The organism is Psychrobacter sp. APC 3279 (assembly GCF_030407795.1).
Taxonomy (GTDB): Bacteria; Pseudomonadota; Gammaproteobacteria; order Pseudomonadales; family Moraxellaceae; genus Psychrobacter.
Genome location: NZ_JASDCR010000001.1, coordinates 173,015 through 268,467 on the forward strand (window position 1 = coordinate 173,015; position 95,453 = coordinate 268,467).

The 95,453-nt window shown below is 42.6% G+C and carries 85 protein-coding genes and 3 tRNA genes (1 of these 88 cut by a window edge); 44 read left to right on the plus strand and 44 right to left on the minus strand.

All coding sequences use genetic code 11. The annotated features are described in order from the left end of the window. A protein-coding gene (locus QL898_RS00530) for a DUF2062 domain-containing protein (protein ID WP_227522947.1) crosses the window boundary here: on the plus strand, positions 1-26 show its 3' end. 550 nt of this gene lie to the left of the window's left edge; only the last 26 of its 576 coding nucleotides appear in the window; its start codon lies beyond the left edge, outside the window; the stop codon is at positions 24-26. Between the two features lie 63 nt (positions 27-89). On the opposite strand, the gene QL898_RS00535 is transcribed toward QL898_RS00530, so the two are convergent. The 3 genes from QL898_RS00535 to QL898_RS00545 all read right to left on the minus strand — a co-directional run bounded on the left by QL898_RS00535 (position 90) and on the right by QL898_RS00545 (position 2,538). Next, a complete protein-coding gene (locus tag QL898_RS00535) occupies positions 90-395 on the minus strand; it encodes a hypothetical protein (protein ID WP_101205708.1) in 306 nt (101 codons plus the stop codon). Positions 396-564: 169 nt separating this feature from the next. Continuing rightward, positions 565-1,245 carry a lipoprotein-releasing ABC transporter ATP-binding protein LolD gene (lolD, locus tag QL898_RS00540; RefSeq protein WP_057760792.1) on the minus strand — a complete coding sequence of 227 codons (681 nt, stop codon included), beginning with the start codon at positions 1,243-1,245 and terminating at the stop codon, positions 565-567. Positions 1,246-1,302: 57 nt separating this feature from the next. Continuing rightward, entirely contained in the window at positions 1,303-2,538 is a 1,236-nt protein-coding gene (locus tag QL898_RS00545; RefSeq protein WP_102092330.1) for a lipoprotein-releasing ABC transporter permease subunit, read from the minus strand. A gap of 443 nt (positions 2,539-2,981) precedes the next feature. On the opposite strand from QL898_RS00545, the gene QL898_RS00550 reads away from it, so the two are divergent. Further along, positions 2,982-3,956 carry a hypothetical protein gene (locus tag QL898_RS00550; RefSeq protein WP_201547824.1) on the plus strand — a complete coding sequence of 325 codons (975 nt, stop codon included), beginning with the start codon at positions 2,982-2,984 and terminating at the stop codon, positions 3,954-3,956. A gap of 144 nt (positions 3,957-4,100) precedes the next feature. On the opposite strand, the gene QL898_RS00555 is transcribed toward QL898_RS00550, so the two are convergent. Beyond that, entirely contained in the window at positions 4,101-4,490 is a 390-nt protein-coding gene (locus QL898_RS00555) for an SCP2 sterol-binding domain-containing protein (protein WP_057760797.1), read from the minus strand. Positions 4,491-5,356: 866 nt separating this feature from the next. Here QL898_RS00555 and ccoN point away from each other — a divergent pair. The 6 genes from ccoN (at position 5,357) to QL898_RS00585 (ending at position 11,549) form a co-directional block, all read left to right on the plus strand. After that, positions 5,357-6,838, plus strand: a complete 1,482-nt coding sequence (ccoN, locus tag QL898_RS00560; RefSeq protein WP_057760799.1) for a cytochrome-c oxidase, cbb3-type subunit I — start codon at positions 5,357-5,359, stop codon at positions 6,836-6,838. Between the two features lie 9 nt (positions 6,839-6,847). Further along, positions 6,848-7,486, plus strand: coding sequence for a cytochrome-c oxidase, cbb3-type subunit II (gene ccoO / locus QL898_RS00565; protein WP_057760802.1), 639 nt, complete (start codon positions 6,848-6,850; stop codon positions 7,484-7,486). Continuing rightward, positions 7,486-7,665 (plus strand): CcoQ/FixQ family Cbb3-type cytochrome c oxidase assembly chaperone, encoded by a 180-nt coding sequence (locus QL898_RS00570; RefSeq protein WP_057760804.1) that lies wholly within the window; start codon positions 7,486-7,488, stop codon positions 7,663-7,665. The genes ccoO and QL898_RS00570 overlap by 1 nt, the downstream gene beginning before the upstream one ends. After that, the gene (gene ccoP, locus QL898_RS00575; protein WP_160023677.1) at positions 7,665-8,813 is read left to right on the plus strand and encodes a cytochrome-c oxidase, cbb3-type subunit III; all 1,149 of its coding nucleotides are present in this window, start codon (positions 7,665-7,667) and stop codon (positions 8,811-8,813) included. The genes QL898_RS00570 and ccoP overlap by 1 nt, the downstream gene beginning before the upstream one ends. Positions 8,814-9,340: 527 nt before the next feature. After that, complete coding sequence (ccoG, locus tag QL898_RS00580; protein WP_290175451.1) at positions 9,341-10,750, plus strand: cytochrome c oxidase accessory protein CcoG; 1,410 nt, start codon at positions 9,341-9,343, stop codon at positions 10,748-10,750. A 217-nt stretch (positions 10,751-10,967) separates the two neighbouring features. Further along, the gene (locus tag QL898_RS00585) at positions 10,968-11,549 is read left to right on the plus strand and encodes a FixH family protein (RefSeq protein WP_201547827.1); all 582 of its coding nucleotides are present in this window, start codon (positions 10,968-10,970) and stop codon (positions 11,547-11,549) included. Positions 11,550-11,675: 126 nt separating this feature from the next. Here the strand turns inward: QL898_RS00585 and ttcA are convergent, their stop codons facing one another. Next, positions 11,676-12,698: a tRNA 2-thiocytidine(32) synthetase TtcA gene (ttcA, locus tag QL898_RS00590; protein WP_290175490.1), complete on the minus strand. Its 1,023-nt coding sequence runs from the start codon at positions 12,696-12,698 to the stop codon at positions 11,676-11,678. A gap of 434 nt (positions 12,699-13,132) precedes the next feature. Between ttcA and queC the strand changes: the two genes are divergently transcribed. The 12 genes from queC to QL898_RS00650 all read left to right on the plus strand — a co-directional run bounded on the left by queC (position 13,133) and on the right by QL898_RS00650 (position 26,687). After that, complete coding sequence (gene queC / locus QL898_RS00595; protein ID WP_101205716.1) at positions 13,133-13,909, plus strand: 7-cyano-7-deazaguanine synthase QueC; 777 nt, start codon at positions 13,133-13,135, stop codon at positions 13,907-13,909. 344 nt (positions 13,910-14,253) lie between these two features. Further along, positions 14,254-14,583 (plus strand): hypothetical protein, encoded by a 330-nt coding sequence (locus QL898_RS00600; RefSeq protein ID WP_057760815.1) that lies wholly within the window; start codon positions 14,254-14,256, stop codon positions 14,581-14,583. A gap of 175 nt (positions 14,584-14,758) precedes the next feature. Continuing rightward, on the plus strand, positions 14,759-15,256 hold the full coding sequence (locus QL898_RS00605) for a peroxiredoxin (RefSeq protein WP_057760817.1): 498 nt from the start codon (positions 14,759-14,761) through the stop codon (positions 15,254-15,256). A gap of 145 nt (positions 15,257-15,401) precedes the next feature. Then, positions 15,402-16,892: a dihydrolipoyl dehydrogenase gene (locus tag QL898_RS00610; protein ID WP_290175452.1), complete on the plus strand. Its 1,491-nt coding sequence runs from the start codon at positions 15,402-15,404 to the stop codon at positions 16,890-16,892. A 160-nt stretch (positions 16,893-17,052) separates the two neighbouring features. Further along, entirely contained in the window at positions 17,053-18,237 is a 1,185-nt protein-coding gene (locus QL898_RS00615) for a mechanosensitive ion channel family protein (protein WP_290175453.1), read from the plus strand. A 150-nt stretch (positions 18,238-18,387) separates the two neighbouring features. Further along, positions 18,388-20,694 carry a bifunctional 23S rRNA (guanine(2069)-N(7))-methyltransferase RlmK/23S rRNA (guanine(2445)-N(2))-methyltransferase RlmL gene (gene rlmKL / locus QL898_RS00620; RefSeq protein ID WP_290175454.1) on the plus strand — a complete coding sequence of 769 codons (2,307 nt, stop codon included), beginning with the start codon at positions 18,388-18,390 and terminating at the stop codon, positions 20,692-20,694. A 279-nt stretch (positions 20,695-20,973) separates the two neighbouring features. Beyond that, entirely contained in the window at positions 20,974-21,549 is a 576-nt protein-coding gene (locus tag QL898_RS00625) for a TerD family protein (RefSeq protein WP_057760825.1), read from the plus strand. 227 nt (positions 21,550-21,776) lie between these two features. Continuing rightward, a complete protein-coding gene (locus tag QL898_RS00630; protein ID WP_057760827.1) occupies positions 21,777-22,844 on the plus strand; it encodes a DUF475 domain-containing protein in 1,068 nt (355 codons plus the stop codon). A 248-nt stretch (positions 22,845-23,092) separates the two neighbouring features. Beyond that, complete coding sequence (locus QL898_RS00635) at positions 23,093-24,013, plus strand: glutaminase (RefSeq protein ID WP_290175455.1); 921 nt, start codon at positions 23,093-23,095, stop codon at positions 24,011-24,013. A 454-nt stretch (positions 24,014-24,467) separates the two neighbouring features. Continuing rightward, positions 24,468-25,043 carry a TerD family protein gene (locus tag QL898_RS00640; protein WP_057760832.1) on the plus strand — a complete coding sequence of 192 codons (576 nt, stop codon included), beginning with the start codon at positions 24,468-24,470 and terminating at the stop codon, positions 25,041-25,043. 206 nt (positions 25,044-25,249) lie between these two features. Beyond that, the gene (locus QL898_RS00645; protein WP_201549165.1) at positions 25,250-26,002 is read left to right on the plus strand and encodes a TIGR00266 family protein; all 753 of its coding nucleotides are present in this window, start codon (positions 25,250-25,252) and stop codon (positions 26,000-26,002) included. Between the two features lie 76 nt (positions 26,003-26,078). Then, positions 26,079-26,687, plus strand: coding sequence for a TerD family protein (locus tag QL898_RS00650; protein WP_057760836.1), 609 nt, complete (start codon positions 26,079-26,081; stop codon positions 26,685-26,687). Between the two features lie 121 nt (positions 26,688-26,808). On the opposite strand, the gene QL898_RS00655 is transcribed toward QL898_RS00650, so the two are convergent. After that, positions 26,809-28,083, minus strand: a complete 1,275-nt coding sequence (locus tag QL898_RS00655) for a TerD family protein (protein WP_201549163.1) — start codon at positions 28,081-28,083, stop codon at positions 26,809-26,811. Between the two features lie 288 nt (positions 28,084-28,371). Between QL898_RS00655 and QL898_RS00660 the strand changes: the two genes are divergently transcribed. After that, on the plus strand, positions 28,372-29,523 hold the full coding sequence (locus QL898_RS00660; RefSeq protein ID WP_290175456.1) for an ATP-grasp domain-containing protein: 1,152 nt from the start codon (positions 28,372-28,374) through the stop codon (positions 29,521-29,523). A gap of 127 nt (positions 29,524-29,650) precedes the next feature. Here the strand turns inward: QL898_RS00660 and QL898_RS00665 are convergent, their stop codons facing one another. Continuing rightward, positions 29,651-30,391: an MHYT domain-containing protein gene (locus tag QL898_RS00665; protein ID WP_290175457.1), complete on the minus strand. Its 741-nt coding sequence runs from the start codon at positions 30,389-30,391 to the stop codon at positions 29,651-29,653. A gap of 122 nt (positions 30,392-30,513) precedes the next feature. Beyond that, positions 30,514-31,221, minus strand: coding sequence for a hypothetical protein (locus QL898_RS00670; protein WP_160020989.1), 708 nt, complete (start codon positions 31,219-31,221; stop codon positions 30,514-30,516). A 722-nt stretch (positions 31,222-31,943) separates the two neighbouring features. On the opposite strand from QL898_RS00670, the gene QL898_RS00675 reads away from it, so the two are divergent. The 5 genes from QL898_RS00675 (at position 31,944) to QL898_RS00695 (ending at position 37,779) form a co-directional block, all read left to right on the plus strand. Further along, positions 31,944-33,170, plus strand: a complete 1,227-nt coding sequence (locus QL898_RS00675) for a trypsin-like peptidase domain-containing protein (protein ID WP_290175458.1) — start codon at positions 31,944-31,946, stop codon at positions 33,168-33,170. Positions 33,171-33,212: 42 nt separating this feature from the next. Further along, positions 33,213-34,529 carry a phosphoribosyltransferase domain-containing protein gene (locus tag QL898_RS00680; RefSeq protein ID WP_290175459.1) on the plus strand — a complete coding sequence of 439 codons (1,317 nt, stop codon included), beginning with the start codon at positions 33,213-33,215 and terminating at the stop codon, positions 34,527-34,529. A gap of 42 nt (positions 34,530-34,571) precedes the next feature. After that, entirely contained in the window at positions 34,572-35,402 is an 831-nt protein-coding gene (locus QL898_RS00685) for an HAD hydrolase family protein (RefSeq protein WP_290175460.1), read from the plus strand. Positions 35,403-35,467: 65 nt separating this feature from the next. Next, entirely contained in the window at positions 35,468-36,649 is a 1,182-nt protein-coding gene (locus QL898_RS00690; RefSeq protein ID WP_160020985.1) for a cysteine protease StiP domain-containing protein, read from the plus strand. A 65-nt stretch (positions 36,650-36,714) separates the two neighbouring features. Then, positions 36,715-37,779, plus strand: a complete 1,065-nt coding sequence (locus QL898_RS00695; RefSeq protein ID WP_227679389.1) for an HpcH/HpaI aldolase/citrate lyase family protein — start codon at positions 36,715-36,717, stop codon at positions 37,777-37,779. Positions 37,780-37,930: 151 nt separating this feature from the next. Here the strand turns inward: QL898_RS00695 and QL898_RS00700 are convergent, their stop codons facing one another. Further along, positions 37,931-38,743 (minus strand): alpha/beta fold hydrolase, encoded by an 813-nt coding sequence (locus QL898_RS00700; RefSeq protein ID WP_160020984.1) that lies wholly within the window; start codon positions 38,741-38,743, stop codon positions 37,931-37,933. Between the two features lie 339 nt (positions 38,744-39,082). Between QL898_RS00700 and QL898_RS00705 the strand changes: the two genes are divergently transcribed. Then, positions 39,083-39,880 carry an enoyl-CoA hydratase-related protein gene (locus QL898_RS00705; RefSeq protein WP_160020983.1) on the plus strand — a complete coding sequence of 266 codons (798 nt, stop codon included), beginning with the start codon at positions 39,083-39,085 and terminating at the stop codon, positions 39,878-39,880. A gap of 71 nt (positions 39,881-39,951) precedes the next feature. Here QL898_RS00705 and QL898_RS00710 read toward each other — a convergent pair whose 3' ends face one another. From QL898_RS00710 to acnB, 5 genes are all read right to left on the minus strand, one after another. Continuing rightward, the gene (locus tag QL898_RS00710; RefSeq protein ID WP_160020982.1) at positions 39,952-40,392 is read right to left on the minus strand and encodes a PACE efflux transporter; all 441 of its coding nucleotides are present in this window, start codon (positions 40,390-40,392) and stop codon (positions 39,952-39,954) included. Between the two features lie 227 nt (positions 40,393-40,619). Then, positions 40,620-41,456 (minus strand): hypothetical protein, encoded by an 837-nt coding sequence (locus tag QL898_RS00715; protein ID WP_160020981.1) that lies wholly within the window; start codon positions 41,454-41,456, stop codon positions 40,620-40,622. Continuing rightward, positions 41,456-42,406: a hypothetical protein gene (locus QL898_RS00720; protein WP_290175461.1), complete on the minus strand. Its 951-nt coding sequence runs from the start codon at positions 42,404-42,406 to the stop codon at positions 41,456-41,458. Before QL898_RS00720 ends, QL898_RS00715 begins: the two co-directional genes overlap by 1 nt. Before the next feature lie 138 nt (positions 42,407-42,544). Continuing rightward, the gene (locus tag QL898_RS00725) at positions 42,545-43,141 is read right to left on the minus strand and encodes an NB-ARC domain-containing protein (RefSeq protein WP_290175462.1); all 597 of its coding nucleotides are present in this window, start codon (positions 43,139-43,141) and stop codon (positions 42,545-42,547) included. Between the two features lie 336 nt (positions 43,142-43,477). Continuing rightward, positions 43,478-46,081, minus strand: a complete 2,604-nt coding sequence (acnB, locus tag QL898_RS00730) for a bifunctional aconitate hydratase 2/2-methylisocitrate dehydratase (RefSeq protein ID WP_290175463.1) — start codon at positions 46,079-46,081, stop codon at positions 43,478-43,480. Positions 46,082-46,501: 420 nt separating this feature from the next. Between acnB and QL898_RS00735 the strand changes: the two genes are divergently transcribed. Then, complete coding sequence (locus QL898_RS00735; protein WP_179798307.1) at positions 46,502-46,912, plus strand: carboxymuconolactone decarboxylase family protein; 411 nt, start codon at positions 46,502-46,504, stop codon at positions 46,910-46,912. A gap of 148 nt (positions 46,913-47,060) precedes the next feature. Next, a complete protein-coding gene (lipA, locus tag QL898_RS00740; RefSeq protein WP_057760861.1) occupies positions 47,061-48,104 on the plus strand; it encodes a lipoyl synthase in 1,044 nt (347 codons plus the stop codon). A gap of 144 nt (positions 48,105-48,248) precedes the next feature. Here lipA and QL898_RS00745 read toward each other — a convergent pair whose 3' ends face one another. From QL898_RS00745 to QL898_RS00755, 3 genes are read right to left on the minus strand one after another with little or no spacing between them, the layout of a single operon-like run. Further along, a complete protein-coding gene (locus QL898_RS00745) occupies positions 48,249-50,252 on the minus strand; it encodes a TRAP transporter permease (RefSeq protein WP_290175491.1) in 2,004 nt (667 codons plus the stop codon). A gap of 10 nt (positions 50,253-50,262) precedes the next feature. Next, positions 50,263-50,826, minus strand: coding sequence for a DUF1850 domain-containing protein (locus tag QL898_RS00750; protein WP_290175464.1), 564 nt, complete (start codon positions 50,824-50,826; stop codon positions 50,263-50,265). Further along, positions 50,804-51,823: a TAXI family TRAP transporter solute-binding subunit gene (locus QL898_RS00755; protein WP_057760864.1), complete on the minus strand. Its 1,020-nt coding sequence runs from the start codon at positions 51,821-51,823 to the stop codon at positions 50,804-50,806. Before QL898_RS00755 ends, QL898_RS00750 begins: the two co-directional genes overlap by 23 nt. A gap of 483 nt (positions 51,824-52,306) precedes the next feature. Between QL898_RS00755 and mtnP the strand changes: the two genes are divergently transcribed. Beyond that, the gene (gene mtnP, locus QL898_RS00760) at positions 52,307-53,200 is read left to right on the plus strand and encodes an S-methyl-5'-thioadenosine phosphorylase (protein ID WP_201549150.1); all 894 of its coding nucleotides are present in this window, start codon (positions 52,307-52,309) and stop codon (positions 53,198-53,200) included. Positions 53,201-53,358: 158 nt separating this feature from the next. Here mtnP and QL898_RS00765 read toward each other — a convergent pair whose 3' ends face one another. From QL898_RS00765 to QL898_RS00790, 6 genes are all read right to left on the minus strand, one after another. Then, on the minus strand, positions 53,359-54,402 hold the full coding sequence (locus tag QL898_RS00765; RefSeq protein WP_290175465.1) for a methyltransferase domain-containing protein: 1,044 nt from the start codon (positions 54,400-54,402) through the stop codon (positions 53,359-53,361). 123 nt (positions 54,403-54,525) lie between these two features. Next, a complete protein-coding gene (locus QL898_RS00770; protein WP_201549146.1) occupies positions 54,526-55,173 on the minus strand; it encodes a TIGR04282 family arsenosugar biosynthesis glycosyltransferase in 648 nt (215 codons plus the stop codon). An 81-nt stretch (positions 55,174-55,254) separates the two neighbouring features. Next, the gene (locus QL898_RS00775; RefSeq protein ID WP_160020972.1) at positions 55,255-55,977 is read right to left on the minus strand and encodes a TIGR04283 family arsenosugar biosynthesis glycosyltransferase; all 723 of its coding nucleotides are present in this window, start codon (positions 55,975-55,977) and stop codon (positions 55,255-55,257) included. Between the two features lie 30 nt (positions 55,978-56,007). Continuing rightward, the gene (locus tag QL898_RS00780) at positions 56,008-56,829 is read right to left on the minus strand and encodes a DUF547 domain-containing protein (protein WP_201549142.1); all 822 of its coding nucleotides are present in this window, start codon (positions 56,827-56,829) and stop codon (positions 56,008-56,010) included. A 90-nt stretch (positions 56,830-56,919) separates the two neighbouring features. Then, a complete protein-coding gene (arsS, locus tag QL898_RS00785) occupies positions 56,920-57,912 on the minus strand; it encodes an arsenosugar biosynthesis radical SAM (seleno)protein ArsS (RefSeq protein ID WP_201549140.1) in 993 nt (330 codons plus the stop codon). A 231-nt stretch (positions 57,913-58,143) separates the two neighbouring features. Continuing rightward, a complete protein-coding gene (locus QL898_RS00790; RefSeq protein WP_290175466.1) occupies positions 58,144-59,334 on the minus strand; it encodes an FAD-dependent oxidoreductase in 1,191 nt (396 codons plus the stop codon). A 377-nt stretch (positions 59,335-59,711) separates the two neighbouring features. Here QL898_RS00790 and QL898_RS00795 point away from each other — a divergent pair, with 377 nt between their 5' ends. The 6 genes from QL898_RS00795 (at position 59,712) to QL898_RS00820 (ending at position 65,348) form a co-directional block, all read left to right on the plus strand. After that, entirely contained in the window at positions 59,712-60,668 is a 957-nt protein-coding gene (locus tag QL898_RS00795; protein WP_057760879.1) for an alpha/beta fold hydrolase, read from the plus strand. 224 nt (positions 60,669-60,892) lie between these two features. After that, positions 60,893-61,714: a 2,3,4,5-tetrahydropyridine-2,6-dicarboxylate N-succinyltransferase gene (gene dapD / locus QL898_RS00800; RefSeq protein WP_290175467.1), complete on the plus strand. Its 822-nt coding sequence runs from the start codon at positions 60,893-60,895 to the stop codon at positions 61,712-61,714. A gap of 224 nt (positions 61,715-61,938) precedes the next feature. Beyond that, the gene (queE, locus tag QL898_RS00805; RefSeq protein WP_290175469.1) at positions 61,939-62,670 is read left to right on the plus strand and encodes a 7-carboxy-7-deazaguanine synthase QueE; all 732 of its coding nucleotides are present in this window, start codon (positions 61,939-61,941) and stop codon (positions 62,668-62,670) included. A 61-nt stretch (positions 62,671-62,731) separates the two neighbouring features. Continuing rightward, entirely contained in the window at positions 62,732-63,883 is a 1,152-nt protein-coding gene (locus QL898_RS00810) for a multidrug resistance efflux transporter family protein (RefSeq protein ID WP_290175470.1), read from the plus strand. A gap of 92 nt (positions 63,884-63,975) precedes the next feature. Continuing rightward, the gene (locus QL898_RS00815) at positions 63,976-64,611 is read left to right on the plus strand and encodes a trimeric intracellular cation channel family protein (protein ID WP_290175471.1); all 636 of its coding nucleotides are present in this window, start codon (positions 63,976-63,978) and stop codon (positions 64,609-64,611) included. A gap of 71 nt (positions 64,612-64,682) precedes the next feature. Then, positions 64,683-65,348 (plus strand): trimeric intracellular cation channel family protein, encoded by a 666-nt coding sequence (locus QL898_RS00820; RefSeq protein ID WP_057760888.1) that lies wholly within the window; start codon positions 64,683-64,685, stop codon positions 65,346-65,348. Between the two features lie 82 nt (positions 65,349-65,430). Here the strand turns inward: QL898_RS00820 and recJ are convergent, their stop codons facing one another. Next, a complete protein-coding gene (gene recJ, locus QL898_RS00825; RefSeq protein WP_290175472.1) occupies positions 65,431-67,269 on the minus strand; it encodes a single-stranded-DNA-specific exonuclease RecJ in 1,839 nt (612 codons plus the stop codon). 316 nt (positions 67,270-67,585) lie between these two features. Here recJ and QL898_RS00830 point away from each other — a divergent pair, with 316 nt between their 5' ends. Together QL898_RS00830 and QL898_RS00835 are read left to right on the plus strand one after the other, a co-directional pair. Further along, on the plus strand, positions 67,586-68,101 hold the full coding sequence (locus QL898_RS00830; protein ID WP_290175473.1) for a hypothetical protein: 516 nt from the start codon (positions 67,586-67,588) through the stop codon (positions 68,099-68,101). 184 nt (positions 68,102-68,285) lie between these two features. Then, positions 68,286-68,675, plus strand: coding sequence for a hypothetical protein (locus QL898_RS00835; RefSeq protein ID WP_290175474.1), 390 nt, complete (start codon positions 68,286-68,288; stop codon positions 68,673-68,675). A 97-nt stretch (positions 68,676-68,772) separates the two neighbouring features. On the opposite strand, the gene QL898_RS00840 is transcribed toward QL898_RS00835, so the two are convergent. From QL898_RS00840 to uvrB, 3 genes are all read right to left on the minus strand, one after another. Continuing rightward, complete coding sequence (locus QL898_RS00840; protein ID WP_101206413.1) at positions 68,773-69,150, minus strand: hypothetical protein; 378 nt, start codon at positions 69,148-69,150, stop codon at positions 68,773-68,775. A 289-nt stretch (positions 69,151-69,439) separates the two neighbouring features. Then, entirely contained in the window at positions 69,440-70,492 is a 1,053-nt protein-coding gene (locus QL898_RS00845; RefSeq protein ID WP_290175475.1) for a histidinol-phosphate transaminase, read from the minus strand. A gap of 310 nt (positions 70,493-70,802) precedes the next feature. Then, positions 70,803-72,914, minus strand: a complete 2,112-nt coding sequence (gene uvrB / locus QL898_RS00850; protein WP_101206411.1) for an excinuclease ABC subunit UvrB — start codon at positions 72,912-72,914, stop codon at positions 70,803-70,805. A gap of 483 nt (positions 72,915-73,397) precedes the next feature. Here uvrB and dps point away from each other — a divergent pair, with 483 nt between their 5' ends. After that, the gene (gene dps / locus QL898_RS00855) at positions 73,398-73,880 is read left to right on the plus strand and encodes a DNA starvation/stationary phase protection protein Dps (RefSeq protein WP_057760902.1); all 483 of its coding nucleotides are present in this window, start codon (positions 73,398-73,400) and stop codon (positions 73,878-73,880) included. A 157-nt stretch (positions 73,881-74,037) separates the two neighbouring features. Here dps and QL898_RS00860 read toward each other — a convergent pair whose 3' ends face one another. The 4 genes from QL898_RS00860 to QL898_RS00875 form a co-directional block, all read right to left on the minus strand. Continuing rightward, positions 74,038-75,126 (minus strand): cation diffusion facilitator family transporter, encoded by a 1,089-nt coding sequence (locus QL898_RS00860; protein WP_290175476.1) that lies wholly within the window; start codon positions 75,124-75,126, stop codon positions 74,038-74,040. A 214-nt stretch (positions 75,127-75,340) separates the two neighbouring features. After that, positions 75,341-75,901, minus strand: a complete 561-nt coding sequence (locus tag QL898_RS00865) for an acyl-CoA thioesterase (RefSeq protein WP_290175477.1) — start codon at positions 75,899-75,901, stop codon at positions 75,341-75,343. A 151-nt stretch (positions 75,902-76,052) separates the two neighbouring features. Further along, positions 76,053-76,463 carry a DUF2177 family protein gene (locus QL898_RS00870; RefSeq protein WP_057760908.1) on the minus strand — a complete coding sequence of 137 codons (411 nt, stop codon included), beginning with the start codon at positions 76,461-76,463 and terminating at the stop codon, positions 76,053-76,055. A gap of 39 nt (positions 76,464-76,502) precedes the next feature. After that, positions 76,503-77,405, minus strand: coding sequence for a LysR family transcriptional regulator (locus QL898_RS00875; protein WP_290175478.1), 903 nt, complete (start codon positions 77,403-77,405; stop codon positions 76,503-76,505). A gap of 108 nt (positions 77,406-77,513) precedes the next feature. Here QL898_RS00875 and QL898_RS00880 point away from each other — a divergent pair, with 108 nt between their 5' ends. Then, positions 77,514-78,686 (plus strand): MFS transporter, encoded by a 1,173-nt coding sequence (locus tag QL898_RS00880; RefSeq protein WP_290175479.1) that lies wholly within the window; start codon positions 77,514-77,516, stop codon positions 78,684-78,686. Between the two features lie 116 nt (positions 78,687-78,802). Here the strand turns inward: QL898_RS00880 and QL898_RS00885 are convergent, their stop codons facing one another. From QL898_RS00885 to QL898_RS00900, 4 genes are all read right to left on the minus strand, one after another. Beyond that, entirely contained in the window at positions 78,803-80,257 is a 1,455-nt protein-coding gene (locus tag QL898_RS00885; protein WP_290175480.1) for a cyclopropane-fatty-acyl-phospholipid synthase family protein, read from the minus strand. 159 nt (positions 80,258-80,416) lie between these two features. Continuing rightward, positions 80,417-81,427: a DUF1365 family protein gene (locus tag QL898_RS00890; RefSeq protein WP_290175481.1), complete on the minus strand. Its 1,011-nt coding sequence runs from the start codon at positions 81,425-81,427 to the stop codon at positions 80,417-80,419. A gap of 84 nt (positions 81,428-81,511) precedes the next feature. Next, on the minus strand, positions 81,512-83,248 hold the full coding sequence (locus QL898_RS00895) for an FAD-dependent oxidoreductase (protein WP_290175482.1): 1,737 nt from the start codon (positions 83,246-83,248) through the stop codon (positions 81,512-81,514). Positions 83,249-83,310: 62 nt separating this feature from the next. Beyond that, positions 83,311-84,048, minus strand: coding sequence for an SDR family NAD(P)-dependent oxidoreductase (locus QL898_RS00900; protein WP_290175483.1), 738 nt, complete (start codon positions 84,046-84,048; stop codon positions 83,311-83,313). Positions 84,049-84,580: 532 nt separating this feature from the next. Here QL898_RS00900 and QL898_RS00905 point away from each other — a divergent pair. Both QL898_RS00905 and QL898_RS00910 read left to right on the plus strand, forming a co-directional pair. Then, positions 84,581-85,783 (plus strand): pyridoxal phosphate-dependent aminotransferase, encoded by a 1,203-nt coding sequence (locus tag QL898_RS00905; RefSeq protein WP_057760918.1) that lies wholly within the window; start codon positions 84,581-84,583, stop codon positions 85,781-85,783. A gap of 256 nt (positions 85,784-86,039) precedes the next feature. Further along, positions 86,040-86,115 (plus strand) — tRNA-Asn (locus QL898_RS00910). 558 nt (positions 86,116-86,673) lie between these two features. Here the strand turns inward: QL898_RS00910 and QL898_RS00915 are convergent. The 4 genes from QL898_RS00915 to QL898_RS00930 form a co-directional block, all read right to left on the minus strand. Continuing rightward, positions 86,674-87,981 carry an arsenic transporter gene (locus tag QL898_RS00915; RefSeq protein ID WP_290175484.1) on the minus strand — a complete coding sequence of 436 codons (1,308 nt, stop codon included), beginning with the start codon at positions 87,979-87,981 and terminating at the stop codon, positions 86,674-86,676. Between the two features lie 67 nt (positions 87,982-88,048). Further along, positions 88,049-88,822, minus strand: a complete 774-nt coding sequence (arsH, locus tag QL898_RS00920) for an arsenical resistance protein ArsH (RefSeq protein WP_290175485.1) — start codon at positions 88,820-88,822, stop codon at positions 88,049-88,051. Continuing rightward, positions 88,809-89,216: an arsenate reductase (glutaredoxin) gene (gene arsC / locus QL898_RS00925; protein ID WP_261870998.1), complete on the minus strand. Its 408-nt coding sequence runs from the start codon at positions 89,214-89,216 to the stop codon at positions 88,809-88,811. Before arsC ends, arsH begins: the two co-directional genes overlap by 14 nt. Positions 89,217-89,260: 44 nt before the next feature. Then, on the minus strand, positions 89,261-89,623 hold the full coding sequence (locus QL898_RS00930; RefSeq protein ID WP_290175486.1) for a winged helix-turn-helix domain-containing protein: 363 nt from the start codon (positions 89,621-89,623) through the stop codon (positions 89,261-89,263). 354 nt (positions 89,624-89,977) lie between these two features. Between QL898_RS00930 and QL898_RS00935 the strand changes: the two genes are divergently transcribed. Then, the gene (locus QL898_RS00935; RefSeq protein WP_290175487.1) at positions 89,978-91,327 is read left to right on the plus strand and encodes an MBL fold metallo-hydrolase; all 1,350 of its coding nucleotides are present in this window, start codon (positions 89,978-89,980) and stop codon (positions 91,325-91,327) included. Positions 91,328-91,697: 370 nt separating this feature from the next. On the opposite strand, the gene QL898_RS00940 is transcribed toward QL898_RS00935, so the two are convergent. The 4 genes from QL898_RS00940 to msrB form a co-directional block, all read right to left on the minus strand. After that, a tRNA-Asp gene (locus QL898_RS00940) sits at positions 91,698-91,774 on the minus strand. A gap of 37 nt (positions 91,775-91,811) precedes the next feature. Then, positions 91,812-91,887, minus strand: a tRNA-Val gene (locus QL898_RS00945). A gap of 224 nt (positions 91,888-92,111) precedes the next feature. After that, positions 92,112-92,597 (minus strand): glutathione peroxidase, encoded by a 486-nt coding sequence (locus QL898_RS00950; RefSeq protein WP_290175488.1) that lies wholly within the window; start codon positions 92,595-92,597, stop codon positions 92,112-92,114. Positions 92,598-92,734: 137 nt separating this feature from the next. Further along, positions 92,735-93,160 (minus strand): peptide-methionine (R)-S-oxide reductase MsrB, encoded by a 426-nt coding sequence (msrB, locus tag QL898_RS00955; protein WP_057760931.1) that lies wholly within the window; start codon positions 93,158-93,160, stop codon positions 92,735-92,737. A 444-nt stretch (positions 93,161-93,604) separates the two neighbouring features. Between msrB and QL898_RS00960 the strand changes: the two genes are divergently transcribed. Next, positions 93,605-95,257: an aminotransferase class I/II-fold pyridoxal phosphate-dependent enzyme gene (locus QL898_RS00960; protein WP_290175489.1), complete on the plus strand. Its 1,653-nt coding sequence runs from the start codon at positions 93,605-93,607 to the stop codon at positions 95,255-95,257. Between the two features lie 81 nt (positions 95,258-95,338). Here the strand turns inward: QL898_RS00960 and QL898_RS00965 are convergent. Beyond that, positions 95,339-95,453: transposase (locus QL898_RS00965; RefSeq protein WP_201547709.1), on the minus strand; the 115-nt coding region annotated here is incomplete at its 5' end.

The window sequence follows — 95,453 nt, forward strand, 5'->3', positions numbered from 1 at the left end:
CTTCTGACGAATCTGACAAGTTATAAGGCAATCTATCTTTGTTATACGCTTATAACGCTTACGCCCTAGATAAACTAAGCTAGCGCAGCTTATTCTTCTTTACTGTTCTCTATAGCATTTAAGACTTTGTCAGTGAAATCCCTATCCATCGGTACGATCTCAATGACTTCATCATTTTTGCAGAGCGTATAACGCTTACCTGTCGCGCTGTCTTGAACTTTTAGGTCGTAATCAACCCCAGCCAAAGTGATGGCATCAAATACAGGTGTTAGTAGCTCAGTTTGCGCCTGTCTATCGAGCGTTTCAAACAAAGTTGGATCGATGTAAGGCTTTAACGGCTCATCACCCTCTTCCGCACTGCCAAAAGCCGCAATTGGATTATCATCTTCACGCATTTTACGCATCCTTATAAAATAGATAAGGCGGCTGGCTCACAACCGCTTAATCGCTAGTTTCTATGATATGTTTTTTTAATAATACAACAATAAACCTTTAACGTAACAGTCCTGAAAAACACAAACAGATGGCGTTTCGGTCAATTTCTCGACCTAATATAAAAAATTATTAATACTGTTCCCAATGCCCATTGCGTAGCAACAACTGACGGTCAGCAAGCGCCGCTAAATTGCGGTCGTGCGTCACCATAAGTAGCGCAGTTTGCATGGTGCTTTGTAGCTCTGATAACAGGCCAAAGACGCTTTGCGCATTGTCATAGTCCAAGTTACCTGTTGGCTCATCCGCCAAAATCAGCGATGGCTTAGTCACTAGCGCGCGTGCAATCGCTACACGTTGACGCTCACCACCTGATAGCTCACCTGGTCTATGCATCAGACGATGCTCAAGACCGACATTTTCTAGAATCTCAACCGCTTGCTTACGAGCATCAGTTGTTGATACTTCTGGACGCATCAGCAATGGCATGGCTACGTTTTCGATTGCTGTAAACTCTGCCAACAGGTGGTGAAACTGGTAAATAAAGCCCAAATGCTTGTTACGCATTGCACCGCGCTCAGTTTCATTCATGCTATTTAACAACTGACCATGCAACCAAACCTCACCACTGGTTGGCGTATCTAGACCACCAAGCAAATGTAGCAACGTACTTTTACCTGAACCACTGGTTCCAACGATAGCGATACGCTCACCCGCATGAACAGTCAGATCAAGACCAGTCAATACTTGCGTACTGACCGCGCCTTCATCATATATTTTATTGATATTGGTCGCCTCTAAAATGGCAGACATAGCGCTTCCTTTATTTTATTTATTTCGGTATTTATTTCGATGTTTAGGCGTTTGCGATTACTCATAGCGTAGCGTTTGAGCAGGCTGAATTTTAGCCGCTCGGCGCGCCGGATAAATCGTTGCCAAAAAGCTCAATACAAACGATGCACCTGTAATTAATACCACATCTAACAAACGCAACTGTGATGGCAAGTAATTGACAAAATACGCATCAAACAGGTTCAGACCAAAGGCTTGATTAATAAAGCCTAAAATATCGCTGACCGTAAGCGCAAATATCACACCCAGTATCGTACCAGCAATAGTACCGATAACACCGATGACCACACCTTGTACCATAAAGACTTGCGTAATCAAGCGAGGAGACGCACCAAAAGTTTTTAAGATTGCGATATCTGCTTTTTTATCGGTTACTAGCATGACCAGACTTGAGACAATGTTAAAAGCAGCAACTAAGATAATCAAAAATAGTAATAACCCGACCATGGCTTTTTCCATTTGAATAGCCCCAAACAGATTGCCATGAGTTTGTGTCCAGTCATTTGGATATAGCTTTTCAGGTGCGATAGCAGCCGCTTTTTCCGCAGCTATCGGCGCAGTAAAGATGTCGTTAAGCTTCATGCGTACGCCCTGCGCGCCTTCTGGCAAACGCAGTAATTTTGCCGCATCTCCCATCGGGATAAACGCCATGAGACTGTCTACTTCTGGGCTGATCGTAAAGATACCTGTCAGAGTAAATCGCTTAAATCGCGGTATCACGCCTGCTGGTGATGGCGACGCTTCTGGCAATACCAGCGTCACTTTATCCCCTATTTGCAGACCTAAAGACTGCACCATCTCCTCGCCCAACACGATACTGAAGTCACCACTTTTCAGGGTGTCAATACTACCTTCAATCATATGCTCGTTAATGATGGAGACGTTTTTCTCATATTCAGGCTCGACGCCTGTCACCATGATACCTGCGACCTGACCATTTGATGTCAGCATCCCTTGCAGTTGAATGAATGGTGCCACAGCTGCCACTTCTGGGTCTTCTTTGATCTGATCAGCGAGCTGTTCCCAGTCGCCAATAATTTCTGATGAGACCACAGTAGCCTGCGGTACCATTCCCAAAATACGGGTTTTCAGTTCACGGTCAAAGCCGTTCATCACTGATAGCACCGTAATCAATACGGCAACCCCAAGCGTCAGACCAATCATCGAGATGAGAGATATAAAGGAGATAAAGCCATTACTACGTTCTGCTCGGGTATATCGTAAGCCGATAAATAACGCTAAAGGACGAAACATATTCAAACTCTTTATCTTATCTACGTGCGACTTTATATAGGTTGCATAACGAGCAGTAGTAAATGCATCATACAGTTGCTACTACTCACATATAAATCAAACACAAAAACAGGGGGTCAGACGAGCCAATAACAGCTGTCAAAAGGGAGCTAGTTTGACACAAACTAGCTGATATGTGCCAGTCATTAGCAACAACTGAGAGTATTTTTTACCAAAAAACTGGGTTTTGTTATTATTTTTTATAGGGGGCTTGCTATTAGCTGTACCAATACCTATATATTATATGCTAAAGACAATTGTCATTAACCCCTCATTGAGGTTTCTGATCTTTTACTGGCTAGGCTGCTGACCATCATAAACCAATCATTTAAAATGTTGGATGGTACACAAGCAAATATAGTATTAGATACAAACCTCACGCTGACTTAATTTTGAGTATTTTCATGACCATAAATTATCAATACAAAAACATTCAATCTCCCACCAAGATCACGTTGACCGATGAGCAGTCTGCAGGTCACGCCGATCACTGGCGTATTCTGACCGATGATATGAGTCATGATGTGCCTGAGTGGCTACAAAAAATGATTGAAGTCGCAGCGATGCCTAAAGGCCTGAACAACAACGTTAGTGCAAAAGACAGCTGCCTGCTTTTATCAGAAGATCAGCCTTGCCATATTAATCAAGTGCTCGCGATGAAGGATGGTAAGCCAGAATGCTTTATCAATGCCTATCCTTGTGTCGATAGTCCTTACGGATTGAACTGCAAAATTGAGCGTGTCATCGCTAATGACAACTCGCATGATGCAGTGTTGCGCTTACGTACTGCTGATGGCAGCATTATTTATGCGTTTGATCAACTCTATACGACTAATCGCCATCTCTATCAACGCGACACCTCTTACTATGTGAACTTTAGTGCTTGGGCGCACGAAATTAAGCTAAGCGAGCAAAACGAAGTCATCATGGTCGAAGATCAAGAGTCTATCCGTTATCATCGTGCCTTTAATGACATCGTGGCAGCAAATGACGGAAAAATCCCTGATGATCTGCAAGAGCAAATCAGTGAATGGAAACCTGAAACCAAAGAGCAAATGGCACCTGTTGAGATTAATTTAGGCCATATGTGCGCTTACTTGTTTGGCGATACGCTAGGACAAGAAGATGAAGCTTGGTGTCAGGGGCAAGTGCTTGGCAAGCAAGAAACCGTGTTTAACGGTAAATCTATCATATTGTTTGATGTGGTAACGCTACGTGAGCAAGATGCAGATCCTTTTGTAGTGCGTATCGGTGCGCTTAATACTGCTGAAACTAATAGTATTAAAGTACATGACTACGTTCAAGCGAACGTATGGCTACAAGCAGCGATATACAAAGAAAACCAATCAAATGTGACGCAGCAATCAAAAGCTAGCTAGCCTGTTTGAGAAATCTTCTCTAGCTTTCATGCTTACTTATGTACTTACGCAATAAAAAAGCCCCTAATATGAATTAGGGGCTTTTCTGTGTCTTATGAATTCTTTCAATGCAAAACGTAACGTAAAAATCGTATAGGTATATGATTAAGCCATCGTCGTCATTGATTTGATGCGAGTATATAGCTCTTTTTGCTCTGCGCTTGGACGTGCAGTCTGTACGGCCATTAGCTGTGACATATCGCCTTCGACACGGATTTTGCCACTCATAAACGCACCCATGATTTGGTTGGTATCAAAATCAGTGATGATAGACTGTAGGATATCGCGATCTAATAGCAGCGTCGTCGTTGCATTATCATTTAAGCCACGATGCAGCAAACCATTTGCAAAATTGGCTTCGATAGTTTTATCAGCTTCAGCCACTTTTAGGTTGACGACCATATTGGCAAGTACTGGTGGTAAATTTAACTCACCTGCTTCGTTGCCCATTTTTTCTACTTGCTCAAACCATTCATCTGTCAAAAAAACTGCCATATTATATTATCCTTAATTGATATTCTGTCAGACCAATATCCCTTGAGGCACTATTGGCCTAACTATTAGAATTATTAAAATGATTGCTATCAATAGACCTATGCGATACATAGCCATTAATGACGTTCAGCCTCATTATAAAGGGCGACTTGATAAGAAGTAAAACCTATTTATCGGCTCAGCAATGTTATTGTTACAAAACTTCTTTGCAAGCCTACGCTTATGTCTAGCGAGCGCTTCCCCTATTCAATCAAAATGAGCATCTAGAATAGTGACAAAATTGTGTATAAAATAGAGGAGTAGCACAGCAATAATAAGTTGCTCGCTAACATTTATACCAAAGAGTTTGTATTTTGGCGCATAGTTCTGATGATATTTAATTAGGATTGCGTTACAATACCCTTAAACAGAGTCGGGAGTTTTAACCAAACATTACATAATCGTGTTTTTTGTCAGCCGCCGCTAGCATACATCTATGGTCAATGCGTTTTAATAGCCCTATAGATATGGGTATCTATCTTCATTAGTACAGATTTTTTCGTAATAATTAAGATACATATTTAGCCTTATGAGATGTTTGATGCTCAAAACGGCGCGTCTTCTTATTTACCTTGATGATCTATTAACAATCCTACTATCGATTGACCTTGAGTAAGGTGCATGAAGTGCCTATTTCTATTTATTAGTATTAACTGATAGACAGTAAGGGCCTAAATCGATAGTTAATGACGTCATTGCGCTAAATAAGCCAAAAAACAACATGTGTTGGCACCAGTATAAATATGAATTTGAGAGTATTTATAGTGCAGACAGCATAGATTGTTGGTTAATTCTGTTGATAATTCGGGCTGTAAAGGAATCATCCAATGAGTTTACAAAACACAGCAGTCGCCCCAGTTGACCGTGAGTATGAAATTACTATCGTAAGATTTTTTACGATCATGGCTGTCGTTTGGGGCATCGTCGGCATGAGTCTTGGTGTCTTCATTGCTTCACAGTTAGCATGGCCAGCACTCAACTTTGACATTCCATGGCTGACCTTTAGTCGTTTAAGACCGCTACATACCAATGCGGTCATTTTTGCGTTCGGTGGCTCTGCCCTGTTCGCAACGTCGTATTACATCGTTCAGCGTACCTGTAAAACGCGCTTATTTGCGCCATACTTGGCTTGGTTTACCTTTTGGGGTTGGCAAGCGGTTATCGTATCCGCCGTTATTACCCTTCCTCTAGGTTTGACCTCGACTAAAGAATACGCTGAGCTTGAGTGGCCTATTGATATCTTAATTGCCTTGGTATGGATTTCTTATGCCATCGTCTTTTTTGGTACGCTCATCAAACGTAAGACCTCACATATTTATGTGGCTAACTGGTTCTTTGCCGCCTTCATCATTACGATTGCACTACTACACATCGTAAACAGCATGGCGATTCCTGTTAGTGCGTTCAAATCTTATTCGCTATTTGGCGGTGCAACTGATGCGATGGTGCAGTGGTGGTACGGGCATAACGCGGTAGGTTTTTACTTAACGGCAGCCTTCCTTGGAATGATGTATTATTTCGTTCCTGTACAGATTGGCCGTCCTATCTATTCTTATCGTTTGTCTATCGTTCACTTTTGGGCATTGATTGCTTCATATATGTGGGCCGGTGGTCACCATTTGCATTATTCAGCGCTTCCTGATTGGACGCAGTCTCTTGCTATGGTTTTCTCAATCATCCTATTCGCACCATCTTGGGGTGGTATGATCAACGGTGTACTAACGCTATCAGGTAGTTGGGATAAGCTGCGTACCGATCCGATCATTCGCTTTATGATTGTTGCATTGTCATTCTACGCAATGTCGACGTTCGAAGGCCCAATGATGTCTATCAAAACAGTGAATGCGCTATCGCATAACACGGACTGGACAGTTGGTCACGTACACTCAGGCGCACTTGGCTGGGTTGGTATGATTACTATTGGTTCGCTATACGTACTGTTACCACGTATTTATAACAAACCGAAGATGTACTCTATCAGCTTAATCACCACGCATTTCTGGCTTGCGACTGCAGGAACGATTTTCTATATCGTGTCTATGTGGATCTCAGGTATTGGCCAAGGCATGATGTGGCTGGCTACTAACCCAGACGGTACTTTGGTATATAGCTTCGTTGATACTGTTGAATTCTCGCATTTCCCATATATTGGCCGTGCATTTGGTGGCTTCTTATATGTATCGGGTATGTTTGTAATGGCTTATAACTGCTATAAAACACTCAAAATGCCAGAAGGTAAGCCTGTAGATGTCGCTGATCCAACGGATCATGAACCTAGTGTCGAAAAACCTTCGACAGCTAACGTATAAGGAGCGATCATGGCTGGTACACCGCATGAAATTATTGAAAAAAATACAGGCTTGTTAGTCATTGGTATCGTGATTGCTATTAGTTTTGCAACGCTAGTTGAAATCGTGCCATTGATCTATGACAACAAGGGTCCTGAAGAAGGTGGGGTGAACGCTCCCCTTCCTGCTATGGAGCCTTGGACAGCGCTTGAATTTGAAGGTCGTGATATTTATATCCGTGAAGGATGTCACGTTTGTCATACTCAAATGGTTCGCCCATTACGTGCAGAAGTTGAACGTTATGGACCATATTCACGTGCCGCCGAGTCGACGTGGGATCATCCATTCTTATGGGGATCGAAACGTACTGGACCAGATTTAGCACGTGTTGGTGGCCGTTATTCTGAAGATTGGCAAAAGCAACATTTGATCAATCCACGTTCGCTAGTGCCTGAATCAGTTATGCCAGGTTTCCCTTGGTTGGCGACTAACGAAGTAGATGGCGAAAACATTCAAGCTAAAATGCGTCTATTCCGCGATCGCTTCGGTGTTCCTTATACTGAAGAAGACATTGAAGGCGCTCCAGATGCAGTGCTTGGCGCTACTGAGCTTGACGCTTTGGTCGCCTATCTACAGCAGTTAGGTACCGCAATGGAAGGACAGCGCTAATGGGTATTGGTGAATTACAAACAATTGCGACCGTTTCTGCCTTTATTGCCTTCGTAGGCGTTGCATGGTGGGCGTATTCGCCAAAAAACAAAAAACGCTTCGAAGAAGATGCACAACTTGCGCTTGATGACGAGGATATAAAATCTCTGTCTGAAGAGCAGCGCAATAAGGATAAATGATGACATTTTTTTGGAGTTCTTGGATCACGCTAATCAGTTTCGGTTGCTGGCTTTTTATTCTTGGCGTTCTGTTGTTTGTACTAAAATACAAACCAGACGTTGAGGAAGACGGTACTACTGGTCATGAATACGATGGTATCCGAGAATACGACAAGCCGCTTCCTAAATGGTGGTTGGTGATATTTTTTGGCTCGATCGTTTGGGGTGTGGCGTACTGGGTATTCTTTCCAGCTATGTTCCCGAAACACTGGGAAGGTATCGCCACCGTAGAAGTTGACGGTGAGACTGTACCGTGGACCTCTAAAAACGAGTTGTTCAGTGAGCTTGAAAGTAACAACAAAGTATTTACCGACAACTTTGAAAAAAGCATTCTGGTAAAAGCAGATGCTGCAGGTGCGACTGCAACATTGGGTACGCTAAATGAGCTACAAGCGACCATGCGTCGTAGCGAAAACCCACCAGCAGATCTACAGACTAAAATTGACGAAAAAGTTGCAGAACTTGCTCCTTACGTCGAAAAACTGTCTGAAAATCCAAATGCTTTAAAAGTTGGTAGCCGTTTGTTCTTACAGAACTGTTCTGTATGTCATGGCTCTAACGCGAAAGGTGCAACAGGCTACCCTAACCTAACCGATAATGATTGGTTATATGGTGGCGAAGCTAGCAACATCCTGACCACGCTACACAATGGTCGTATCGGCGGTATGCCTGCTTGGCGCGATCAGATCGGTGAAGACGGTGTACGTGCAGCTTCTGAGTATGTATTGTCACTATCTTCAAATAACGGTAGTAAGAGTAACGGTGAACTTGATCAAACTTTGGTTAATCAAGGCGAAGCTATCTTTAAGCAACAGTGTGCACTATGTCACTCTGAAAGCGGTAAAGGTATGATTTCAGCTGGTGCACCGAACTTGACTGATAATATCTGGTTGTATGGCGGTGAGCGTGAGACTGTACGTAATACACTACGTTATGGCCGTGCTGGCGTTATGCCTCAGTGGGAAACTAAGCTAGGTAATGAGCGTATCATGCTACTTGCTGCTTATATCTACTCACTATCAGATAAAACAGGAAAATCACCTGAAGCAGCACCAGTTACTGCTGCAGCTACTCAGCCTGTAGCAACTGAAGAAGCAACTGCTAACTAAGACGTTGTTACTGTACTGAATATGGACGAGATTTAATGAAGGGAGAACTGTTATTGCAGTTCTCCCTTTTGCGTATAGCGGTATTGATTTTTATTTAGAAATGTCAATGATAAGCGGCTATAAACACTAGAAAACGTTCTCATATATTCGTTGCTTTTTACGATTATCACCCCATTATTAGTAGGGAGAATGTTAGAATAGCTATTTTTTTAAATAGTCTATTGGTCATGGCTTTATATCGCTCTGACTCAATCACATAACAAGATAGTCAACTTCACATAAATTAGATGCAGGTTTGTTTAGTCTACTATTTGTAGTACCTTCACTCCCCTTTGCTTGTATCAAGGTTATGTTGAACCGACTATATTTACAATCGATCATTTGGTAAGCAGATTAGAAGATTTTCTATTGCATTTTCTATCCGCTATTTACTGACATTGATAACATCATACACTCATATACCTCGACGCTAGAGGTGTTTGTTCATCATGCCAGCAGACTGATTCTTTTTTTAAAGAGGCACGTTTATGTCAGCACAACAACCCAATAAAATTCCTGTACAACAAGTCGATCTTGATGCAACCAAGCATCGTGTTCACCCAAGGTTTGTCACAGGTTTTTATCAAAATATTCGTGTCATCACGATGTATGCTCTTTTGGCGGCTTTTTTACTTTTGCCATGGCTGCGCTATAATGATAGACAAGCGATATGGTTTGATGTGCCATCTCAGCATTACTATATTTTTGGCATGACGTTTTTGACGCAAGATTTTTATTTTATTGCTGCATTTGCCATTATTGCCGCGTTTACGCTGTTTATGGTGACGGTATATGCAGGGCGGGTTTGGTGTGGTTATGCTTGTCCTCAAACGATATGGACGCATCTATACCAATATGTTGAAAAATGGGTAATTGGCGATCGTAATAAACGCATCAAGTTTGATAAAGCACCGTTAAGTGCGAGCAAAGTGTTCAAACGCACGGTTGTGTATTTAATTTGGTTTTTGCTTTCTGTGATTACAGCAGCGACCTTTGTTAGTTATGTGGCAGGGACGGATTCTCTATATCATAGCTGGCAGTCAATAGGAGTGATTCCATTCCCTGATTGGCCAACGTGGGTATGGGTCTCAATGTTTATCTTCACCTTTGCTACTTATGCCAATGCAGGCTATATGCGTGAGCAGATGTGTGTACAGATTTGTCCTTATGGCCGCTTTCAAAGTGTGATGTTTGATAAAGACACATTGATCGTATCTTATGATTATGAACGCGGTGAGCCGCGCGGCGCTCGTAAAAAAGGTACAAATCCAGAGCACTTAGGCGACTGCATTGAATGTACCATGTGCGTGCAGGTCTGCCCTACTGGTATCGATATTCGTGATGGGTTACAAGTTGCCTGTATCCAGTGTGCGGCTTGTATCGATGCCTGTAATGAAGTGATGGACAAGGTCGGCTATCCGCGTGGACTGATTCGTTATACGACCGAACGTCAGCTGGCAGAAAAAGAGCCAAGCCGCGTACTGCGCCCACGACTATTTGCTTACTTAACATTGTTGGCTGTACTATGTGGCGGCGTTATATATGCGTTAACCGATCGCGTGCCACTGGAAATTGATATCCGCCGTGACCGTAATCAGTTATCGTCTATCAACAATCAAGGCATGATTGAAAATAGCTATATCGTTAAGCTAACCAATAAGACGCAGGATGCTCATACCTACACGATAACACTAGCACCGCAAAAAGGGCTGAGCTTAGAGCTACGCTTTAATGATGTACCATTAGAAGCGGGCGAAAGCTTTGATATGCCAGTCAGTATTTATGGTGATCCTGATGTGATAGAGTTTGGCCAAACGCCTGTCACGCTAAATGTGAGCAGCGAAAATGGCAAGTATAAGGTAAGCAAACAAAATATCTTTACGACCCAAGGTCAGTAAACAATTAATATGTTCATTGTCTAATTTCATGTATGTCATTCGGTAGTCTGTAACTAGTACACTAAGTAAATAACTAATTGTTCTAGCAAAAGACTATCGGATAAACGTTTTATCATTAAACTGGCAGCGCTTAGCCGCCAAATTATCCGTTGATACCATTTATAGATGTCTAATGAACAGCTATCTATTAAATGCGTATCTGATGCATAGGTATTTTATGTCTACTCCAGCACCGAACTTTAAACATCAAGATAAGCAGCCATGGTATAAAAATTACATGGTCGTTATCTTTGTGATTGGCATGCCTGCTGCGGTCGTGATCGCTTGTATTTGGTTTGTTTATTACTCTTACCAGATCCGTGATAGCGTGGTACGTGACGACTGGTATATGGATGGCAAAACGCTCTATCATGATGTGTCTCGTGACAAGCTCACGTATGATTTAGACTTGCATGGACAAATGCAGTTTGCAGAAAATGGCGATATTGTGTTTTATCTCAACTACCCTGAGCAAAGCGTGCAGTCAGGCAAGCTGTTAAATGGTACGCCACTTACTTATCCTGATACGTTGGAGCTTTCTATTTCTCATGCAACGGATATCAAAAAAGACCGCGACGTTGTCCTTAAGCATGTTGAGGGCAATAAATACAGCGCACAAGTCGATATTGATCCTGTAAAAGCCAAGTATTACCTTCAGGTTAGCAATGACGGTAAAGATGATTGGCGTATGCAAGACGTCGCAAAATTGCCGCGCTCAAAGATCAGCTTTGACCCACTACCCGTTTTTGCTAAGAGTTAATACTGTTAGTAGCATCCAGACATAAAAAAACCAGCCGCTCGTCAGAGATCGGCTGGTTTTTTTTGAGCTATTTAATATTCTACTAATGAATAAATACGGTTTAATCTCGCACTAATTTATAAACTACTAAATCACTGGGTTAATCGTTGGAATTTTCTGTGCTTTACGCTCTTTCTGCGCGGCTTTATCCGTCTCTGTCGAATAAGGCTTGTCACTAGCGAACTTAGGATTGAACGTTTGCGTCCTTGGTGATACAGGCAAACCAATCTCAGCCAAACTATCTGTCTGACCGGCTTGAATATTGTCACCTTCAAATAAACGCTCATCATTATCACGATCAAGACTGAGTGTTTCAAAATCAAACAACTCGCGATCAGCTAATTGTGATGGCGCAACGTTTTGCATGGCTTTAAAGATAGAAGCCAAACGCTGCGGATGAGCATCATCCCATTCACGCAGCATATCGTTGATAATGGCGCGTTGTAGATTGGTCTGGCTACCACACAGGTTACAAGGAATGATTGGGAATTCCTTTAATTTGGCATATTCAATGATGTCTTTTTCTTCGACATAGGCCAATGGGCGAATCAGCATATTTTGCTTGTCATCGCTCAGCAGTTTGGGCGGCATAGATTTGAGCGCGCCGCCATGGAATAAGTTCAAAAAGAAGGTCGCCAACATATCATCACGATGATGGCCAAGGGCAATCTTAGTCGCGCCAATTTGTTTGGCAAAGCCATATAGTGAACCGCGGCGCAGACGAGAGCACGCTGAGCAATAGGTCTTACCTTCTGGCACCACGCTTTTGACGATGCTATAGGTGTCTTTTTCTAAAATATAGTGGGCAATGCCCTGCTCGTTTAGATACGCAGGTAAAATATCTTCTGGATAGCCTGGCTGCTTCTGATCGAGATTCACCGCGACGATATCAAAATGAATTGGTGCAATGCGTTTTAGCAGCAATAAAATATCAAGTAAGGTATAGCTGTCTTTACCACCCGAAACACAGACCATCACCACATCGCCATCTTCGATCATATTAAAATCGCGGATTGCCCAAGAAACTTGGCGACGCAGCTTCTTTTGTAGTTTACGAAAGTACGCTGATTCGGCAGGTGCTTGCGCATCGGCAAACTGCTCATCAATCATGTCCTCATCACTGCCATCTTCAGAGACATCATCGTACTCTCTGCTATCAGTATCGGTGTCTAAAGCCTGACTATCAAAGCTCATTGCATCAGATACATCATCAGCTTGAGAAGGAATATTTGGCGTAAATAAGGTTGCTGCGGTCATAAGTTACTCAATATCTTTATAAGGGTGATTTTACTATAAAGCGATTTGCGATAAAGCTTTTAAAGCATTATCACCGATGTCATGTGACTGATACTTTAAAAGCTGCGATTATAACAAATATTGCTAACAGATTGAAAAGATGACAGTAATACCGACTTTATTTTATTGCAGTGCTATGTGAACTAGCTTTGGCAGCTTAGTGACGGGTGATTGGTCGCTTCGTGGTTCTGTAGTAGACGTATTTTTGCTAAAATAGCCGTTTTCGTAAACCAATAATAGATACCACTATGACTAACGTTACTTTGCAAAACACCCCCAATCAAGTATCAGACGCTGATTTAGCTGCTCTTACCAAAAGCCAAAATGCGGTTGTCCTTTTATCTGGCGGTCTCGATTCGGTGACTTGCTTATATTGGGCAAAAGCGCGCTATGCATCAGTGACAGCAGTCAGCTTTAACTATGGTCAACGTCATAATAGCGAACTTGTCGCCGCAAAGACCATCGCTGAGACAGCAGGCGTCAATCATAGAATCATCGATATTGATATCGCACAACTGGGTGGCTCTTCATTGACAGACCACAGTATGATCGTGCCGGATGGTGATTCGGACAAATTCCCTAGCAAAAAACGCGACGAAATCGATAACGACGCTATCCCAAATACCTATGTGCCTGCGCGCAATACTATTTTCTTATCATACGCGTTAGCAGTCGCCGAAGTCGCTGATGCCAATCATATTGTCATCGGTGTCAGCTCAGTTGACTATTCTGGCTATCCTGATTGTCGCCCAGAGTATATAGCTGCCTTTGAACATATGGCCAACCTTGCGACAAAAGCAGGCGTTACTGGTCATCGCTTATCGATTCAAACGCCATTGCAGCAATTGTCAAAAGCACAAACTATCGAGCTTGGTCTATCATTAGGTGTCGATTACGGACAGACGATTTCTTGTTATCGTGCAGATGCCAACGGTCTTGCTTGCGGCGTTTGTGATAGCTGCGCATTACGTCGTCAGGGCTTCGCCCAAGCTGGCGTCACCGACCCTACTCATTATCAGTCTTAATTAATTTTAGTCAGTCCTATATAAGTTGGGTACGGTACAAGGCGCGCTTAGTCTACTACTTGTATTACGTCTACTCGCCTATCTTGTACCCAAAACATATTAAGACAACTATGTATTAACGCTAAATGCTGCGCGGAATGACCATACCTATCAACATTCGTGCAACATTCGCTTGCATTAACACAGCACGTCGTTCTTGTATTCTAATCGACATACTTGCTATCGTATGAACGATTATATTTATCGAAAGATGTACACGACGATATCGGTCACTCATATATTGATGAGTTGACTTTGCATTGAGCAAAAGATAAAAAATTGACGCTACCCGTAAGAGGAAATTTATGAAGTTGTTGCCAGTACTACCCCTAGCCTTAGCGGCCCTGTTTGCCATGCCACAAGCCAACGCTGCTGACATTAAGCAAGACAATATTAATTCATGTGTCAATGGCGCAGTCAAATACAAAGTCGCTGACAAAAGCAACGCAACCAAACTATGTAACTGTACTATTGGCGTGCGCAGCAACATGACTATCGGTCAAATGTGGGAAATCGAAAGCTACGCACAAGATAAGAAAGACCCTTCTAATCTGCCATATGTGAAAGCGATGCAAAAAGATTTGCAGCAGTGCACCGTTGGCTTGGATTTGAAGAAGCCACAAAAACCTGCTTAACTTCTAATCGTTTGATGTACAAAAGACTGGCCATTGCCAGTCTTTTTTGTTGCCAATGAATGGGCAAAGTGTAAAACTGATTATTTATTTCTACTAATCTGCCTATAATAAGAACACTATAAATAGAACCATCATTAAACCAATACACATAACTAAAACTAATAAGGATTTTATAATGGCCAAGCCAACGACAGAAACCATTCACCTACCTGATTTTCCAGTAACCATAGTACGCAAGCTTGCTGGCAACTTTATTCATGATGAAATCAATCTAAAAGAAATGGTCGCCAATACCGATAAAGGCCTTATTCTCTATTTTTATCCCAAAGACAATACGCCAGGCTGCACCACACAGGCAACAGATTTTACTTCGTACCTTCATGACTTCGATGAGCTGGGCTACGACATTATTGGCGTCTCTCGTGATAGTGTTGAATCTCATGAAAAATTTATCGACAAATATGACTTGCAGATTCCACTCATCAGTGACGCTGATGAAAAACTATGCCAGTATTTTGACGTTATCAAAGAAAAAAATATGTACGGCAAAGTTACGCTAGGCCTTGTACGTTCGGCATTTGTATTCAATAAAAACAGTGAACTGACTCATGCCCAGCGTAACCTACGTGCCAAAGACTATACCAGTCGCTTACTGACTATATTGGCGCCATAATTCCTGGTTATGTAATTAGGTCAGTATTATTGACGTTATAGTTAAATCAGCATTGATCATAAGAACCATAAAAACCGAATAAAAAAATATAAGCCAAGCATTCAATCTATTACTGAATATAACCTTGCCCCTATTAGAGAATAATATGAATAAACAATCTGACACGACTACCGACGATACGTCGAAAGAAGTCACGCGCAAAGTATCTGTCGCTATTATTGGTGCGGGTACCGCAGGTCAAAACGCTTTTCGCCAAGCAAGTAAAATCAAAGATGACGTGGTCATTATTAATGAAGGATTTTGGACCACGACCTGTATTGCGGTCGGCTGTATGCCTAGTAAGCTGTTAATTGCAGCTGCGGATCGCGCACATGACGCCAACCATTCTGATGAATTTGGTATCCATGCGTCCGCGAAAATCGATGGCAAACGAGTCATGGAGCGTGTGCGTGACGAACGCAGTCATTTTGCCAGCTACATCAAAAGACAAGTAGACAGCTGGCCTGACCATAAGAAAATCGACGGTCGTGCTCGTATCAATGAACAAGGGCTAATCGAGGTCAGTGGTGAGCTAATTGCTGCTGAGCAAATCATTGTCGCCACCGGTAGCTCGCCGTTTATTCCTGATGGGTGGGCGGATAAGCTTGGTGATACCATGCTCACGTCTGATAGTGTCTTTGAGCTTGAAGATTTGCCAAAAACGATGGCTGTCGTCGGTGCTGGTGCTATCGGTCTAGAGCTTGCGCAAGCGTTTACACGTTTAGGTGTAGAAGTCACGCTGCTAAACCGTGCCACACAAGTGGCTGGTCTAAAAGATGATGATATTAATAACAAGGCCATGGATTGCTTAAGTCATGAATTAACCATGCATCTAGGCAGCGAAATTACCGATGTAGGCACAAAAGCAGATGAAGGTAATAAAAGTGCATTTATCGAGTATGAAGATAGTGCTAGTGAGTCTCAGCAATGGCAAGGTGAGTACGTCTTAGTTGCTACTGGTCGTCGCAACAATATTAAGCAGCTAGGTGTCGAAAACTTAGGTGTTGAGCTAGACGATAAGAACCGTCCAAAAGATTTAAGTAAAAAAACAGGTCAGATTGGCGACTTAAACGTCTATATCGTTGGTGATGCCAATGCTAATATTCCGTTATTGCATGTGGCCAGCGATGAAGGCTATAGTGCAGGTAGCATGGTCTGCGAAAATACAGAAGCGGCCTATATTCGCCCACCTGCGACGCCGTTTTCTATCGTATTTTGCTCACCGCAAATCGTCAATGTTGGTATGTCGCTACCAGAGATTCAAAAAGATTCAGAACTCGAATTTGTTATCGGTAGCGTAAGCTTTGATAATCAAGGACGTAGCCGTGTAATGGGTGTCAACTGCGGTTTGCTACATATCTATGGCTGCAAAAAGACAGATAGAATTTTAGGCGCCAGTATGGTCGGTCCTGATGCTGAATATATCGGTCATATACTTGCTACAGCGATTACCAATGATTTGAGTATTAAAGATATGCTCGACACCCCTTTTTATCATCCGACGATACTAGAGGGACTACGTACGGCGTTACGTGATGTGCAGTATAAAATGGAGATACCTTTCCAATCTCTAGATGCCCAAACGGATAATTCTTAATCGACCCTTTAGCTAAGTCCTCAAGTTAGCAATGCTTTCAATTTGGTAGTAATTAGTTTTAAGCTTTACTTTATTTGATTGCTTTGACAACTTGAGGTAATTTATAAATATATATTCGTTTAAAACTTTTTGTACAAATACATCCTGCATGGACGAAAAAATGCCAATCGCTAGTGTTACCGACTTTTTTGAAGAGATCATTCGCGACTTACATACTAGCCTATATCTTGCTCTCGGCGGCTCTATAGATGAAGAGTCACTTAATTGGTCCTCTCAAGCAGTAGAACTGGCGAGCACTGGCATCAAAATCCTAATACTGCTTGCGGTATTGGGATTTTTTTATTGGTTGGCCAACTATATCCTTAGACAAAGCCGTGCCAAAATTCGATTAAATGAGCGCCGCACCAAGATTGTCCGTTCAGTTTTGCGCTATGTCTGGATTGTCGCCAGTCTGATAGCGATTATGAGTCAGATAAACTTTGAGCCAGAAACCATCAAAGCCACCGCGAAGGCAAGCACTTGGGCAGGTATCTATTACGTACTTTGGGCATCATCAGGACAAATCATTCACAGAGTCCTGCAGCATTATGGTCTCAATGCTTCCATAGAGCAGCTACTCAAAAATATTTTATCTGTACTACTATTGGTACTCGGGCTTGCCAGCGTCATGGCTCAATTTGGCTTTGACATCGTATCGTTAGTGGCGGGTTTGGGTATTGTTGGTTTGGCGGTTGGTTTCGCCGCTCAGTCTACCCTTGCTAATTTTATCGCTGGTATCACCATTCTGCTTGAGCAGTCTTTTCAAGTCGGTGATTGGATTCATATCAATGATAATGAAGGGCGGGTGGTACTCATCGCGTTACGCACCACTCATATTCTCACTCGAGACAATATCACTGTCATTATCCCGAACTCCAATGTTGCCTCATCAGAAGTCATCAACCTGACTTCCAAGAACTTTATCCGTTTTGATATTCGTGTACGTATCGCGTTCGAAGATGATATTGAGACAGCTCGCAAGGAAATCTTGCAAGTACTCAGCGATACCGATGCGGTGCTTAATCGTCCTGAGACTTCAGCGACTGTGGCAGAAATTGGTGAGTACGGGGTGTTCTTTATCGTACGCTTTTGGGTCAAACCAGCAGCCGTTGCCCGCATACCCAAAATCAAAGAAGTGCTGCAAGAAGAGATTAAAGTCGCATTTGATGCGGCTAACATCTCTACGCCCTATCCGCATATGCGATTGCTGATGCCAAAAGATGTCGACTACCCTATTGCAACCAAACCCTTTGCGACCACCACTCAAATCGTTCCAGAGGAATTACCATTGACGAAGGGTAAGTAAAGAATTTATTGTCACGTATTTAACTATCACATCTTAAAATCTTAAACACGGCTACTTTGAACCATCCTACTGTGAATTATGGTAAAATTGCCGGTTACACCGATTATCTTATTATTTGCTTTTTTGTCAATTTAGCCCACAGGTACCCGTATGACCGAACAAACCGCGCCCGCATCTCTAACAGCAGCTTCACCAGAGTTGTCGCTTGATCTTATTATTACCTGTGCCGATGGGCTTGAGGCACCACTGCAGACTGAGCTAACCAGCTTTGGCATTGACAGCGAAATCAAAAGTACCGGCCGTCTAGCTGTTACTGGTGGCTTACGTGAGCTATATACTATCTGCCTATGGTCACGCGTGGCCTCGCGGGTATTGATGCTGATTAAACGTAAAAACATCAATGCAGAATACGATGTCGCAGAGCAGCTATATGGCTTGGCAAAATCGGTCAACTGGACTGAGCAATTTAGCTTGGAGCAAACCTTTGCTATTCGTCTGTCTGTCGATAAGCGTGTCGCTGTCAGTCAGCAATTTGCCATGCTACGTATCAAAGATGCGATTGCCGATACCTTTAACGAAGTTTACGACAGCCGTCCTAACGTCGACAGCAAAAACCCAGACTTCTCTGTTTTTGCAACTATCAATGACAAGCAAGCTGAGTTATATTTAGATTTATCAGGTACCAGTTTGCATCGCCGTGGTTACCGTGTGGCCATGACAGAAGCACCACTAAAAGAAAACTTAGCAGCTGCCCTACTCTATAGTGCTGGTTGGCACAAGAAAAACGAAGCTGGCGATGCACCTTTCTATAATGCGTTAATCGACCCAATGTGCGGCTCTGGAACTTTCCTTATTGAAGCGCTATTGATGCATTGCGACTATGCCGTGGGTATCGACAAAGCGGCCAATCAATTTGGCTTTTACCAGTGGCAGCATCATGATGAGACGCTATGGCAAGAGATGATCGATGATGCTCAAACACGTTTCCGCGAAGCATTAGAGATTGCCAACGAGCAGCCTGATACGTTGCCACTTATGCTAGGCTTTGATGCTGATAGTGGTGCGATTCTTGCCACAGAAAAGAACTTAATTGCCGCAGGTCTACAGGACATTTTACCGCTACTCGATATCGAACATCGTGCGCTTGACCAACTCAGCAACGTGCTCAAGCCATTGGTTAATGATGGTCGATTGAGCAATCCTTTGGTCATTACCAACCCACCATATGGTGAGCGTTTGGGTGATGAGGAAATGATTAAGCCGTTGTATCAAGCGATTGGGCTGATATTGCAAGACAGCTTTGCTGGTAGTGGCATTGACCCGATGCTTGGCATATTGGCCTCTCATGTTGAACAAGTAGATATTCTACCGATTAAAGAACCAAAAACCTTACGCTGTCATAATGGTGCTATCACCGTCTATTTCCGCTACGGAACGCTTATCGCTGGGCAAACGGGCAATCTTGTTAGTCGTTTTGAGAAACGCGAGATCGAAGTAGAAGATGGTCAAGACTTTATTAATCGTCTGCAAAAAAACCTTGCTAAACTCAAGAAACTGGCCAAAAAAGACAATGTAAGCAACGTTCGTGTTTACGATGCTGATTTACCTGATTTCAAAGTCGCGATCGACTTATACGGTGATTATGCGCATGTGCAAGAATATGCGCCGCCAAAGACCATCCCACCTGAAACTGCAAAGAAACGCTTTAACTTGGCATTGATGGGTATCCGTGAAGTCTTTGATATTAACCGTGAACAGATCTTTATCAAAACGCGTGCTCGTCAGTCTGGTAACGATCAGTACAGCAAGCAGAACACCACAGAAAAACGTGGCAAGTTTCATGTTGCGCGCGAAGATGGTGCCTACCTGTATGTCAACTTTACAGATTATTTAGATACTGGTCTGTTTATCGATCACCGTAATATGCGTGCTCGTATCAAAGATAACAGTCGCGGTAAAGCAGTACTTAACCTGTTCGCTTATACTTGTACCGCAAGTGTGCATGCAGCGCTTGCTGGTGCGAAAAAAGTCACTAGCGTCGATTTGTCACAGAACTATCTAGATTGGGGCAAACAAAACTTTGTCTTGAACGGTTTGGACGTTAGCCGCAATAAATACCAATTCGTTGCTGCCGATATCTTTGAGTGGATTAAAGACAATACCGAACAGTTCGATGTTATCTTTATTGATCCGCCGACTTTCTCAAACTCTAAAAAATTCCAAGGTACTTTTGATGTGCAACGTGATCATGCTGCATTGATTAATCGTGCGATGAACCGTCTAACCTCTGATGGTGTCTTGTACTTTTCTAACAACTTTACGCGTTTTGAGTTAGATGAGCAGTTGACTCAGCGTTATGACATCATTGATATCACGCAAAAAACCATTGGCTTTGATTTCAATATCAAAAAGCCGATTCATCAAAGCTTTGAGATTCGTCATCGTCAAAGTCTATAATTCGAAGTTTTAAATTTAAAGCTTAGAATCTAAAGTCCGTAAACAGGATTTTGATAAATAAGACTATAGATTTATAAGGGCAATATAAGTACCTGAAACTTCTGTTTTTTGCCGAATGTATATGAAATATAACAATGGCCCAATCAGCTTTGATTGGGCCATTTTTTGTTGCTATGATAGAGCGTTACTAGGCGATAGATTTGCGCAGTTATTGCGTAAGCATCGCCTTTTTTCGATGACCTTATAAAACCACTAACGTCTAATAAAAAGGATAACACCATGGCTTTATCACTTAATAAAGGCGGTAATTTATCGCTAACGAAAACTGACCCAAATTTAACCAAGCTACTTATCGGTCTTGGCTGGGATGAGCGCGCCACCTCTGGTGCTGAGTTCGATCTCGATGCTAGCGTTTTTTTGCTAAATGGCGCGGGTAAAGTACGCGGTGATCACGACTTTATCTTTTACAATCAGCTGAAGTCTGACAATGGCGCTGTTGAGCATACTGGTGACAACCGTACTGGCGAAGGCGACGGTGATGATGAAGTTATCAAAGTAAATCTCACTCAAGTACCTGCAGATGTAGATAAAGTAGTCGTGACAGTGACTATTCATGACGCGGCTGCGCGTAGCCAGAACTTTGGTCAGGTCGCAAACGCCTTTATCCGTGTTGTCAATGAAGAAACAGGCACTGAAGTCGTACGTTTTGATCTAGCAGAAGACTACTCTGTAGAGACAGCGATGGTGTTTGGCGAAGTATATCGTCACAACGGCGAATGGAAATTCCGTGCTGTTGGTCAAGGCTATTCGGGCGGCTTGCAAGCGATGTGTCAGCAATACGGTGTTGATATCTAAAACCATTATTTACTGGTATTTAGTCAGTTATTAGTCACCGTCATCACGTCCAAAATAGCAAACCGCCATCGTTGCAAATAGTCACAATTTTTAATGGCCAAATGACTAGTAATGCTTTACGTTTCGTTTAAAATTATGCATAAAAAGTGGTTAGTAATAACCGCTTTTTTGCGGTTCATGCCTATACTAGGTAGACCTTAGCTTTACGCAACCATACAGGATGTGTCATGAGACATTTTTATTTAGACTTTATCTTTACCGCAATTGCTTTGGCAATAGCAGCATGGTGGGGATATTCACATGGCGGTATGGGTGGCATGATAGCCACTCTTTCTATTACCGCTATTTTGGCCGTCATGGAGATTTCATTATCTTTTGATAATGCGGTGGTCAATGCTTCAGTCCTCAAGGGCTGGGACGAATTTTGGAAAAAGATATTTTTAACCGTTGGTATCCTAATCGCCGTATTCGGTATGCGATTGGTCTTCCCTATTGTCATCGTCGCGGTTACTGCCGACCTTGGTATGATGGAAGTCATCAACTTGGCTTTATATAGCCCTGAAGAGTACTCAGCAAGACTGATGGCGCACCATGCAGAAATCTCAGCATTTGGTGGTATCTTCTTACTATTGGTATTCTTGAATTTTATTTTTGATGACAAAGAAGTACATTGGTTTGACTGGCTTGAGAGCCGTTTAGCCAAGCTAGGTAAAGTCGATGCCATGAGCGTATTTGTAGCGCTTATCGTCTTGATGATTGCGGTATCGTGGGCTAATGCAGAGCAGTCAAGCGCTGTCCTAATCGCAGGTGTTTGGGGTATCTTGGTTTATCTGGGCGTACAGGTTGTATCAGGTATGCTCGAGGGCGATCTGGAAGAAGACCTAGAAAACGAAGAAAATGGTTCGGGCGCTGCGGCAACCAGTGCCATTATGAAGGGCGGTATCATTGGTTTCTTATACTTAGAAGTCCTAGATGCTTCATTCAGTTTCGATGGTGTGATTGGCGCATTTGCAATCACCAATGACGTGATTGTTATTATGTTAGGTCTTGCGATTGGTGCGATGTTCGTACGTTCGATGACTATCTTCTTGGTAGACAAAGGCACGCTTGACGAGTTCATCTATCTTGAGCATGGCGCACATTATGCAATCGGCGCATTGGCACTGATTATGCTATTGTCAGTGAAGTTCCACGTGCCAGAGATTATCACTGGTCTGATTGGTATTGCCTTTATTGGTTGGGCGCTGCTAGCGTCACTTCAGCATCGTAAAGCTGAGAAAGCCAGCTTAAACTAAGGCATGTTCTCAGTGTAATCTGTATCTAGTTATACATCTAAGCAGGTCATATCATCAGGTATGGCCTGTTTTTTTGTCATACTGTTTTTGCCACCCTATCAGGTCATATCAAAGCCCCAACATATCGAAATAACCAATAATTGAGACAATCAATGGTTAAAATTACGTTTGCCCTGTTACTATTACCCTATCTTCAGTTAAAATCCTCATCCTTAAATAAATTGTCGAAAAAAGACCCTATAAACGATATGCAAAAAATTCTTGATGATATTGCCGCAGAGATGGCAAGAGAAACTGACCGCGGCAAAGTAGCAGATTATATCCCGCAATTGGCTCATGTCGATCCGAACCAGTTCGGTATAGCTGTAGCGACTCCTGATGGGCATATGTATGCAGCAGGTGATGCAAGCACTCTGTTTTCCATCCAAAGTATCTCTAAAATATTTACCTTGACCATTGGTCTTGGCAAGCTAGGCGATACACTTTGGACACACGTCGGACGCGAACCATCTGGCGATCCTTTTAATTCAATTGTGATGCTCGAGCATGAGTCTGGCCGCCCACGTAATCCTTTTATCAATGCTGGGGCAATCGCAGTTGTCGACGCCATCATGATGGGACATGAGCCAAAAGAAACACTGGGTGAAATCCTGCAGTTTGTTCACCTCATTGCAGATGATGAGTCAATTCGCTTTGATCATAAAGTAGCGGCTTCTGAGATGGCGCACAAGGACCGAAATGCCTCTCTGGCGCACTTTATGAAATCCTTTGGTCGTTTAAGACACGATGTGGATAATGTATTAGGTACGTATTTTCATCAGTGCTCAATTGCAATGAACTGCCAACAGTTGGCCAGTGCTGGTCTGTACTTAGTGTCTAATGGAGTTGATAAGCACTCAGGAGTACGCGTAATCAATGAAAAACGAGCACGCCGTATTAACTCGTTGATGATGATGTGTGGTCATTATGATGGTTCTGGCGAATTTGCTTACCGCGTGGGTTTGCCAGGCAAAAGCGGCGTTGGTGGCGGTATTTTGACGATAGCACCTGGTAAAGGTTCTATCGCGGTTTGGTCACCAGGGCTTGATCATGTAGGTAACTCTAAGCTTGGACTAAAAGCACTAGAGCGCTTCGTACAAAAAACTGGCTGGTCAGTTTTTGCAGAATAAGAGATACATGTATATTTATCTAAATAGGTTTTTTATATAATGCCATACTCTCATACTAGCTGCGAAGCATACCTAAGCCATGAGTTGGTTTATTATAAGCACATATAGTCAGTCGGTGCTTTTTAAAGCGATTGTTTTATCTAAGCTATCTTTGTGCTAAATCCCTTTTGTATGAAACATTACTTTTCATAACAATATCTTAACGACTATTGCTAAGTTGATTAGAAATTATCAAAGATACAGAAGTATTATGTCCCTTAGTAAACATATAGTAAGTGCACAAAATACGCCTTGCTTAGTGAGCAAACGCTTAGTATAGTAAAACCTAATGATATGCAGGGCATAGCGTACAGGTAAGTTTTTATTATTTGCTCTGAGGTATCAGTCACTGCACAACTTTTAGTTTATTTTTTATCAATCAATCCACTTAACTATTAATCCAAAGGATATTTGTATGGCTATTAGCTTAACAAAAGGCGGCAACGTAAACTTATCAAAAGAAGCGCCAGGTTTAACTAACATTACAGTCGGTCTAGGCTGGGATCCACGTGCCACTGACGGCCAAGAGTTTGATTTAGATGCAATCGGTTTTTTGATTAACGAAGCAGGCAAAGTCCGTAACGACCAAGATTTTATCTTTTTCAACAACCTAAAATCAGACAACGGCGCTGTTGAGCATACTGGTGATAACCGTACTGGCGAAGGCGATGGCGATGATGAGAAAATCAAAATCAATCTTGCGAGCATTCCAGCTGACGTCAACAAAGTAGCTATCTGTGCCATCATCTATGAAGGCCAAGCACGTAACCAAAACTTCGGTCAAGTTGGTGATGCTTATATCCGCGTTGTAAACGACAATGGTGAGTCTGAAATCGCTCGTTACGACCTATCAGAAGACGGCAGCACTGAAACAGCGATGATTTTCGGTGAATTATATCGTCACAGCGGTGATTGGAAATTCCGTGCGGTTGGTCAAGGCTTCAGCGGTGGTCTTGGACCATTAGCAGCCTCTTATGGCGTAAATGTTTAACGTTAAAACCAACGTAAACGTTTAGCAAGCCAATTATCATAATCAGACGTCTGGTTATGATCTAATGAGCCATCAAGTGTGCCCCTTTAACGCATTTGATGGCTTTAAATTTAATTGGCTTATCATTAAAATCTATAGAGCACATAAAAGCACACGCACACATCAAGAGCATTTAACAAAGATATTAGAATAAGGATTTGCAAGCCATGGCCGCAACATTCAGTTTAATTGGTACTATTGAACCTTTTTTGCATTGTAATCTTAAAAAAGGCGATTCGATATATTGTGAAGCCAATGCAATGGTAATGATGGAGTCTAACCTTGAGTTAAAAGGTAAGCTACAAGGTGGCCTGATGCAGTCACTGATGCGTCGCTTTGCAAACGATGAATCGTTGTTTCAACAGCAGATTGAAGCGGTTAATGGTGAAGGCGACTGTCTGCTTGCGCCTACGCTTGATGGTGATATGCAAATCATAGAAGTTGGTAAGCAGCAGTATACATTGAGTGATGGTGCGTTTGTCGCGGCCCAAACTGGCGTCGATATCAGAGCCAATATTCAGCGCAACTTAGGCGGTGCAGTGTTTGGCGATACGGGCGGCTTTATGGTAATGCAGACTCAAGGCCAAGGCCAAGTCGTGGTATCTGGTTTTGGCTCGTTGTTCGAGATTGATGTCACACCAAACAAAGACGTCATTATTGATAACGGTCATGTGGTCTGCTGGGACTCAAACCTTGAATACAAACTGTCAGTTTCGACCAGTAAGAAAAAAGGCATCATGAGCAATATCATCAACTCTGTCACTAGTGGCGAAGGTATGGTTCTGAACTTTTCAGGAAGTGGCAAAGTCATTATTTGCTCGCGCAATCGCGACAGTTATCAAGGTTGGATACAAAGCGTCTTAGGTAGTAGCTCAGGCGGACGTGGCGGCGGTGGCGGATTTTTAGACAATATCTTATAGCACCTTTCGCAATTTATAATACTCTTTAGCATTATTTTTAAACGGTTTTACTCACAATTATTATAAGGATACTCACATGGCAGTTAGTCTTCAAAAAGGTCAAAAAATCTCCCTAAGCAAAGAAGCTGGTGGCGAGCTTACTCAAGTTAAATTGGGTCTAGGTTGGGATGTCGCTCAAGGGCCACAAGATAAAAAAGGTGGTTTCTTAGGAAAATTATTCGGCGGCGGTTCTGGCGGCGACTCTATCGATTTAGATGCTTCATGCATCATGTTCGATGCTAATAAGCAAGCAGTCGATGCCATTTGGTTCAGTCAGCTAAAATCGAAAGATGGCAGTATCGTGCATACTGGCGATAACCGTACTGGCGACGGTGATGGTGATGATGAAGTCATCAATGTCGATCTCTCAAGAGTACCTGCTAATGTGGTCTCATTGGTATTTACAGTTAATAGCTTTACTGGTCAAACGTTTGAGACAGTAGAAAATGCGTTTTGCCGTATCGTTAATGCCAATAACAATAGTGAAGTAGCACGTTATAACTTGTCTGCCCAAGGTGGACATACAGCGATGGTAATGGCAAAAGTTTATCGTCACAACAATGAATGGAAAATGCATGCGATTGGCGAGACAGCTTCTGGCCGTACTTTCCACGACTTAATGCCTGCTATCACACCGCATGCATAATTGACTTGAGACTTTAACTGGATTATTACCAATCTAGTTAAATAGTTTGTTTCAAAAAAGAGCGGCCCATCTATCAATAGTTGGGCCGCTCTTTTATATTTATTACTTATAATTAAGAATACTATTTACGTCCACGCTTCCAACTAAAGCCCCAGTTAAATGCTTTGTCCATTTCTTGGTGACCTTTGAAGTATTGGTTGATACGCTCAACATTGATACTGCCTTGTTGATTGACCAAGCGGGCAATGGCACACATTGGTAGATTACCAGCACCTTCGGTCAAACGTGTCTCAATCGGTGATTGCTCTGGCACATGGATAGTTACAACCCCATCGGTTTTTTCCCAGTTAGGTGCGCCTTCGTAAATAAATGCAAAGATAAACACCTCTTCAATCTGCGACCATTGCTGACCGTTAATATCTAGCCATTCACCGCCGCTTACCTGCCCCGTTCTATCATCCGCACGTAAGCAAACATAAGGCGCTGATTGCAAGCTACCAAAGCGATTGCCCAACGCTTGAATCAGGGTTTTTTCACCATTTTTTAGATGAATCATAGCGCCGACATCTAAATCGATACCGCTTGATTGATGCTGCTTAAACAGATCTCCCAGTATCCCTTTCTTGGGCGCTGCTCTATCACTTTGGGGGCGTTGATTCCAATCTAAATTGACCGAAATTTTGCCAAAATCATCACGTTTTTTAAGATTAATGCTAGATTGGTTTTTAGTTAACGTTATCTTACTTAAGTTAATCGAAGGACTTACAGGGATTGGTGGCGGGTTGTTGGCTTGAGACGTGCTGCTTGCTTTTTGCGTATTGATTGGTCGCTGAGTGTTGATAGGTTGAGGTTGGCTTTGTGCAGGGTTATGATTTTGGGCAGGCGCTTCATCAGCAATTTCCACACCAAAATGCTCAGATAAAGGTTTTAACCCTCCCTCAAAACCTTGGGCGATAAAACGAAATTTCCAGTTTCCTTGTCTGCGATAGCATTCAGCCAATATAATAGCTTTTTCATTACGTCCAGAGCTACTCAACTGACAGTTCATCAGCACTTGACTGCCCTGCAAGACTTGAATGTCCACATCGCCAACTTGCGACAGTGTTTGCGCACTAGAGAACGCTAGGGCAATTTTCTCAATAGTTGCAGGCTGTGCAGACAAATTAATATCAAAAAACCCATCACTGTCATGACCACGGAAGCTAACACTACCATCATCGCTACGTGTCTGACCATAAAATATCATGTCACCATCACCGCGTACTTTGCCGTCATTAGTCAGACGATAAGCGGCACAATCGATGGCATTTTGGCTTAAAATACGAATGCTAATATTGTCAGTCGGTAGTGGCGCATTGGCACCTGCAATTAGTTTTTGAGGTTGGTTTTGACTCATCATATGTCCTTTAGATTATTTATTATGCTGTTGTCATTGTCATGCTGACTATCATCATATAGTAGCATGGATATTATGAAAATTTTGAACCAGACAATCGCGATATAAGCGATAAAGTCATCCTTACAAATCCCTATGACTATTTTATCAGAGGCGTTTATAACGCATATCATTTGTATATAATACGTCCTATTAAACCGTATACCTTTGCTAATATTACTACTAGATTTGCAGTAGCAATATTGACTTGCCCACTCCCCTACACCTAACGATAACGCTGAGAGAATTATGAATAATCTTGCTGACAATAGTAACCCTTCAATACCAGTAGCGGCGTGGTTAGCTGAAGGACAATCTAGCCAGCGTGATATGTTAGAGAGCTTACAAAGTCTAAAGAACAAATCAAGCAGTCCTTCAAAAAACCCTTTTCAAGTTATTGCCTCACACCGTCATAATAGACCTGAGATTTTCGAATTTGCCGATATGGTTTATCGCGAGCCATCTGACTCGATTGTAGATACTGATATCCAAATGACTAATGAAACTGCTATACCACGCTGGCAATTCGTATTGGAACAAGCTCAAAAGAATAACGTAAAAGTACTGCTGACTGGACGCAATGGTATTGATTATGAAGCGCATCGTGAAAAATTTGACGCTGCTGGTATTCGCTTATTGACGGGCGCAACCAGCGTAACAGCACTAGAATCAATCGATGATAAATTTGCTTTTATGCAGCATTGTCACACTCATAACATTCCAGTGGCAGACGCATGGCTTTTTGACAATACGGCGGAGCTTGAGGCTTTATTAGCCGAGCATGGTAACCAACCTCTATGCGTCAAACCTGTTGTCGGTATTTTTGCCCAAGGGTTTTGGCGACTAGACACGGGTAAAGCAGATAGTACTGCGTACGATAGCTTTGAGCATTTATACTTCACTGAAGAGAAAAAAATTAATACGGCCCAGTTTGTAAATGCTTATACCAACAGCCAAATGGTACACGAGCGCCCTATTCCAATGTTGCTCATGCCTTATTTGTCAGGGCAAGAGTACTCTATCGATGTGGTCTGTGAATATGGCGAAGTCCTAGCTGCTGTCACTCGTCATAAAACAGGAAAAATACAACATGTTGGTTATGAGCAGTCTGTCATGGATGTTGTAATCCCTTTGATTAGGTCTTTTGGCTGTGATGGTATCGTCAGTGTACAAACCAAAGCTGATGATAGCGGTCAGCACCGTGTTCTTGAGATTAATAGCCGCCCATCAGGTGGTATTGGGTATACCTCTCATAGTGGGATCGACTTAACGCAAGTCGGATTTTCTTATTGGTTAGGCTTGTCAGAGAAACCTAACTTAGAGACCAATATTCAGCATATTGAACCATGCCAAGTACGCTCTATTATGATGAGTGTCAAAATTGAAAAGGATTATGAATAAATAGTCTACTAAGCATGCACGTGGTTAGCAGATGATTTGAATAGGCACAAAAAAAGGTTTTTAGATTAATATCTAAAAACCTTTTTTATTTTCACTTTCAATTGGTATTAAAAATGAGTGTTTAAAATTACTCACCGAACGCTAATGTTGCTTGCTTAGGTGCATTTTTAGAAGCAATGACCCATAGTAAGCTCAATACGATTGCTGAACCGATGAAGATCATAATAGATGAAGAGATGGCTCCTGCATGGGTATAATCCATAGACATTGTGTGATCAGTCATCGTCATTTCCATCGCGGCCATACCAGTATAATGCATGCCACAAACAGCAATACCCATAATGAAAGCACTACCAAAACGCTGTAATGTACCACGTAGATTGAATGCCAACCATAGTGCAGCGATAGCAGCTGCAATAGCAATCACAATCGATAAGATAAGTAGCGGTATATTATATGACATGGTAGCGTCCATTTGCATAGAGGCCATACCGGTATAATGCATAGCTGCAACACCCAGCCCAGTAAGCACGCCGCCACTAATTAACTTAGCAACGCTTGGTTCACCGCGACCTACAATGACAATACCGACCGCAACGAAACAAATCGCGAGTAGCATTGAGACAATCGTCAGACCCAAGTCATAAGTCACAGGCATTTTCATATCTACAGCCATCATACCGATATAATGCATAGACCAAATCGCACCACCGATAGCAATCGATGATAGTGCTACCCAAAAATACAAATCCGTTCCTGGCTTAGCAGAAGGTACTCGAATGGCAAGGTTTAAGCCAACATAAGAACCAAATACTGCAATGGCGTATGAGACCAACACCAAAAGTAAGTTATATTCAACTTCCATCATTTTTTTGCCTTTTATCTATCATAAGAATTGAGTCAAATAACGTTACTTTTATTGCAACACGGTGCGTCATTCGCTCGTTGATTTTTTTGCATAGACATGAAATTATCTACACACAATTTTTCCTACCCAATGGTAAATTCACAAATATTGGTACTACCGGCGCCGCAGTTAGTCTCTTCAACCTGAACCACATCTATAGCAGGGTTGCTTGCTAAAAAGCCTTCTATATAGCCTACAATAAAATGGCATCCTGAGTGAGTATGATCTGACGACTTACAGAACGGACATTTGATTAAATAGATCACATTATTCTTTGCTTTAACTTTAGACAGACCTTTTAGTGCTGGCACAAGTTCACGAGTGATCGTAGTAGGCATCTTCAGTGGACTACCAAGTGAATAATCACGCTGGTAAATACCGCCACCAACCTTACGACCCAACTCCTGCAATGCAGTCATACGTCGCTCAATAGGCAAACTATCTTCATACTGACTGACAATATCTGCTATTTTAGGGTAATAAGCACCGATGGCTGATAAGACGCTTTTCTCATCCAATGTCTTCTTTGCAGGGGCAGCTGACGATCCGCCCTCTTCATCTATTTCTAAATTAAAAAGCGTACAGCCTTCAATTGAAGATAAATCCTCGATTAGATCTGCCTGTGTCTTAGAGCCTAGACTTCTTGCGATCACATGAATGATGTTACCACCATTCTCTGAAGGTTCTTGCTTTTGGGAGACCAGCTGATAACCTGCTTTGATAAGCGGCGAAATAACATTGACCAGGCGAATACGTTCAGAAGATGTTTCTAATGCACAAGAGAATTTCACAGAGCACTCCTTTTCTTAAAATACTGCTACGCTTTCTTATAACAAGCTATCTAGATAAACTGATGTGAATAACGTCTCAAAGGTCCGACCAACTGGCTTTCTCACAATATAAAAGATATGCAGACATCAACCATATGATAGTTTTTATATATCTTTTATATTATAAGAAATGAAATATATTCAGTAGGTGAGACTTCGATTTTTATAGTTATTAAGCATACAAGCGCTATAACTACTAGAAATTCATTAATCGAGAAACAGCAATAAGTTTGAAAGTAAGATTAGAATTAATAGGTTTAAATCAAATACTATTTTCAGACTTTACAGATAACACTTGGTCACAGTAGAGTTACTAAATAGCAATAGATTTTGATTGTATTATCACCGGAATCTTGTTTTGTAGCAATACACTATATGGCTTTGTCCGATAAGTGGCTACATTAACCGACAAATGGCTAGACTATAAAACCTCATTACTATTTTCTAAAAGTAATTAATTATTAAAAGGAATTCCGAATCTATTTAAACCTATATATCTTGATATATCTATTATGCAATTAACCTTAACTGTATATTAAAACACCTATTAATGTTTTCTCTTTGTAGAATGGTAGGTTCAAAATAAAATCAAAACCCTTTATATGGTCGGACTTTAGTCTCAAGGATAAAATCATTAAATAATAAAAATAAGCATAATCGCGCAAATAAACTAAGGAAATGTGATGTCGAAGCAAGTCGAATTAGTGCTAGGAGCCAATACGGTTATTGAAAATCCACGATGTTCGATCGCGTTTTCTACTACTAAACCATTGGGGTTTGGACAGCAGCTTGGGCTATTGTGGTTGCCATTAGATGCCAATCGCAAAGCGGTTTGTAGTCCTGCTTATTTACATAAGTCTAAAGACTGGGCTCAGCTCGATAGCAAGGATAATCCAAGCGCATGGCAGTTAGATTTACCCCAGTTATTTGATACACTTGGCGTTAGTTTCTTACAACTGATTGCTTATGTTTATCATGAGCCAAGCCCAAACTTGTCAGCGGCAGAGTTAAATGACGTAAGTCTCACGCTCAACAACGGGGATATTCACTATAACTTCACAACAAACGAGCGGCATGTCAAAGCAGCGATTATATTAGAAATATATCAGCGTAATGGACAGTTTAAATGTCGAGCACTTGGTGAGGCATCAACGCAAGGCTTAGCGAGCCTTGAGCATCATGTACAGGTTAGTCTGGATGTTCGTCCACCCAGCACACATAGACTTATTCAAGAAGCTCAACAGCAGCAGCGTACTCAACCAAACAACGAAGCTCGCCCTCCCCGTCATGTACAAGCAGGCGAAACTTGGACAGGAACAGCATTTGCTATTGATCCCTATCATCTGCTCACCTGCTATCATGTGATTGAGTCAGCAGCGATGGTTGGCGTACGTCAGCAAGGTCAGCCTGATCGCGAGGCACAAGTTGTACTTAGCGATATCGGAAGCGATTCAGCTATTATTAGAGTTAGCGATCCTTTACCTAGCTACCTCCCATTAGCGCAGCAGTGTGTTGACATATTGGGTGAGACCATTACCACACTGGGGTTTCCGTTGTCAGGACTGAGCAGCCAACTGCAAGTTACTCAAGGCTGTATATCAGGATTGACAGGCTTAAATAATGATATCCGTCATATGCAATTCACCGCACCCATTCAGCCTGGTTCTAGTGGTAGTCCTTTATTATTGCCGACTGGAGAGGTGGTCGGTATGGTCACATCAAGTCTGGTTCATGAACATGCACAAAATATGAACTATGCAGTGAAATTTCAGTTATTATCTGCCCTACTGGCGAGCGCTGGCATCAGTTTGGAGCACACGACTGATTTGACCAGTGCTACGCCTCTTACAACACCTCAGCTAAGCAAGCAAAGTCGCAGTGCCTTATGGCTAGTTGGCTGTCAAGGTTAAAAATCTACGACGACATACAAATAAAAGCGCCAAGGAATATGAATGTTAAACGAGCAACACAGTACGACCATCACCCTACCCCGTGGTACGCTAGATCTAACTTATCAAACCCACTCAGCCACTAATAAATCAGCCACCAATAAAAATGGCGCAGAACAACGCGACCATTATCAATTAGAAGATTTACTTGGATTTGCACAGCGTATCAATCCAAAGCGGGCATTTTTGTTTGTCTCAAAAGTGCTAGGTCGTCATATTCCTGTTGCGCCAAGCACTATGCGAGAGGCATTTACTGATTTGGCTGACTTAGTGCCTAGTGACTTGGCCGAGCCAGTGCTAGTCATTGGTATGGCAGAGACTGCTGTTGGTCTATCTGCTGGCGTCCATCAAGCATTGCAAACGCGCTATCCTCAAGCTCTGCTATTAAACTCTACGCGTCATGCACAGCACGATGAAAGTAGTGATCCGAATGGTACCAACTCCTTGCTGACGACATTTTGTGAAGACCACAGTCATGCCAGCCAGCATTTGATTTATCAGAGCAAAGATAGCGTTACTCAAGCGCAGCTACTGGCCAGTAAAACACTGATTATGGTCGATGATGAAGCCTCAACGGGTAATACCTGTGTGAATGTCGTCACTGCCTTACGTGAAGCAGGACTGAGCCAGTTAGAGCAAGTGCATCTAACAACATTGGTCGACTGGTCATTAGATCAAGAAAAACCCAATCCACAGTCGGATGCTAAACCTGCACGTATGGCGGATCGTCTCGCTGGCATTGAGTTTCATCGCCACCATTTACTGTCTGGTGCATGGCAATGGACAGATGCACCCAATCTTGAACCCATCACGATGCCGTCGGTTGATACTACTGCCGCTGGTAGTCAGGCGCTCGGTGATACAGGCAACTGGGGGCGCTTTCCAACACTAGACAGTACAGAGGGTTTTGCTAACTATCTTTCAAGTTTTCAGACTGCATTTACGCGCTTCGATGGCCAAGAAAATTTTGATGTTACTCAGCTACCAAAAAGAATTTTAGTATTGGGTAGCAATGAGTTTGTTTGGTTGCCGTTTCTATTGGCTGAATGGCTTGAAATAGAGTCTAAAAAAATGAGCGAAGATACAGCTAGCATGGTTAATTTTAGCGCATTAACTCGCTCACCGATTGCGCTCGGCGGGGCGATTGCCACGATGCTGAGCTTTAGCGACAATTATGGGCTTGGTATGACCAATTTTGCTTATAACATTGAGCCTAGTAATTGGGATTTAATAGTTTTGTGTATAGAAACATCAGCCGATAGTGTAGATGCTATGTGGCGAGGTTTGGATAACGTGCTAGTGGTGAGCCCTAGTCATTAAACTGCTCTCTAACTTTCAAACCTATTATTTACGGACGACGCCATGAATACCTCCTTTTTTAAAGCCAACTCAGATATTAATAAGCCTTATGCCTTGATGGATTTGGATGACACGTTATTCCAAACCCAGCGTAAAATTGATGCATGGGATTTACCCACTACTGAACCTGAATCTTTGGTTTGTGCAACGGTCAATAAACAAGACGAGCCACTGAGCTTTATGAGCCAGCGTCAAGCAATCTTTTTTAACTGGCTACTTGCTAGCACTGAATTAATCGTAGTGACGGCACGGGATCGTAGTGAAATAAAACGCGTTAAACTGCCATTTGATAGTTGGCAAGTATTGACCCATGGGGCGATTGTTTTAACGTCTGACGGAGCGCTGCTGAGCAGTTGGCAGCAGCATATGTATAGTAAGCTTGCGCCATTGCAAGAAAAGCTTAATCAGTTAAGTCAATTGTTTGCCAGTCATAGTAAAAGCGAGCAAAGTCATTTAGTATTTACACCGCATATCGATAGCTTTAACAATGGTTCTGTTGATGAAGAGCTAACCATTTATCTGGCTATCAAACATGCGCAGAAGGATCATCAAGCGCTCGTAGATTTAGCTGAGAAACTGCCCACTCTGATACGTGACTTTGATCAAGATTTCTATGTACATGTGAACGCTAATAACTTAGCGATATTACCTCATGCGGTTCATAAACGTCATGCCGTACAGTTTTTATTAGAGCATCACTTAGACCATCAGCGTCCCAGTTTTGGCTTTGGTGATAGCTTAGCTGATCTGCCTTTCTTACAGTTGTTAGATTGGTACGGTATGCCCAATCATGGTCAATTGCATGAGCAATATCAGTCTAAATCGTCAGGCTAAACCATCAGTTTAAACTGCAGCCACGCAAATCCACTGTTATCATTACGAGTGCTATTATTCATACTATGACTTTACCTAATATACAGACAAAAAGAGCCGCTTTAAAAAACTATGGCTCAGGCAGCTATCTTGCGAGCGATGTCACTGTCCTACTCGATATGGTGGATAAGGACGCGGTTGCCGATGTGCCAGTCAGTCAAAAAGAAGCGCTTATCCAAAGCGGACAACGCCATTACTCTGACATGTTGACCTTAGAGCAAGCGCCTACTGCAAAGCATGAGCAGCTATACATACAGGCATTAGAGCAAGGCTCAACAAGGACCGCGACCGATATCGCTCATTTGTCTCATACGCTACATCAAGTTTTTCAGCAGAATGTGAGTGATGAGCATCCACTGGTTTTAGTCAGCTTGGTACGAGCTGGTCTGCCGATCGGGGTGTTATTGCAGCGTGCGCTGTCGGATACAGACAGTAGCTATCACCTGCCAAGCGTACATTATGGCATCAGTATCATTCGGGATCGTGGTCTTGATCCAGTGGCCCTGCAAATGCTACTGGAAGCTTATCCAAACAGTCCAGTCATATTCGTCGATGGCTGGACAGGTAAAGGTGCCATCTATCAAGAGTTGGCTCGTAGTCTAGAGACGTTTAGCGATTCTACTCATGTTAATTTTGCTAATATTTTTCATCAAGGTGCTAACGTCATTCCGCTACTGACTCTTGCCGATCCGGCTGGCGTTGCTTGGCTCGCGGCTAGTGAAGAAGACTGGTTAATCCCATCAGGGTTGTTAAATAGCACCGTATCAGGATTAATTTCACGCAGCTTGTATACAGAGCCGTCATCAGGCCTGCATCGCAGTGTCTTTTATGATGATTTAATTGAGGTAGATCACAGTTTGGCATTTATTGAGCGTATCGATGCCGTGAGACGAGCATTGGCTACAACTCCAGCGCGTTTACCGACTTACCAGCAGCCACGCTACCAGACTGCGGCGTTGATAGAGACGCTGGCAGCAGATTATCATATCGTCAATCGCAACCGTATTAAGCCGACTATTGCTGAGGCAACACGTGCCATATTACGCCGTGATCCCGAGCGTATATTGCTCGCTACTGCTGAGCACCCTGATACCATATTGCTACGCCATTTATGTGCGCAACGAAACATCACTATCAGTGTATTAGGTGATAAAATACTGCCTTATCAAGCCATCACGCTTATCAAGCAGCGCTCCCAAGACACTTAATACATTTAACGGTATTAAATACTTTCTTTTTCGTTCTCTTATACTCTCTACTTATGATGCCAATTATGTCAGATATGCTAAAAACCGAGTCAGACCTTTACAATGATACCCAATCTTATGCGCATCTGATCACTGAGCGTCATGCGATGGTCAAGCCGCACACGCACCATCCATATCAGCTCGGTGCTAGCTTATACATGCCTGCGACTCGCCAAGATATTTGGCAAGTCATCAAACGGGATAAATTACCGACGATTAATAGTATTATTATCTGTCTAGAAGATGCTGTCAGTCAGCAGGATGTTGAGTTAGCGCTTGAGCGTTTGCGAACCCTCCTAAATACTTGGGCTGAGCATGTGAATAGCATCAATGCGCCATCTAAATCGGCGAAGATTCATGCCCAGCATCCGACACGTCCACTGGTCTTTATACGTCCACGTAGCCCGATGATGCTACAGCAACTGGCTGATTATACCCATATCGATCTTATCGATGGTTTCGTCATGCCAAAAGTCGATATGTATAGCCTATCTAACTGGCGCATGGCTTGTCAGAACCTAAAAGTAGATCAACTACTTATGCCGACGCTCGAAACCGCAGCGCTGTTTAATCCGCATCACAATCAGGAGCTTGCCATCGCTTTTAAAGAAGCATTTAGCCAGCCAGTTTTTGCATTGCGTATCGGTGGTAATGACTTATTTGCAGCACTGCGCTTACGTCGGCCAAAAAACAGTATTGTCTACGACTCACCTATCGGTACGTTGGCTTATCAAATGCTTGGCTGTTTTGTGCCGCATGGTTTTTATCTTACCGCGCCAGTATTTGAGTACTTGGATCAGCCGACGCTATTTATGCAAGAGTTGAACCGAGACGTCAGCTTAGGCATGGTGGGAAAAACTGTCATTCATCCAAGCCAAATCGCCCTAGTACAGCAAGCTTACTGTGTGCCACTGAGTACATTGGATGAAGCGCAAGCGATCCTTCACTCTGAGGCCAAAGCGGTATTTAAGTACAATAATACGATGCTAGAGCCTGCGACGCACCGTGCTTGGGCGACTGAAATTGTTAATCGTGCAGAAGCCTTTGGCACCATTGATGACGGACATAGCCAATACAGCTCACGAATGTAGCTTTCATCTCTGATGATGGTTTTCTGTCATTTAACAACTCACACTATGAAAAAAGCCGCTATCAAATAACAGGTAGCGGCTTTTTTATATAGATATATGCTCAGGATTTCCTATCAATATGAAACTTTAAAGCTCTCGAACAGTAGCTACACTAAACACAACTTTCCAAAAACTGACGAAGTACTTGATTCACTTGATCAGGCTCTTCTACTGTCGATGTATGACCCGCACCTTTGATAATAGCAAGCTTTGACCCAGCGATAGCAAAATGCATGCGTTCAGATTTGGCATAAGGCGTAGCGGCATCTTCATCACCTACCACGATTAATGTTGGCGTTGTAATCTCACCCAACTGCTCATAAGTACCGGTACGCTCAATAACGCCCATTGTTGCTTTGACCACGCCGCCTTTGCGATTGCTTTGTAGCATCGTCAGCCACTGCTTACGGTCAGATTTGCGCAGTTTGTCTGCCAAAAACGTACTGCCAAACATAATTGGCATCACCTTATTACTCACACGCTTCATACCCAACCAGCGAATCGCTTTAACCAGCTTGCGATACTGAGGGATGTTTTTTGGATCTTCAGGGTCAGCAGAGGTTTCTAACAGCGTTAACGACAACAGCAACTCAGGGCGTTTGAGCGCGATACGTTGAGCCACGAACCCGCCCATAGATAGTCCAACGAAGTGACATTTATCAATTCCAAGCGCTGCAAGTAAGCCAAGCGTATCGTCAGTCAGCGTCTCCATATCATAGCCAGATTTGGTAACCTGCGACTGACCTTGCCCGCGAAAATCAAAAGCAATACAACGATAGTCTGTTTGAAAGTGCTCCACTTGCTTGTCATACATCTGTGAGCTCCACAATAAACCGTGAGCAAATACGATAACAGGCTTTTGTGTGTCGTTCGGTGCGCTGTCTTCGTAATAAATATCAGCGTTATTTACAGTGATAGTTGGCATAACCACATCCTTGTTTGATCAATGAAAAGTTCGAGCGTACCCTTGTGTCTTTTACGACTCTTTTACGCTCAACCTGGCATATTAGCATAATCCATTAGCCCCTTAGGTCATAGCCTTTTTACGAGCCAGTCGTTTTGTCCCATTAGTTAGCATCAGCTTTTACGATAAAATAGTAAAGTTTACCAGTATGTAGATGTGTCTTAAGCGCCTACAAAACACGCTTTTATAATCATAGCAAGCTGCTATAGTAATCAGCATTGAACCATTTTTACCTTTATCTCAAAGTATTGTCATTGATACAAAATATTAAAACCGTCATTTAAAATAAGGAAATCTCAAATGTCACAGTCTCTCGTCGATTATCAAGTTGCAGAGCATATTGCTACCATTACCTTTAACGATCCAAAAAGCTTAAATGCCTTTGGCACACCCTTAAAAAACCAAGTCTTGATAGCGCTAGATAAAGCGGCTGCAGATGATCAAGTACGGGTGATTATTTTACAAGGGGCTGGTGGTAATTTCTCCAGCGGCGGCGATATTAAAGAGATGTTGTCTGAAGGATTAGACAAGGATATTGTTTCAAAAAAATTAAGAGGTATGGTAGAAGGTGCAGGCGAAGTCAGCTTAAAGTTACGTCATATCCATAAGCCGATTATTGCTAAATTAGAAGGCGCTGTAGCTGGTGCTGGCATGAACTTGGCGCTTACTTGTGACTTCCGCATTGCCGCAGACAATGCGAAGTTTGTACAAGCATTTGTTAATATTGGCCTAGTTCCAGATGCAGGTGGTATTTACTTATTAAACCAATTGGTTGGTGCAGCAAAAGCGACTGAGCTTGTGATGCTAGGAGATAAACTAAAAGCAGAAGATATGGCACGTTTAAATCTAGTAAACGACGTGGTAAGTATTGACGAGCTAGAAGCTACCGTACAAGCATTGGCGCTACGATTGAGCCAATTACCAGGCAAAGCGTTGGCCGCTATGAAAGAGAGTTTCAACGTACATGCCTTCGCTGGTTTGAGCGCAGCGTTAGATACGGAAGTAGAGCAACAGACCGTAATGGCAAAAACCGATGACTTTATCGAAGGGGTTAGCGCCTTTATAGCAAAGCGTAAGCCTGTATATCAAGGTAAATAACAAGATAAACAATGATGCTATCAAAAAAGGGCTACCAATATGGTAGCCCTTTTTTTTGTCAATGCCTTTGATCAAGAAGCGGTCGCGGGTTTAGAATGATGAGGTAACGTAAATATCTTGTCAAAAATCAAGGTAAACGTAAACGTATAAACTAAGAAAAATAGCAGTAGTGCCACTTCCATCATAAAAGCTTTTACTAGACCAACATCGTACCAAATCATATAAAGTGGCAAGCAGATCAACACCAGCCCGCCTTCAAAACCAAAAGCATGAACACTGCGTATCCATAACGTGCGACGTACAATACGTCTGCGGCGTTCCCACGCTTCAAAAGCGGTATTATATATAAAGTTCCAAACGACGGCTGCTACCGACATCATTACGGCGATTGGTAAGGATTCTGATGCATCACTGTGACTGAGTTTCATCAATATGAGGGTAGATAAGATAATCGCGATAATTTCGAAAGCGGTCACATAAATTAAGCGACGTTTAAGCGGTGATAAGGTCATCAACCAAGACTCCAAAGCACCTGTATTTAAACAGCAAAGTGCGTATCAAAGTATCGGTCCGTCCCGAGTTAGAAAAGATAAATAAAATGCAGAGCCACGGTTTCCGCCTGCACCTATATTATACATGAGATAGCTTTGGAAGTCAGTTGAGATCTATATCAAGGAAAATCAACAGATGTGTGGAAACATACAAGTCGAATTAATACGGCGACTATATGGTTACATACCTATTGTATATTGAACTCTCGAACAATCTGATTACGACATTTCAGCCACGTTAGATTTTCAGGAATACTTCCATTTTGATCATCACGTAAAGAATAAAAAACAGTCCAAATACTTTTAAACTTCAAGTTTGCTTTCGAAGAATCCCAACTAGGAGTATCTCTCCATGTTGTAGCCCATCGCCTTGCTAGCTCTGCAAAAAAAATCTTATTTGATTCGACAATTAGTGCATTACATATAGATGTTATTTCTTGAAACTGATCAAATCCGATATTTATTTTCAGAATATCGTGAGTAGATTCAAGCTTCAACTTAATTCCATTTTTTCCAGCTACCACCATTCCTGAATGAACGATACCGTGTCTCAACTCACACACTTTGTCAAACTCTTCAAGTATTATTCCTAAACCATTAGACTTTAAATCAACTCCAATAAACTTCCTTGATGTATTATTTATATTTTCAGAAGAAGCCAAAGAAATATGTTCAAATGCTCCTCTTTCCATTTCATTCGAAGGATGCCATATAACTGAACCTAAATTAATACTATTGCTTGCTGCAATTTTTTGTGAATCTACGCAAATTTTTAAAATTTTACTGAAGACTTGTCTGAAATAATTCTCTACACTAGATATTATTGCTATTGACGCTAGAGATCCTATCCAGTCGTTTGTTCCCCAGCTTTCATAAGGAAATAAACTAAGAATACTCTGCATCTCGTTATAAAAATCATCAATAGGTGACAAGTTACTAATCTCGTTAATTGAGACGTAATCGTTTAAGTCGTTTATACGCTCAGAACCTACATTCTGGCAAATACAATTTTTCCAAGTTGACATTACGCTATGAACTCCTCTGCGTAACTCTTAATTTTTTTAGCCCAAGCAGGGCCAATCATATTTACTTTTCTCAGTTCCTTATTATCATAATCCATCAAAATATCTTTAATTTTTCGAATTTTGGAACTCTGCTTAATTGAATCTGCTCGCGCTGTCGTAATAGGTAATAACTCTATATCTTGACTAACAATATCCTCAAAAATAGATGCATCCTGTAGCTTAGCACCACACTCCATACAAAATTTAGCTTTGTCAGAAACTCTCGGACTTTTACATACCTCACAAGATGGTAAAGCTAAAGAAAATGCTTGATCCAGATTATCTTCTGGAACTAGTGAAGCCTCTAGGTGCCTAGGATAATGATGATTCGGTCTATTCGAAAAAGCTTCAACGTATTTTTCGCTATTGATAGCTTTACTACTAAAAAATATGTTTCTATCTATTATAGCTGCATAGTGTATTTCATATAACTCATAGACACCTTTCCCTCCCCTATTACTAATACTATTAGGAGAGAGCAGTCCAGCATACTGAAAAAAACCAATTACTTTTTCCAACTCTGCTGAAACCGGTCTCTTTATTGCTATGATTGAGCTTTGCTTACCTACATCTGAACCTTTATTAAACTCTTTAATAATTTTTAATGTTTGTTCATAAAAATTAGAACCCGTATCAATAAAATTACGATACATAGGCAACTTTATCTTTAGAGAATCATAGATATTGTATGTTGAATCATGACTATTTTTTATTTCTTTGAGAGTATTTTTAGCTGTGAGATTTACGGAGACTTCTCCATCTTCATCTTCGATACAAATAGATGAAATCATATTTAAAAGAGCGCGTGGTATTCCATAAGCTGCAAAGCACATAAGGTTTAGAAGATTTTTCTCATTAATCAAAGATTCAAAGACTTTACTTTCAAATCTTGATTTCAATAAAGAATGCATAAAATCTAGGTAGCCGTCACTATTAGGTTTTACCCAGACATCAATTTCTTCTGCATCATGACCGACATGGAATGAAGAAGAATAGTTTATTACGCCAGGATAAATGGCAGCTTTTGGAGATATTTTTTTCGACTTTATTTATCTGTAAAATTCAAAAAAGTCTTTTTGTTGATCAGAAGAGAAGGCATGTCCAGCATCATCAAGTAGAAGAATAAATCGTGATTTAAACGAAATTTCGCAAACTTTGTCAGCTAAAGTATGTATATCATTAAGAGTGATTTGATCATCTTCATCATTAAGTAGATCGACTCGCCCCATTTCTAGTAGCTCGATATTCTTCGCTGTTTGGTCTTTAGTCAATCTAAAAACATCTTTGTGTATATTCATTTTAATCAAGGAGTCGTAAATTCCACTAATAACTTTAAGCATTACCCATTGATTAAACCAATAAACAGCATTTGTATTACTTCTATATAGAGGTTCCAGCTTTAAAGATGATTTGAAGTTTACATATACAGGGAATCCGTTTCCTTTCTTACTTGTCATCAATTTATCAAAAGCTTTAAGCATTAAAGTTGTTTTACCACATCCTCGAGGTCCAGTTATTAACTTAGCACCAGCTTGTGTTAGCTTCCTCATAGTATCTGCTTCATTCTGGTGACTAATCGACCACCTTTTAAAAGCACTACCTGATAAATACTCTGCCTGTTCCGTAAATATCTCTGAATCAATCATGAATGGCTCAATTATAGTTTTAAAAGCTTAGTATAGTTTAATATTTATTATTACATTTTAAGCTATTTTTAATGATGTATATAGAGAATTTTTAAATTAAACCTATCAGAATTTTACTACACCCACCTCCTTGTATTCAGAGACCCTTAAAAAATACGATTTATGATAGACGATAAGAGACTTTAGGAGTTGTCAACTTATTGAAAGTCTGATTTTTAATAAGTTAAACGTACTTCTTGATTCTGAAATTTTTTTCAAAAAATTAAAAAAAACCCGCATCATTACGATACGGGGTTTTGTTTATTTAAAAACGTTTAACTTAAACGTCAACCAAAATTAGCTCAACTGAGCAACGTTGATCTTGTCTGCTTCTTCCGTATAGTCTTCCATACGGTCGAAGTTCATGTATTGATAGACTTCATCACCCATGCTATTTAGCATGCCAGCATATTGCTGATACTCATCGTTAGTCGGCAATTTACCAAGTACCGCTGCGACTGCTGCAAGCTCTGCAGACGCTAGGTATACGTTAGCGCCTTGACCTAGACGGTTCGGGAAGTTACGAGTTGAGGTCGATACCGCAGTAGATTTCGGTGCGATACGTGCTTGGTTACCCATACATAGTGAACAACCTGGCATTTCAGTACGAGCGCCGGCTTGTGCATAGATGTTGTAGTAACCTTCTTCCATCAATTGGCGTGCATCCATCTTAGTCGGTGGTGCAATCCATAGACGAGTCTTCAGGCTACCTGCTGGTACGTCTTGTAGCAATTTACCAGCGGCACGGAAGTGACCGATGTTAGTCATACATGAACCAATGAATACTTCATCAATCGTATCACCAGCCACGTCTGCTAGCGTTTTTGCATCATCTGGATCGTTCGGGCAGCACAGGATAGGCTCTTTGATTTCGCTCATATCGATAGTGATGTCGATCGCGTATTCAGCATCATCATCAGCACGCATGAGGCTTGGGTTAGCCAACCACTCTTGCATTTGCTCAACACGGCGGCTGATCGTACGTGCATCGCCATAGCCTTCTGAGATCATCCATTTAAGCAGCGTGATGTTTGAGTTTAGGTACTCAGTCACTGACGCTTCAGACAAAGTGATGGTACAGCCAGCAGCACTACGCTCAGCTGAGGCATCAGACAATTCAAACGCTTGCTCAGCGGTCAAATCTTCTAGGCCTTCAATCTCAAGAATGCGGCCGTTGAACTCGTTGATTTTACCTTTCTTATCCACGGTCAAGTAACCTTCTTTGATCGCTTGATAAGGGATAGCATGTACTAGGTCACGTAGCGTGATACCAGCTTGACGCTCACCAACAAAACGAACACGAACAGATTCAGGCATATCAAGTGGCATAACACCAGTTGCAGCTGCGAAAGCAACTAGACCAGAACCCGCTGGGAACGAGATACCCATTGGGAAACGAGTATGCGAGTCACCACCAGTACCAACGGTATCTGGAAGTAGCATACGGTTCAACCATGAGTGAATGATACCATCACCTGGACGTAAGCTTACACCGCCACGGTTCATGATGAAGTCAGGTAGTGTGTGCTGAGTCTCAACGTCAACTGGCTTTGGATAAGCAGCAGTATGACAGAATGACTGCATCACGAGGTCTGCTTGGAAACCCAAACATGCCAAGTCTTTTAGCTCATCACGCGTCATTGGACCAGTCGTATCCTGAGAGCCGACCGTAGTCATCTTAGGCTCACAGTACATACCTGGACGTACGCCTGTCAGGCCACACGCTTTACCAACCATTTTCTGTGCAAGCGTAAAGCCTTTACCAGTATCAGCTGGCTCTTCTGGCTTAGCAAAGATATCTGAATGACCAAGACCCATGTATTCACGAGCACGGTTAGTCAAACCACGACCAACGATTAATGGAATACGGCCGCCAGCACGAACTTCATCAAGCAATGTTGGTGAGTTTAGTGAGAACGTTGATAGTACTTCGTCAGAGTCATGCTTAGTGATTTTGCCTTCGTATGGATAGATGTCAAATACATCACCCATGTTTAGGTTATCAACTGCCACTTTTTCAATTGGCAATGCGCCAGAATCTTCCATCGTATTGAAGAAGATAGGAGCGATATTGTTACCAAGTACTAGACCGCCGCCACGTTTGTTTGGCACGTTAGGGATATCTTCACCCATCAACCACAATACTGAGTTGGTTGCAGACTTACGGCTAGAACCAGTACCAACAACATCACCAACATAGGCTAGCGGATGGCCTTTTTCTTTAAGCGCTTCGATTTGCTTCATTGGGCCAACAACACCCTCTTCGTCAGCATTGATGCCGTCGCGAGAGTTTTTGTGCATGGCTAGTGAATGCAATGGGATATCAGGACGGCTCCATGCGTCTTGCGCAGGTGACAAGTCATCCGTGTTGGTCTCGCCAGTTACTTTGAACGTCGTGTAAGTGGTTTTCTTTGGTACTTCAGCACGGTTCAAGAACCATTCTGCGTCAGCCCAAGACTGAATTACTTCTTTAGCAATGGTGTTGCCAGCTTCGGCTTTTTCAGTCACGTCATTGAACGCGTCAAATACTAGCAAAGTTTTCTTTAATGCTTCAGCAGCGTCTTGTGCAACTTCGCTATCATCTAGTGCAGCAACTAGTGGCTGAACGTTGTAGCCACCTTGCATAGTACCTAAGATTTCAACAGCTTTTTGCTTGCTGATAAGTGGTGATGATGTTTCACCCTTTAAGATAGCAGCCAAAAATGCCGCTTTAACGTATGCTGCTTGGTCAACACCAGCAGGGATACGGTTTTCTAATAGGTTCATTAAGAACGCATCTTCGCCTGCAGGCGGGTTCTTTAATAATTCAACCAACTCTACTACTTGTTTCTCATTTAGTGGTAGGGGTACAGTTCCTAGCTCAGCACGTTCTTCGACATGTTTACGATAAGCTTCTAACACAATAGTCGTCCTCGTCAGTTGGGGTGTAGCACATTACGTGGGTAGTCAGCATGACTGCCTGCGTCTATATACTATATGAAATAATTATCCGTGCAATCATAGCTTAAAACGCTTTAAATGTTAATGGCTCAGCTCTGAAAAGGCGCATAGTAAGGCCATATTGAACATTTATTATAAAAATAGTGCCATCAATAATATGATTGTAGCGTTCATTATAACTGGCATTTGCCTGATTACGCTTATCAATCAGCGCTTGCTTTATGACTGAGCAGACACCATATGACTGATATACGATTTTGTAAGAAATAACTTCGATAAAATTTCGCTTAAAAAAATGTAGCAATATCGATATATTAGCAGCCGATTTATTAACAGTCGATTTGGTAAAAACATTTTGGTGTAAACATTAAGGACGACGATATGACTGATAGCAATACGGACAACAATACTAACTATGACAATGGTCTCAAGGTACGCACTGAGGTGATGGGTGAGCAGCATGTCAAACGCTCGCTTGATGCTGCCACAGGATTTACCCAACCGCTGCAAGACTGGATTATCGAACACGCTTGGGGCAGCACTTGGCAAGATGACTCAGTATTACCACGCAAGTATCGCTCGTTAATCACTATTGCCTTTTTAATTGCTCAAAAAAGCCCAAACGAGTTGAAAGGACATATACGCGGTGCCATTAACAATGGGGCCAGTGTTGCTGAGATTAGAGAAGTGCTCATGCATAGCTTGCCGTACTGCGGTGCACCTGCTACTCAAGAAGCGTTTCGCGCTGCCATAGATATACTGAATGAGTTGGAAATCGATATAGATATTTAAAACTATGGTCGTCCGAGCAATCATAGTAATCTTAACAATATTGTTTAAAAATTGACGACCAAATTTCTGCTATAATATCTGCACTCATAAAACATTCTGATAATTCCATAAACCCTTATAATATAAAGGGTTAAGAGATAACTCCATTATGACAACTGCCGTACAAACACATGTACCTGCTGCTAAGGCCAAACCAAAAAAAGCCATCCAAGGCGAAAAGCTACGTGGCTATGACAAAGTTGCCCGTATCCCAATTAAGGTGATTCCAACTGTCGAGGCAAAGAAAAAGCCTGATTGGATTCGGGTAAAAATGTCCTCGCCTGCTGAAGTCGCTCGTATCAAAGCGACCTTGCGTGAGCAAAAGCTTTATACCGTTTGTGAAGAAGCGGCCTGCCCTAACCTGCCACAGTGTTTCGCTGATGGTACAGCTACCTTTATGATCATGGGTGATATCTGTACGCGTCGCTGCCCATTCTGTGATGTAGGACATGGTCGTCCTAATGAGCTAGACAAGGATGAGCCGCGTCATACTGCTGAGACGATTCAAGGTCTACAGCTTAAGTATGCCGTAATCACCTCTGTCGATCGCGATGATTTAAAAGACGGCGGTGCTGGACATTTTGTGGAAGTCCTAAACGAGTCAAGAGCACTTAGCCCAAACTGCTTGATTGAAATCCTAGTACCAGATTTCCGTGGTCGTATGGATATCGCTTTGGATTTATTGACAGAGACTGCACCAGATGTGTTTAACCACAACATCGAAACGGTGCCACGTCTATACAAGGCCTTCCGTCCAGGTTCTGACTATCAGCATTCACTAGATTTGCTTAAGATTTATAAAGAGCGTCGTCCTGATATCGCCACCAAGTGCGGCTTTATGGTTGGTCTTGGCGAGACAGAAGAAGAGATCTATGCCCTACTCGATGATCTAAAAGCTCATGATGTAGATATGATCACTATCGGTCAGTATCTACAGCCTAGTAAAAACCACGCGCCTGTCGATCGTTATGTTCATCCAGATGAGTTCCAACGCTATATGGACTACGGTAAAAAGATTGGCTTCTTTAGTATTTGGGCAGGCCCAATGGTACGCTCAAGCTACTTTGCAGATCGTCAGTACTATGGCGAAGATTGCCCAGCACCTATCCGTAGCAAAAAAGCATTAGAAGCTGAAGGTAAACTTGGCTGCTAATTTAGCAATAAAGTGATGTGAAAGTAGTTGCAAATAACAGTAGCTAAAACATTTCTTAAGAATATTAAAAAGGGTGAATAACAAATTTGTTATTCACCCTTTTTTTGAGCTTTGTTAGTTTTAAGAATGATTAAACCTAACGCTTTACACGGTTAAAGTTGGCGTTGGCTTTCCAGCTGTTTTTAGATTGAATGCAGCAATACCGAGGACAATAACTCCTCCTACGATGCCCGTGATCATTTCAGGGTAAATCAGTAACAAAGCGCCAATAGCTAAGATGACACGAGTCACCGTATTCATACTGCCTCTAAAGTACCCTTCAAGTGCTGAGCTCAGCGCAATGACACCAGTTACTGAAGTCACTACCACTGTAATGATATCTACAATAGGTGGCAGCGGGAAATCTTTTGCCGTGACTGCTAAACCGGTTGGATCTATCATCAACATCGTTGGATTATAGATAAACATAAACGGCACGATGAATCCCGCGAGGGCAAGTTTGAGGGACAAGAACCCTGTTTTCATCGGATCTCCACCGGATATCCCTGCACCTGCAAAGGCTGCGAGACACACAGGTGGTGTAATATTGGCAAAGATACCAAAATAGAAAACAAACATGTGCGCTGACAAGATTGGAATATCAAAACCGGCCAATGCTGGTGCAGCCATCGTCGCCGTAATGATATAGGCAGGAATAGATGGTAGCCCCATGCCCAAAACCATTGATGCCAACATCGTTAAGATAAGCGTAAAGAATAGCGATCCTGCACCTAATGTGACGATAGATGATGTCATCACCGTACCAAAGCTGGTCAGACTCACAACCCCAATGATAATACCGACGACCGCACACGCAGCCATAACCGCTAATGACTGGCGCGCACCATCTTCTAATGCACCCAAAATATCAGAAAAACTCATGCGCGTTTCGGCACGTAGCATACTGATCACAACGGTAAAGCCAATGGTATAAGCTGCTGCATATCCCACAGGTACGTTTCTAATCAATAAGAAAATCAAGAAGACAATCGGCAATAGCATGTGACCGCGGGCTTTTAGTACTTCTTTGACCGCTGGTAGATTTTCTTTAGCAATACCTTTTAGATCGCGACGTCCAGCGCGGAAATGTACCTGCGCAATGACGCCTAAATAGTACAAGATCGCTGGTAATAATGCTGCTAAGGCAATCGTGCTATACGGTAAGCCTGTTGTCTCCGCCATAATAAAGGCACTGGCACCCATAATCGGTGGCAAAATCTGTCCACCAACCGAAGCACTGGCTTCAACTGCACCTGCGAAATCTTTGTGATAGCCGACCTTTTTCATCAACGGAATGGTAAAGGCACCCGTACTAACCACATTTGATAAAGCTGAGCCATTGATACTGCCCATAAAGCCACTAGAGATGACTGCTACTTTTGCAGGGCCGCCCTTCTTATGACCAGCGATGGCCAATGCCAAATCATTAAATAACTGCCCCATTCCCGAACGTGCTAAGAATGCACCAAAGAGAATGAATAAGAAAATGAATGTTACCGATGCCCCAATCGCGACAGAATATAAACCTTCTGTTTTTAAGAACAATTGACCAAAAATATCACCCATATCATAAGGACGAGTCAAAAGCCTATCAGGCATAAAATCTAAATGACTGACAAATGGATAGGCCAAAAATATACCTGCCAAGATTGGCAAAATCCACCCAGTGATACGGCGACTGCCTTCTAGTACGCAGACTACCGTAATCAAGGAAAATATCACATCGACCTGATTGGCCATACCGCCACGCGAGGTCACGATATCTTGATATTCATAGATGAGATAGCCCATACCGGATAGAGACAGGGCAAACCAAATCCAGTCATACCATGCCACTCGCTTGCGGCTGCTTCTTTTGCTGGCTGGAAAAATTAGGAATATCAATGCAAAACCAACGCCCACGTGCACAGAGCGCTGCAACAGTGCTGGCATTGGATTAAAAGTGATATATAAATGAAACAGTGAATAGAGTATACAAATGCCAGCGATAAAATATTTTACTGGTCCTTGAGTGATATGACGCGTGATTGACTCTCGGTCATATTTTTCCAATACTGCTCGGTTGACCGCATCCGCCTCAGCATCGTTATCAACTTGCGCATCTGGCATGGTAGTCACACTACCTTGATCCGTCACTTGGGAGTTCATGACAAAAGTCCTTTTTAAATCTATCAATTAAATCATACGTCTTAGGCATGATCACCACTTCAGAATAGTCTGGCACCCACTGGTGAATCAAGAAACGATGACCACCATAATCCATTTCCCCTTTGGTCAGTCTAGATACGACCCAATTAAGGTGAGGCAGTTTTTCGTTGATTTGATAACCCAGATAGCCAGGCTTTTGTATAGGAGCGAGCATTTCGGTGGAGGGTGTCCCTGCACCGAATGCTTCAAAATAGGTCGTGGTCAATAACAGCTCAGCACCTTCTGTACTGCTGCCGTCTATGCGTTGATACTGCTCTTCCCACCACTGTTTTTCTACAGAATGTATCCAACGTAGCTGAAAGTCAGGCTCAGTAAAGTAACAAACTTTATCATCAGCACCGTCTACGCCTGCGACTCGCACTTCAACGACAGACTGAAGCGTAAAGCCTAACCATAGCGTAAAAAAAAACAGCGCTGCAATAAATGCCGCGCCAGTTAATAACCACAATGAATTACTTGGCTGCTTGTTCGTCATAGTACTTTTTAGCTCCAGGATGGATTGGGGCTACCATGCCATCACGAGCGGTTTCTAGACTGATATCATTGGCCGCTTGGTGAGCTGTTTTTAGACCATCTAAATTATCGAACAATGCTTTGGTTAGTTTATAACCATCCGCTTCAGATAGATCAGAGCTAACCAATAGTGCATTCATGATTGCTGCAGTTGGTACGGCTGTTTCGTTGCCATAAGTGCCAGCAGGAATCTCAAAGGTTTTGAAGTAAGGCTTGGTCGCAATGATTTCTTTTAGCTTGTCTTGGTTGATAGTGACAATCTGTAAATCTAAGCCTTGCTCTAACTCCATCAAAGATGAGTTTGGTAGGCCACTACTAAAGAATGCCGCTTCAATCTTACCTGCTTTCATACCATCAGCAGCTTCAGCAAAGCCTAGATAATCAACGGTGACATCATCATACGTGATACCAAACCCTTCAAGTAAAGTACGAGCATTGACTTCTGTACCAGAACCTTGATCGCCTACAGCAATACGCTTGCCTCGTAAATCTTCAATGTTTTTGATACCAGATTTTTTTGAAGTTACGATTTGCACGACATTAGGGTACAAAACAGCAATCTGCTGAATGTTAGTGATTGGCTGCTCAAAGTTGTTTTTACCTTCGACAGCATCTGTCACTACGTCACTTAGTGCCAAGACCATGTCGACCTTGCCCTGGGTCAATAGATTGACGTTTTCGACTGATGCGCCAGTGGTTTGAGTTTTTGAGTTTACGCCAAAGGTTTTGACATAGACTTCAGACAATGAAGTACCAATGATATTGTAAGGGCCAGACGCACCGCCAGTAGCGATGGTCAAAAACTTAGTATCAAGCTTATCTGCTGCAGTATCTGTTGCCGCGCTATCTGCAGATGCAGTATCACTGCCCTCTGAGCTTGGAGATGAGCATGCAGTTAGACCTAGTGCGGCACTCAACATAGCTGACAAAAGTAATGGGGATTTTAAAGAATTAAGCATTGAATTCATCCTTGAAGTAATCGGTTTTGTGCGTTTAACAATATCCGTATTTATACATAAATACGTTACAGACGAGTAATAATATAGTAATTCTGTCAATAAATAAACCTTAGCTTACTTTCTCTTTTTCTTTCAATACCTTATATTTAAAGCTATCAGAGAAAATATAGGGCATTCATTAATTAAGCTAACATATACGTATGTTTTGCTATGCGAAACAAAGTTCCATTTAATAAATATTAAAACAAAAATTGTCGCTATTGTAAACCTTTATCGATATCTGGAAAATATCGTCATATCGCATTATTTCTTAGGAATTTTTAGATATAGCAAATTAATAAGGACTCTCGATTTATAACTATCTCGATTTATAACTATAAGGACAAAAGTTCTGCTATATTTTATCTGAGCTATTTTTTGGTTCAGGATATTATATGGCACTAGTCTGTGTCTCTCTTTTATTAATCTACTCGGATAGTCCTTATGACAATACCTCACACGGAAGTACTGGCAACGTTATCTGCTGATATTGCTATCATCGGTGGCAGCGGTCTCTACCAAATGTCATCACTGACCAACAAACGCAGTGTGACAATACAGACGCCTTATGGCAGTCCATCTGATGATATTGTCTTAGGTGAGCTTGAGGGAGTGACAGTCGCATTTCTAACACGGCATGGTCAGGGCCACAGACTGACCCCGTCTGAAGTGCCTTATCGAGCCAATATCTATGCGCTAAAAACGCTTGGGGTACGCTATATCGTCTCCGTATCAGCAGTTGGCTCTCTACGAGAATCGCTTAAGCCACTAGATATGGTCGTGCCTGATCAAATGATCGATATGACCAAGCAGAGAGTGAGTACCTTTTTTGGTGAAGGTGCCGTCGCTCATGTATCGATGGCAGACCCACTATGCCCTGCCCTAGCAGACATATTGACGCGCGCTTATGACCAAGCAGATATTGCAGAAGGTAGCAGTCATTCTAAAGCAACTTATGTCTGTATCGAAGGGCCTCAATTCTCAACTCGGGCAGAGTCAGAATGGTATCGTCAGATGCAGGCAGATATCATTGGCATGACCAATATGCCAGAAGCTAAATTGGCTCGTGAAGCCAGTATTGCTTATGCCACGTTAGCTCTGGTGACAGACTTCGACTGTTGGCATCCGACGAAAGAAGCCGTGAGTGCCGACTATGCTATAAAGAACCTCATGAAAAATTCGGACAATGCTCAAAAAGTGATTAAAGAAGCTGTTGCTTTGATTGCCGCTGAACTACCTGACTCAATCGCTCACAATGCTCTTGCACAAGCATTGGTCACACCTATAGATGCGATGGACGAGCATACCAAAATCAGATTGGCCGCCTTGCTAACGTGACTTTAATGCGTCTTTTCCATTTTGAACTAAATACTTTCAATCGGTTTAGTCTTAATCTGCCTTCAATCAAGTCAAAAAAAGGCCATTATCTAAAATAATGGCCTTTCTTATAATTTAGCATGTATATTTGAATTTATGCTAAATACATCACTTTGATATCAGCAACAACCACCTGCACCAGATGCTAACATCATAGGTTGAGTAAATGGCATTAGCTCACCGCAACCCGCAAAAATACCGTAGTGATGACTGTCATCACCGATAAACTCAAAATGCGGCGCAAAGCGTGACTCTTGTAGCATGCGAAACGTATTGCCACATACTGGAAATACTCGACCAGCTTCGATAGCGTGATGTTTATCTAAATCAAGCCGATGCGGTGACTGCTCGATAGTTCCTTTATATATCACCGCTTGTCCGTGATCTTCGCAAGCATCCTCAAGCGAGTCGATTTTAAATAAGCGGTAAGTTGCAGAAAAAAACTGAATATTACCAATTTTAGCCGCCAATGTAGGATCTGTGATCTCAAGTGGGCGATCTTCAACCAAACGTACGTCTAAGAAACCTGCATCTCGTGACAAACGGTTAAAATCCTTCCAATACAACGCGCCGCTCAAACATTCGCCATATAAGACTGGGTCATCAATCAAGTGTTGCGGGATACGGCGATCGGCATAGACATCAGAAAAATAAAACTCCCCACCAGGTTTCAGTAAACGCTGCACACTAGCCATGACCGCGGCCTTGTCTGGTGATAGATTGATAACGCAGTTTGAGACGATAATATCGAAGCTATTAGCCTCAAGGTCTAGTTCATCTAGTTTCTCGATATAGCCGTGCAAAAATGTCACATTATCATAGCCAAACTTATCGATATGATAGGCTTGATGCTGTCTGGCAACGGATAGCTGCTCATCGGTCATATCAACACCGACTACATGGCCACTCTCACCAACCAATTGTGCTAGTGCATAGACATCTCGGCCTGAACCACTGCCCAAGTCTAAAATTCGGCAGCCTTCAAGCAGTGCTGGACACACCAGACCACAGCCGTAATAACGACTCAATACTTCATCGTGAATATTTGCGAGTAATGGCTTGAGCCACTCAGGCATATTGCTAATATCACAACAAGCCGAAGTCTTTAAATCATTGGTACTCTGTAACTCTTTTCCATAGTAATTTTGCACGACGTCATGCATAACAATATCCTTATTGAATGTGCCATCCAGTTAAAAGTCTTAGTAAATCATCTTAGAATATGCAACTACGTTAGTGAGTTTATTGACCTAGTTATCAATTATCCTTTATCAGCTATTATCAACCTAAATATTGACGTGAGAATCTAGCCAGCTTGACGGTAAATGCACTAAATCTTTAGGCTCATCAATATCATGCAAAGGGTCAAATAATGCCAGTCTCCAGCCTAATGCCGCCATGCGCTGCTCAGTGACAGCGGCTACACTAGCCGTACTCCAAACAATGTCCGAAAACAGGCTTTCATTAACTTGTCTAAACCCTAGCAGTACATAACCACCATCAGTCGCTGGAATCATGACCGCATCGTGTTGATTTAGCTGCTGTATCGCTGTCTGAATACGTGCTGTCGTAAGACTAGGACAGTCCGTACCAATTAATACAACCTTGTCAAAACGTTGCAATGCTTGCTGACTGGCTATCAACATACGTAAACCCAAATCACCGTCGGCCTGCGCAGACCAACGCAACGAGTCAGGAAAATCAAGCGCTTGCCAACATGGATCTGTTGGTGCTGGACTCACACATAACTCGACGGAAAAGCCCGTATCAACGGTCTGCTCAATACTATGCAATAATAGTTGCCTTGCCATACGTGCAGCGCCATCTACCCCTAGCGCTGGCTGCAAACGGGTCTTCGCCTTATTAGGCGCTGGATATTTTGCAAACAGAATGATGCAGGTATCTTGCTGTCTTGCAGATAAATCAGCTGTCACTATAACGGTCTCTCAATTGGTCAAATGTACAAGGACGAACTCTTTCTTCTTTTGTCTATCATATTTATAAACCAAACAACTTCACTGCTTATAGTAGCGTTGCTTTAAGACGTCAGGCGATACGCCGCGCCAATAATCAAAGCGCAAATGCCACATCAAAAAAATCGTCCGCCACGTGCCATGCTGCTGCCAACGCCGCGCTGAAGTCGTGACTTTACTCTTTAGACAAGCTGGTCGAGCAATTTTCTTTAGCCGTTTACACAGTTCGATATCTTCCATCAGTGGCTGATCAGGATAGCCACCAATCTGCTCAAACACGGACTTTTTGATAAATATTGCTTGATCACCAGTAGCTATACCCATTGAGCGTGAGCGCTGGTTTATCATTAATCCGACGATTTTTAACAATGGCTCACGACTGTCTAAGCGCACATCGAAACGTCCCCAGTCATACTGAGCTACTGCCTGTTGAACGTTGTCTATCGCGTCAGCTGGCAGCTCGGTATCAGCATGTAAAAATAGCAGCGCATCACCTGTTGCTAACATAGCGCCCGCATTCATTTGCTGAGCGCGTCCTACCGTAGATTCGATAATATGCCAGTCGATAGCTGATTGGGTAGCCTCTATACTTTTGAGCACACTGTCGGCGATAGCAACCGAACCATCCACTGAGCCACCATCGACCAATATCACTTGCTGCGGTGCCGGATCGAGACGGACAATATGAGCCATAAGCTCAGGCAAGTTGTCCGCTTCATTTAACAATGGAATAATGATGGAGAGTTTCAATGGATATACCGTCACATTAATCAGCGATTAAGATTAAAAACTGGCTTATTTCTTATTCAAATTCCAGTTGTAATCGGTATAGCTTATTTTTATCTTGCCTTGTTTAAGATCCGCTGTCTGAGCGTTACTCAATCCTAATGATGAGCTATAACGACCCAAAAACCCTGCCAAATCTTTTGTACCGCGCCAATTGGTTGCAAAGTCTTCTTTATACCATTTAAAAATTGGTGACACTCTTAGCGTATCGCCTTTAAGACTGTTTCGGCTACTGTCTGCTAAAAACTTAGACGTTGCCTGCTCTAACTGACTGTCTAAACGCTTGCCGGTAAAGGCATCATCTTGCAATGCAGGGCAACCGATACTGGCACAATTGACCGCAAAGTGAATGCGCGGATCGTTATAGCGTTTAGAACCACGAATGAGGTTGTGCTCGATATCATCAAGTGAGCGCGTTTTACCAAGTAGCGAAACAAACTCTTGCTTCCATGGTGACCCAAACAGTCCGCCAATATCTTTGATAGATTTGACGTTTGGATATTCCGTCAATACCAAATCTACCGTACCAGCGTTGTAAACATTAATTAAAAATGCCAACTGCTCGTTTTTACTCCAACGATTGAACTCTGATTGAGATACCTTGCTCGTCGCTTCCAGATAGCTTGTCAGCTTACTTTGATCTGCTTTCATGCCAGCATAATTGACCACTGAAGCTTTGCCACCGTTGGTCATGGTCACATGCTTATTTAATAAGCTATCCCAGCTCTGATGGTTGAAGTCAGCATGAGCAGCCATGCTTGCTAATAAAATAGTCGTGGCAATCACTGGTTGGGCGAAAAACGTCTTCGCTGAAAAGTTAAATACTGACATAGGACTTACTCCGTTTACACTGATTGTTTTTTCTCTAAATTTTTACGTATGCTAAAAGCACCTATGTTTAAAGTGCTTACATTAGAACGGCTAAGGCGTGTCTGCCAACGCTAGCTCTACCGTCTCTTCTTCTAACGCGCCGCCACAGCTACTGCCCTGTCCTGCTGTACAGCCATAGCAATGGTCAGCAATGGCAATGGCATCACCAGACGGGTTTTGCGTTAACAAATCACTTAGGTGTCGCCGTGCCTTGTTGGGGACAGGTATCTCTAACTGCTGATTGAAATCACAATCAAACAGCTCACCCAACCAATTGACACTAATGGTCGAACGGCACATGACCTCGGCCAAATTGGCAGCCATATAATTAGCTTTGAGCAAATCCATATACGGGTGGAACTGGTCTTTCGCCAATAGCACCGCACCAAAACGCTGAATCGGCATATTGGTTAGGGCAAACAGATGATTAAACTCGATATCAAAGTGCGCTTTTAACTCACGCTTATAATCTGCTTCAAGCTGCTGTTGATTGGGCGGCAGCGTCGCGCCTTGTGGGTTGTAAACCAAGTTTAATGTTAAATTTGAATCAGGCTTGCCATACCCCAGCTGATTGAGCTTCTGCAACCCCAATATACTGTCATCAAACGCACCTTTGCCGCGCTGTTTGTCTACATTTTCTAAGGAATAACAAGGCAAAGACGCCACCACTTCAACTTGGTTGTCTGCTAAAAACTGCGCCATATCCTCATAACCCTCTTCCATCAGAATGGTCAGGTTACAGCGGTCTATTACTTTGACACCTAATGCCCGAGCGGCCTTGACCAAATACTTAAAATCTTCATGCATTTCAGGCGCACCGCCCGTCAAATCAAGTGTATCGATGTTTTGTGCTTGTAATATCTCTGGTATCAGCTCAACCAACTCACGTGACATCATTTCAGTACGATAGGGGCTAGCAGCCACATGACAGTGCACGCAGGACATATTACATAAGTAGCCCATATTGACTTGTAATATCGTCAATTGACGTCGTTTTATCGCTGGAAAATCAGTATGCTCAAGTAGCTCGATAGTTGATTTCATGGTGGTCTAAAATCCTGTTAGCAGTACAACTAAAAAAGGATAGCAACGTGACATTAAAGATTAGAAAACATAGATAGCGCATTGCTTTTACTGTTTATTTTCAAAACTTACAACGTAAAACTTGATTGCTCACTTTACGGTTTATCTAATCAATCATACCTGATTATCAATAAGCATTGACAACTAATCACATGGATTTTATGGTTTATTCCAAATGAGCATTAACCTTGGTTAGTCCTTATCAGCTTCGATAAAACGCTTATCAATATACTTCTTAAGATGCCATACCCAGCGGCCTTGTAGGTTTACATTACCCCAACTACCAATGGCGTATTTATCACCGCAAGACAGCAGATATAGCGTGCGTGATTTTGGCTGATAGCTTTTCATTACGTTGTCACCCAGATAGGCCAATAAATTATCGGCTTCGACAGCACCACCATGCACCGAGTGAACCCCCGAGTGCGCCACGTATTTATCGATTCGTGTCGCTACATCACCAACCGCAAACACATTAGAATGAGAGACGCTCTGTTGCTTATCGTTTACCGCGACAAACCCATCACCTTCTGTCTCCAAATCCGTAGAAGCTGTCCATGCCGAGCCTATGACGCCAGTCGCAGCGATGACAGCATTTATGAGCAATGATTTATGCGTAGTTGATAATTTGCCATCACGATAATCGGTCGCTCGTTCTCGAACTATCGTAATGTCATGACGATGTAATTGCTTAATAACCCGTTGTCGAAAGCCTGAGTTAAACCCTGACAATAGATTCTCACCGCATACTAATGTCACCTGATGATTACGATTGATGTTCCGTAGCGTGACTTGGGCTGCCATCACCAACTCTATGGCCGCAGCACCTGCCCCAATAATAGCCAATTGATACTTTTCAGACTGCTGAGCGGCTTTTAGAATCCGCTGCCATTGGGTGATAAATGTTGATAACGGTCGTATGGCAATCACGTTAGTATTAGCAGCGCCAGTATTGTTATCGTCATTATCGCTTCCGTACTCGTTGTAGCTATTGTGGTCAGGTAGCCAACGCATGTCTGTATCTGCACCCGTATTTAGAGACAAGACATCGTAGTCAAAATCCGTTTGTTCATCGCCAGTCGTAACCACCTTATTTGACGCTGCGTTTACTTGTACAAGCGATTGCTGAATAAAGCGCACACCTGCTCGCACACAAAGCGATTTGATATCAATACTGATATCATGCAACTGATAATGCCCTGCCATCCAACCCGGTAACATGCCAGAATATATCGTTTGCGGTTGCTCACTAATTAAGTGAATGTCCGCATCTATAGTATCGGCATCTTTTAAACGCGCTGCGCTAAGTCGGCGTAACATGCCAATGTGAGCATGACCTGCGCCTGCCAATAGTAATGTCTTTTTCGATGAAAATTTCGTCATAGATGATTTTATCAAGGCGGTTGGTTGCTGTTAGTGTTTGATTGAATGTTGATTGATATAAATGACTTTAAAAACTCATTTAAAAGTATCATATAAATAAGACCAGTCTATTGCGGGCAAACAGTAAGAGCGTAAATGACTTATGTGATTCATGTGACTTATACAGATTCAATCATAGTCACTGCGTTAACCGTTATTAGTAGAACGATATTTTGTATAACTGAATTAAAATCATAAAATAAGATGAAATTATTTATCATCGCCCAGTACAATAGGACATTATAAGAGCCGCATGATAAATTGCGTTGCTTGACACATTATTTGAGAAACATCGTCAAAACCGTTAATGAAAATTATAAGTAATCAAGGAACCTTACATGAGTACCAACATCGATACCAGTAACGATCACATTTTGTCTTCTGACAATATTCACTACTTGCACCATGACTTTTTTGAACCAAGTAGCAAAGACGTCGAGATTAGCGCGACTTTACTGATTGTGCATGGCATGGCAGAGCACAGCGGGCGCTATAGCGATTTTGCACAGTTTTTAGCAGACAATGGTATCGCTGTGGCGACTTATGACCATTTGGGTCATGGACAGACTATCAAGACTGAGGCCGATCTTGGGTTTTTTGGTGAAGAGCATCCGGTACAGTCGCTTTTGAAAGACGTGATTGTGATGGCCGATAGCCTAAAAGACCGTCATCCAGACGTCCCGCATTTTGTGATGGGTCACTCGATGGGCTCATTTATCGTGCGCAATGTACTTAAACATCATGCGCATAATTTCACAGGCGCCATTCTAATGGGTTCCGCAGACGCCAACCCACTAGCTAAGGTGTTATTACCTATTAACAAGCTACTCGCCAGAGTCGCCCCAAGACAACCGAATACAGTTTTTGCCAAGGTGATGAACAAAGTCCTTAACAGCCAACTACCTGATCGCAATTCGTCCTCACAGTTTGCGTGGCTCAGTGAAAATACCGCAAACATTGAAGCCTATGAAGCCGATCCTAAGACTGGTTTTGACTTTACCAATAATGGCTTTATGACATTGTTTACGCTTATGGATACTGGGCTGAATAAAAATTGGGCTACTACTATTGCCAAAAACTTCCCAATGCTATTTATCAGCGGTGAAGATGATCCGATTGGCGAAATGGGTCGCGGTATACGTAGGGTTGTCACGCGTTTGGACAAGCGTCATTTCAGTCATGTCGATATTCAGCTGTATCCTAATATGCGCCATGAAGTGCTGCATGAAAAGGATAAACAGACCGTTTATCAAGATATTTTAGAGTGGATAGAGACCAACACGACAGACGATTAAATCATGATAAATGAGTTGTTTTGAGAGGATACCTGAAAACAACTCATTCAATATTTTCATAATAAGACCCTCAACGCGTTTGCTAAAAGCGGTCAAATTAGCGACAATACGGCAAGCAAGTTTTTGGACCAAGCCATACCTTGAATTTTCTTTAGGCTGGGTCATATAAGTCTTTAACCATAACATTAAGATCACCCTCCCTTTCATTCATTTTAGGAACCTTTATGTCATTACAACAAACCATCGAACAAGCATTTGAAAATCGCAACGAATACAGCCCAGCCAATATGTCACAAGACGTGCGTGATGCTATCAATCAAGTACTTGAGCAACTAGATAACGGTAGCCTGCGCGTAGCAGAAAAGAAAGATGGCGAATGGGTTGTCAATCAGTGGGCCAAAAAAGCCGTACTATTGTCTTTCCGTCTAAACGACAACTACGTCCAAGCCGCTGGCGAACACGTACAGTTCTATGACAAAGTACCAACTAAATTTGCTAACTGGACCGAAGCACAGTTCAAAGAAGCAGGCGTCCGTGTGGTACCACCAGCCGTTGCTCGCAAAGGTTCATATATCGCAGCGGGTGCGGTATTGATGCCATCATACGTCAACATCGGTGCGTATGTCGATCAAGGCGCGATGGTTGATACGTGGGCGACCGTTGGCTCATGTGCGCAAATCGGCAAAAACGTGCATCTATCAGGCGGTGTTGGTATTGGCGGTGTTTTAGAGCCATTACAAGCCAACCCAACCATCATCGAAGACAACTGCTTTATCGGTGCGCGCTCTGAAATCGTTGAAGGCGTTATCGTTGAAGAAGGCGCTGTCATCTCTATGGGTGTCTACATCGGTCAATCGACGCGTATCTATGATCGTGAGACTGGCGAGATTCATCGTGGCCGTGTACCAGCAGGTTCTGTTGTCGTACCAGGTAGCTTACCGTCAGAAGATGGCACGCACAGCTTGTACGCTGCTATCATCGTGAAAAAAGTTGATGCGCAAACTCGTGCAAAAACATCAGTAAACGAGCTATTACGCTTAGCCTAAATATTTGGCAAGTACCGTTATTTATTGAATAATATTGTTTTATATGAAGATGCTGGGGGATGACCCAGCATCTTTTTTGCAGCTTAATATAACGCGTTACGTTATAATCCTCTTTTAGTTTGGCTTTATACAAACACAAAATCATTCGTACCATCCCCTGCCTTTTTATTACGATTGATAAGCGCTTCATCGTCTTATCGACCTTTAACTGTATTTGAAATATTATGAGTGAATCATCATTACGCACCGCCGCTATCCCTGTCACTGACCCTGAAGCAGGGTTGCGTCTGACTGAGATTTTTTATTCCTTACAAGGTGAGGCAATCACCTCAGGCTTGCCGACGATATTTGTGCGTCTAACAGGCTGTCCGCTGCGCTGCGTCTATTGTGATACCGAATATGCTTTTACTGGCGGCGAACGTCAATCATTAGAAACCATCATAGAAACCATCAAAGGTTATCCGTGCAAGCGTATCTGTCTGACGGGCGGTGAACCGTTAGCACAGCCAAATGCCATTGAATTGATGAAACGTTTGCTGAGCGATGGGTATGAGATATCCCTTGAGACCGCAGGCGCGCTCACGGTAGAAAACGTGCCAGCAGCAGTCAGCAAGGTAATGGATCTCAAAACACCAAGCTCAAGTGAAGTCGATAAGAATCTATGGTCAAACCTCGACTATCTCACTCAGCATGACCAAATCAAGTTTGTCATTATGAATCGTACAGATTACGACTGGGCAAAAGCTAAATTGACCGAGTATAAGCTAAACGAATTGGTCGGTACGGTATGGTTCTCTCCAATGTTTAATGTCGCAAATGATGTCGATGAACAGCTAAGTCCTGAAGTACCTGTATTGGCGCGCGAGCTAGCAGAATGGATGTTGGCTGATGCCTTGCCAGTTCGCTTTCAGCTGCAATTGCATAAGATCATTTGGGCAGATGCCAAAGGCAAGTAACTATCAGCAAGTAACAAATAGAAAGTGTGAACACGTTGAGTGCCATGGATAAGGTAGCGGTATGATCAAACTCATTTTATTGGGCTTGCTAGCAGGTGCGTTTTTTAGCTCGACATTTATCTTAAATGAGCTTATGAGTAGCGCAGGTGGACATTGGTTTTGGTCAGCGAGTCTACGCTATGTCTTTATGCTGTTGATTATTACTGCCATTATTGCGATGCAACATGGCTTTGGTCGTATTAAAGCGCTAATAATGATTTTTCTACAGCATTGGAGCTTTTGGTGCATTACTGGCAGTATTGGGTTTGGACTGTTTTACACCGGTATTTGCTATGCCGCAGATCATGTTGCGGGATGGGTAGTAGCGGCTACCTTTATGTTTACCGTCGTCACCAGTCTGCTTGTGCTATTGGCATTTGGTCAACGCTTTGATAAAAAATTTATCGTATATGCTGTCATTGTCTTTATCGGTGTGGCGCTCGTCAATATCAGCGAAGGTCTGCATGCTGCTTCTATAACTGACACCGTCCCCATGTCTGACATGCTGCTCTACGGTGCGCTACCTGCTCTTATCGCCGCTTTTAGTTACCCAATTGGTAACCAGCTGGTTTGGCAGGCTTCTCACAATGCCCGCAAGCGCAATACTGAACTACAGAAGGCCGCAGAGTTGAACGCTCAAAAAGCCAGTATTGGTATTGATATTAACGAGCAGAGTGAACCGCTCATATCCGAAGCTTATGATTTGCCAGCTACGACATATGATGCCACCGACCTCGATAGCGTACTTCAAAGTAACAACACTGCGGCAACCTCATCCCTACAAAATCTAATTGCTCGTATTCCTTCTATCGAAACCACGCTACTGCAAAATGCCTTTAACAAAGTGTGGCTAATGACTCTTGGGTGTTTGCCATTTTGGCTGTTTTTGGGCATTATAGTGCGCCCTGACCAGCCCCACCCCTCACAAATAATCAATACGTTGCTCGTTGCTCTATTGGCAGGCGTGGCAGCGACCACTATATTTCTGTATGCGCGCGAGCAAGCTGTTACTTCAAGCGAGGTTGCAGGCGTTGACTCAACCCAAGCCAGTGAAGTTATCTTTGCTTTGATTGGGGGTATATTATTATTAGATAACGCCATACCTTCGGCGATGGGACTGTTCGGTATAGGGCTAATTATTGTAGGGCTGATATTATTTGCAAAAGATGGCTAAATAACACTACGCCTATTTCGTCAAATTTATACATTGAATAGCCACCTAAAAAACACCTATCACTTTGATGATCTCGATTTGGCACTATAACCATGGGTAATGCTTTGATTTTTCCTGATATTTTATTATATTTATTGGACATGGTTGGCATTGTTGCCTGCGCGATTGCAGGGACTTTGCTTGCGCAGCATAAAGGCTTTGATATCGCTGGGTGTATTCTAGTGGCGATGGTCAATGCCATCGGCGGTGGGACATTACGCGATATGGCTCTCGACCGTCATCCTCTATTTTGGATGACTGATCTTAATTACGTGATCGTTATCACGGTGACCTCCCTTATCTTACAAATCTTCTTTCACCTTTATCATAAGATTGATAATGCGTTAAAGCTCTTTGATGCTATTGGGCTAGCAGCTTTTAGTGTCATTGGTTTTAAGGTAGCCTTAACCTTAGACATGTCTCCCCTCATTGCTATTATGATGGGTGTCTGGACTGCCATTATCGGTGGTTTACTACGTGATATCATTTGTAATGAGATTCCGCTGGTACTACAGCGTGAAATTTATATTACTGCCAGTATCGCAGGGTCTGTGACGTATTTATGCTTACAGTATTTTGGAGTCGGTGCCAGTCTCAATGAATTTATTATGCTGTTTGTCATCTTTGCAGTTCGTATGCTCGCGCTCAGATTCGACTGGCATCTGCCTTCTATTCGACTCGTAGACTGATTGATTGAGCAAGACTCTGCTGAGATAGCCTTTGTTTGACTGACAATAATTGAAAATAGTGAGAACTGCCCATGTTGGCTATCGTATTGGACCCTACCGTACTGATCACTACTTTTGACCCGCGCTCTTTGATATATTTCTTCGATATGATTGGCATCATCGCCTGTAGCGTTTCAGGCACGATACTTGCCAAGCACAAAAACTTCGACGTCTTCGGCTGTCTGCTCGTGTCTATTGTCACTGCTATCGGCGGCGGCACGGTACGTGATGTCATTCTGGATCGCCATCCGTTATTTTGGATGGTAGATATGAGCTATCTGACCCTCATTACGATTTCATCACTAGCGATGCAGATATTTTTTCATCCAAACTCCAGACGAGTGGATAAGTTCCTCAAGCTTTCTGACACCATTGGTCTGTCAGCATTTACACTGATCGGTATCAAAGTCGCTGATAGTATGGGTGCCAATGTACCTGTAGCGCTATTGTTAGGTGTGATTACTATCGTGGTTGGTGGCATCATTCGCGATATGATTTGCAATGAGATTCCATTGGTACTACAGCAAGAGATTTATATTACGGCAGCGTTGACGGGTGGGGTGCTGTACTTTGCTCTAAAGAACTTAGGCGTGACAGATTGGGTAGCTGACATCTCTACGATGAGTACGATTTTTACTTTGCGTATGCTGGCTATTCGTTACGATTGGCAGTTCCCCACATTAGAGTGGAAATACTAATACTAGGGCGTGTCTTCATTTCAAAAATACCAACGCGCCCATATTTGAGCGCGTTTAGTATTATCGGTTTGACATTGTCGCTTTACCCTTGCTCTACCACAGCCAAATCCTTGACCATCAGCTGTAAGCTTTGTTTGCCATTCCATTCATTGATGTCTAGCTGAAATAATAAATGGACTTGCTTAGCACGGTAATCCCACGCCTCATTATCGAAGTTGAAGCAAATTGCCTCTATCGGATATTGAACGTCTGGATAACGCAGCGATAACTTAAGATGTTTGTCTTTTAAAATCTTAAAACTTAGCACCTCAAACACACCGTCAAATATTGGCGGTGCAAATCCATGACCCCAGATACTGGCATCGGCTAAATGCTCAGCAAACCATAAGCTAAAGTCACTCGCTTGCAAAGGTCCATCGGTGAATTTTTGCTCTGCAAATACCTCATCATCCATCTGAGCCATCACTTCATTAAAAGCTGTGACAAATGCCTCAAAGTTGCGGCGCTTGAGGGTCAGGCCTGCTGCCATCGCGTGACCACCAAAATGGCTGATCAAATCTGGATATCGCTCGGCGACTTGTTCAATGGCATCACGAATATGGATACCTGGGATAGACCGTGCTGAGCCTTTGATAGCACTGTCTTCATCCGTTTGTTCAGTGTCTGCTGGTGCAAAAACGATACTGGGTAAATAATGGCTTTCTTTTAGGCGACCAGCGACAATGCCGATGACTCCTTGATGCCAGTCGTCTTGGTACAGAATAATACTACGAGCGCCAGTATTGTTAGCCTTAGCAGTAGAGACAGCTTGAGTAATTGTGTCGTCGTTACTAGTATTATTGACGCTATCACCACTCACACTCTCGTCGCTATTATCTTCGTTAGCCAATGCTTGTACGATACTATCGGCTTGCGCACGCATCTCGCCCTCTACATGACGACGCGTACGGTTCAACTGCTCAAGCTCTTGTGCCAAACGTTGTGCGGTGCTCCAGTCTTCAGTTAATAAGCACTCAATACCGATGCGCATATTGTCCATGCGTCCAGCTGCATTGATACGTGGACCTAATACAAAACCGAAATCCTGCGCATGAAGCTGCTTGGGATCACGGCCCGCTTGCTCAAGCAATGCCAATATTCCCATACAGCAGCGGCCTTGACGAATAGCCGACAATCCGTGATGTACCAAGATACGGTTGTTTTTATCTAATACCCCAACATCTGCAATCGTCCCAAGTGCGACCAAATCCAAATATTGGCTAACCTGTACCGTAGACTTGCCAGCTTCGCGGCGTAGCTTTGCTAAGCGTCCAAGCACATAAAACGCGACTCCAACTCCGACCAGTGCTTTACTAGCAAAGTCACAATTTAGCTGATTGGGATTGACAACCGCTTCCGCAGGTGGCGTCTCTTTGGTCGTAAGATGATGGTCAGTGATAATCACCGTGATACCATCAGCTTGGGCGCGTGCCACCCCTTCATGACTTGAGATGCCATTATCAACTGTCACTATCATATCTGGCTGAAAAGTCTCAATACCTAACTCGACAATCTCCGGCGTCAGGCCATAACCGTACTTAAAACGATCTGGCACTAGGAAATCAACGACCGCACCCATCTTTGTGAGCGCGCGCATCATTAAGGCTGTACTGGTGGCACCGTCACAGTCAAAGTCACCAACGATCAAGATACGCTGACGCTCATCAATCGCCAAGTCCAATAAGCGCACGGCTTCTGTGACACCGTGCAGTGCCTCAGCAGGCAATAGACCTGATAGGCTAGTCTCCAGCTCATCAGGCGCAGTGATACCTCGCCCTGCATACAGACGGGCAAGCGTGAATGATTGAGCGGCAAATGGTTGCAGCGCGGCGGGCAACTCGTCGATGCGAGTGCTGGTATAACGGGGGGTTAAATTTAGCATGAGGGTATTCTACTGGCTTTAGCAGAGGGTCACAATGACAATTTATACTACCTCTGTATATCATTAGGCATTGTGCAACCTAATGAATAATGCCCATATCTTAGTAATAATTGAGACTGCCATTTTTATAGCTCATGTAAATCACCTTCACTTGATTACTTACAAAAAAGGTGCATAGTGTGAGTAATTTCATTCATTTTGCTACAAAGCAATGATTGTAAGCCAAGCATAAATACCTAAAATAGTAAGCAATGAAAGATTTGTTATCTATTGAACTTTTTATCATTTATATTTTAATTATTTATAAGGACACTTTATGAAAACCACACCACTTGCTGAAAAACTTCCAAACACTATCGACCCTAACCTAGACCTTGATAAAGTTAAAAAAGAATGTCAGGGAATGGTAAAAAGACGCGCTAGAGTTTCTGCTGGTGTAGCAGTTGTTCCAGTGCCATTTTTTGATGTGGCAGTTGATGCAGGCATGTTGACACAGTTGCTTCCAGAAATTAGTGAGCGTTTTGGTCTCATTGAAGATCGTCAATCAGCCATTAACTTGGAATCGCGCGAAGTACATTGGAGCGCAGTAAAAGACCGTACCGTAGATTTCGCTGGGCTCATGGCAACACGTGGTATCGTCAAAAAAACTATCCAAGGCTTCGGTGGTCGTATCGCTGCCAAACAAGTGACCAAGTTTATCCCACTTGGCGGCCAATTGGTTGCTGCAACGATGGGCTATACGATCTTTAAGAAAATTGCTAATGACCATATCAACGAATGCTATAAATTGGCAAAAGATATTCAGCAAAAAGAACACGGCAAAAACGTGTAAATAAGCCGAATAGCTTAGTCTATATTAAGCCAGTTAAGTGATTACTTAGCTGGCTTTTTTGTGGTTAATACATATAGGTCATAGAGTTCTAAAATAACATCCGCTTGTGGTTAAGGATGTCATTGCTAGGTTTTACTGATAATATACAGCTTTATTTATGACAAACACCTTAAAGGACTAACTTATGAAAAAAATCTTGGCTTCAACGATGATGCTAGCGACCTTTGCCTTGGCGGGATGTACCACAACAGGTGCTACAAACAACGGTACAGGTACAGCAATCGGTACCGCAAACGAAATCGGCATGAATGTTTTTAGAGCTGCGATCGACAACCAATGCCGTAGCCAAATTGAACAACAGAACGCGTGGCGTGTTGCAAGCGTCGCCATGACAGAAGCACAGCAAGAATCTGTTAAAACCAATGTTTGTGGCTGTGTCAGTGAGCAAGCACCGCAGCAAGTGACGATTGTTGAGCTGGGCAATGCCGCGATTGACTCTCAGTACCGTACTCAGTTAGTCGCACAAGTCGTCGCCAAATCTCTACAGAGCTGCTATACAAGCTTTGTTCAATAGAACAATCAAATGATTCGTTAGAATAAGAAATAATAAAAAGGGTGCGTTAAACATAACGCACCCTTTTTATTGCTAATAGATTAGTTCAGTTCTTAGCCTAAAATTTGTTTGTGTCAGATGCTTGAGACGTTATAGAAGCAGTAAAAGGCAACGATTGGCTACGACGGAAATACTTCGAGGTGCTATCAATAATTTTATCTACTTCCTTAATTAAATCATTAATCACATCATCATAGATACCATGATATAGCTCTTTTTCAAATGCTGTAAATGGGTGTTTGCGCGACGCTGAACCCACCTCAGTGACACCGTCTTTACTATAAAAAATATCTACGCGACCATCACTATTCAACACACAATTTAATAGTCCGCCTTCAATTTCCATCTCTACGCGTTCTGGCATAAAAATATAGTCATCTACATTGATAAGCTTTTTCTCTACTTCTCGTTTAAAAAATGATTTGATATCGAACATAGGTACATCCCTAACTTTATAATTATAAGATACGTGAGCATGCCGAGCACTGTGACTGTTACCCAGTATTCATCTGTGTGATTAACGGGTCATGCTTTACTCAGTTATCCTATAAGATAGCGTTAGATTATTTAAGGTGCGATATGTAAAACTGCGTTTGATGTTGGTAAAAATGTGCGCTTAACTCTGGCTTCAATACAGTTCCAACAACCGAAATAAACACAACAAAAAAGGAAGCGACCAATAAGCAACTTCCCTTTATATCATCCAACTGCATTAACTAATTTAGTTAGACCCAGCCTTTCTCACGAAAGGATTTGAGTACCTCTACAAATACTGCCATCTCATCAGGTCTGCCAAGTGTTAAGCGATTAAAGCCAGTGATAGGTGCAAACTCACGCCCGACAGCAATACCATGCTCACGCATTCTGTCGATATAGGTTTGCACGTCGCCCTTTATCTCATGGAATATAAAACTGGCTTGTGATGGCAAATACCGTAAACCAAGCTCATCTAACGTCTGCTCTACCAGCTGGCGCGATTGATTGGCTGTACGTAAGCTCAATGCCAGAAAATCTTCATCATCGAGAGTCGCTAATGCAGCTACCGCACCTGATAAGTTGGTATTATCAATCGAGATAAATGCTTCTAATCTAGCAATCATTTGCGGGCTAGCAACTGCATAGCCGACACGCATGCCAGCAAGTGCACATAGTTTTGAGAAAGTACGCACCACAACGATATTTTCAGAGTACTCCTCTCGTATCCATGTAACACCACTCTCAAAACTTGGATCAGTCACATACTCTGAATAAGCTTCATCTAATAAAAAGTAATGGTTACTTGGTGCATTCCCTACCCATTCTTTGAGCTTTACTGTGTCAGTAATAGTCGACGTTGGGTTGTTTGGATTGCACAGATAAAACAAGCTAATACCTTCAAAGTCATCAGCCACTTTTTGCATGCTTTGCAAGTCAAAGGCGTAGTTTTCAGTCATCAGCGGTACTTTTACCACAGGTACATCGACAGATGTCGCATATAACTCAGCATAGGCAAAGGTTGGATGCGGCACGATAACTTGGAATTTTTTGCCTTCTACTAATGCTTGATTTTGTAGCATTTGGACGACAGTACGAATGTTTTCACTAGAGCCACTGCCTAGAGAAATTTGACTCTCTGCTACACCGTTTATCTCAGCGACTTTGGTGATCAGCGCCGCACGTTGGTCATCGGGATAGCGAAAGCCGATGTCTAAAGAGTCGATAACGGCTTGTTTGGCAGCATCTGACATGCCGAGTGAATTTTCGTTAGAGTTTAATTCTATTAAGTTGTTGGTAAGCACAGTAAATAATACGCCTAGATTATGTCCATTCCAAAAATTTAGTCTGTGTTGACAATGTGATCTATAAAAACAGCAAGCCTAGCCCAAATAAAGCATTACACGTGCTCGGCTTGTTAGCTTGCGACTTAAATTTTTGAAATATTATATGGATGGTGAGGTTTATCGGATATGGTAAGTGGCAATGCGCTGCATTACAAGTATTCTGCACATTCCGTTATTGAATAAACCATAAAAAAGTGAGGTGCTCAAAAAGCACCTCACCTTCGCTATCGTTTAGCCTCTTTTTAGCCCTAATATTTGACCCAAGCGATCAGATCAAATGTGCTTTTAACTCCAGCACTTTATCACGCGTTTTTGCTGCTTCTTCAAACTTCAAATCACGCGACATTTGCTGCATTTGCTTCTCTAATCGTTTGATTTCTTTGGCAAGCAGATCAGGGCTACGCAAGATATTGATATCCACATCTGGCAAGTTACTCTTAACTGGGATAGCTTGATTGTCATTGGCATCCAAGCTTTCGCCCGTATCAATCTTGTCCGTGATACTACGGCGAGCCCCTTTTGGCGTGATATTATGCTCAAGGTTAAAGGCAATCTGCTTATCACGGCGACGATCCGTCTCATCTATCGCCTTTTGCATACTTGGCGTAATGCGATCAGCATAGAGAATGGCTTTACCATTCAAGTGACGCGCTGCACGACCAATGGTCTGAATAAGCGAACGCTCTGAACGCAAGAAGCCCTCTTTATCGGCATCAAATATCGCTACCAGCGAGACCTCAGGCATATCCAAACCCTCACGTAATAAGTTGATACCGACTAGCACATCATGCACGCCAGTACGGAGCTCATGAATAATCTGCATACGCTCAACAGTATCGATGTCCGAATGTAGATAAGCGACTTTTACATCATACTCTTTAAGATAACTGGTCAAATCTTCTGACATGCGCTTAGTCAACGTGGTAATCAGTACACGCTCGTCCTTTTCACGGCGTTTGGTAATCTCTGATAGCACATCATCAACTTGCGTCAAGACAGGACGTATCTCAATCTCAGGGTCAATCAGACCCGTCGGACGAACAACTTGCTCAACGACTTGCTCGCTATGCTCAAGCTCATACAATGCTGGCGTGGCACTGACATAAATGGTTTTTGGCTTGATACGCTCCCACTCTTCAAACTTCATCGGGCGGTTATTCATCGCACTGGGTAGTCTAAAACCATAATTGACCAAGTTTTCTTTACGCGATCTATCGCCTTTATACATCGCGCCAATCTGCGAAACCGTCACATGTGACTCATCAAGGAACAACAAGGCATCTTCTGGAATATAATCAAACAACGTCGGCGGCGCTTCCCCTGATGGACGACCAGAGAGATGCTGTGAGTAGTTTTCGATACCGTTACAGTAACCAAGCTGCTGGATCATCTCCAAGTCATACTGAGTACGCTCTTTGAGACGCTGTGCTTCAATCAGTTTGTTATTGTCACGGAAGTACTCTAAACGCGGCTCTAGCTCAGCACGAATCGTATGACTGGCAGCTTCTAGCTTATTGCGCGGCGTCACGTAGTGCGACTTTGGATAAATGGTAATACGTGGCACGCTGCGTACCGTCTTACCCGTTAAGGGATCAAACCACGTAATCTTCTCGACTTCGTTATCGAATAAATGCACACGTACCGCTAGCTGCTCAGACTCAGCAGGATAGATATCTAACAGCTCTCCACGCAAACGATACGTACCACGGCCAAAATCTAGCTCGTTACGTGTGTACTGCATCTCAACCAAACGCTTGATAGTCGCTGTACGATCGATGTTATCGCCCACAACGACATGCAATAGCATTTTTAGATAACTTTCTGGATCACCCAAACCATAGATACAAGATACTGAAGCGACGATAATCGCATCACGACGCTCTAACAAGGCACGCGTGGCGGACAGGCGCATCTGATCAATATGATCGTTAATAGCGCTGTCTTTTTCGATAAAGGTATCACTAGCAGCGACATACGCTTCTGGCTGATAGTAATCATAATAGCTGACAAAATATTCGACCGCATTATTGGGGAAGAACGATTTAAACTCGCCATATAGCTGAGCGGCTAGCGTTTTATTGTGCGCCATGATAATGGTCGGACGCTGAGTTTCAGCAATGACCTTTGCCATGGTATAGGTCTTACCAGAGCCAGTCACACCCAATAGCAACTGCTCGTCCATGTCCGAATTGATACCGTTAACTAGCTTTTTGATGGCTTGCGGCTGGTCGCCTGCTGGCTCAAAGTCAGTAACCATCTCGAAGGCACGACTTGATATTTGCGTCCCTGACGCATTAACACCACTAATTTCAGCTTCGCCTTGGAGCTGAGTGGCCAATTGATTTAACTGACGCGATGAGCGCGGTTCAGGCATTCGCATAATGGCTTTCTTCTTCTTAAGGTTTATAACAATATGGGGTCTGAGCAGCGGTTTTTAAAGGAGAATAAGGAGTCTCATCCTATAATTAAAACACTGTCTCGCTGCCCAAAAATATGAGTGTATAAATGTACGGTTTATCAGAAATTAAAGCTTAATATTAGCGGATAAAACTTACATCGTTATAAAAAACGCACACAGTATTCGATAAATTTACAAAGCTTTTCACGGTTAACAAACTCGTTACACGACCACTCAACAAAGCCTAACACTCAAGGGTTCCAACACTGAGTTAAGCTGCTATTATCATTCTTGAATTAACAAGTTGATGACTTTTCAGTACTAGTGAGCAGTATTGATGAATTGAAAGATTTATAGCAATTCATATTGTTAGCTTTAACTTAATTGTCATCGAATAGAAGACCAATAAAAATACATTGAACTTTCATTCAATATAATAATTTTAAATAAATGACGGAGTAAAATATGAGAGAACGTTACGCAAGTGGTATTTCAGACGAAACTGCGAAAAAAATGATTGATTTATTAAACGCTAACCTAGCAAACGTTATCGATTTAACATTAGATGGCAAACAGTGCCATTGGAATCTACAAGGCACTGGGTTTATCGGTGTACATCAATTATTAGATGAGACATCAGATCGTATCCTTGAAGTATCAGATACTATCGCAGAGCGTATTGTAATCTTAGGTGGTCAACCAAATGGTTTGGCAAGTCGCGTAGTAAAAGAGTCTATCCTAGATGACTACCCAACCGACATCACTGAAGTAGATCAGCATGTACGTGAGTTAACTAGCCGCTACAAGAAAGTCGCAGAGACATTGCGTGAAGCGATTGCTACCGCTGGTGATGCAGGTGATGAAGACACCGCTGACTTGTTTACAGAAGCTAGCCGTATTGTTGATAAAGATGCATGGTTCATCGGCGCAAACGCACCAAAGAAATAGTACCGTTTAAGTTAAAAAATTACTAAGTACTAGAGTTATAAGAAAAGCCGTCACTCATGACGGCTTTTTTGTGTTTTGATTTTTGAATTTAGAAAGCGTACTTAAAAGCATTCAATAGGATTTCTCTACCACATACTTAATCTACTAAGCTTTTAAATTAAATATTCTCTAAACTTAGCAGCTCAGCGTTAGGTTCGGACAGTGTCAAGATGGCCTCTTGAAAGACTGGATTACCTCTGAATAGGTTTTCAATCTCTTCAAACTTCTGTGCGATATGCTCTTCTTTTTGATTGCCTGCGATATCTACCGCCGCCACCATAAATATCTTTTTTGGGCCGACCCACTCTAGGTGCAGATAGGACACACTATCGATATCTGGATGATTTAGCAGCTCACTCAAAACGTATTCATGCATACGGTCAGTGACTCTATGTCCGACTAAGAAATCTCGGTTACGACTGATCAAGAATATGGCGACGACGCCCAGTAGTAGACCGACAATAATAGACCCTAACGCATCCCAGTACGGTTCGCCCGTATAAGCGTGCATACCCATAGCAGCAGCGGCAATCACCAAACCGATAACCGCTGCTAAATCTTCAAAGAATACACCGCGCAACGTTGGATTAGAGGTATCCACGACATAGCCAAGTGCACTGATATCAAGCGCTTCACCATGTTTTTTACTTTGTCTGTATGCCTGAACCAATGAAACCCCTTCGAGCACAAACGCCACTGCCAATACGATAAAGCCAATCGTATAGTTAGTCTCAGACTCAGTAGCGTTCCATTCTTTGATACCTGTGTAAATAGAGACAATCGAACCTGCCGTAAATACACCAAAAGCAGCAATCATTGACCAAACATAAGACTCTTTGCCATAGCCTAACGGATGACTTTTATCAGCAGGTTTGATGGACTTTTTTTCTGCGACGATGAGCAAAGTACCATTGCCAGCATCCGCCCATGAGTGAGCTGCCTCTGCAATCATAGAGGCTGAGCCTGTCATAAAAGCGGCAACAGTTTTTGCGATTGCAATAACCAGATTGGCCCCGACCGCAATCAACACAGTGATCAGTGATCCTGAATGCTCATCATTGGTTTCGGGGCTTTGATTAAGGGTATGTTTTAGTTCAGGGTCGTTTAGAATTTTAGGATTACCTGCCCCACGCGCGCGAGGTGTTTGCGATTTAGGAGAGGCTGGTAAATGGCGCTGGGGATTAGCAATAGATGGCTTTAGATTCATGCTAGACTCACTGAAATAACGTATTGATAGTAGAATTTTTGCCGTAGATAAATGGCTTGAAACATACATCAGCTTAAAATAAGCGCTCTACAATCTCAGTGTCTTTTTAGTGAGTCGTTGTATGAATTATGAATTATTAATTCAATAAAACTAAATAACTTTATAAAATTTTAGATAGCTTTAAATAACTTTAGATAGCTTTAAATAACTTAGGCTATTTTCCTACCTCAGCATTTTCTTCGTTCTCGCTAAACTGCTTGTTAATCTCTTCGAAATCACAACTTGGACGATGTGAACTTTCCATACGCAGCTTCTTTCGCTCTTTTGCTGCATCAGCTCGACATTGCTGCATCTTGTTTTTGATATCGAGTGGTGGTGCGGATGTCGGTTTACCGTTGTCATCAATAGCCACCATCGTAAAGTAACAGCTATTGGTATGACGGACGGTACGACCACGTACATCTTCTGCTTCGACGCGGATACCTACTTCCATTGAGGTATTACCAACATAATTAACACTGGCCGCAAAAGTAACCAGCTCGCCCACATATATCGGCTCACGGAACATCACCTGATCGACAGACAGTGTCACCACATAATTACCACTATAGCGACTGGCACAAGCATAGGCGACCTGATCAAGCATCTTGAGCAAATCCCCACCATGCACATTGCCAATGAAATTCGCCATATCAGGCGTCATCAGTACTGACATATATAGCTCATGGTTTAATGGGGCTTTTTTGGCAGTGGAGCTGGTATTGTATTGCGGCATAATATTCCTTAATGGGTTAACACTTATTTATTATGCCTACCATTTATACAGCAGGTCGCCGTATATCACAAACGACCCTCTGTCATTGGACAGTCTAAATTGTGTAAATTGGTGCTATTTAAACAGCGTTATATAGGCCAAGATGTAAGCGCTAGCTCAACCAATGGAAGCGATACGCAAGCCATGCCACTATCGCGCTCACTGAACCGGTTAAAATACCACCCCATACAAAGTCGACCAACGCTGTATCTAGCGTAAAGCCTTTATACAGTGCCAAATTGGTAAAGTCATATGTGCCGTAAGCCATCAAGCCAATCAGCCCGCCGAGTAAGAAGATATGACCAACGGATGCGCCTGCTTTGATTTGTGGATATAGAACCAAAATACAAAGCGCCAATATATAAAACATATAGAACACGCCAGCTGCCATCATGTTTGGCTCATCAGCCAATAGATGCCCGATACGTGACTCATAAAAAGCCCCTTTCATGGTCGTCAGCCAAACAGCATCGACACCCAAAAAGATAACCACAGCGGCGAGATAAATAAAAACGTAACCCATGATATTACCTCTTATAAAATGAATAAAAACGTATGAAAGTTATAATGTCAGTCGTGGTTGGATAAAGTCTAAAAATGCCAGAATACGCGAAGATACGGCACTGTTTTTGTAATAGACCGCCTGTATGGCTTCACGGTTGTTTGGTCTGACTATCGCCTCAGGCAACACCTCAACCAATCGTCCAGATTCTAAATCTTCACCAATCATAAAATGTGACAGTAAAGCAATACCTTGATGATTCAAACATAGCTGACGTAAGGTCTCGCCGCTACTGCCAGTCATATGAAAATTCAGTTTAACTGGAGTTTTTAGTGGCCAGCTGTTTAATTTGGACGCATCGTTAAAGCCAATTAATTTATGAGTGCTTAAATCCTCAACATTCAAATCATCAATATGAGTCACCTCGTTATGCTGATATAAATATTTAGGACTGGCTACTAGCCGCAGCTTACTTTTACCTAATAAACGCGCATGCAGATTTGAGTCTTTTAAGTCGCCAATTCTGATAGCCAGATCCGTCTTGTGCTCAAGCAAGTCGATGATGTTGTCATGCGAGGTCAAATCAAGCGTGATATGCGGATACTGCTGCACAAACTCACCAACCAAAGGCGTCAGCTGATGCAATACAAACGGACTCGCAGCGTCAATTCGTAGATGCCCACTCGGCGCTTGTTTTAACAGCTTAATCGCCTCTTCACCGGTATATAACGTATTTAAACTCTCACGCGCATATCTAATAAAGACATGCCCTTCCTCCGTCAGCTCCAAGCGCCGTGTCGTTCTATTTAGCAGTGTACATTGCAGCGTATCTTCGAGTCTGGACACCGCACGAGACACTTTAGCGACCTGCTGATTCAGCACGTTGGCAGCGCCAGTAAAGCTACCCGTATCCACTACCGTCAAAAATATCTCTATGTCTTCTGTTTTAGCATGTCCCATCATCATGATTACCTTTACAAAATTGACAAAGGTATTTTGTCATTTATGCTGTTTTTTGCAAACTATAAATCCGTCAAACTACGCGCATCATTTAATTATTAGGATGTCGTTATGCCACTCGCTTTATGGGCGCTTACTCTAAGCGCATTTGCAATTGGGACAACCGAATTTGTCATCGTTGGATTGGTACCAACTATTGCCGCTGATCTAGGCGTAAGCTTACCTTCAGCAGGGTTGCTCGTCAGCCTATATGCTGTCGGCGTTGCCATCGGTGCCCCTATACTTACCGCACTCACTGGCCGCTGGAATCGTAAAATAGTACTGATGAGCCTAATGGGTCTGTTTGTCATGGGTAACTTGCTGGCTTGGCAAGCACCCAGTTATGAAACCTTAATACTTGCCCGTATCTTGACCGGTCTAGCGCATGGTGTGTTTTTCTCTATTGGTTCCATGATTGCTACTAGCCTTGTCAGTAAAGAAAAAGAAGCCAGCGCAATTGCCATTATGTTTACCGGACTCACTGTTGCGCTCGTCACTGGCGTACCCCTTGGCACATGGATTGGACAGCATTTTGGCTGGCGCGCTACGTTTTTGGTCGTCTCAGTACTGGGTTTAATCGCTTTAATCGGTAGCGCCATATTGGTACCAAAAAACCTAAAAAAATCTATCCCTGCAACGTTCAAAGAACAATTACAAGTCATTGTAAAACCACAACTACTGCTGGTTTATCTAATGACTATTCTTGGCTATGGCGGTACGTTTACGGCATTTACCTACCTAGCACCTATCTTAGAGCAGCAGACCAAATTTGCACCATCAGCCATTGGTCTTATCGTGCTCGTATATGGCGTGTCCGTTGCGATCGGCAATATTTGGGGCGGAAAACTTGCAGATAAACGCGGCCCTATTAGTGCGCTTAGCATTATATTTAGCGCCTTAAGTGTCATTCTTTTACTGTTCACCTTTACTATGCAGTCCAAGATTGCCGCAGTGCTGACTATTTTGGTATGGGGTGCTTTTGCCTTTGGTAATGTACCAGGTCTACAAATCTATGTGGTTAAGCAAGCTGAAAAATATACGCCAAATGCCGTCGATGTCGCTTCTGGATTGAATATTGCTGCATTTAATATCGGTATTGCACTGGGCTCAATCATCGGTGGTAGCGTGGTTGAGAATATGTCATTGCAAGACACAGCTTGGATTGGCGCTGTCATCTCTCTAATGGCACTAGCGGTCACACGCTATTCAGGGCTGCGTGATAAGCGTGCCCTGCAAGCATCGTAGAACCTTTCGATATAGAAGCTTTCAATGTATAACCTCTCAACATATGGGTCTCAAACTGTCTATAGAGTTTGAGACCCTATGAATGTTATGAACAAACCATATCTATATCATCAGACTTATACTGACGCAATGTCTGTTCTATCTTCTTCACTAAAGGCTGTCTCATCGTTCAAAACTGTTTTAAGATTTAAGACGGCAGATGGCAGATCAGAGAAATGCAGCGTATCGATGTTGTTAGGCTTCACCGCAGTAACTTGTACCACACCGATCGTGCGCTCCAAAAAACCACCTTCGCAATAGCAAAAGTAAAACTCCCATAGGCGGATAAAGGCATCGTCATAGCCAAGCGCTTGAATCTCTGCACGCTGCGCCATAAACGCAGCACGCCAGTCACGCAGCGTGTACGCATAATCGAAGCCATAATCATGCAATTGTTTGACGACCATATCGGTTTGTTCAGTAAATTGGGTCGTCAGCTCTTGGTTTGAGAGCAGACAACCACCTGGGAAAATATGCGTTTGGATAAAATCGACTGAATCGATATAGTCTTGATAATTCTGATCGTTAAAGGTGATAGCCTGCAATACCATAAGACCCGTCGGCTTGAGCAAGCTATTACACTTGGCAAAGAAAGTCGGTAAGTACTCATGGCCCACCGCTTCAATCATCTCGATACTGACTAACTTGTCATATTGACCTGTCAGCTCGCGGTAATCTTGTTTGAGTAGCGTAATTTTGTCAGACAGACCTGCCGCCTCGACTCGTCGCTGTGCTTCATCATACTGGGCATCAGAGATAGTCGTGGTGGTCACGTGGCAGCCGTAATGCTTGGCTGCAAAGATAGCAAAACCGCCCCACCCTGTACCAATTTCGATCACATTATCATCCGCACTGAGCTGTAAACGTTGGCATATGAGCGACAGTTTGTGCTGTTGCGCATCACTGAGCGTTACGTCAGGCGTAGGATAGACTGCCGATGAGTACATCATCGTATCGTCCAAAAACCGCTGATACATGTCATTGCCCAAATCATAATGGGCTAGAATATTGGATTTGGAGCCAGATTTGTCATTGCTACGTAGCTGATGCTTCGCTTTTTCAAATGCTTTACTAATACCAGCAAAACGATTCTCTAGTTTATTGAGCACTGCTAAATTGCGAGCCGCTAAACGAATCAAACCTGTCAAATCATCCGTATCCCACTCACCATCGATATAACTGTCTGCTAGCGCGATAGAGCCACCAAGTAATAGCTGACGATAGACAGCAGGATCATGAATCTGTAACGTCACATGTAGCGAATGGCGACCAACCGCCGAGCTACTAGCGTCATTAGTAGCTACTTTGCCAAAGCTACTTGTCTTAGGTTCCTGCTCGTCAAATGTTTCAATCAGCGTGAGGCTACCAAACTGTATATGCTGTAGCGCACGAAAGATAAGCTTTCTAGCTAAGTGATTCACACTATTGCTGACTGGCTGTAGTACAGCGCTTTCATTAACTACTTTGCTCACACGAGCAGTTAATTTTTCTAGTTTTGTGACTGGTGCTCGATCGGTCGGTCGTGCTGGCATCGTGTATTTATCCTTGTTTAAATGCTTTATTTTTAGTGGTTCATTTTCAGTAGTACATTGACGAGATTTTTGGATTATTGATATTTAAAAATTGCTGTAACTATAAGATATCTTTTGCGCTCGATACTGCTAGCTACTTTTTTTCTGTGTACTTTACTGCTAGCCGCCTTTCTGTTGACTGTCGGCCAATTTTTCATCGTAGTTGATATACGGCACCTTTTTAATTGCATATAGCTTAAACGCGTGCCAATAAATACGTGTTAATGATGTCATATTCATTAGAGGGTTTTTTCGCAAGCTATGACGAACAGCCTCTTCTGTCATTGGCACCCCTGATATCTTTATACCAGTTTTTAGAACTTCACCGCGCTCATCGCTGATATTGATAGCAATACGCACTTGCAAGCCAGTATTAGGTTTCTCTTCTGTTTTTGTACGTTTTACCGTAACCTGCCAGCGGTACAGCTGATCAATAGGGTTAAAAGGTGATACGTGAAAATCCTTGTCATGACAGAACTCAGTATCTTCTCCTTCTAACAGAAACCCGTAGTAATGACGCTTGTCCCATGGCGTATTAGACACTTCAGCCAACAAATGAGTGGGCGTTTGCTGCGAATCAAACCCTAAGTAAAAATTGACTGGGCTAAAGTACATGCCAGCATTACGGCAGACGAGCAATCCCAACATATCGCCTTCAGGTGCGCTACCTGCATGTTTTTCAAATGCTTGAATTAGGCGTTTTTCTAGTGCTTGAATAGACTTTACATTACTATTGGGTTTTTCATCGTTGCTTAGGCTATTATTACTCTGTAGGTCAGTATGCTGTAGATAGTCATCAGGACAGAATCGTTGTAGCGCCTTTGTCTTTGCTGAAAATAGAGGCAGACCTTTTGCTAGTAGATTTTTCGGCAATACTTTACGTAATGGTAATTTCCCTGAAACTTTACTCTCATCAAATACTGCCGTGCTAATTTCGGGAAGTTCCTGTCCTGCCGCCAGCACGCTAATATTGACGCCCCAATAGCGGTAAGGGTAAACGAACTTATTCACACTAGGTAGCAGCCGACTGTGCCATGTCGTACCCTCAAACAGCTGATGCGGTAATGCAGTGGTATCACAAGAAGACTCACGACTTGGCATAGCATTGGTATCTTGAACGAACGTGGTCATAAATAGTCTCTTGTGTAACGGTGTGCTTTTCGTATGGCGAACCTTTCAAAACACTTAGAATACATAGCAGCATTAATCGTCATATTATTTGGTTTTACGGCGACCGAATAAGCCACGCTTCTTATATTGGCTCGTATCAGCAGTTGAACTCTGCAAACGATCAGCATACTTAACCAGTTCCTGATTGGTCGTCGCTGTGGTTACTTCACGCTTATTCAGCTTACGTAATTTGGTATCCGCTTTTATAGGTAGATCTTTATAACGAAACGGCGTATGCGCGCTATCAGCGTCAGGTAAATGAGCTGGGTCAACCTCATCTTTTATATCAATATCAAGACCAAGCGCCTGACAGACGCGTAATCCACTGCGTACGCCATCTTCATGAAAGCCATTAAACCAATAAGCCCCGCAGAAATGTGTGTGCGAACCGTTACCCGAGATACTCGACCATTTAGTCTGCGCATCAATCATCGCAAGATCGAACACTGGATGACTGTAATCAATGCTCTTAATTATCTGCTTATCATCGACGCTTTTATTGTCTACAGCTGGATTTAGGGTGACTAAATAATTGTGTTTTTTGGTCAAGCGTTGCAGGATATTCATGTGATAAGTCAGCACTGGCTTTGCAGGGATCTGTGCGTTTCCAGACGCTTGCTCATCCTTAACACTGCCTGAAACTGTTTCATCTATTAAGTAATTCCAGCTTGCCCATGCCAGTGGTTTCTTAGGTAAAACACTGGTATCGGTGTGCAATACAGCCGTGTTTTTGGTAAAGCGAAAGTGACTTAATACTTCAGTCTCATTGGTGCTCGCATCCTTTAGAATCTTTAGCGCAGTATCTGCATGACAAGCAAAGATCACATCATCGAATACAAGATTTTCGCTACGGTTGTCAGCATTACCTTTATCCTGCACTGTTAAAACATTCTTCACCGTCAAAATAACTTGATCACCATCACGAACCACAGACTGTACTGGACTATTGACTAGTATTTTGCCACCCGCTTTGATAAAACGTGGAATCAGTTTATTGACATACTGCTTTGAGCCACCCTTTATCGTAAACCACTGCGGACGATTGACCACGTCGAGCAAACCATGGTTGTCAAAGAATTGTGCAAAGAACACCAGTGGGAAATCTTGTACTTCATCTAGACTGGTTGACCAAATGGCCGATACCATTGGCAATAGATAGTTATCGGTAAACAGCTGACCGTATTTCTTTTGTGCTAAGTAACCACCGAGCGTTTGTTCTGCAAAGCTACTGACATCTTGTCCTTGAGAGCGCGCATTATCGTAATCTTGGCGTAGCTGTTTGATATGCTTGTTAAACTGTAAGATATCTTTGATAAACTGCCAGAAATTCGGATTGAGCACATTTTTGCGTTGCGATAATAAGGTGTTGAGCGTATGACCGTTGTATTCAAAATGACGTGCAGTATTTTTGACAGAAAAGCTCATGTCCGTTGCTTGAAACGGCACCTGCAACTCATGAAGCAAACGAAAGAAGTTCGGGTATGTGCGCTCATTAAAGACAATAAACCCTGTATCTATCGCACTACTCTCTACATTGCTACTCTTCGCTTTTTTACCGTCTTGTAGTGCCACGTCAATCGTATTTACATGCCCGCCGATATAATCATTGGCTTCAAATACCGTCACATCATGTTGCGTACCTAGATAATGAGCACATGTCAGTCCTGACACACCTGAGCCGATGATAGCAATACGTTTTTGGGTAGTCTGATGGTCAGAATCTGTTGTAGCATCGGTAGCAATCTTTTGGTTACTTGCACGCTTGAAACGAGTAAACGGCATAAAAGCATTCCCTTCTGTATTTTTCTGTCGATATGATGGCTGAGAGTTCTACTGATAGTAGATTATTTTTTATTAAGTTTTTCACTAACTTGCTGCCAGACCAAATCAGGCAACGTGCCCAATGCTTTTAAAGGCATAGTCAATTTCTTTGGGAATTCAATCACATCATGCCCACTTTCAATACCATTGCGTATGGCTTGACTGGCCTGCGCTGGCGTCTGGATAAACGGCATCGGAAAGTCATTCTGTTTGGTCATAGGTGTCTCAACAAAACCAGGTACAACTAAGCTAACTGACACATCATGCGGAGCAAGGCTAATCTGTAGGGTTTTCATTAGATAATGGATAGCAGCTTTTGAGCTACCATATGCCTCAGCGCGCGCAAAAGGCACATAAGCAGACGCTGAACCGATACCGATCAATCGACCTTTTGAAGCGATTAGCTTTGGCAGCACTCCTTCGATTGCATGCGACAACGTACCCATGTTTACCGACATGACTTTCATAAACATACTGCTATCAAAGTTCGGCATATCTAAGTACTCGCACATGCCAGCACCGCAAATCGCTAGATCAACATTGTCGATTTTTTCAAAAGCTTCGATAACCTTTTCTCGATCCATTAAGTCTAAATCAATCGTTTCTGCGCCTAGCGTTTCAAGCTCAGCCAACGCTTCGTCGTCACGACCGACCGCATATACATGATGATCTGCTAGCAGATAGTCTTTTGCCAACTGCTTACCAATGCCTGACGTCGCCCCAGTAATGAGAATATGTAATTTTTCAGTAGAATCTGTCATCGTAAATATCCTTTTTGAGTATTTTTATAATATAGAATTTATGGGCTTAAACTGATTAATTAATAAAAGTTTAGACCTTTGATAACAGCTATCTATTATCGTTATTCTTCGCAGATATCATTGGGCGCATTTTATTAAGCTATAAGCCATTTTATTTAACAAATCTAAATAATTATAGTGGTTGGCTACAGGTTTATTGTTGTGTCTTCGCAATCGTCTGGCTCAAGCTTAATATAAGCATGTTATTTGTCATCTTTATAAGGGTGCTACTATCACAAGCAACGACACAATATTCTGTTACTAGCGTCGTAAGACAGCTCAATATCAGCATGCTACAATTCAAAAATTAGCAATCGTGTCGTTTGCCGAAGCATTATTACCATCATCTATAATCGAATGACCACCGTATTACGGTAAGATAATGCTATCTTTTCTTAAACTATCTGACATCTTGTCCTGATAGCAATGAAAACGTTATATAATTAATATCAGATTTTCACAAATCCCACCCTCATATAAAAAAGGATCTCTCATGAGCGAGTTGCAACTGTCTGACCGCGTCAACAACATCCAACCATCACCTACGCTAGCGATTACCAATAAAGCCAAAGAGCTCAAAGCAGCTGGTAAAGATATTATCGGCTTGGGCGCTGGTGAACCTGATTTTGATACTCCTGAACACATCAAAAAAGCAGCAATCGATGCAATCAATGATGGCTTCACTAAATATACGGCTGTCGATGGTACGCCAGAGCTAAAAACAGCCATCATCGAGAAGTTTAAGCGCGACAATGACATCAGCTACGAGCCAAACGAAATCCTAGTATCGGTCGGTGGTAAGCAGTCATTCTTTAACCTTGCCCAAGCATTTATCAATCCTGGCGATGAAGTCATCATCCCAGCACCATACTGGGTCAGCTATCCTGACATGGTTATCATCGCAGAAGGTGTGCCAGTCATCGTCAAATGCCCAGCGGAGCAAGACTTCAAAATTACCCCTGAGCAGTTAGAAGAAGCGATCACTGACAAGACTAAACTATTGGTATTAAACAGCCCATCTAACCCAACAGGTATGATTTACACATTAGATGAGCTAAAGGCCATCGCTGAAGTATTAAAAAAGCATCCACAAGTCTATGTAGCTTCAGACGATATGTACGAGCACATCCGCTGGACAGGCGATAAGTTCTACAATATCTTAAATGCAGCACCTGAGCTAAAAGATCGTGCCATCATCTTGAACGGTGTGTCTAAAGCGTATGCGATGACAGGCTGGCGTATCGGCTATGCGGGTGGCCCTGCTAAGCTAATCGGCGCGATGAAAAAGGTACAGTCACAATCTACCTCTTGCCCAACGTCAATCAGCCAAGTGGCTGCCGAAGTTGCTATCAGTGGTGATCAGAGCGTACTAGAGCCGATGGTAGCCGCTTTTGAGAAACGCTGTGACCTAGTAGTAGATGGTCTAAACGCCATCAAAGGCATTACTTGCCTGCGTCCTGATGGCGCATTTTATGTGTATCCAAATATCGTACCGCTAATCAAAGCGGCTGGCCTGTCGTCATGTACTGAATTCTCAGCATGGTTATTGGACAAAGTTGGCGTGGCAGTCGTACCTGGCGATGCATTCGGTCTTGGCGGCTATATGCGTATCTCATACGCTACTGATGAAGCAACATTGAAAGATGCCCTATCGCGTATCGAAAAAGCAGTGGCTGATTTAGACGTTGCTGAATAAATCGTAAAGAGCAACGAGTCTTACCGCTGTTCATAAAAAATACGCCCTCTATACACTATAGGGCGTATTTTTTTACGCGAGTCTTGGGCATAACTAGGAAAAACACACTATCTCATCATTAAAATGACAATTTTTACTAATTATGCAAAAAAAGGCTTGACGTATTTTTTAACTTTGCTAGAATACGCCCCACTTAGCAAGAACTCGTTAGAGACTTCTAAGGCTCGTTGTAAGCGATTAAACACTTACAGCCTATTCTCCAATAGCTCAGTTGGTAGAGCAACGGACTGTTAATCCGTGTGTCCCTGGTTCGAGCCCAGGTTGGAGAGCCACATTTTAGTAGTAAATTTCTTGAGTCAACTTTGATTCAATTATGGCATTTGCCAAAACCCTCATCAATTTGATGAGGGTTTTTTTATGCGTATCACTTAGGGTCTGTTGAACATTCAAATGTGGTACTGGCAGTGACTATTTTTTAGACAATACGCAGTGAAATTTTTGACGCCCAGTCGTTCTAGGTTAGACAGTTTCGCCATGTATTGGCAAAAAATAGCCCTGTCCTCCACTCGAGCACAGCTCTCGTCTTGCAAACGGGCAAAGCGGTGCTTTACTCGATCCGTTCTCAAGGCTGATGCTAAAATCACCTCAAACGTTGTTGCAAGCCTAGTTAAGGTCTCGACATTATCGTCGGTTTACGCCTAGTATGATGCGATTTTCGCGATCAGCAGTCCTAATATTTGAAAGTTCAACAGACCCTAATATTGTTTATCTATTTTGCCAATTTGATAAGCGCTAATCACTACTTTATCTCATACTTGATTTTGACCATGTTACTTAAAACTAAGCAACATGGTCACGATCGGATATTACTGTAGTAAGTTTTTCATCAGTTAACTTGGCAATAGTGGTAGCCAGAATACCAATGCTAACAATGTCACTAACAACACAGGCGGCGTGATCAGTAGACCAATCTTTATGTACTGTCCCCAGCTGATTTTGTAGTCCTTTTCTGCTAAGACATGTAACCATAGTAAAGTAGCCAGACTACCAATCGGCGTAAATTTAGGTCCCAAATCATTACCAATGACATTGGCATAAATCATTAGCTCTCGCGTTGCAGTAGGCACTTGTGCTTGATCAATCGCAAGCGCACCGACTAAGGTTGCTGGCATATTATTCATAACAGAAGCGACTATCGCTGATAAAAACCCAGTTCCAACGGTAGCAATCACTGCGCCTTGTTGTCCCAACCAGTTAAGTACTTGCGCACCATAGGCCGTAAGCCCTGCATTACCCAGACCATATACCACCAGATACATACCGATTGAAAATAGTACGATTTGCCAAGGCGCTTTACGTACTACATCGCTCACAGAGACAACCGCACCGCGACCGCCTTGCCATATGCGGCCAGCGATTGCCATTAACGCGACAGCAGCGATACCTGTAACCAGTGAAATAGGCAGCCCCAACGGCTCTGTTGCAAAGTAGGCGACCAGTAGCAAGCCTAATAGTGGAAAAGCAGCTCGGAATACTAATGGATCGGTAATGGCAGACTCTGGAGCGCTTAGCTCGCTAGTTGAGTAGGTTTTTGGAATATGACGTGCATAGACAACCCACAACACCAGTAGCGTCGCTAATACAGACACTATATTGACCGGTACCATCACCGCGGCATAACGACCAAAGCCAATATCGAAATAATTGGCACTGACAATGTTGACTAAATTTGAGGTAACCAATGGCAGGCTTGCCGTATCAGCGATAAAACCAGTTGCTATGATAAATGCCAAAGCTGATGGTGGCGAAAATTTCAGACGCAGCAAGATAGCAATGACAATCGGGGTTAGTAATAGCGCAGCACCATCATTGGCAAAAAATGCAGAAATAAAGGCGCCGAGCACGACAATCATCGGAAACAATAAACGCCCTTGCCCATTGCCAAGGCGTGCCACGTGCAATGCAGCCCAGCCAAAAAACCCTGCCCGATCTAAGATAAGCGAGATGATAATCAGCGCCACAAAAGTAAAGGTCGCATCCCAGACAATATCCAAGACGATACCCACATCTGATAACTGCACGACGCCAAGCGCTAACGCGACTAAAGCACCACCCATGGCGCTCCAGCCGATGCCCAATCCTTTAGGTTGCCAGATAACTAAGACTAAAGTGACCACAAAAATAGCAAATGCAAGCATTGTACAACCTTACTTAAGCTGATTTTATTCAGCCGATTTAATATAGGAAATTAGATCGATTAGGGGGTTAGATCGATTTTTGATTGACGCGGCTCGATAGTTCTTCAGCACTCTCGACGCGTTCTGAATAGCGATCAGTGAGATAATCTGAACGTCCACGTGTGAGCCAAGTAAACTTCACTAGCTCCTCACAGACATCGACAAGACGCAGATATAACGGAGACATATCCATGCGATTGTCATCGTTGAACTCTAAGAACGCTTTGGGTATCGAAGACTGGTTGGGGATAGTGATCATCCGCATCCAACGCCCAAGAATACGCATCTGATTAACCGTATTAAAGCTCTGACTACCGCCGCTGACTTGCATCAGTGCTAGGGTTTTACCTTGAGTTGGACGCACGCCACCTAGGGACAGCGGTATCCAGTCGATTTGCGCTTTCATGATACTGGTGATACTGCCGTGACGCTCTGGACTCACCCACAGCATACCTTCTGACCACTGCGCCAGCTCCCGCAATTCTTGCACTTTAGGATGGTCTGAGTCTACATCGTCAGGCAATGGTAGGCCGGATGGATCAAACATTTTTACTTCACAACCATACCAACGTAGCAATCGGCTAGACTCTTCAGCGGCCAATCTAGAAAATGAGCGCGCACGGACAGAACCGTATAGCACTAGTATTCTTGGCGGATGACGTGAGTCATTTGGCGCAACCAAAGACTCAATATCGATAGGCTGAAGATTATCTATATCAATATTGGGTAAGTCGTCTAAGCTAAATTCTGGCGAAACAGTAGGATCAACTGCCAATGCTTGGTCAACCTCAGTGTTTGTCATGAGTAACAACCTCGCCGTCTTCTTTTGTGAAGCTATTTACTGGATTGGCTAGCAATTCAAACACACGCTCTGACGGGCGGCATAGAGCAGCGCCTTTATCAGTCACCACGATAGGACGGTTGATTAAAATAGGATGCGCAATCATAGCATCGATAATCTGATCATCAGACAACTCAGGATTATCTAGACCAAGCTCATCATTGATAGCTTCTTTGCTTCTTAATAGCTCTCTAGGCGAAATCTGCATTTGTGCCAATAGCTCAACTAAACGGTCGCGGGTTGGTGTATTTTTCAGATATTCCACCACTTCTGGCTCTTCACCTGACGCTTTAATAATGGCAAGCGTATTACGAGAGGTTCCGCATTTAGGATTATGAAAGATTAATGGCTTCATAGCTTTTACACCTATTTTATGTATTTATTGAATTGATAATTGGTTTAATCATTACCTTGCTCAGCAGACTCATTTACTCTGCACCCGCTTAAACTATCCATAAGTGACGCACACAATTCTGGATGTCCTGCACAGCAATCTTGCAATAGAAACTGAATGACGTTATCCATATGTGATAGCGAAGCACGATAGATAATCTGCCGGCTATGACGCTGTGAGACCACCCACCCTGCCCGTGCCAGCACCGATAGGTGGGCTGACATTGTGTTATGAGGAACAACGAGCTGACGAGCTATTTCGCCCGCAGGTAGGCCTTCAGGCTCGTGGCTGACGAGCAGCTTAAAAGCCTTTAAACGAGTATCTTGAGAGAGCGCAGCAAAGCTTGCGATAGCATTAGTTATTTCCATATGTCTAATAATACAGACATATTAAAATAATTCAATGTTTGACAGATATTTTTATTCTAAAAGAGATATCTCTGTGTAATTAACCTATATATCAACAAGTAAAAGCGATTAACCAAATAGTGGAAATAATGATCACCTCACCTTTTCAACCTAAAACTCTCTACGTTTGACCTTATGTAAATAACAAGTTTAATATATGTTATTGTATATTGATGATACTTATAAGTTCATGCTAGATTGAATACGAGTTTATGCAACAGTAAAACTAAGTTTGGCTGGTAGCTCTCGCTCTGTACTGCCAATAAACCTGATTAAAATAACTATTATGATTAAAACAACAATAAGGAAATAACCATGCTACTAGAGAAAATTAAGACACCTGGACTTTCGCACCTATCCTACTTGGTAGGCTCTGGCGGTCAAGCAGCGGTAATTGACCCACGTCGTGACTGTGCGATATATGTAGAAAAGGCGCGCGCAGCTGGACTTAAGATTACTCATATTTTTGAGACACATCGCAATGAGGATTTGGTTTCTGGAGCACCTATCTTGGCCGCAATGACAGGAGCAACAGTTTTGCATGGACCCAATCCAGAACAACCTGTTGTCTACGCTGAGACAGTACGTAATGGTGACTGCTTTTCAATTGGCCAATTAGAAATCCGTGTCTTAGAAACGCCTGGTCATACTGATGATCATCTTGCTTATACGCTGTTTGACACGGTGTACCCAGATAAGGCGGTTGGCGTTTTTACTGGAGATGCACTATTTGTAGGTGATGTCGGTCGTACTGACTTCTATCCTGAGCGTCGTAGAGAAGTTGCAGGTTTACTTTATGATTCGTTACAAGACATTCTAGCGCTCGGTGATCAAGCAATTATTTATCCAGCTCATGGTGCAGGCTCCGTCTGTGGTTCAGGCATGGCGGAACGTGAGTTTTCTACCGTCGGTCACGAAAGAATAAACAACCCACGTTTACAGATTACCGATCGTGAGACATTTATTGACTTCAAGACTAGCGAAAACCATTATCAGCCACCCTATTTCAGATTGATGGAGCGCCTTAATATGGAAGGTGGTGAAGCGCCTCCAGTCGTTATGCGTCCGCGTAACCTTTCACTTAAGCAGCTGCATGACTGCGATGCTGATCATCTCATCGATATTCGTGAACCTATGGCATATGCGTCAGGACACCTGCCCGGTTCTATGAGCTTACCTGTCAACATGCTACCTGCGTTTGCTGGATGGTTTATCGAGGAAGGACAAAGCTTGGCACTGATTGCCTCTAATGAAGAGCAACTTGCGACTGCGATGGAGCATCTGGTACGTATTGCTTTTGATAATATTATAGGTGGCTATGTGGGTGTCGTCCCTGCTGCTGCAAAAGGTGAGCAGATGCAGCAAACCCCTATGATCGACACAACCGAGGTAGAGAGTCGCCTTAATAATGCTCAGAACTGGACATTGCTCGATGTACGCGATATCGATGAGAGAAATACTAATGCGATTGAAGGCTCACAGCATATCTATGTTGGTCACCTGAACGAGCGTTGGCATGAGCTTGACCAAAGTCGCCACTATACATTGATGTGCGCCAGTGGTGCTCGGGCAACAATAGCAGCAGGGTGGCTCGCTAGTCGAGGTTTTGAGCACATTGATATCTATTTAGGGTCAATGGGTGCATGGCAGGCAACGCATGAGTAACTCTTTACCCTTAACTAAAATCTACAATAAGGCAAACGCGTCATAAATTCTGGATAATGCGTTTTAAGCAGAGGAATTTTAATGTGCTGTAACTAAGACATGTTATACATAAAATAAGTACAACGGCCCTTCTTTTATTCAATATAAGATTGATATAAAAGAAGGGTCGTTGTTTTAGCTGACTTTTAAGTGATACGACTTAAGTGAATCTAAGTCATGGTTCTAGATTCTAATTCTTACTGTACTTGCTTACCTGACTTATAACGCATAAAACATAGATACATAAAAAACAGACACAAAAAAACCTCAAACAATCTAATGCTTGAGGCGAAACTTGCTTAAACTTAATAGTTTAAATTCGTTTTAAATATGGCGCAGCGGACGGGACTCGAACCCGCGACCCCCGGCGTGACAGGCCGGTATTCTAACCAACTGAACTACCGCTGCTTAGGTCTCTTAGCTTGTTTAGCCACTTGCTAAGAAGTGGTGGGTGATGACGGATTCGAACCGCCGACATTCTGCGTGTAAGGCAGACGCTCTACCAACTGAGCTAATCACCCTTCGAACAATTGCTAGGCAATTTATTCAACATCAACTGAGCTCTTAAGTTTGTCACTAAGCTCCGTTGCTGTGGGTGTGTATTATATAGATTTACTGTTGGGTGTCAAACAGTATTTACGACTTTTTTAGATATTTTTTCGATTTTTATTAGAATATCTAGCAAGCATTTGTTTTTATTGATTTTATATTTTTATACAAAATCAATATTTTTTAAGTTTAATGCTTACTTATTGGCCAGTGCTTGCTCGATGTCATTTTTGATAGCTTCTGGCTTAGTCGTTGGTGCATAACGGTCAATAACCTGACCTTTACTATCAACTAGGAACTTGGTGAAATTCCACTTGATACCATCTGTCAGCACGCCACTCTTTTGTTCTTTGAGCCATTCATAGATAGGATGAGCATCTGCGCCATTGACATCAGTCTTTGCCATCATTGGAAAACTGACACCATAGTTCTTTTGGCAAAACGCACCAATCTCGTCATTGCTACCTGGATCTTGGCTACCAAATTGGTTACAAGGAAAACCGACGACAACCAGTCCTTGATCCTTATACTGTTGATATAGTGATTCTAAACCTTCGAACTGCGGCGTAAATCCACATTTGCTTGCGGTATTGACGATTAATAATACTTTATCTTGGTAATCTGAAAATGCTTGCGAGTTACCATCCATGCGCTCAGCCGTAAAATCATAAATTGTGCTCATCATTTATCCTTAAATTGAGGTTTTTATTGTTTTGGGTGTTTATGCACTACTTCTTTTTCTATCATACACATAATAAAACTATTGAAAAGGAAGCACCGTGCACTTCCCTTTCACGTTTCTAATACTACTTAGCCTACTTACTTCTCAGACTTATCTAAATCGATAGATACTGAGTTGATGCAATAGCGCATGCCTGTTGTCTCAGTAGGGCCATCAGGGAATACATGACCCAAATGTGCGCCGCAGTTGCTGCAAGTGACTTCGGTGCGAGTCATGCCTAGCGAGTTATCGACGTGCTCTTCAATCGCGCTGTTATCGATACCTTGATCAAAACTTGGCCAGCCACAGCTCGCATCAAACTTATTGCTTGAGTCAAATAAGCTTGCACCGCAGCCCTTACAGCGGTAAACGCCATCATCGGTTGCATCATTGTATACACCTGTAAATGGACGCTCAGTGCCCTTCTCACGCATAATATGATACTCATCAGCGGTTAAACGCTCTTTCCAGTCAGCTTCAGTCAACTGGCTGATTTCTTCTTTGCTTAGTTGATTGTCTTGCATAATTTATCCTTATTCGAGTATTTATTATCTAATCTCGGTAACTATTTTATCGCCATATGATTATGAGAACGACGTGCTCTATCTGTTGGTTATCAGCACACTATTCAAGGCATATATAAGAAAAGTACTCTCTATATTGTGAGATAGATAGCATGATTGACGAGATTAACTGAGTTAAATATAGCAAATTAATTTTAGATAATGATGGGTAAAGATGTAATTTTGATACCTATACATTTTATAGTCTATATAAGAGATTTAGAGACATATAAATATAAACCAAGAGTTAATTGCAAGATATACTTGCAATTACTAATAGAGCTGATTGTAAAATCATTTGCAAATTACCTATCAATGCAATAATATCTTGCATTAGTGTTTAATTAAAATGGTTAATATATCTCTACACTGAATAATTACTGATTAATAAAGGCTCAAACGACTATGTCTGACGACAATAGCAAAAGTACACAAGCGGAACGACTGGTACAGTTGCGCCGTGACAAAGGGTTTACTGCTGAGCAACTAGCACAAGCCATGACAGCCGCTGGTGCAAAAGTGAGTCGTGGTGCTATCTCAAACTGGGAGCGCGGTACCAACGGCATTGTCTCATCCAAGCTGCCTACACTCGCACGTATTTTGGGCTGTAGTGAGGGATATCTGTTGCGCGGCGACCTCAATAATGAGGCTATTGATGCAGACGAGTCGACATCATCTATAGAGCGCAGTGAACATCAAAAGCTAGATACGATTTCCCACACACAGTCAGGTATTAAGACAACTGATGCTCAGTCCACGACACTTTATCCTGCTGGTAAAGACTCAAAAAACAATTCGACAACCAATCCGAAAAACGGTCATGCTATGAACACCATAAAAAAATCTGATAAATTACAAAACGTTTGCTATGACATTCGTGGTCCTCTCTTACAAACTGCCAATAAGATGGAAGCAGAAGGCAAACGCATATTAAAATTAAACGTGGGCAATCCAGCGCCTTTTGGTTTAGAAGCCCCGCATGAGATTTTACGCGATGTCGCTATGAATTTATCTGAGGCAACTGGTTATTCAGACTCACAGGGGATTTTTTCAGCGCGTAAAGCCATTTTGCAATATTACCAATCAAAGGGGTTGCTGTCGGCTGTTGATGTGCGTGATGTATATTTAGGCAATGGGGTTTCTGAGCTTATTGTCATGACCATGCAGGCGTTGATGAATGACGGTGATGAAGTCCTAATTCCTATGCCAGACTACCCGCTTTGGACAGCAGCGGCCAACCTCGCTGGCGGTACTGCTGTGCACTATCGCTGTAATGAAGAAGACAACTGGCATCCTGATATTGAAGACATTAAGTCTAAAATCACGAGTAAAACAAAGGGCATCGTGGTTATTAACCCAAATAACCCGACAGGCTCCCTTTATAGTGATGAGCTATTAAAGCAAATCATCGAAGTCGCTAAAGAGCATGATTTAATCATCATGGCCGATGAGATTTACGACCGCATTCTCTATGATGATAATGTACATACGCCGATGAGCACCTTAACTGACGACGTGCTAGTACTCTCTTACAATGGTTTGTCGAAGTCGCATCGTATTGCAGGATTTCGCTCAGGTTGGATGATGGTATCAGGCCGCAAACAGCACGCAGCTGACTTTATTGAAGGCTTAGATATGCTCGCATCTATGCGCCTTTGTTCTAACGTGCAAGGACAGTACGCCATTCAAACAGCGATGGGTGGGCATCAGAGCATGCAAGACCTAACCTCTGAAAAGGGTCGTCTATATAAGCAACGTGAAATGGCAGTCTCACGTCTAAATGCTATCAAAGGTATTTCTTGTACCATGCCTCAAGGCGCGTTTTACTGTTTTCCAAAAATGGATCCAGAGGTCTATCCTATCACTGATGATATGGATTTTATGATGGACTTGCTCGTTGAAGAAAATGTATTGATGGTTCAAGGTACTGGGTTTAACTGGGATAGACCCGACCATTTCCGTCTGGTGTTCTTACCTAATTTACTTGACCTAGAAAATGCGATGGATAGATTGGACAGATTTTTTGCCAAAAAACGTAAGCAATTTGGTACCGAGTAAATCGTTATATATCATTAAAAAAACGCTTATCGGCATGATGCTGATAAGCGTTTTTTATTGCGTTGAACCTAGGGCGTGTCATCAATTAAGCCAAATGACACAAGAAACCAGATAAATAGCACTCAAGAAATGACGGGCTAACTTATCATAGCGAGTAGCAATCGCACGATACTGCTTAATCTTGGCAAAGAAGTTC

Bases quoted from the DNA above. Each gene is read 5' to 3' on its own strand.
- QL898_RS00535 (WP_101205708.1), bottom strand. From the start codon at position 395: ATGCGTGAAGATGATAATCCAATTGCGGCTTTTGGCAGTGCGGAAGAG.
- lolD (WP_057760792.1), bottom strand. From the start codon at position 1,245: ATGTCTGCCATTTTAGAGGCGACCAATATCAATAAAATATATGATGAA.
- QL898_RS00545 (WP_102092330.1), bottom strand. From the start codon at position 2,538: ATGTTTCGTCCTTTAGCGTTATTTATCGGCTTACGATATACCCGAGCA.
- QL898_RS00550 (WP_201547824.1), top strand. From the start codon at position 2,982: ATGACCATAAATTATCAATACAAAAACATTCAATCTCCCACCAAGATC.
- QL898_RS00555 (WP_057760797.1), bottom strand. From the start codon at position 4,490: ATGGCAGTTTTTTTGACAGATGAATGGTTTGAGCAAGTAGAAAAAATG.
- ccoN (WP_057760799.1), top strand. From the start codon at position 5,357: ATGAGTTTACAAAACACAGCAGTCGCCCCAGTTGACCGTGAGTATGAA.
- ccoO (WP_057760802.1), top strand. From the start codon at position 6,848: ATGGCTGGTACACCGCATGAAATTATTGAAAAAAATACAGGCTTGTTA.
- QL898_RS00570 (WP_057760804.1), top strand. From the start codon at position 7,486: ATGGGTATTGGTGAATTACAAACAATTGCGACCGTTTCTGCCTTTATT.
- ccoP (WP_160023677.1), top strand. From the start codon at position 7,665: ATGACATTTTTTTGGAGTTCTTGGATCACGCTAATCAGTTTCGGTTGC.
- ccoG (WP_290175451.1), top strand. From the start codon at position 9,341: ATGTCAGCACAACAACCCAATAAAATTCCTGTACAACAAGTCGATCTT.
- QL898_RS00585 (WP_201547827.1), top strand. From the start codon at position 10,968: ATGTCTACTCCAGCACCGAACTTTAAACATCAAGATAAGCAGCCATGG.
- ttcA (WP_290175490.1), bottom strand. From the start codon at position 12,698: ATGATTGATGAGCAGTTTGCCGATGCGCAAGCACCTGCCGAATCAGCG.
- queC (WP_101205716.1), top strand. From the start codon at position 13,133: ATGACTAACGTTACTTTGCAAAACACCCCCAATCAAGTATCAGACGCT.
- QL898_RS00600 (WP_057760815.1), top strand. From the start codon at position 14,254: ATGAAGTTGTTGCCAGTACTACCCCTAGCCTTAGCGGCCCTGTTTGCC.
- QL898_RS00605 (WP_057760817.1), top strand. From the start codon at position 14,759: ATGGCCAAGCCAACGACAGAAACCATTCACCTACCTGATTTTCCAGTA.
- QL898_RS00610 (WP_290175452.1), top strand. From the start codon at position 15,402: ATGAATAAACAATCTGACACGACTACCGACGATACGTCGAAAGAAGTC.
- QL898_RS00615 (WP_290175453.1), top strand. From the start codon at position 17,053: ATGCCAATCGCTAGTGTTACCGACTTTTTTGAAGAGATCATTCGCGAC.
- rlmKL (WP_290175454.1), top strand. From the start codon at position 18,388: ATGACCGAACAAACCGCGCCCGCATCTCTAACAGCAGCTTCACCAGAG.
- QL898_RS00625 (WP_057760825.1), top strand. From the start codon at position 20,974: ATGGCTTTATCACTTAATAAAGGCGGTAATTTATCGCTAACGAAAACT.
- QL898_RS00630 (WP_057760827.1), top strand. From the start codon at position 21,777: ATGAGACATTTTTATTTAGACTTTATCTTTACCGCAATTGCTTTGGCA.
- QL898_RS00635 (WP_290175455.1), top strand. From the start codon at position 23,093: ATGCAAAAAATTCTTGATGATATTGCCGCAGAGATGGCAAGAGAAACT.
- QL898_RS00640 (WP_057760832.1), top strand. From the start codon at position 24,468: ATGGCTATTAGCTTAACAAAAGGCGGCAACGTAAACTTATCAAAAGAA.
- QL898_RS00645 (WP_201549165.1), top strand. From the start codon at position 25,250: ATGGCCGCAACATTCAGTTTAATTGGTACTATTGAACCTTTTTTGCAT.
- QL898_RS00650 (WP_057760836.1), top strand. From the start codon at position 26,079: ATGGCAGTTAGTCTTCAAAAAGGTCAAAAAATCTCCCTAAGCAAAGAA.
- QL898_RS00655 (WP_201549163.1), bottom strand. From the start codon at position 28,083: ATGAGTCAAAACCAACCTCAAAAACTAATTGCAGGTGCCAATGCGCCA.
- QL898_RS00660 (WP_290175456.1), top strand. From the start codon at position 28,372: ATGAATAATCTTGCTGACAATAGTAACCCTTCAATACCAGTAGCGGCG.
- QL898_RS00665 (WP_290175457.1), bottom strand. From the start codon at position 30,391: ATGATGGAAGTTGAATATAACTTACTTTTGGTGTTGGTCTCATACGCC.
- QL898_RS00675 (WP_290175458.1), top strand. From the start codon at position 31,944: ATGTCGAAGCAAGTCGAATTAGTGCTAGGAGCCAATACGGTTATTGAA.
- QL898_RS00680 (WP_290175459.1), top strand. From the start codon at position 33,213: ATGTTAAACGAGCAACACAGTACGACCATCACCCTACCCCGTGGTACG.
- QL898_RS00685 (WP_290175460.1), top strand. From the start codon at position 34,572: ATGAATACCTCCTTTTTTAAAGCCAACTCAGATATTAATAAGCCTTAT.
- QL898_RS00690 (WP_160020985.1), top strand. From the start codon at position 35,468: ATGACTTTACCTAATATACAGACAAAAAGAGCCGCTTTAAAAAACTAT.
- QL898_RS00695 (WP_227679389.1), top strand. From the start codon at position 36,715: ATGTCAGATATGCTAAAAACCGAGTCAGACCTTTACAATGATACCCAA.
- QL898_RS00700 (WP_160020984.1), bottom strand. From the start codon at position 38,743: ATGCCAACTATCACTGTAAATAACGCTGATATTTATTACGAAGACAGC.
- QL898_RS00705 (WP_160020983.1), top strand. From the start codon at position 39,083: ATGTCACAGTCTCTCGTCGATTATCAAGTTGCAGAGCATATTGCTACC.
- QL898_RS00710 (WP_160020982.1), bottom strand. From the start codon at position 40,392: ATGACCTTATCACCGCTTAAACGTCGCTTAATTTATGTGACCGCTTTC.
- QL898_RS00715 (WP_160020981.1), bottom strand. From the start codon at position 41,456: ATGTCAACTTGGAAAAATTGTATTTGCCAGAATGTAGGTTCTGAGCGT.
- QL898_RS00720 (WP_290175461.1), bottom strand. From the start codon at position 42,406: ATGCATTCTTTATTGAAATCAAGATTTGAAAGTAAAGTCTTTGAATCT.
- QL898_RS00725 (WP_290175462.1), bottom strand. From the start codon at position 43,141: ATGATTGATTCAGAGATATTTACGGAACAGGCAGAGTATTTATCAGGT.
- QL898_RS00735 (WP_179798307.1), top strand. From the start codon at position 46,502: ATGACTGATAGCAATACGGACAACAATACTAACTATGACAATGGTCTC.
- lipA (WP_057760861.1), top strand. From the start codon at position 47,061: ATGACAACTGCCGTACAAACACATGTACCTGCTGCTAAGGCCAAACCA.
- QL898_RS00745 (WP_290175491.1), bottom strand. From the start codon at position 50,252: ATGCCAGATGCGCAAGTTGATAACGATGCTGAGGCGGATGCGGTCAAC.
- QL898_RS00750 (WP_290175464.1), bottom strand. From the start codon at position 50,826: ATGACGAACAAGCAGCCAAGTAATTCATTGTGGTTATTAACTGGCGCG.
- QL898_RS00755 (WP_057760864.1), bottom strand. From the start codon at position 51,823: ATGCTTAATTCTTTAAAATCCCCATTACTTTTGTCAGCTATGTTGAGT.
- mtnP (WP_201549150.1), top strand. From the start codon at position 52,307: ATGACAATACCTCACACGGAAGTACTGGCAACGTTATCTGCTGATATT.
- QL898_RS00765 (WP_290175465.1), bottom strand. From the start codon at position 54,402: ATGCATGACGTCGTGCAAAATTACTATGGAAAAGAGTTACAGAGTACC.
- QL898_RS00780 (WP_201549142.1), bottom strand. From the start codon at position 56,829: ATGTCAGTATTTAACTTTTCAGCGAAGACGTTTTTCGCCCAACCAGTG.
- arsS (WP_201549140.1), bottom strand. From the start codon at position 57,912: ATGAAATCAACTATCGAGCTACTTGAGCATACTGATTTTCCAGCGATA.
- QL898_RS00790 (WP_290175466.1), bottom strand. From the start codon at position 59,334: ATGACGAAATTTTCATCGAAAAAGACATTACTATTGGCAGGCGCAGGT.
- QL898_RS00795 (WP_057760879.1), top strand. From the start codon at position 59,712: ATGAGTACCAACATCGATACCAGTAACGATCACATTTTGTCTTCTGAC.
- dapD (WP_290175467.1), top strand. From the start codon at position 60,893: ATGTCATTACAACAAACCATCGAACAAGCATTTGAAAATCGCAACGAA.
- queE (WP_290175469.1), top strand. From the start codon at position 61,939: ATGAGTGAATCATCATTACGCACCGCCGCTATCCCTGTCACTGACCCT.
- QL898_RS00810 (WP_290175470.1), top strand. From the start codon at position 62,732: ATGATCAAACTCATTTTATTGGGCTTGCTAGCAGGTGCGTTTTTTAGC.
- QL898_RS00815 (WP_290175471.1), top strand. From the start codon at position 63,976: ATGGGTAATGCTTTGATTTTTCCTGATATTTTATTATATTTATTGGAC.
- QL898_RS00820 (WP_057760888.1), top strand. From the start codon at position 64,683: ATGTTGGCTATCGTATTGGACCCTACCGTACTGATCACTACTTTTGAC.
- recJ (WP_290175472.1), bottom strand. From the start codon at position 67,269: ATGCTAAATTTAACCCCCCGTTATACCAGCACTCGCATCGACGAGTTG.
- QL898_RS00830 (WP_290175473.1), top strand. From the start codon at position 67,586: ATGAAAACCACACCACTTGCTGAAAAACTTCCAAACACTATCGACCCT.
- QL898_RS00835 (WP_290175474.1), top strand. From the start codon at position 68,286: ATGAAAAAAATCTTGGCTTCAACGATGATGCTAGCGACCTTTGCCTTG.
- QL898_RS00840 (WP_101206413.1), bottom strand. From the start codon at position 69,150: ATGTTCGATATCAAATCATTTTTTAAACGAGAAGTAGAGAAAAAGCTT.
- uvrB (WP_101206411.1), bottom strand. From the start codon at position 72,914: ATGCGAATGCCTGAACCGCGCTCATCGCGTCAGTTAAATCAATTGGCC.
- dps (WP_057760902.1), top strand. From the start codon at position 73,398: ATGAGAGAACGTTACGCAAGTGGTATTTCAGACGAAACTGCGAAAAAA.
- QL898_RS00860 (WP_290175476.1), bottom strand. From the start codon at position 75,126: ATGAATCTAAAGCCATCTATTGCTAATCCCCAGCGCCATTTACCAGCC.
- QL898_RS00865 (WP_290175477.1), bottom strand. From the start codon at position 75,901: ATGCCGCAATACAATACCAGCTCCACTGCCAAAAAAGCCCCATTAAAC.
- QL898_RS00870 (WP_057760908.1), bottom strand. From the start codon at position 76,463: ATGGGTTACGTTTTTATTTATCTCGCCGCTGTGGTTATCTTTTTGGGT.
- QL898_RS00875 (WP_290175478.1), bottom strand. From the start codon at position 77,405: ATGATGGGACATGCTAAAACAGAAGACATAGAGATATTTTTGACGGTA.
- QL898_RS00880 (WP_290175479.1), top strand. From the start codon at position 77,514: ATGCCACTCGCTTTATGGGCGCTTACTCTAAGCGCATTTGCAATTGGG.
- QL898_RS00885 (WP_290175480.1), bottom strand. From the start codon at position 80,257: ATGCCAGCACGACCGACCGATCGAGCACCAGTCACAAAACTAGAAAAA.
- QL898_RS00890 (WP_290175481.1), bottom strand. From the start codon at position 81,427: ATGACCACGTTCGTTCAAGATACCAATGCTATGCCAAGTCGTGAGTCT.
- QL898_RS00895 (WP_290175482.1), bottom strand. From the start codon at position 83,248: ATGCCGTTTACTCGTTTCAAGCGTGCAAGTAACCAAAAGATTGCTACC.
- QL898_RS00900 (WP_290175483.1), bottom strand. From the start codon at position 84,048: ATGACAGATTCTACTGAAAAATTACATATTCTCATTACTGGGGCGACG.
- QL898_RS00905 (WP_057760918.1), top strand. From the start codon at position 84,581: ATGAGCGAGTTGCAACTGTCTGACCGCGTCAACAACATCCAACCATCA.
- QL898_RS00915 (WP_290175484.1), bottom strand. From the start codon at position 87,981: ATGCTTGCATTTGCTATTTTTGTGGTCACTTTAGTCTTAGTTATCTGG.
- arsH (WP_290175485.1), bottom strand. From the start codon at position 88,822: ATGACAAACACTGAGGTTGACCAAGCATTGGCAGTTGATCCTACTGTT.
- arsC (WP_261870998.1), bottom strand. From the start codon at position 89,216: ATGAAGCCATTAATCTTTCATAATCCTAAATGCGGAACCTCTCGTAAT.
- QL898_RS00930 (WP_290175486.1), bottom strand. From the start codon at position 89,623: ATGGAAATAACTAATGCTATCGCAAGCTTTGCTGCGCTCTCTCAAGAT.
- QL898_RS00935 (WP_290175487.1), top strand. From the start codon at position 89,978: ATGCTACTAGAGAAAATTAAGACACCTGGACTTTCGCACCTATCCTAC.
- QL898_RS00950 (WP_290175488.1), bottom strand. From the start codon at position 92,597: ATGAGCACAATTTATGATTTTACGGCTGAGCGCATGGATGGTAACTCG.
- msrB (WP_057760931.1), bottom strand. From the start codon at position 93,160: ATGCAAGACAATCAACTAAGCAAAGAAGAAATCAGCCAGTTGACTGAA.
- QL898_RS00960 (WP_290175489.1), top strand. From the start codon at position 93,605: ATGTCTGACGACAATAGCAAAAGTACACAAGCGGAACGACTGGTACAG.